A 115,343-nucleotide genomic window follows, 5' to 3' on the forward strand; every position below is an offset into this window, starting at 1 on the left:
GGTTTGCGGAAGCTGTTGCGGGACAAGGACTACCACGGCGACGTGAGCGGACCGGCGACGCCGGTGGAGATCCTCCGGGACGGCACCGTCCGTGTCCCCGACAGTGCTTCCTCTCCGAAAGACTCGGTCAGGCTCGCCGACTACAGGAGCCTGCCGGACGTCGACCAGGACGCGCAAATGTTCACCGAGGACGTGCTCGCCGCGATCGACGGCAGGCCGGCTCCGGAGATCCGTGCCGAATCGGAGACGAGTTCGCTCGCCGACTCCGAACGCGTCACCGACGAACCACCGACGCTGCCCGAAATCGAAAGCGAAGCGGCCCGCTTCATCGAAGAGCTCTTCGACGAACTCGACGAGCAAGTGTCGACCGCGACACCGCCGGTGCGGCTGCGGCAGAACAGCTGGGTTTCCCTCCAGTCCGCGCACTCGGACTTCGTCAGTGAGGCGGTGCTCGAAACACAGTACGGAATTCCGCGACAGGACCAGCGCCGCTTCCAGAAGATGGCCGACCGGTTCGGAGTGGTGTTCGATGTCCGCCCGGCCAACCCCGCCTCCGTCGGCTGGCGAGCCCGGGGCGCGGTGCCCAAACCGTTGGAGCTCAAGGCCAAGACGCTCAACGAGCTCGACGTCCACCTGGGGATGCGGCGGGAGCGCATCGGCCTGGTGGCCTACTTCGAGCCGCTGCGGCCGGATCTCGCCAACGTGCCGCAGGATCTCCGTGAACGGGTACTGAAGAGATACGAAGATCGTTCGGCGGAGTACACGCAGCTCGCCGAGTCCATGCGCGGGCTGGAAGAGTCCGGCCGGTTCCGGGTCGTCGACGGCGTGGTCCAGGAACGCAAGGGCGAGGGCTTCCGCAACGTCACCGGCGACAACGACGTGTACGACATCCGGCTGCCCGAGGACGGGTCGAGTCTGCACGAAGCCGACTACGAGCGGATGGTGTACCTGCTCACCGGGCGTGAGATGGGTGTCGAGCACGGCGCGCTCAAGTACTGGGAGCCGGAGACGGAGTTCCAGCGCAAGATCCGCGACGACATCGACGAGCAACATCGGATCGTGCCACTCGTCCGCTTCGGACCCGGCCTGCCGCCTACCCTGGTCCACCTCGGTGACGATCAAAGTGAACGCCGCCCTTCGAGCATGCCGACCGCGGCTCCCGCCCCCCGGCCGAACCTGACCTCCGCCTATCGGCCCGAGCCGGTGGGCACGGAGCATTTCGAGTCCCTCAGGCCGTGGCAGGCGGAACGCCGCGCAGACGGCGCGTTTCCGGCTTTCGGCCGTCCGGGCACCGGTACCAGGACGGCGTACCGGCCGCCTCTGCGGGCCGCGACCGACAGCACACTGGGCATCAACGGAGCCCGCTCGGTGGACGACGGCGGCGGTGTGCTCGAAGCGCGGGAGTTCTTCGCCACCGACGAGGTGCTGGACCGGGCACGTGAAGCGTTGCGGCGCACCAGGACCGGCATCGGGCTGGAGGTGCGGGATTCCCGGCTCGTGCTCGACGACCACGGCCGTCAGCAGGTGCTGCACCGGGTGGTACCCCGGATGCCCGAGCGGCTCACCGACGATTCCCGTGGCTTCGCCGGGATCGTCCACGGAGCCACGCCCGACACACTGCTGTTCGAGGCGCCTGGTGGCCGGACGGCGACGGCCCGGGTCGGCACCGACGACGGTACGGAGGTCAGCGGCACCTTCAACCTCGCCGAGGGACTTTCCGAAATCGTCGAGCACGGCGATCCATCCACAGTGGACACGAGTCGCGCGGCGGAGATCGTCGCGCGGGACCGGCGTGACACCGGTGGCTCCCCGGACCGCCCGCTCCCCGGCCACCGCTACGGGCGGATGTTGGACCACGCTCCCGGGGTGGACCAGCAGCGGGCACGGCTCGACGAAGCCGCCCGGCGGATGGGGGTCAACCAGTTCGCGTGGGCGAAACCCGGGCAGATGTACGTGCGGTCCTCGATTCCGGGTGAAGGTGCGGACGGCCGTCCCGACTACACGGACCGGGCCGGGATGCGGCGTCCGGCGGGGTACCACTTCGCCACCGTGATCGCGGAGAGCACCGACGGCCGCGCGCAGATCACGCTGGAAAACCGCCCGCACACCACCGAGCAGGACGCCGCCGTCCGGGAGGCGATCGAGCGTAACCTGGTGCACCACCACGCGGAACTCGGGAACCTCTCCTCGGAGCTGGCGAAGCGGATGGAGCGGGCGCGGGCGGCCGGAGACGACGCCGAGGTGACCCGGCTGGGCCGTCATCGAGAACTCGCCGAAGCCCTTTCCGAGATCGCGAGGACCGGGTACGACCGTGCCGAACCCTCGGCCCGGCACCGAGCCTGGCAGGCGATGGCCGCCGAACTCGACATCCTGCCGGGCCCGGACCGGTGGTTCTTCCGGATGTACACCCGGGAACCGGGCGAGACCTTCTTCGACCAGCAGGCGTTGTCCTATGCTCCGGATGCCAAAGCCCCGGGTCTCAACCCGCTGGTGACGACGGCCCTCGGCGGGCTCGGCGAGATCCCTTCGGCGAAGGTGCCGTTCGCGCCGGGCCGGTCGACCGCGGACAGGGACGCCCTCGCCGGTGTCCGCGCGGTCGCGCGCGATGTGGCCCGCGCGGCGGTGCTTCGAGGAGACCTCGGGCTGGGGCCGGTCAAGGTGAGGATCACCGGGTATGGCGGGAACGGCTTCTTCCCCGGATCGCGTGGCACGACCGCCCAGCGGCGGGCAGGCCAGGTGCGCGATCACTTCCGCGAGGTACTGGCCGAAGAACTCACCGCACTCCAGGGGGACAACCGGACCGTCGGCGTGCGGGATGTCGAACTCAGCGTCGAAACCGGCCGCTTGCCGTCGGATCAGGCCTCGGCGGACCGGCACCGGGTCACCGTCGAGGTCGCCTTCGACGACGCTCCGAACACCCCCGAGCGACAGGCCGCGACCGGGTACGACCGTGCCGTTCACGGGCTGCCCGAACTGGAGCTTCCCCGATCCGAGCTGCGGGCCAGGCTCGCCGAGTACACCGCGCTGGCCGGCGAAGGCGCACTGGAGCACCATGCCCTGCCCGAAGGCACCAGGGAACGGTTGATCGCACTCGATCGTTCGCTCGCCGCGTTACCCGAAATCGGCAGGGCACGTGTCCGCGCTCTCGTCAACGAAGCGCTGCTGGCCGCTTCTCTCGTGCCCACTCGAGAACAGGCCCGTCCGCCGAAGCGTTCCCATGGCGGTGTCGAGGTGGACAGGAGGGCCGTTCAGCCGGTGACGCCCGCCCGGCTCACGCAGCTGCTCGACGAGTTGAACGTCGGCATCGCGAGCGGCGCGGACCCCCTCACGTCGGGAACATCGTCCTTGCCCGGCCTGGTCGTCCCCGCCGACGCCGCGCTACCCGTACGCCTCGCCGCCCTGGGGCTGGTGAACCTCAGCGTCGACGCCCGGATCGCCCTCAGCGCGGATCCACTGTTCACCGCACTGTCGAAGAATCCGGCGGCGCTGACGGAAGCCTTGTTCGCCGCCGCCGGGAACGAGGAGCAGTACTTCCTCAACACGGCCGCCACGGCCGCCGTCGACACGAGCGTCCGCGGCAGGGTGCCCACGCTGGCGGGACTGCTGCAGGTGGGCGGTGCCGTGGCGGACGCGACCGAACACGGCCTCGGCCAGGCGAGTGCCGAGAGCCGGGCCGAACCCGACCGGCCGTTCGGCCGGACCATGGAGGAGATGGTCCGGAAGCGGGTCGCCGAGGCCCGGGCCGAGTTCTCCGGACTCGAGCAGCGCGCGCTGCGCCTGGTGGGCGCCGACCAGGCCGACCGCGCGGTGCGGCGGGAATGGCGTCAGCTGACCGCGCGCTGGGCCCGGTCCATGCAGAAACTCGCCGCCGCCGAGCTGAACGTCGACCAGGTGCCGGTGCTCACCCGGAACGTGCTGTGTGACAGCCGGATGAGCAGGATGCTGGTGTCGCCGCTGATCGTGGACCGGGGAAGCCGTCGCCGAGGCCGGGTCGACCACAAGTCCTATGTGGAGAGGATGCGCCGTCGGCTCGCGCCGGACACGGACGTCACACCGGTCGGCTCCGCCACGGCGGCCGACGGCACGCGGCCCGACATCTCCTTGGCCGAGGGGCTGCGGACAGAGGACGGACGGACGGCGTTCTGGGCGCGAGTGGCGGAGACCGGTGGTGCTGTGCTGTCCCTTCCGCACCACGCGGTCCATGTGCGGGCCACCACGGTGGACGGCCGCCGGGTGTTCTTCCTGAACGATCCGAAGGACGCGTACCCGGCCCTGCTCACCCCGGACGAGTTCGTGAAGTGGGCGACCTCCGGACATGCTTACGCCAACGCGGAGTTCTTCCCGGCCGACACCGCCGACGACGCGAGGGCGGCCACGACGGGGAGCGCGGCGTCGGCAGGAGAACCGGCCGCCCCCGACCTCGGCGAAACGTCGGTGCCCCGGGTCGGCACGGCACAATCGGACGTCGTTTCCATCTCCGCCCATCCCCGGGTAGGGAGGCGGTCGAGTATCGCCTCGTCAGTCGGGGAGATCTCTCCCTTCGACCTGCGCCGTACGGCGAGTGAGCCCGAGCTGACCCGGCATCGCACCTCCAGCCGTACGTCGTCGAGAGGACGTGAGACACCGCGCAGTGACAGTCCCGAAACCCGCTGGCACGGTGGGCGGCATCTCTCGCCCGGAAGGCGGTTCGGTGGCGACGACGGTCTGCTCCAGGTGCCGGTCCGTCGATCCACCGGTGGATACGCCGGCGCTTTCTTCCCCACGCACGAGTCTTCGCTCGAGACGTCCGCGCTCTGGCGTTTCCCCTTCGACGACCTGCACACACACCTGCCCGAAACGATCCAGGAACTACCGGAGGACGCCGACAGCGTTGTTCCCGACGGCGAACGATCCGAAGTGGACAGTTTGCTGCCGGAGACGGCGATACCCGACGATGCCGAACCGGCCGATACGGCCTTGGCCGTCTGGTCGGAGCCGCTTCTGGAAGTGTCCGATCGGGTCGCCGAACGAGCGGAAGGCGCACTTCCGTCAGCGGTACCGGTCGAGCAGGCGCGAGTCGAAGCGGAGAGGCTGGTACGCGCGCTGCCGTCCGTGCTTTCCGCCGTGGATGAAGACACCTTTCAGTTCCTGCATGACGGCCTGACGTCGATGGTCGTCGATCTGATCGCCGACGGGACGACTCCCGAGGCCGCTTGGGAGGAAGCGCGTGTCGCGCGATTACGGGACGAGCTCGAAGCGTTGCGCGGCCCGGTGGAGGAGGCGCACTACACGCTGAGCGCGGAGGAGATCCGGGGGCGGGCACCCGAACCCGAGGCTTCTCCCGACTCGGCCGCGGCTGCCGAGCAGGCGCTGGACAGGTGGCTGGCACCGATCATGGAGGCGTCGGGGCGGCTCGAGGACCTGGAGGAGTCGGCGGAAACCGCGGGTGCGGTCGAGCAGGCGCGGGCCGAGGCCGAGGAGTGGGCGGGGGAGTTGCCGTCCGGGGCGGGCATCGTGGACGAGGAGACGCGCCAGACCTTGCACGACGGTCTCGTCTCGATGCTGACCGATCTCATCGCCGGTGGCGTGAGCCGTGCGGACGCCTGGGAGGACGCCGATGTTTCGCGCTTGCGCGAAGATCTGGAGTCGCTGCGTGGCGAGGCGGAGTCCGCGCATTACCGCAGGACCGCACTGGAAATGCTGGAACAGCACACGATGGGCAAGTGGGAGAGGGCGATCTGGGATGCCTCCGCACGCGTGGAGGAGCGGGAGGAAGGTTCCGTGCCGTCGGTGGTGCCGGTCGAACAGGCGCGAGCCGAGGCCGAACGCTTGACGGGCGGACTGCCGTCCGCGTTGCCCACCGCGGACGAGTGGTCACGTCGGACCCTGCACGACGGCCTGGTGTCGATTCTCACCGAGCACATCGCCGGGGGAGTCGATCCCCGGGTCGCCTGGCACCGACCGGACGTGGTCCGGCTGCGCGGAGACCTGGAGATGTTGCGCGGTCCGGCGGAAAGCGCGCACTACACGCGGACCGCGATGGAGATCTTGGGGCCGGTCCGGTCCGGCGGCGCGAACGAAGCGGCCACCGGGCAGGTGACCGAGCCGGCCCCGACCGAAACGCGGTCGAAGGCACGGCGGGTGTGGGAGCGGTGGGAAGAGCGGGTCGGTGAAGCCGTCGAACGGGTGCGGCAGCGCGAGCAGGCCGCGCCGCGGGCGGTGGCGTCCGCGCGGCAGACGGTCGAATCCCTGATCGGCGGCCTGCCCCGCGCGGCGGCGGGCACGGACACCACCGCCCGGCAGCTCGTCCACGACGCACTCTCGGCACTGCTGACGGAGCTGATCTCGGCGGGCGCGTCGCCTCGCGCGGCCTGGGACCATCCGGACGTCGCGCCGCTGCGAGAGAGTGCCGAGTCGTTGCGAGAGCTGTCCAGCGTCCGTACGCACTACACCGGCGTGCCGTTGGCCCTGACCCGGTTACCCGCCTCGGTCACGGCAGCCACGCCCGCGCCGCCGGTCGTCGTCGAGGCGTCCGGCTCCGGACAGGGCTTTCAGCGGTCCGGCACCCCATCGACCGAACTGGTGGGTGAAGACCGGTCGTCGCCGGATTCGGACGAGCCGGTCGGTGACGACGACAGCACCTACTCGGCCGAGTTCTTGCCGATATGGACGGCCGACAGACGCTATGAAGCGGACACCCGGGGGCCGATCGAGTGGCTGAGCGAGCCCCATCGCGAAGACGGGTCGGCCCCGGAGCCGGGCCGGTTGTCCGCGGCGGTGGCCGAGTTCGAGGCTCACCTGTCCCTCGAGCACCGGCCGGTGTCGTCGTTCCGCGAAGAGGCGGCGGCGTTGCTCGGCGACCGTCCCGCTCCGAGGGTCGGCTACGGGCCCGATGCCGCCGAGCAGCAGGGGTTGTGGCGGTCCATGGTCGATGCGGTGGCCTCGGCTTTGTCACGGGACGCGAACGCCGAGGGCCTGACCTCGGAACTACGGGCCGGGTTCGAGCGGCTTCGTACCTTCGACGACCTCGCCGCGTGGGCCGAAACGCAGCTGGCGCAGTTCCGGAATCGGATCGACCAGGCCAGGGCGCGGTTGGACGAAAGGCGGCAGGACGCCCTTCCGGGTGACCAACCCCCGGAAGGGCGGGAACGGTGGCAGGAGCAACTGCGGTGGCGAGAGCAGTTGCGTCGGCAGGAAGCCGAGGACCTGCTGGGTGCGTTGCCGCCGACGGTGCCCGGCGGGGCACCCGAGCGGATCCGGCGGGCTTTCCACGAGGGCATCACGACGATGCTGACCGACCTGCTTCTCCACGAGGAGCACCCGACCTACGCCTGGACCGAACTGGGTGACGTGCGGCAGGCGGCCGAAGCCGTCCGGCTGAGCAGTCGTCATCTGCGGGACGCCACACCGGAAACGCCGTTCGGACAGTTCCCCGAGCCGGGCCGTGGGTTCTACAGCGAGGACCTGCGGGAAGAGGATCTGCCGACCTACGACGAAACACAGGATTCGGGGGCCACGCGGCACTCCGACGGCGCACCGGGCTACACCGCGCATCCCGTCGCCGATGAACCCCCGGCTTACGAGGACAGCATGGCCGAATTCGACGACGGCACGCAGGAGGTGTTGCCCTACCAGGTGGAGCAGATGGCCGACCTGCTCACCCAGCTCCCGCGCAACGAGATCGTCGCGCTGCGGACGCGACTGCTGTCCCTGGTCCTGCCGCCGGAGGGGCTGACGCCGGACGAACTCGCGCGCCGGTTCCCGTTGCACGACCTCATGTTGAGCGCGCTCGCCTATCACGCGTTCCTCGACGGGGATCAGCCCGGCGCCGCGGGGGAACGTGCCCAGATGCTCGCGCTACTCGACAAGCCGGGGATCCACGACACGCTGGGAGCCGCGGCCCGGCGACGTCCTGTGCTGGACGACGCCCACCACGCGCTGCGGAACATGTTCACCGTCGCGAGGTCCTACGCCGAGACGTCGTCGGAGCCTCGGTCCGCGCCACGACCGGAAAGCACGCTGACACCGGATGTCGATCTGTCCGAAGTGGACTTCGTTCCTCTGCGTTCGCGCTCCGGCGTGGTGGTGGGCGTGGGCTTCCCGCTTTCGGACCAGGAGCGGGGCGTGCTGCGGGAAGCGTTCGAGAACCGCGCCGTGGTGGAGGGAGAGTTCAGCGTTCCGCTGCACCATGGGGAGAACGGCTTCTCGGTCCGCGCCAGGAACGGACGGATCGTGTCGCTGGACGAGCGTGCGGTGGTGCGACTGCTCTCGAGCGTCGAATCGCCGGGAGACGCGAGCTGGCGGCAACGGTCGTCTCTGGTGTTCCTCAGCTGTTGGGTGAGCAGCCCGCGGTACGGAAACCGGATCGTCGCGCTCGCCGAACTGCTCCACGATGCCGGTCTCCGGGGCGATGTACACGGTTTCGACACCCGCGTGGAGGTACGGCGGGACGGAACGGTGCGGCCGTTGCCCGATGGCGCCGAGCCCGCGGAGGGATCCGTGGTCTTCGCCGCGCCGTCGGATGAGCCTGTCCAGCCGCTGCCAGGTGTCGTCGCCGGCCGGCGCAGCGATCCTGTCGCCGTCGCGGAAATCCGGGCCCGGCTCGAGCGGATGGCGGAAGCCGCCTTCACCGGCGGTCAACGCGAGTACCACAAGATGCTCGGTCCCGATCTGTTCGGTCTCGGCCGGACCCCCGAGGCGCCACAAGCGCTGCGTGGTCTGGACTACGACGAGCTGAGCGCGGCGGAGGGCATGACTCTGCTGCAGCGCCTGGACATGACGAAGCCGTTCCCCGAAGCGGAAACGCTGACGTACGACGCGCTCGCGGCGGCCGAGCAGGATGTGTTCGTCTCGGACTGGACGGACAAGGAGTTGCAGTACTGGGACTCCGTGGGCATCCAGGTGAGCGCGCTGCCCGCCCGACGGGAGACGCCGCGGCTCCTCCACGGGATCTGGCTCGGCGGCCCGCTGGCCGCGGACGGCACCACGGGTCTTTTCCAGCAACGCTTCGCCGATTCGGCGAAGACGCTCGGCGGCCGGGCGGTGCTGTGGACGGACGTGCCGCGGAAACGGATCGAAGCCGCGGTCCGGAACGAGTCCGACGCTTCCCTCGCCGACGTGCGCGAGATGGTGAAGTGGGCGCGAGAGAACGACATCCACCTGGTCAACGTCGACGAGGTCTTCAACGCCGAGGCACCGATGCGGCTCGACCCGTTCTACCGAGCGGAGCTGACAAAGGGCACCGGACGTGGATACGCGGCGGCATCCGACACGCTCAGGGTGTACATCGAGGCCCGCTTCGGTGGCCTGTACATGGACGGCGACGACATCCTGCATGACCCGGACGTACTGCTCAACGTCCACGAGTCACCCGAGGGCTATGCCTTCGGCGGGATCCGGGTCGGCGATTCCAGAGTGCTGAGCAACAACAGTCCCCTCGCGATGGCCAAGGGGCACCCGTTGGCGTGGCTCTATCTGGTTCAGCTCGAACAGAACTACGACCAGACCCAGCTCGAGATCTTCCCGGCGATGTTGGCCACCGCGAGCAAGGAGTTCTACGCGACCCCGCAAGGCAGGCTCCGGCGGAATTCAGTGCTGCAGCGAACCGGACCGGACACCTTCTTCAAACTCCGGGAACGACTCGGACTGAAAGTACTCCCGCTGATGTCCGGTATCGGCCTGCGCTCCAGCCAGAGTTGGGCACCGGGTTCGTCGACCGAGCCGACCCGTCCACGCGTCACCGCCGAGGACATCGATGGCACCGCGCTGCTGACGGAGAAGGTGGTGCAGTCGCTGATCCGCCAACTGCGCAACCGGCAAGGTGACCTGTTCCTGACCGACGTGGCCGACCTGGTGTTCCAGCACACCACCCCGGACGTGGTGTGGACCGCCGCTTTGGAATTCCTGGCGAGCGTGCCCGCCCTCCGTAAGGAAGTGCGCACCGCCACCGTCGAGCGGTTCGTGAACGGCTCGATGACCGCGATCTCCCTCCCGGAAGAAGTAGCCGCGCTCCTGCACCGGCGTGCCGGTGCCCAGCTGGAGTTCCTCGGTGACGCCCTGACCCCGGTGACGATGTCCGCCCCCGCGGGCAGGGGCATCGAGCCCGCCGGCCCGGATTGGCGCACTCCGATCCCCAGCGAGGTGATGACCGACTTCGCCCTGGATCTCCTGACCCGGCGAACGGAAGGGCAGCGGCTCAGCATGAAACGGCGGGCCGAGCAGATGGCGGCGGCCCCCTCGGCCAAGCGGGTCCGGCTGCCGGAGGAACCCGTGGACAGCCGGGACACGACACCGGAATCCGAGGTGGACGGTCGGGCGGGCGGCCGTGGCCCCGGACTTCGTCCCGGCATGCCGGAACTGCTCATCGAGCAGAAACCCGGCAGGACCGGCCTCACCGCGGAGCAGACGTTGCCCGCCGATGACCCGGCCCCGGTGCCTGAAGCCCCCCGGCGGTCCCACGACTCCGACGAAGACCTATCGATGGAGGAGTCCGGCCCTCCGTCGAAGAAACGCGCGATCAGCCCGCAGGTGAGCGTCCTCGACGGCGCGCCGCAGGCACTCGGTGCGGTGATCTTCTCCACCGGCCCCGGCTCGCCTGCCGACTTGAGCGGGCAGGTGCTCCAGGGACTTCTCGACGGGCTCCGCGACCACCCTGGCCACCTCGATTTGGCCGCCGTGGCCGCACTCGTGGAGGACTCCCCGGAGGCCGACGAGGTGTGGAACACGGTGATCGCCTTCCTCGCGGCGGATCCCGGCCTGGCCACCCAGGTCCGCACCGTCACGCTGCGGTCGGTCGACGAGGCGGGCGTGCCCCGGCGTGTCGTGCTCCCGCCCTTGGCGGCCGAGTTTCTGCACCTCTCCGAGGACCCGCCCACCTCGCCGGCTCCCGGCGAATTCACCCACCGAGCGGAACTGACCCGGCCGGCCTGGTTGCCGCTCCGCCGGGAGGCAGACCCGACAACGAAGGAGGATCATGGTCACGATGACTGAGACCACGGACGGCACGCGAGCGGACGGTCCGCTGGAGAACTGGTTCCTGCTGATGGACCCCGCTTGGCGCCCGGCCTCGGAGAACGACCCTCCGCCGATCGAGGCGGTGGTCGGCCTGTGGCCGGTGGAAGAGGAAGGGAAGCTCGGCAAGTTCAGGGCGAACCCGGACTACACGCCGACCGACGAGAACTCGCCATCGGATCCGCTGGACGCCGTGCTGCGCCTGGTCCTGCAAGGCCGGGCGGAGGCCGAGCACATCCAGCTGATGCTGCGCGACACGCTGTTCGACATCGCGATGAACGGCGACGGCAACCCCTTGATCTCCAAATCCCCGGACGACATCCTCTGCGTCATCGTGGCCACCGGTGAACCCCACCGCCGTCGGCTCGCGTCGCCGGACTGGCGGCGGATCGACCTCGGAGAGCTGGTCGAACTGCTCACCGACCAGGTCGACGTCCTGTTCAACCCGGCGGGTCCCGCCGCGGTACGGCTGACAGGTGAGTTCATGCGCGAGACGCTGGAGATGGACGACGAGCAGGTCGCGGGGCTTTACGCGAAGAGCAATCAGGACGCGTCGGGCCTGCGCGTGGTGAGGTGGGAGCCCGGTGCGGCGGCCGTCCCCAAGTCTCCCGAGTCACGCCCGGACACGCCCAAGTCCGAATAGCGCTCAAGCGAGGTCAGGTGACTCACCCGCGCGGCACGACCTCGAACTGACCCATCATCGAGTGCGTCGCATGGTCGAGGAAGTGGCAGTGGAACGGATAGCGGCCGGTATGGGTATCGAGCGTCGCCTCGATGCGGACGACGTCCCCGGGGTTCAGCCGTACGGTGTCCTTCGGATAGGCGTCGTGGCCGGGCTCCGGCTTCCCGTTCCGATCCAGCACCCTGAACTGCACGAGATGCAGGTGCATGGTGTGCGTGATACCGAAGGCGGCGTCACCGTTCACGATCTCCCAGATCTCGGTAGCGCCGTGGTCGATTCTCGCGTCCACGCGATTCGGGTCGAAACCCTGGTCATTGATCAGGAATTCGCCGGTGGCGGGATCGAAGCGCAGGACGAAACGCCGCCTTCTCGCCACGCGCTCTCGAGGTGGGTTCCTGGTCGGCCAGCCCGGGATCCCGGCCTGCGCCGAAGGCGGCCGTACACCTGTCCAACCAGGGATGGCGAGTTCCGGCTTGGACGACGACGCGCCGCCGCCGATCCGGAACTGCAGGATGTCACGCTTGTTTTCGGACAGGGCGACGACGTTCTGCAGCGCGATGGCGGTTCCCGCCGGCACCGACCGGAAATCCACCAGCACCTCGGCGCGCTCCGCCGGCCACAGGTCGATCTCCTGCCGTACCGCCGGCACACGCAGGAAACCGCCGTCCGACGCGATTTGCAGGAACCGCGCTCCGTTGGAGAGCTGGAACTTGAACACCTCGAGATTCGAGACGTTGATCAACCTGAGACGGTACAACCGCCGTTTGACCTCGAAGTAGGGCTGAGGACGGCCGTTGACGAGGATCGTCGGCCGGTTCATGAAGTCGTCGTTCACGAAGACGAGCTGTCCGTCGCCGTTCAGTTTCGCGTCCCTGAGCAGCAACGGAACGTCGAATTCGCCGCTGGGGAAGGGAAGGAGCGCGTCCACCGGGTCGGACAAGAGGTAGGCGCCGGAAAGCCCTCGATAGACCTGTTCTCCTTCAAGGTGATGGGTGTGGTCGTGGTACCAGAGTGTGGCGGCCGGCTGGTCGTTCGGATATCGGTACACCCTGGATTGTCCGGGTGCGATGGGGTCCATCGGGTGCCCGTCACTCGACGCCGGCACGTTCGCGCCGTGCAAATGCACCGTCGCCGGGGATGCCATGTCGTTGACCTGCCTGATCACCACGGCGCGACCACGATGGGCGCGGAGCGTGGGGCCGGGAAAGCCTCCGTTGAAGGTGAGGGCCCTGGTCCGTATGCCCGGCAGGATCTCGTGCTCGGACTCCGCGATCCGCATGTCGTAGAAGTCCGTGTCCCCCGTGCGCCGGGTGGGTTTCAGCACGGGAGGAAGGGAAAGCGGCACCGAGAAGGGCGGTAGCTCCGACGGATCGTCAGAGAGCGCGGATGCCAGCTGTTTCGTCGGAAAGATCAGCGCCGCACCGGCCGCGGAACCGAGTTTGATCGCGTCTCTTCTGCTCAACACGTCGATCACCTTCAGGGGGAGAGGGAACTGGCCTCGGGTGCAGGGTGGCCGCGACAACGAGCGCGAGTACGAAGGAGTACTGCAAGACGGTGATCGCGGCGGACAGCGTGTTGCCGGGGGAAATGGCGTCGCCCACGGTGAGTTTCGCCAACGGGATCGTGGCCGAAGCGGTGGAAACGGCGCACACGGTCGCGAAGACCAGCGTGGCCGCGATGCGTCCCGACACCCACCGTCGGGCGGCCGCGGCCGCGAGCAGTACGTTCGCCGCCGTCACGTGCGCGGCGAGCAGCGTGATTCCGAGGAGATTGGGGACCGCTCGCGCGGCGATGGCGGGAGGCGGGGTGAGTGTCCCGCCGGCCACGGCATGGTGTCCGGTACCCGCGGGACGGGAAGACGGCCGGCTCAGTGCGATGTCCAGATAGGACGCCCAGTCCCGGATCGCCCAGGCCATGACCGCCGCGAGCGCGATCGCCAACAGGAGGAGTGGGGTAACCGGCCAGGTGACGCGTGGTGGCGGAGGTGACGCGGGCAAGGTCATGCTCGTGCCTCGGAGAGGCGACTTCCCGGCCCGCGTCACGTCGGCCACGGTTCAGTACATCGTGTGCGGATTGGCCGAGGTCGCGGGGATGTTCTCCCGGCTGGCCCAGTGCTCCAGCAATTTCCCGTTGCGGACCCGGAACAGGTCGATACTGACGCTGTTCTCGATGTCGAACAATTTCTCCAGGTGGACGACGACCGCCACCAGATCACCCTCGGCGACGACCGTCTTGACGTTGGCCCGATATTCCGGCTGCGCAACGAACGCATCATGAACGAACTGCTGCAGCGCGGCTTTACCATTCGGGACATTGGGAAAATGCTGATAGTAGGTGTTGTCCCCGATATAGCGGTCCAGCGCTTCCAGACGGATTTCGTCGTTCGGCTGGTTGATGATCTCCGCGAAGGCCGCCCGTCCGACACGTTCGCTCGCGTCCTCCGTGGACAGCGGCAGTGGCCAGGAAATCCGGGGCGAGCTGAGTGTCGAGAACATGTCGTTCCCGATCCCCTGCGGTTGGACGGCTTCGTTGACTTCCCAGTGTTCGGCGATCTTCCCGTTGCTCAGCCGAAAAACGTTGACCTTGGCGATACCCATATCGCCGGCTTTCGGCAGGAAGTGGCTGTGTGCCACGACGAGATCACCTTGGGCCATCGTCCGCTTCACGGAGAACCGCAGATTCGGGTGCCGGTCCCGCAGGTCCGCGTGATAACGGCGGAAGTCGGCCCGGCCGTCGGCTATCGCGGGATAGTGCTGGATGAGATCGGCGCGTACCACCTTGTCGAGGTGATCGAGGTTCCCGCGGTTCAGCGCGTCGAAGAAGCCGAGGACAATTCCTCTGTTCATCGCCTCTTCGAGAGTGGTGATCGGTCCGTGCGAAGGCTGGTGCCGCTGCCCTGGTGCGGCGACCGCGGACGGGGCGAGGGCGGGGATCATCGCGATGGAGATGATGATCGCCGTGATCCTGCGCAAGTGGGTTCGGGATCGTCGAGTCCGTGGCATCTGAATGCTCGCTTTCGTCGAAGAAGTGGACTAAACGCGATGAGAAGCGGCTACGGCCGCACCAGCACCTTGGTGGCCGTGCGCGCGTTCATTGCCTCGTAGCCGGACTCGATGTCGTCCAAGGACACCGTCCTGTCGAAGATCGAACCCGGGTTCAGTGTTCCCGCCAGCACTCGTTCGACGAGGTCCGGAAGGTACGCGCGGACCGGGGTGAGCCCTCCGGTGAGGGTGATGCCGCGGAAGAAGACCGGTGTGACGTCGGCGATCGGCGGGGCGCCCATCACGCAGACGATCCCGCCGTCCCGGCAGAGTGCGAAGGCCGTGGTCTGCGCCTGCGGGCTACCACCGCATTCCACCACCACGTCGGCGCCGATCCCTTGAGTGGCCGCGCGGACGAAATCGACGGATTCGGCCACGCTCTCGGTTCCGACGGCCCGGAAGGTGTCGGTCGCACCGAATTCCTTGCCGCTCAGTAGCCGGTTCTCGTGTCTCCCCACCAGGATGATCCGGTCGGCCCCGGCTTCCCGGGCCGCGAGCACGGCGCACAACCCGACGGGGCCGTCACCGAGGACGGCGATCGACGAACCCGGTCCGACCCGGCCCGCCCGGACGGCGTGGAGTCCGGTCGCCATCGTGTCGGTGAGGGCGAGCAGGGAGGGCAGTCGTTCATCGTTGCGGTCCACCGGCACCGCCACCAGGTTGGCGTCGGCGAACGGTACGCGGACCGCTTCGGCCTGGCCGCCGTCGCCGTCCACACCGAACATGCCGCCTGAGGCGCAGGTGCTGAACAATCCGATCCGGCAGGTCGGACAGGTCCCGTCCGCGAAATTGAACGGCGCGACGACCATCACTCCGGGGCGCAGGGTGGTGACGTCGAAGCCGACATCCTCGACCACGCCGACGAACTCGTGCCCGCATCGAGGGCCTTGAACAGGGCCGGGAAGTCCTCGATAGCCGTGCAGATCGGTGCCGCAGATACCGGCGGCGACGACCCGGACGACAGCGTCACCGGGTTGTCGCAGCGCCGCGTCGGGAACCGTTTCCACGGTCAGCCGACGTTTTCCGTGCAGGACGGCAGCCTTCATGAGGACACCTCTCTCCGGCCCGTGGTGGTCGAATCCGGCTCACCCGGCTCGCGTCACCAGACCGTCCACCATGGCTCCCCACAAGGCAAACGGTCTGCGGCACCGGCTGTCCCTTCATCCACCATGGTTGCCTGTTCTTCCCCGCCCTCGTCTTCGTCGTGCGCGGGAGGAAATCCATGCTGGTAACTTGCTGCTTTTTCCGGTGTTCCAGTCCCCCGGGGTGCCGACCGATGTGGGAATGCGGCTGAATGGCGGTGGTCCGCACGCGGTCCTCGCGAAAAAATGCGAAGTCCGCCGGAAACGACGGTTGCTCGAATGAGCCTGTGCACAACCATGACGACGAAACGGGGCATCGTGCGTTCAGAGGGGTACGGCCATTGGTCCGCGGGGAACACGCGATCCGGCCTGGAAGGCGGCAACGGCGACGCGGAGGCCCCGCTCATGCCGCCGGGTGTGCGGATACCCGCCCTGGAGCTGGCCCGCTGGCTCGACCGCTACGTGGACAGGCTCCTCGGAGCCGGCATCGAGGACATCGACGCGCCGTCGCGTGAACGCGTGGACCTCATGGTCGGCCTCTCGAACGCGGCCGAGGCCCTCCGCGCCTCGCAACGCTGCGACCACGAATCCGCCGAACGCACGCTGCGCTCGGCGCTCGAGCTCATGCGGGGGATCGATCTCGACCGATTCGCCCTTCCTGTTCCTTAGCGCTCGGAGGGTCGTTCACTCGGGCAGCGTTCGTCGACGGAAGTCTCGGATCATTTCCAGCGTGCTGTGCGAAATAACCGCACACAGTACACAGGAGATCATGTCAGTCGGCGACGTCACAGCAGCGCATCCCGCTCGCATCGACCGCGTACTCGATGCCCAGCATCCGTACTTCTATCTCAGCGAGAACACCGCGTTGATCAATCCCAGGATCTCCACCTGGTCCGGGATGGTCACCGCGGCGGGCGGAAAGCTGCGGCTTCAGGTGCCGTGGACGGTGAAGCGGGTTCGGGTCGTGACCCAGATGTACGCCGTCGAGCCGGAAAACGTGATCGAGGCCTACGACGACGTCATCGAGTTCGGTTACCGGTCGGCGACCGGGCTGGCCGCGTTGCTGGACTGGTCGCGAACGCTGGCGAGCCCGCTGGATCTGCCGGGCCCGGGTGACTACCGCCTTCGCTATCACGTACGCGCCTCGCCCCGGGAAGCCGTGGAGCCCGGCATCGAGCGCATCCCGATGGCGGAAGCGCTGCTTCAACTCTGGCCCTCAAAGCTCGGTGGTCAGGAAGAACTGCGGATCACCGGGGAATTAGGGAACTTCTGGCATCCCGGATCGCGGCTGAAGAGCGTCTGGAACGGCTGAAAAACGGCCGTCGCTGCCCGGGCACACCCCGGTGATGAGCAGTTCGGACATAAACAACGGGCTTCGCTGGCTTTGGTCCGGGGTGCTCCACAGAATGCGATTACTCGCTCAAGTGGACTCGGAGGTGAAAGTGATGCGTGCCGCGCTGTCCGTACCCTTGCTCGTCGCACTGAGCTGTACGGCCTGCGGGACCGCGGCTCCTCTTGACGTCCAACCGCCCGGGCCCCGGTCATCGGCCGAGACCACCCGGGTTCCGGTCGGTTCCGTCACTGCTCGCCCGCCGGTGCGGACCGTCCCCACCACGGTGATTCCACTGTCGACCGTCGAAAGCCCCCCATCCGTCGACGTCTTCGCTGACCCCGTTGCCGTGAGCAGCGAATGGCTGCGGCAGTGGTGCAAGCTCGACTGGCGTGAGCCGATGAACGCGAACCTCGATCGCGCGGCGCGGTATCAGACTCCGTCCTCGGCCAAGGACGACCGCCGCGAAGGCGACACCGACGACACTTACCGGAGCATGCGGGAACAGCAGCTGAGCAGCGGTTGTGACGAGGTGACCGCGATGCCGAGCCCGGAAGCGCCGCAACGCGCCGACGTGGCCTACCTGGTGCTTTCGGCCCGCCGCGTCAACTCTTCGGCAGGTGTCGCCTTCGAGGCCGAACAGGTCCGGTCGGTGCGCCGGGTGCTCCGGCAGACCGACGGGCGCTGGCTGGTCGACACCCGGGTGGAGGCCGGCTGATGCGGATGAAGGCCTTGTTCGCCGTCGTGGTGCTCAGCATGGGTGCTCTGCTGCTGGTGCTGCCGCGCCCTGAAGAGGCGGAGGCGTTGAGCTGCACCGGTGCGGCTCCTCAGACGGCGGCGCCCGCGCCGGGGGGAACCGAAACCCCGGACCTGGCCCTGCCGCAGCTCGAAGTCGCCAAGGCCATCGTCGCCACCGCGAAAGGGATGGCGATCACCCGGCGCGGTGTCGTGATCGCCCTGCAGATCGCGAGGCAGGAATCCCGATTCGAAGCCGGCGTGGTCGTCGGCCGGGCGACCGGCGCCTTCCAGCAGATCGCGCCGGGGCCGAACAACGCCTACGCCGGTTACGACCGGAAGAACGCGGGCATGGCGGCGAAGGGTTTCTTCACCGTCCTGCTCGCCCGTGTTCCGGGCTACGACACCGATGCCCGCTCCAACGCCGACATCGGCCAGGTGGTCCAGGCAAGCGGCGCCGGTGCGAGCAAGTACGAGCCCTGGCGGCCGTTGGCCGAGTCGCTGGCGAACGTGCTCTACGACGGCACGGCCACGATGACCTGCCAGACCGGCCGAAGTGGACCGACGGCGGTGCGGGCCGACGGTGTCGACGTCCAACTGCCTCCGGGGGCGGGCCTCGCCGGAACGGTGAAGGCACCGACCCCGGAGACGGCACGGGTGCTCGCGGCCGCGCTCTCCTGGCTGGGCACCCCGTACGCCTGGGGCGGCGGGACCTCGGCCGGGCCGTCCCGCGGCATCCGTGACGGCGGTGTCGCCGACGCGAACGGGGATTTCGCCAAGGTCGGTTTCGACTGCAGCGGACTGATGCTCTATTCCTACGCCCAAGTCGGTGTTTCCCTGCCGCGGACCTCGCGCGCGCAGCACGCGGGCGGCGGGGCGGTCGTGGCGTGGGGCTCCGCCCTGCCGGGGGACCTGGTGTTCTACGGCGCCGTCGTGCACCACGTGGCGCTGTTCCTCGGCGTCGTCGACGGCGTCCCGTACATGGTGGAAGCGCCCCAGAGCGGCGATGTCGTCAAGGTCTCCCCGGTGCGCACCGGCGGGGACTTCCGGGCGGAAGTCGTCCGGCCCATTCCAGGAGGAGGGGCTGATCAGCATGTCTGAGCATCCGCCGGGTTACGAAGCCGAACAACCCGTCGACCTGAGCAGGCCGGTCACCTATCGACCGCCCCTGGCGCCGGAGCCGCCCGCGCCCGGCCGCCGCCCGGAGGAGCGTAAGGAAAAGCAGAAGAAGGCGCCGGAGGAAGCCGCTCCCGAAGCCGTCTTCGGGCTGGTCACGGTCGCCAACGTCCAGCCACGGACGTTCAAGAGCACCGTCGCCAGGAAACTCAACGCCGGTCTCGAACCCCGCCACGTCAACGTGCGGCTGTGGAACGGGGTCGGCACGATCAGGCTCGACGGCCTCGTCGTCGCGGACATGCCCGCCGATCCGCACGGCACCGACTGGCGACGGCAGAGCTGGGCCACCGATCAGCTCGTCCTCCCGGTACCCGACGACCTCCAGGCGGCCAGGGCCGCTTGGTGGATGCTCGATCGGCTCGACGCCGAAGGCCGTCCTGATCTGGTGCGCTCGGCGCTCGTCGTCGGCATCCGGACCGGAGGGCACCGAATGCTCGCCCGCAAGATCGTCAAGACCTTCGGGGAACGGACGGCGAGAGTGTTCCGCGTCAAGCTGCCCGGCGGAGTCGCCCCGGACGGCGACGAAACCCAGTGGGAGCCCTTGGTGACAGCGGTTTCGCAGGCGCTGAAACACCTGCCCTCGCGAAACCGCCCGGTGATGCTGCCGCAGAGGGCCCCGAACCAGGTCGTTCAACTCGACAGCCGACGGCACGGGAAGGCCGCGAACCAATGATCCTGCACATTCTCGCTCAGACACCGAATCCCTTCGACGGTGTCGTGCCCAACTTCGGCGTCTTCGGCGTCGAATTCAACGCCGCCTGGAAGAAGCTGCTCGGTGGCGTCTGGGGCCTGGCGTTCGTCGTGTTCGCCTTCGGCACGATCCGCGCGACGCTGGAGCTGCAGTCCGCGAAGCGGCACGGCTACCACACGTCGGTCGCGGGACATTCCGCTTCGCTCAAACGCTCCGTGATCGGACTCGCCGTACTGGCGAGCCTGGGTCTGATCTTCGGCGCCGTTCTCGCCGTGTTCTGAGAGGCATGAGATGCCTGGAATCGATGGCCGAGGTCACCTCGCGGAGTTCGTCCCCGATCCGTCCACCCCGCTCGACGACCTCGCGAACTCGGTGCACGCCTCGGCGTTCGATCTCGTCAAGCAGGTACTGAACGGCTTGGGGGAGCAGGGGAACATCAATCCGGCGGCGCCGGGCTTCCTGACTCAGTACGCCGCCGCGGCGGGCCTGGGACTGGTGGTCATGGCCTTCGCCGCCATCTTCGCGGTCGTGCACAGCCTGCGCCGCGGCGGTCGTGACGACCTGCGCGAATCCCTGTTCAAGTACCTGCCGCTGGCGGTGTTCCTGATCGTCTTCTCCCCGGCGATCGGGGTGCTGATCTCCAACGTCGGCAACGCGGCCACCGAGGGGATCACCGGCTGGGGCGCGGCCACGATCGGCCAGAGCGGGGCCCGGGTGGAGCAACTGGCCGGGATCACCGCGGACAAGCTGCCGGGCGGGGCGTTCGTGGGCTTGCTCGTTTCGATGCTGATCGTCCTCGGCGCGCTCGGCGTCTTCCTCATCCTCGCCGTGGAAAAGATCGGTCTGCCGGTCGCCGGGATCGTCGCCGGAGTCGGCTGGGGCATGTTGGTGCATCCGGTGTGGCGGCCGAAGGCGCGATGGGCGCCCGGCCTCTGGCTCGGTCTGAGCTTCGCGGAGCCACTACTCTTCTTGCTGCTCGCCGCGGCTTTCGGTGCTTTCGGTGCTTTCGGCGCGGCCGGCGGCGACCTCTCGGGGGTACCCGGCCTGATCCAGTTGTGCCTGCTGGCCGTCGCTCTCGTCCTGTCGAGCGCGGTGCCTTTCATGCTCCTGCGAAGGCTTCCGGCGACACGGACCGGGGGCACGGCCCGTTCGAGCACGCGCGCTCCGACGCCGGTCGGGGTGCGCGAATCGGTCGTCGTTTCCCTGGAACGGGGGCCGGCACTTCCGATTTCGTCGTTCGAGCGGAATCCGGCGCAGTCGCATTCCATCGAGCAGGCGTACGAACAACGACAGCGGGAGCGGCGGAACTCGCAGCGGGACCGGGGGCAGGCCGAGCGGCGGCAGAACGTTCCGGAGGCACCGGGTCACCTCGAGGCGGAAACCCACACCGAGAAGATTTCGTCTCCGATCCGAGGGCGTGCCTGATGCGTACTTCGGTTCTGGGCGGAGAGGTGGCCGGCCGTGGCCTGCTGGGCAAGGTGGACGGCCGCACCGGTGTCGCACTCGGCGTCGCCGGTCTGCTCGCCGGATGGCTGTGGCTGGGCATCGGTGGCGTCGCGGGCACCATCGTGGGCCTCACCGTCCTGCTCGTCGGTGTCATCGTCCTGTATCCGTGGAGCGGACAGCGGTCCGTCGCGGCGGGCTGGGCCCGCCGGTGGCGGTTCCTTCTCCGGCGCCGCCGTGGGATCACCGATTTCACCGCCGATCCGGACAGTGGACAAGTGCTCCTGCCGCCTCCGCTCGGCCGGGTGGCACCGCTCGACCTCAGCGGGACACCGCACGAGGACATGTTCATCCTGCTGCATTCCAACCCCGGCGAAGTCCCTTATCTCTCCGTGGTGATGGAGGTCGACGGCCAGCCCCAGGGGTTGCGGACCGTCGCGGAATTCGAGACGGCGTCGGCGCGGTATGGCGTGATGCTGTCACAGTTGGCGCGGGACGGCTCCTTCCTTCGCGGCCTTCAGCAGATCAACCGGATCCTGCCGCACGATCCGGCCCGCCACCGCGCCTTCGTCGCGGCCAGGGTCTCCGAACGGCCGGGTATCGAGGCCCTCGTCAAGTCCTATGAGGACCTGATCGACCTCACGGCGCACACCGCGGAACAGCACCGGAACTACCTCGTGGCGAGGTTCCCGCTGAACGGGGAGTTCGCGGTCGCGGCCCGGCGGCACGGGCAGGGTGAGACGGGCTGGGCCGGACTGGTGCGCGAGGAATTGGCCAGGCTCGCCGATCTGGTGAGCCGGGCGGATCTGGTGCGGCCGCGGGTGCTGGGCGAACAACGCACCTGCGCGGTATTGCGGTCGATGCAGGATCCGTCGTTCCCGGTGGATCAGCATGAAGGGATCCGCTGGCACAACTGCTGGCAGGACTACCGCGCCGATCGTGGGCACCTGACGGTGAACGACCGCTGGCTGCATCGGGTGGCGGTGGTGCCGAGGGACGGCATCGGCGCGGTGCCACTCGGCCCGCATTGGCTCGCGCCGCTGCTGGTCGAGGTCAACCCGGCGGTGATCCGGACGCTCAGCGTGCGGATGGAGTTCGTGCCGGCGCGGATCGCCAGGGCACGAGCCGTTCGCGACGTCACCGTCGACGGGGCGAGCAGGCACAGCGCCGCGGAAAAGGGCCAGGTCGGCGACGGTACCGACGAACTGCTGCTCTCGGCGTCCCGGCGACGGCTCGACGATCTCTCACCCGGCAGCGGTCACCACGGTGTCGACTGGTCCATGTCTCTTTCGGTCACCGCCGCCGACGAGGGTGAACTGGCGAGGGCGTCCACCCGGGTCGGCAACGCGGCGGCCAACTGCGCGATCGGCAAGCTGGAATGGCAGGACACCTGGCACGACGCGGCGGCGATCACCACTTATCCGCTGGCGCGGGGAATGGCGGTGTCCAAATGACGGTACGGACTTCAGCGGCCGTGCCCCATGACCCGGGGGCACAGCAGACTCCGCATCCGGCGGCCGAGCCGGAGCCGCGGCGGAAGAAGCGCCGCGAACCGCGCCGGACCCGCTGGCTGGACCGGGCGGGGTGGTACGAACCCCGCGAGATCGGCGCGCGGTCGACGACCCGGCAGGCGGAGGCGCTGAACCTGGCCCTCTCCTCGCCGCCGACGACGCATCGCGGCCTGATCCTCGGCACCGACCGGCTTTCCGGCCAGTTGGTGTGCCACGACCCGTTCATCGCCTACGACGACAAGCTGGTCTCCGCACCCAACGTCGCGGTGATCGGCGACGTCGGCAAGGGCAAGAGTTCCCTGCTCAAAACCTGGGGAACGCTGCGCCAGCTTCTGCTTTCCGGCCGTCGCGTGGTCGTTCTCGACAAGAAGACCCAAGCCGGACAGGGTGAGTACACCCGGCTGGCCCGCGCCGTCGGCGCACCGTCGATCCGCTTCGCCGTGGACGGCACCGGAAGCAGGCTGAACCCGCTCGACCCGGTCATCTCACTGGGAGACGCGGGCGAGGGCGGTAAGCAGGCGGGCCGTCCCACCGGGCAGATGATGCTGCTTCGCGCCGTCCTCGCCGAAGCACTGGGTCGCGAGGTGAGCGAGCGGGAGGGCAAGGCGCTGCGGATCGCGCTGTTCGCCGCGACCGGTGACGCGCGGGAACGCGGCCGGGTCCCGGTGATCGGCGACGTCGTCCATCACTTGATCAGACCCGCCGCGGAAGCCGCGAAGGACATCGGCCTCCCCGTCGCGGAACTGCGCGAGTGGGGTTTCGACCCGGCCTTCGCCTTGGAGCGCATGATCGAGGAGGACCTGGCCGGGCTGGTGGACGGGGAGACTTCGCCCGACGTCCAGCTCGATCACCCCAGCGGTCTGGTCCACTTCGACATCTCCGCGCTCCCCGTCGAGGGACCGGCACTCCGGATCGTGATGACGGTGATCAACACCTGGCAGACGAACATGCTCGCGCGGCGTTCACAGCAACTGATGCAGACGGTCAACATCGTCGAAGAGGGCTGGCACGTGGCGGAGGGTGCGCTCGGAAAGGTGTTCCAGCGGAACACGAAACTCGCGCGCGGACTCGGCCTGGCGACGATGGCCGGATTCCATCACGTATCGGATCTGCCCGCGGAATCGGCCGCCCGCTCGTTGCTGCAGGAAGCCGAGACGGTGTTCATCTTCGGACAGTCGTTGCGTAGCGACGCCCTCGCCTGTGTCGACCTCTACGACCTGCCGGCGGGGACCGAGGACACCATCATGGGACTCGGCCGCGGCACCTTCCTGGCCAAGATCGGGTCCGAGGCGCCGCTGCTGGTCCAGCACATCCGCTCACCGGCAGAAATCCAGCTGACCGAGACCGACGATGCCATGACCGGCCGACGCTGAGCCGGGTCGGAACGGGATTCCGCGGGAACCGGCGAGATCAGTCGAGTATCGCGGGCAGACCGTCGAGGCGGCGCATGAACGAACCGGGACGCCAAACGAGGTCCTCGGGGGCGGTCATGAGCCGGGTGCGCGGGAACCTGGTGAGCAGCATGCGCAGCGCGATCTCGGTTTCCAGCCTGCCGAGGCCGGCTCCGAGGCAGCGATGCGCCCCGTGTCCGAACCCCAGATGGCCGCGTGTGTCGCGTTCGATGTCGAAGGTGTCCGGATCCGGGAAGCGGGCCGGGTCGCGATTGGCCGCGCCGGGGGAGACCGCGATCATCTCGCCTGCCGGGATCTGCACACCACCCACGTCGACGGGCTTCTCACAGAACCGCGGGGGGAGCAGTTTGAACGGCGATTCGTAGCGCACGATCTCTTCGACGGCCTTGCCGAACAGTTCCGGCGCGGCGAGCAGCTTCTGCACCGTGTCCGGCCGGTCGAGCAGCAGGGCGAGTCCGCTCCCGATGGAGGTCACCGGTTCCGAGCCGCCGATGAGCATCACCACGTAGGTGGACGCCAGCTCGTCGACGTCCATGCCGCCGTCCGCTTCGTGAATCCGCAGCAGCCGGGTGAAGAGGTCGTCGCCCGGTTCCCGTTTCTTCACTTCGATCATGCGGAGGGCGAGTTCGTGCAGGCGTCGCGCGCCGTCTTCCGCCTCGGCGACGCTGTTTCCGGTGAGCATCGACATCTGCCAAGCGGGGAACTCTCCGCGCTCGTCTCCGGGAAGGCCGAGCAGGTCGGCGAGCACCGTCGTGACCAACGGCCGCGAGTACTCGGCGACCAGGTCGACAGGTTCGCCGACGGGCAGACGGTCCAGTAATGACGCGGCGGTGCGTTCGATCGCGGGGCGCAGCCGGGCCACCCGCGCCGGACTGAACTCGCCGCTCAACTGCGTTCGGAGCCTGCGATGGTCGGGACCGTCGCGATCGAGCAGACTGCGGCGTGACCGGTGCGCCAGTTTCGCGCTGTGCTCGGGACGGAGGATCGACTGCGGGACGACCTTTTTCCGGTGCTGGACGATGTCCTTGCACGCGTCGGGGTCGGCGAGGATCTCGCGGACGTCGGCGTACCGGGTGACCGCCCACATCCGGAAACCGTTGACCTGGACGGGTACGGCGGGGGCCGTCTCCCGCAAGCCGTCGAACACCGCGTAGGGACAGGCGGTGTATCGGGGTGTCGCGAGATACTTCGGCCGGTTCTCTGTCATGACAGCCTCCTGCTCGCGGCTCAGATACTGACTTCGGGATAGCCGCGCCGAGGCCGGGAAACCTCGTCGAGCTTGAGCCGGTGTTCCTCTGGCAGGCAGAAGTCCGCGCCGGCCAGAGATTCCTCGAGTTGTTCAAGGGTCCGCGCGCCGACCAGCGGTGCGACCACACCCGGGCGATCGCGAAGCCAGGCCAGGGACGCGACGACCGGGGTCACACCGAGTTCGTCGGCGACGGAAGCCACGACCTCGACGATCCGGGCGGCGCGGTCGTTCAGATGCCTGCCCACATACCAGTTGAAGAACCGGCTCCCGGCCCGCTCTTCCGGTACGCCGTGCCGGTACTTCGCGCTCAGCACACCCCTGCCCAAGGGGGCCCACGGGAGAATGCCGAGGCCCAGATTCTTCGCGGCGGGCACCACTTCGCGCTCGATGCCCCGCTCGAGCAAGGAGTACTCGACCTGGGTACTCGCCAGTGGCTGGCTGTTCTTGTCGACCTGCCGGACGGCGGCGACGGCGGTCTGCCAGCCCGCGTAGTTGCACACGCCGGCATTGCGTGCCTTTCCCGAGGCGATCGCCGTGTCGATGGCCTCCAGAGTCTCGTCGATCGGGACCTTCTTGTCCCAGGCGTGCAACTGCCAAAGGTCGACATGATCGGTGCCCAGCCGGGAAAGCGAAGCGTCCAGCGCCTTCAGCAAGTAGCCGCGCGAGGCGTCCGCGGTCGGCCTTCCGTCGACGATCACGCCTGCGGACTTCGTGGCCACGACGAGTGCTTCCCGCGGCAGACCGGCACCGAACAGCCGTCCGATCGTCCGCTCGGCCTCGCCGTCGCCGTAAACGTCCGCGGTGTCCAGCAGGTTGCCACCCGCTTCGAGATAAGCGTCCAGCTGGCTCGCCGCGGCATCGTGGTCGGTCGTCGTGCCCCAGGTCGAAGTGCCCAGGCCGAAGGGAGAAACGAGAAGGTCGCTTCGGCCGAGCCGGCGTGATTCCCTCATCGTGACGAAGCCTTTCGCTCGGAGATCCGGGTGTCGAGGTCGTCCTCGGCGTTGATGACCAGTCCGGCCAGGACGTCGGCGTCGCCCCTTGCCAACCGCACCAAGGCCTTGACGGCGGTGTCGAGTGGAGTGAAGGCGCCCGAGTCACGGGCTTCGATGGCCCAGCGGCCGAGACGGGCCAGCCAGGGATCGTCGGTGGTGCCGGCGAACTCGATACCGGCGCGGGTGAGCCCGGCGTCGACGATGCCGGGGTTGTAGCTGAGCACGGTGACACCGGTCGAGCGCAACTCGGCTGCGAGGTTCTCGGACAGTTTCAGCAGAGCCGCCTTGGACACCGAATAGGCGGTGGCGTACGGCCAGCGTTTGATCCCGGCCGGGCTGACGAGGTTGATGATCCGGCCGCGGCCCGCGGGGATCATCACCGCCAAGGCGGCCTGCGCGCTGAGCAGCGGACCGGCCACGTTGACCTGCTGGGTGCGCCACCAGGCGTCGAAGTCGATGTCGGCGGTCGGCCCGGCCGGGCCGGGATCGACGGCGTTGTTGACGAGTACGTCCAGACGTCCGCTGACGTCCATGATCCGCGCGACGACGTCCTTCATCGCGTCGCCGTCGGTGACGTCGGCGCGCACGGCCTCGACGAGAATCCCGTCCGCTGCCAGCTTTTCGACGGTTTCTTGGAGTGCCGCGGTGTCCCGTCCGGTGATGAACACCCGCGCGCCCGCCTGGCCCAGGGCCTCGGTGAACGCGCGGCCCAGTCCTTTGGCGCCGCCGGTGATCAGAACCGTCGAGTCCCGCATCGGGGTACGTCCTCCGTCGGTGTCGTCGAGCCAAACAGGGCAGATCCGGATCCGCGGGTCATCGCGAGCGCAGGATGGTTTCGACCGAAGCCACGAACTCACCGATCGCCGCGGGGTGGTGAAAAGCGCGGTCGTACACCACGTCGATGGTGAGTCGGCCGCTCATCGTCGACACGAACATCCCGGGGACCGGACCGTTCAGCGTCGCGGCGAAGCGGCTACCGGTGACGCGCAGACCCTCGGGCAGCACGGGATCCCGGATGGCGCCGATACTCGACACCATGATCGTCATGGGTGGGGGAGGGGCCGGCGCGTGGCACTGAGCCAGCAAGGCGCGCTGGGGTTCGTCGCGGTCGAGGGCCGCGCGCAGTTCCGTGGTGACCCGGAGTCCGACCTTGAGCGGTTCGTCGTCGGCGGCGACCGGGACGGTGACGGTGCATGGAAGGGCCCCGCAGAGCTGGGCGTCCGCATCGAGCGGGGGGACAAGCCGTTCGCGGAAGTCCACGGGGACGCACAAGGTGACCGGTAGCGGGCCGTCGGCTTCGGGGGACTTCGCCCGGACCGCTCCGGAAACCGCTCCACACAACAGACCCGTGACCGAAATTCCGTTCTCGCGGGCGAACGCGACGATGTCGGCGGTCGGCCCGGGCTCGAGTTCGAGAAGGTGCACGCCGAAGCCGGACGAAGGCGCGCCGGGACCGTCCGTGACCGTCAAAGGCTGTCCCCGCACACTGGGCGGCTCGGGCCACCCTCTTTCATAGCGTCCGGCGAAGAGTTCTTCCAGGCCCGGCTCGAACACCGGACGCGGCGCCGACGGCGGGGCTTCCCCGCGCAGCAGAGCGGTGTAGATACCCAGCAGGCTGTGCAGCAGGTTCCGCACCAGGCGACCGTCGGAAACAGCGTGGTCGACGGCGAGTGTCAGGACCGTCGCGTCCGCCGTCTCGTGCAGCGACAACCGGCTGATCGCCCCGTCTTCCAGCCGCCGGGCGATGTCGTCGCCGAAGGTGCCGGCGCCGCCCTTCACCGTCGGCATGCTGTCCCGCAAGCGCAGGCGGAAGCCGTCCGGGCTGCCCAGAATCCCGCAGCGCAACAGGGGGTACTCGTGGCCGAGTCGCTGCCACGCGCGTTCGAGTACGTCGGTCTCGAATCTCCCGGTGAAGGCGGTCCGGACCACGACGGGGCCGAAGCCCGCGAGGAGGAAGCCCGTCTCGCTGGCCGTCAGCGCCCGTTCGGTGGTGGTCATCGTTTTCCTGTCTTGCCGACCTGGCACATGGTTGTCGGCTCGGAACGTCTCTCATCGCCGGAACCGTGGTCAACGCCAAGGGAGTGGAACCTGCCCGCTTTTGGTCGAGAAATGGCCGATCGGGCGGCGCCGCCCGCATCATCGGACTCGCCGGCGACCTGCCGCAACGCCCGGTTTGGTGCAGGGGTCGTGAGTGATTTGGGTCGTTCTAGCCAAGGGTGTTTCAGGTACCTACGGCAGGTGAGCCCGGTAGCCGCCTGACCGTGAAGGACTCCTTGAGGGACTGTATTCGGTCACCCACTGGTGTGGGGCCCCACCCTCGGGCAGGGCAGGCGTAAGTGCACAACTGCAGGTCCTNNCTAGCGCAAGGAAGGGGGCCATCATGTACTTCACGCGAGCAAGAACCGCAGGTGACGAGTAGGTACCTAAGAGAGGGTTCGCTCTAACCCTCTTTGACACTCACGACCCCAAGCCAGTCCGGAACCGCGTCCGAAGGCTCTGAATCAGGGTGCGGAATCAGGTACTCCTTCGGCGGCCCGCGGCTCGCCGGAGGTCAGTTTCAATCCGATGACCCCGCCGATGATCGCCGCGAAGCAAACGCCTTTGAAGAATGTCAACGACTCACCGAAAAGCACGGATCCGAAGACCACCGTGCCGACGGAGCCGATACCCGTCCAGACGACGTACCCGATGCCGACATCGAGGTTCTTCAGCGCCACGCTGAGGAAGATGGTGGCACACGCGGCGGAGACGACCGTGATCAGCGAGGGCACGAGCAGCGTGAACCCTTTGCTCTGTCCCGTGCTCAACGTGAACACGATCTCGAACACCGCCGCGACCAGCAGCGCGGACCACGCGCGCAAGCCCGCCCGTGGGCGATCTCGAACAGGCACTGCCGCGACTTCCTTAATCGGCGGGCTCATCCGCCGACCGTGGCGTGCAGTCCGGCGATGCCCAGAACGATGAAGGCGAAACACGTCATGCGGATCGCGGTGACACGCTCCTGCAGAAAGATCCTGCCGAAGACGATCGCACCGATGGTGCCCCCGCCGATGAGGATCGTGTACGCGACGGCGACATCGATATCGAGCATCACCAGGCTCAGCAGGTAGATCACGATCGCCGAGCACAGAATGGAGAACACGGACGGCCATGGTTTCGTGAAACCTTCGGCCGCACGGGCGGCGAAGATGAAGGCGACTTCGAAGACGATGGCGATCCCCAGATACAGCCAGTGCATGACACCTCGTGCTTTCCGTGGTGGGGCGAACTGCCGCGGGCGCCGGCTCTCGGGTCAGTGAGCCCCGGACACGGCCGGGGATTTCAGCGATCGGGCGGCGGGGATCGGGTAGTGGCTCTCCGGTTCGAGCTCCATCAGGACCTTGTCCAGCAGAGTGACGGGATCGGCCTCGACGTGAACCCGGTCCCGGCTGTGCTGATGCAGAAATCCTTCGGTCACCATGTGGTCGGCGAACTGCAACAGCAGCCGGTAGTAGCCGTTCGCGTCCAGCAGGCCGATCGGTTTGGTGTGCATCCCCAGATGCGCCCAGGTCCAGACCTCGAAGAGCTCCTCCAGTGTTCCGGCTCCACCGGGAAGAGCGATGAACCCTTGGGAAAGCTGAATCATCCTGGCCTTGCGGACGTGCATGTCGGCGACCACATGGAGTTGGGTGATACCTCGGTGCGGTGCCTCGCCGCCGACGAAATGCTGGGGGATCACACCGATCACTTCGCCGCCCGCCGCGAGCGCCGCGTCGGCCACCGCGCCCATCGTGCCGTATCGCGCGCCGCCGTAAACGAGACCGAAGCCGCGCTCCGCGAGCAGCGTGCCCACGGCCGCCGCCTGACTCAGGTATCGCGGGTCGTTTCCCGTCGAAGAGCCACAAAAGACAGTGATACGCTTTTTCACGAGAACGCCTCCTGAGCCATTCCGCCGTCAGCGGAAGTCGCCACCGGCACTGATCGGCCGTGGAAGTCTGATATTCCAAGGTGAGACGGTACGCCGAAGTGTCGGCAATGCCGGAAAAATACTGCACGTTATCGCACTTTTGGTAGACGTCCGGCCACTGCCTTGCCTTCGTCGGTGTCCAGGCCGAGCATCGAGAGCAGACCGGTGCGTTCTTCCTCGTCGCGGGCGAGCCGGCAGACGATTCGAGCCGCGCGTGCCCGGATCTCCTCACCCGGGGAGTCCATGGACACTTCACCGCTGGTGCCCGGCAACCGGTAGACCGGTGCCCGACGGGGGGTTCCTGGCTGGGATCGGTGCGGAGTCTTCGCCATCGGCATGCCCTCGGTCGTGACAGTACGCGGTCCGGAGGTGGCGACAGCGCTGCCGAATCGGGTGATCTGGGGTTCTTGCACGGGACTGTACGAGCGATTTCGCGTTCGAAACCTCTCCCGGATGTGAACGTGTCCATTCGGGAATGATCGCGGGACAGGCGGGCAAGGTCTTGCCGGTCGCCGTCACCCCGCACACGGTTCCATGGGGCAGACCCGCTGCCCGAAAGTCTTCGCGTGGTGGTCTTTTGGAGTGCGACAAGGGTTGTATTGTTGCCGTAACGGTACGTGACTGAGGCAATTTTCTGGATCGGCAGGTAAAGGTCGATGTCCGTTAGTCTTTCTTTTCTCGAGTGGGACCATGAACTGGCGGCCGCCGAACGTGACTTCTATTCGGCGGCGATGGAATGGCACTTCGGTCCGGAGACAGGGTCGCAGTTCTGGCTGTCCAAGGCGGACTCCCTCGGCTTCGATCCGCGCCGAGACGTCCGCACCCACGCCGATCTACGCCGGTTCCCGAACGTGGTCGGCGAACTGCGGAACGTGCCGGTCGAAGCCCTGATACCGCGGGGATACGGTGACCGGCCGGATGTGATCGGCGCCTTCGACAGCGGTGGCACCACAGGCGCGCCGAAGCGCGTGCTGCTGATGTCGGACTGGATGCGGCATTCCTTGACGTGGAAGTCGCTGCGCATGGACGAGCTGGGATTCCCGCTCGAAGCCAACTGGCTGACGATCGCGCCGAGCGGACCGCATATCTTCGGCAGGTTGATGGCCGAGGTGACCCGGATGCGAGGCGGCATCTGTTTCACGATCGACCTCGATCCGCGTTGGGTACGCAAATCGCTGGCGCTGGGACGCACGGAAGAGGCGAACAGGTACGCCGAGCATGTGGTGGTTCAGGCGCAGTCGATCCTCGAACAACAGGACATCGGCGTTCTCGTCGTGACGCCGCCTTTGCTCGTCCGGATGGCCGAGTCCGACCGCCTGGTGGACCTCGTCAACGAGAAGGTGTCGGTGATCATGTGGGGTGGGGCGCATCTGGACGCCGACACCCGCGAGGTCCTGCAGGGTGAGGTCTTCCCGAAGGTACGGCTTTGCGGCCAGTACGGGAGCACCATGATCCTGGGCGGGAGCATGGAGCGCGCGGGTTCCCGAACGCCGCCGGGACAATGCGTGTTCGATTCTTTCTCGCCCTACACGACGTTTTCGGTCGTCGATCCCGACTCATTGACGGAGGTCGCCGAGGGCGAGCGCGGCCAGGTCGTCATGCATCACGTCAGCAAGTCCCTGTTGCTGCCGAACAACCTGGAGCGGGACCTCGCCACCAGGGTCGCCGCGCCGGCCGGCTCCTTGGGTGTCTCCGTCGCCGACGTCACACCCATCGCCGTTTTCGAGGACGCTCAGGTCATCGAAGGTGTTTACTGATGGCCGTCATTCCGCGCCTGGACGCGCTCGGCCCTTCGAATACCTTCCGGTCGCACCGTGTCGACGAGGTGACCGGTGTGGACGGGACCGCGCTCGCGGAACTCAGCCTGGCTCCCGGTCTCTACGTGAAGCGCAGTATCGCGAAGATGCGAAATGCGCGTCCGATGCCCTTGTCGGTACGGATCGACCGGATCGCGGCCGCGGGGGCACGGTTTTTGCGAACGGTCGACGGGGTCTCGCTGGACGAACACGAGCGACGGGTGTCGCAAGCGTCCGGCGTGGCGTTGTCCGTGGTCCGGGAGGCCTCCCAGGCCATCGTGCGCACCGCCGCGGCGGTGGGGGAGTCGGTACGGCGCGCGCGCCCGCTCGGAACCGATGACGATTGGCACGACGTCTCTTCGGCGGGAGCGGTCTGGACACGCCGAGGTGACGTGCTCGCGGTGCAGGCACCGGGAAATCATCCGGCGACCCACGCCGCTTGGCTCGAGGCGCTCGCGTTGGGATACCGAGTTGCCGTACGTCCGTCGCGACGGGAACCGTTCACCCCGTATCGCCTGGTCCAGGCTCTCCGAATGAGTGGATTCGGCACTGATCAGGTGACTTTCCTGCCCACGGACCACACCGTGGCCCGGGAGTTCGTCGATACCGCGGATCTGGCCTTGGTCTATGGCGGAAGCGACGCCGTGGCCAGGTATCGGGACCGGGGAGATGTGCTCGTGCAGGGACCGGGCCGCTCCAAGGTCTTGATCGCCGACGGCGATTGGGCCGAGCATGTCGAGACCGTGGTGTCGTCGGTGGCCGGCTTCGGTGGCACCGCTTGCGTGAACGCCTCGGCGGTTCTGGTCGACGGCGAAGCGGCCGCTTTCGCGAAAGAACTCGCCCGCCGGCTGGCTGAAGTCGCCGTGCTGCCACCGGCGAGCGACGCCGCTGTTCTCCCCGCGTTCTCGGTGGAACGCGCGCGGGAAATCGAGACTTACCTGCGGAGCGAGCTGAACGGTGGCGAGCTGCTGTCCGGCGGTGAGCTTCTCGAAACGTTGCCCGGTGGCGGTGCGGTCCTGCGACCGGCCGTCGTCCTGCTCGACCGTCCGGATCCGTCGCGGCTCGGCATCGAGCTTCCGTTCCCGTGCGTATGGGTCGCCCCATGGTCGCCTGCGGACGGGATCACGCCACTTCGCCACAGCCTGACCGTCACCGCCATCACCGGCGACGACGAACTGTTGGCGTCGTTGATCGAGGAAACCACCATCGGCAACCTGCACATCGGTGACCGGCCGACCCACGAGATGCGACCCGGCCTGCCGCACGACGGGCACCTGGCGGAGTTCCTGATGCGAAGCAAGACCGTGATCCGGGGCGACTTCGCCCACCACTGAGACGGCTTTGGTCAAGTCGGGAGGACCGAAAGTGTTGAGCAGCCAAGACGAACTCCGGTTGTACAGGGCGGCCTCGCTGGCCGCCCGGTCGACCGCCCCAGGAGCCCTTACCCGCCTTCTCGGGAATCCAGCCGCCGCTGACATCGACCATCGAGTCGAGTTCGATCACGTCGCGGTCCTCGTTTTTCCTGATTCCGTAACGGATGTCCGCGACTTCTTCGCCGAGGCAGGCTTCGAGACGGGGCCTTCCGTGCCGAGCCGGGTGGTCCGGTCCAGGCTCGCCGAGCGGCATCGTGTCGCCGAGGACGATCTGGACGTCACCATCGTTCACGCGTCGCCGATCACGGGCATAGGTGGCAACCTCGAGATCTTCGTCCTTCCACGCGGCTCGGCCGAGAGTGTCGCGCCGGGGCTCATCGAGCGTGAGCGCGCCAGGGAAGAGGAGGCCCATACCGGTTGGCTGGTCGCGGAGGGGGAACTCGAGCGAACCCGGCGGACCTGCCGGGACGTTCTCGGGATGGAACCCGACGGTGGTGGCCACAATCCCCATGAAGATCCCGGTACGGGCGGCCGGTCGGTGGTGTACTTCAAGGCCCCGGCAGGCGACAAGGGCTACCGCCCCCGGTTCGAACTGACCGCGCGTGGACACCACGCGGAGGTTCTCGCCGCGCACGTGGGGGAGCCGGTGTCGATGCCCGACGAGCACACCGCTCTGCTGTCGCTCCTCGCCGGCCACTGGTCGGCACGTGCTCTCCACGTGGCCGTCGAGCTGGGGATTCCGGACGCTATCGGCGACGAGGCGCTCGAGCCCGGGGAAGTGGCACATCGTATCGGTTGTGATGCCCGCGCCACCGCGCGTTTTCTGCGGTTCCTCGTGCGGGTGGGCCTGGTCCGGCAGCGAGCGAACGGGTGCTACGAGACGACGGAGAGGGGAAGACTCCTCCGTGCGGACAACCCATTCAGCGACTTGACCCGGCTCTACGGTAACGAATTCTACGACGCCTGGAACGATCTCACCGCGGCCCTGCGAACGGGTCGTACGGCCTTCAGTCATCACTATGGGGTGGAGCATTTCGACTATTTCGCCACCGCCCCGGAGTCGTCCCGGACCTTCGACCGCGCCATGCAAGCCGTCACCCGCCTCGTCGCGAAGGAGCTCAGCCACTCCTGTCCTTTCCCCGCCGAAACGACCGTGGTCGACATCGGGGGCGGCAACGGCACACTGCTACGTACGATCGTGGACGAGCATCCCGGCGTGGCGGGCGTGGTGTTCGATCGCGCGCACGTCATCGAAGCTGCGATGGCCGACCCTGACGGCAGGGTGCGCTTCGCGGCAGGCGACTTCTTCGAGGAAGTACCCGCGGGTGCGCAGACGTATCTGCTGTCCCGGGTGCTGCACGACTGGGATGACGAGGATTGCGACCGCATCTTGCACAACTGTCGCCGTGCTTGTGATGCCGGCACCAGGCTTCTCGTGGTGGAACGCCTGCTTTCGGGCGGCTCGCCGAGCCGGCCGGCCGATCTCGCCGAACCCTGGGATCTGCAGATGCTCGCGGTCACCGGTGGCCGGGAACGTGATCGGACGGAATACGAAAAGCTCCTGCACGGATCGGGTTTCCGTGTCGATCAGGTGATCGCGATGCCGGTGGATCTGAACCTTCTCGTCGCCACCGCGATCTGATCCACCGCAGAACTCACCTTTCGCGGGACTGCGTCGTCGTAGTGGACAGAAGATCCACTACGACGAAGGAGATCGCGATGGACACCCGGCTCGACTACTTCCGCAACCCCGTCGGCGGAAAGTTCATGAGGACCATCATTTCGGCCGGGAGAGCGCTGGCCGACGCACCCCTGTCGCTCACGACCCAGGAACTGGTGCGGATGCGCGCGAGCCAGATCAACGGTTGCGCCGTCTGCCTGGACATCCACACCAAGGAGGCCGCCGCCGCGGGCGAGTCGGACGTGCGGATCAACCTCGTCGCGGCCTGGCGCGAGGCGACGGTCTTCAGCGAAGCCGAGCGCGCGGCGCTGGAGCTGACCGAGCAGGCCTGCCGGATGGCCGACAGCGCGGGCGGCGTCACCGATGAGGCATGGTCGAACGCCGCTCGGCACTACGACGAGGACCAGCTCGCCGCGCTGGTGGCGGTGATCGCGCTGATCAACGCCTTCAACCGGGTGAACGTCCTCGTGCAGAACCCCGCCGGGGACTACCAGGCGGGGCAGTTCGCCTAGCGACCGTGACGCCGGGCCAGTGTTGCCGACACGGGCCCGGCGTCACGGTCACTCACCCGTCCACGGGCGGAGCTTCTCGGGATTGCGGACACCCCAGATGCGCCGGATGGCGCTGGCGGTCGCCGTCCTGTTCACCGGATGGACGGTCGCCGTCGTACCGGGCGGCGGTGGGGCCGAACGCGGCTGGAACTTCGCGAAGGCTGTCGTCGGCAACGCGTATCCGATCGGTTTCTCGTCGCGGTGCTCGTCGTGGTCAGGGGACCCTCCTGGTGTATAACGCCATACACGCCGGGAGAAAAGAAGTCATTTGTCGGGATTTGGCGCCTTTTCTTGACCCTCCTGCGTATACAGCAAAAAGAACGCCAAGATGGCGAGAATCCCGGCGACGTGGGTGCCGAACGCCGTCACGATAGATCCAGAGTGGGCAGCAGGTAGTTAAGAGGACGACAGGGAGGAAGATCCGCACTGGATCGACCTCGGCGATATCCACCCGGCGCGGTACCGCGCCGGGTGGAGAGCATGAGCCCGGCCGTCTTCTCAAGGTCTCCTTGCTTACCCTGATGGCATCGCCGCCCCGTCTCACACCTTGATCAACGGAAGATCCGGGACACTGAACGTCCCTGATCTTCCGTTGATCAAGTTCGTGCCGATTACGACCTGGGGACCGGCGCCCGCGCAAGCCCCACGCCAGTAGGCGAGTTGTAGTCAAGTGCTCCTCCTCAGGCTCGGCGCATGCTGACTGTCCATCAGGGACTGCCGGGCAACTCCGTGTCTGATTCAGGCCAGGTTCCGGTAACCAGTCCGCACCCGTGGGAGGACACGCCGTATTTGGCCCCGTCAGGGGAGCGCCTGCGTCGTCTACGAAGCTTTGGCAGCGGGGGACGGGAGCGAAGTGGCGGCCCGCATGCGCAGGCACATCGAGACCGCGCGTCCTGGAAGACCGGAAGTCGGTCGAGGCGGCCGAACTCTACGCCATCCGCTGGCCCCATTAAGTGTATAACGACCTATACAGCAAGGTTGATTTGAAGTTACATCAAATTTTTTAAAAGAACAGCTAAGAGCAGGGGAAGTCTCAACTTCAGTCCTAAGTGACAAGGTAGGCAACGAGGTCCGTGAAGGCCTCTTTCCCTACCTTGAGAGTAGGGAAAGAGGCCTTCACGGACCTCGTTGCCGCTACTTGAGCAGGGCGAAGAAGAACGCCCCGATGTCCTCAGCGAGCAGGTCCGGAACCTCCATCGCGGCGAAGTGACCACCGCGCTCGAACTCCGACCAGTGCCTGATGTCGTACAGCCGCTCCGCCAGCGGCCGGACCGACTGCGTGATGTCGGTGAGCATCCGGTCGTCGCTGATCGGCGGCGCAACGTCGTCTCGCTGACCACCGCGGGCAAGCGGCGGCTGGAGAAGCAGCTCGTCGAACGTCAGTAGGAGCTGTTGGACCACCACGACCGGCAAGCGACATACCCCTAGAAGCCTTGGACGGCGATGGCTTCGGAGCCGGTGCCGCGGACGGCTTCGACGGTCTTCTCGGCGTAGGCCGCCGAGGTTCTTGGCGCCGGGGTCCCAAGCTCGGGGTTGTGGCCTTTCCCACGTGTTCCGGCGTGCGAATATCCCCGACAATACGGCGGAATCACACCGTATTGTGGACACTCGTTGCCGTGCTCCGAGAAGTCGATGATCTTGATCAGCCCGCCGATGCCCCTGTGGTGCCCGGGTCCGGGCGTCCGGCGCGTGTGGTCGAGAGACTTCTCGATCGGCTGGCGTGGTCGCCGTATCCGAAGGCGATCGTGCTCTACCTGGTCATCCGTACGGCCAGTGTCCAGTTGCTCGCCCTGTTGGCCGCTCGGCGGGGCATGACGCTGTCGGATCGGCTGACGGCGTGGGACGGGCAGTGGTATCTGCGGCTGGCGGTGCACGGGTACGCCGATCTGCCGGGGACGTTGGACGCGGCGCGGCAGCCTTATTCGGACGCGCCGATGGCGTTCTTCCCGTTGTATCCGAAGTTCGTCGAGGCCGTGATGTGGCTGGGCGTGGACGTCGTGTCCGCGGCGCTGACGGTGTCGGTGCTGGCGGGTCTGGTGCTGGCGTGCGGGTTGGTCCGGATCGGGCGGGCGGTGTCGTCGGATCGGGGTGACCGGCCGGGGCTGCTGTTGGTGGCGCTGTGGGCCGGGGCGCCGATGGCGATCGTGTTTTCGATGGCTTACACGGAGGCGGTGTTCTGCGCGTTCGCGGTGTGGGCGCTCGTCGGGGTGCTGGAGCGGCGCTGGGTGCCTGCCGGGTTGTGCGCGTTCGCGGCCGGGTTGTCGAGGTCGACGGCGGTGGTGCTGGTCGCGGTGGTGGTCATCGCGGCGTTGGTCGCGGCGTTCCGGCGGGCCGAGGAGCGGTTGCCCGCGTTGCTGGGTGCGGTGGTCGCGCCGCTGGGGGTGGTGGGGTATCTGGGGTTCGTGGCGTACCGGACGGGGAGCTGGACGGGCTGGCAGGACATCGAATTGCGGGGTTGGAACACGGAGTTCGATTTCGGGGTGGAGACCTGGGAGTCGGTGCTGGCCCGGTTGACCGCGGACGAGTCGGTGTTCAGCACGCTGACGGTGTTGTTCCTGCTGGGCGCGGTGGCGCTGGCGGTGGTGGCGGTGTGTACGCGGGTGCCGTGGCCGTTGACGCTCTATGGCCTGGGTGTGCTGTTGCTGGCGATCGGGACGCGGGGGTTGCCGGACGCGAAGATCCGGTTCATCCTGCCGGCGTTCCCGGTGCTGATCCCGATCGCGGTCGGGTTGTCGAAGCGGCGGACGGGGACGGCCGTGGCGGCCGTGGTCGCGTGGGTGGTGCTGGGGGCGTGGTTCTCGGCGCATGCGCTGACGGCGTGGCGGTACGCGATTTAGCTCGCCTGCCGGGTCCGGTGGTCGGCGACGTGGACCCTGGTGGCGCAGCGGGTGGAGCAGAACCGGCGGCGTCCGTTGCGGGAGACGTCGACGTAGACGGTGTCGCAGCCTTCGCGGGAGCAGACGCCGAAGCGGTCCGGGGCGTCGCAGACGAGGTGGGCGAGTCCGCCCGCGGTGTAGGCGCGGACGCGGGAGACGGTGCCGGCTTGTGCGTCGACGTAGTGCAGGTGGGGTGCTTTGCCGTCGTGGGTGGAGATGTAGGGCTTGGACGCGGAGTCGTGGAGGAGTGCGTTGACCAGGTCGACGCGTGCCGTCGGGGCTGCTTCGAAGACCTGTCGAAGTCTTCTGGTCCAGGTGACGATCTCGGTCGCTTCGGGCGGGAGGACGGCGGCGACGGTCATGCGGTCTTTGAAGATGGCGGTCAGTTCGGCCGGGCCGGCGGTGTCGCCCAGGTTGACCAGGTCGGCGGCGATTTGAGCCGCCGCCCCGCCGTAAGGGTTGAAGTGCATTGACTCATTACAGCACGATCGGGGTATGGAATCGAACGAGTGCCCGCGGTGTGGGTGGCCGCTGGCCGAGCTGCCCGGAAGTACGGCCAATTCCCAGCGGGTCTCCCAGGGGAGGCTGGAGTACGTGCGGTGTCTGTGCGGGAGTTGGCTCGCGCGGGTCGACGGTGTCGTGGTCGGGGCGACGAAGTCCCAGCTGGGGCAGGCTCAGTGCTGACGGTGGCGCGCGTCGGCGAGCAGTTGCGCGAGGGCGTGTACGGGCGAGGTTTCCAGCTTGTGCCGGTGCGCGTCGTAGCGGTCGCGGGTGGTGCGGATGTCGGCGTGGCCCAGCAGGTCCTGGACTTTCTGGACCGGAACGTCGTTGGCCAGCAGCAGGGTTCCGGTGGTTCGCCGCGCGGTGTGCGGGGAGATGGTGTTCGCGGCGTCGAGTCCGGCGGCGCGGGCCTGTGTCCGGAGGAGGAACCAGACGTCGCGTTGCGCCAGCGGTTTTCCGCCGGGTTTGGTGCTGTCGTAGCGGTGGGGCATAGTCGCGAGCAGCGGGCCGGTCAGCTCGTCGGGTCGGACGCCGACGCGGGCGGCGCGCAGTTCGAGGTAGCGGCGCAGCGGGTGCTGGGCGGCGGGGACGAGCGGGACGAAGTCGCGGTGGCCGCCTTTGGCGGTGTAGCGCAGGATCGTGTGCCCGGCGTCGGTGTCGAGGTCGCGCACGGTTGCGGTGGTCAGGCCGGAGACGCGCAGGCCGGTGTAGAACAGGATCGCGACGACGGCGGCGTCGCGCCAGGACGGTTCGGTGTCGTTGGCGCGCGCCCGGTTCTCCATGTGGTTCAGCAGTTTCGCCGTCGATTCGCGGTCGAGTGCGGGCAGCGGCGGGGTTTTGCCGGTTTTGGGCCGGTTGACCGCGGAGACCGGGTTGCGGTCGGCGACGTCGTTGGACTGCAGGTACCGGTACCAGCTGGAGATACCGGCGAGGGTGCGCGCGATGGTGGAGTCGGCCGCGGGCCGGGGCAGGCCGTCCCTGCCGGTGACGGTGAGGGTGTTCTTCCAGGCGTCGACGTCGGCGCGTCGGGCCTGGAGCGGGTCGAGTCCGGTGCGGGCGCACCAGCCGAGCCAGGCGGAGAGGTCGGCGTAGTAGGCGCGACGGGTGTGGTCTGTCTTGTCGGTCTCGAGCCAGAGCGCGGTGATGTGCCGGATCGCGTACCGGTCGAGGGGATCGGCCGGGGGGAGCGCGGGCAGCAGCGCGACGGCTTCGGCGAGGATTTGGCGCCGGTTCTCGGGCCTGGTCTCCGGCAGGTGCGGCGCGGCGGGCACGAGTTCGGCGGGCATCGTGATCATCCTAACGCAGCGCGACCTCCCGCGATGCCTGGTGTTGTCACCGGGCGGACGGCTCTATCTGTGCACTTTCCTCCTGTGCCGGGATCCGCGGGGTATGGAATGAATGTCTGCCCGCGCGCTGGGGAATCCGGCGGTGGCGCCGATTCCGGCCCCGCCGCCGGGTTTCCGATTCGCCGGGGCTCAGGTGTAGTAGCCCTCCACCGGGACACGGGCCTCGTCGAACAACGCCGGGCCTTCCAGGCGCACGGCCGGTGCGGTGGACGGTGGCTTGAGGGCGGTCACCTGCTCCCCGGACAGGGCGAACACGACCCGGCCCAGGCCGGAGCGTTCGATGGCGCCCTGGCACATCCCGCAGGGCTGGCAGCTGGTGTACATCGTCGTCGCGGCCGCGGCGGCGGGTTCGAGTTCGCGGGCGGCCCACACGGCGAGCTTCAGTTCCGGGTGCAGGCTGATGTCCGATTGGGACACCGAGGTGTTGTGGTCCTCGGCCAGCACCGTGCCGTCGGGTCCGACGAGCAGCGAGCCGAACGGCGGGTCGCCGTCGGCGCGGGACTTCGCGGCCAGTTCGATGGCGCGGCGGAGGAACTTCTCGTCTTCTTCGGTCATGATCGCTCCTGTTCTGGCCGGTAGCGGCCCAGTTCCCAATGTGCGGCTACGGTCGCCAGTGCCTGCCAGGCGGCTTCCGGGCGGAGGGTCTCTTCGGGGTTCCCGGAGAACGGGTCGAGTACGACCGTGTCGGCGCCGAGGTGGCGAAGGCGGTCGAGGTCGTCGACGATCTGCTCGATCGTGCCTTCCCCGGCGAGCCGGTCCGGGCCGCTGACCGGGCGGTCGGTGAGGTTCAGCAGGATCCGCGGGGTGAACGCGGGGACGGGCCGGTCTTGCGCGTCGGCGATGGTCTTGACCCTGGTGAGCGCTTCGGTGAGCCAGGGGAGGCTGGTCCGCAGCGGATGCCAGGCGTCACCGACGCGGACGGCGCGGCGGATCCCGGCGTCGCTGTTGCCGCCGACCCAGATGGGGATGTCACCGGCGCGGTAGTCGGAGTCGTTCGCCCAGGCGGCGCGGACGGCGTCGAGGTGGCCGTCGGTGAGCCGTCCTCGCTTCTCGAACGGGACGCCGAGCGCTTCGAACTCCTGGCGGGCCCATCCGGACGCGACGCCCAGCACGAGCCGTCCGCCGCTGAGCTGGTTGAGGTTCGCGGCCATGCGCGCGATCAGCAGGGGATGCCGGTACGGGACGATGAGCACGGTGGTACCCAGCCGGATCCTGTCCGTCACCCCCGCGAGCCACGACAGTGTCGTGAACGGCTCGTAGAACGGCGCCGGATACTGCTCGGCGACGTCGGGGGTGATCGCGACGTGGTCGGACACCATGAGCAGGTCGTAGCCGAGGCCTTCGACGGTGGTGGCCCAGCCGCGGAGGATTCCGGGATCGGTCCCCGGGCCGAAATTCGGGACGTTGACGCCTATTCGCACAGGTCAAGGCTATCGGCGCGTGGCGCGAGCCGGGAAGAGATCATTCCCGGTGTAACGGCGGTTGCGCCGTGGATCTGCCGGTATTCTCGCCCGATGACCGAGACTCTCGACGCGACGGACTGGGCGATCCTGGTGGAGCTGCAGAAGGACGGCCGTCTCCCGCTCACCGAGCTGGGCAAGCGGGTCAGCCTGAGCGCGTCGGCCACGACCGAACGGGTCAAGCGACTGGAGTCGGCCGGGGTGATCACCGGCTACCGCGCCGACGTCGACCTCGAAAAGGCGGGATACGTGGTACTCGCGGTGGTGCGGCTGAAGTATCCGGGCAGCAGGCACGCGCCTCTGCACAAGCTGCTTGCCGAGCGGACCGAGATCCTCGAATGCCTCCGTACGACCGGTGACGACTGCTACGCGCTGAAGATCGCGGCGCCGTCGATGGGGCGGCTGGAGGAGATCGTCAACGAATTGGCGCTGTTCGGGAGCACCAACACCAACATCGTCTACAACCAGACGCTGCCCTACCGGGGTCCGCAGGGCCCGTGACGGGTGCCCTCCGGCCCCCGGGTAGCAGCCTCTTCGCCGGACTAGCGCACGACGCCTTCCCCGAACCACCGGCGCAGCGCGCCGCGCAGTTCCTCCTGACCTTCACCGACCCACGCCACGTGGCCGTCCGGCCGCAGCAGCATCGCGGGCGCCTCCAGCACCTCGCTGACGTCGACGACGTGATCGACCCGGTCTCCCCAGTCCTCCACCGAAAGCCGTCCGGTCTGGTCGAGCAGCAGTCCGCGACCGCCGCGCATGAGCCCGTAGAGATGCCCCTGCTTCAGTTCGACGTCCCGCATCCGGCGGCCCAGCAGCTCGTGCCCGTCGCCGAAGTCGTAGCGGATCGCGGTCGCGGTGATCTTCTCGGTCAGGAACAGGCTCACGTCCTCGAATTCCATGAGTTCCGCCAGCAACCTCCGCACGGCCTGGGATCCCGGATCGAGCGACATCAGCTGCATCTGCGCGCGGGTGTTGTCCAGTACGGCGGCGGCCACCGGGTGCCGTTCGGCGTGATAGGTGTCCAGCAGGTCTTCCGGTGCCCAGCCGTTGACCGCGGCGGCCAGTTTCCAGCCGAGGTTGAAAGCGTCCTGGACGCCGAGGTTGAGCCCTTGCCCACCGACCGGCGGGTGGATGTGCGCCGCGTCGCCCGCGAGGAACGCGCGCCCTGCCCGGTAACGTTCGGCCAGCCGCGTGGCGTCGCCGAAGCGGGAGAGCCAGCGCGGCGAGTGCACGCCGAAGTCGCTGCCGGCGACGGCTTTGAGCTGCCGCTTGACCTCGTCGAAAGTGGGCGGGATCCGGGGATCCTGGGCCAGTCCTTCGGCGGGCACCCCCACCCGGTACACGCCGTCACCGAGTGGGGAGAGACCGAACCGCAACTGGGTCTTGCGGACCTCGGTCATCACGGCGAGCACCGTTTCCCAGTCCTCGGTCAGTTCCATCTCGCCCAGCAGCGTCTCGGCGGTGGCCGGCTCGCCCGGGAAGTCGATCCCGAGGAGTTTGCGCACCGTGCTGCGGCCGCCGTCGCAGCCGACGAGATAGCGGGCGCGGAGTGTCGTCCCGTCGGAGAGTTGGACGTCGACGCCGTCCTCGTCCTGGCTCAGGCCGACCAGCTCCCGGCCGCGCCGGATGTCGACGCCCACCTCGGCGGCGTGGTCGCTCAGCAGCCGGTCGGTGACGGTCTGCGGGATGGCGAGGAGGTAGGCGTGGGCGCTGCCCAGTGGCGGTGCTGATTTCGGGATGCCGGCGAAGGAGCCGCCGACGGGATGCTTCGTGCCGTGTTCGAGGAAGCGCTCGAGCAGGCCTCGCTGATCCATCACCTCGATGCTGCGGGCGTGCAGGCCCATGGAGCGGACGACCTTGGTCGGTTCCGCGTCTTTCTCCACGACGACCACCCGGACGCCGTGCAGGCACAGTTCGGCGCCGAGCATCATGCCGGTCGGTCCGCCGCCGGCGATGATCACGTCGATCAAGATTCCCCCGATTGTCGAGCTTGTGTGGTCCGGCGGGAGATTCTGCGGCACGACTGGGGTCTTGCCGCAAGCCCCCCGGTGCGCTATACGTTGGAAGTGGCAGGGAGTGTCGATCTCTCTGCCTTCGTCATTTCGGTCCGCAGTGGACGGACAAACGCCGTGGGAAGCAGCGCGGTTCAGTGTGACAATCATCGAACATGTTCGTCGCGAACTTGTTCGTAACGAACATGTTCGTTACGATAAGGGCATGGCACCTGAGAAGAGCCGTCGGGAACGACCGGCCAAACCCGCGCTGACCCGTCACGGCATCGTCGCCGCGGCGGTCGGGATCCTGCGCGAGGAAGGCCTGCGGAAGGTCACGATGCGCCGCCTGGCGCAGGAACTCGACACCGGCGCGGCCTCGCTCTACGTCTACGTCCGCAACACCGCCGAGCTGCACGCGGCGATCCTGGACGAACTGCTGGGCACGATCACCCGGTCGTCGTCCGATGGCGGCTGGCGTGACCGGCTCGAACAACTGCTGACGGCCTATGCGGCGACGCTTCTCGAGTACCCCGGTCTCGCGTTGTCCGCGCTGGTGGCCCGCCCGAGCGGGAAGAACTACCTCGGTCTGGTCGAGACGATGCTGGCCCTGCTCGCCGAGGGTGACGTTCCACCCGAGCGACGCGCCTGGGGGATCGACCTCCTCCTGCAGTACGCGACGGCGACCGCGGCCGAGCACGCCGACGAGGAGTCGCCGGAGGAATGGGACGCGCTGGCCCGCGCTGTGCACGAGGCCGACGAGACGACTCACCCGCAGATCGCCGCACACGCGGCCGACCTGCTCAGCGGACAGCCCGCCCAGCGGATGTCGTGGGGCATCCGGGTGCTGATCACCGGAATCACCGGCACCGCCGTGCCGGCCGAGAGGAACCCGACATGACCACACAGCACCCCATCGCGATCATCGGTGCCGGTCTCGGTGGACTCACGCTGGCTCGCGTCCTGCACGTCAACGGCATCGAGGCGGCCGTCTTCGACCTCGACGCGTCGCCGTCCGCACGGACCCAAGGCGGCATGCTCGACATCCACGAAGAATCCGGCCAGGAGGCGCTCCGGGCCGCCGGTCTCCACGAGGAATTCCGCGCGCTGGTCCACCCCGGCGGCGAGGCCATGCGCATCCTCGATCAGCACGCGGCCGTGCACCACGAGGAGACCGACGACGGTGACGGCGGCCGTCCCGAAACAACCCGCGGCGACCTGCGCGGCCTTCTGCTCGGCTCGCTGCCCGAGGACACCGTGCGCTGGGGTGCCAAGGTCACCGGCGCACGGCCGCTCGGCGACGGCGCACACGAAGTCACCCTGGCCGACGGCACCGTGTTCACCACCGAGCTGCTGATCGGCGCCGACGGCGCGTGGTCCAAGGTCCGCCCGCTGGTCTCCGACGCCACGCCGTCCTACGAAGGTGTGTCCTTCGTGGAAGTCCACCTTCACGACGCCGATACCCGACACCCCGCGAGTTCCGCGCTCGCCGGTGGCGGGATGGTGTTCGCACTCGGTGCGGGCAAGGGCTTTCTGGGGCACAAGGACGCCACCGGCAGCCTCCACGTCTACGTCGCGCTCAGAATCGCCGAAGACTGGATCACCACGATCGACTTCGGCGACACCGCCGCCGCGAAGGCCGCGGTACTGGAGCACTTCGACGGCTGGGACGCGGGCCTCCGAGCGCTGATCACCGACGCCGATGGCGACCTGACCCCGCGGCCGATCCACGCGCTGCCGATCGGTCACCGCTGGGACCGGGTCCCCGGGGTCACCCTCCTCGGCGACGCCGCCCATCTGATGTCGCCGTTCGCGGGTGAAGGCGCCAACCTCGCGATGCTCGACGGAGCCCAGCTCGGCCTTGCCCTCGCCGCTCATCCCGGCGACACCGAAGCAGCGCTCCGCCGGTACGAGAAGGCGTTGTTCCCGCGCAGTGAAGCCTCGGCCGCCGAGTCGGCCCGAAGCCTCGATGTCTGCTTCGCCGACGACTCCCCGAAGCCTTTGCTCGATCTGTTCGCGTCGTACCGCCGGCCCTCGACGCGGTAAGCCGCCGATCAGACCGGTTCGTGCTGGGTGCGCCGGGCGTAGGCGCGGGCGGCGCGCGCCCGGTCACCGCAGCGGACCGAGCACCACTGGCGACGGCCGTTGCGCAGGAAGAACCGGCTGCACGGCGCGGATCCGCAGGCGGCGAGCCGTTCGGCGTCCGGCCCGGTCACCAGGTCGGCGGCGTTCGCCGCGAGCGCGGCCAACGCGTGTTCGACGATCTGGGTGACCGGATGCGGCGCGGTGCGGCACAGCCCCTGCACCGGATCCCAGCGCAGCAGCGCGGCGGTGGGCGCTTTGCTCAGCGCGTCGTTGACGGCGTCGAGAGCGCTCTGCGGGGCCGGCTCCGCACAGGACGTCGAGGCGAACAACACCCGTACCTGTTCACGCAACGACCGGATCTGCGCCGCGCACATCTCCCGCAACCCCGTGCCGGGCGGGGCGAACCCGTGCTCGACGAGCCAGCGCGTCGCGGCGTCCGGAGTGCCGACCAGATCGACGAACTGCCCGCCGGGCAGCGTGATCGCGGTGTTCACGAAGGCGAGCGCGAGGTATTGCTCCGCCCCCGGGGCGGGTGGCGGAACAGCGGTGTCGAGATCGGTCCCGGCGTAGTCGTCCACGTCCTCATGGTAGGCGCCGGGTTCAACCATGAGGAATTCTCACGGAAAAACTTGCTTTGTTCCGTGAGAAACCCTAGGGTCGCTCACGGAAAGAACGCTACTTATCCGTGAGGTGGAAGATGACAGTAGGCGTGACCCCGATCAGCGACCAGCTCTCGGTCCAGGTCATCGGCGGACCGACAGCCTTGATCGAGTACGGCGGCCTGCGGTTCCTGACCGACCCGACCTTCGACGAGCCCGGCTATTACCCCCGGCCCGGCGGCAGGCCCGGCCTGCGCAAGACGGCGCCGCCCTCGATCAAGGCCGCCGACCTCGGCCCCGTCGACGCGGTCCTGCTGTCTCACGACGAGCACGCCGACAACCTCGACAACTCCGGCCGGGCACTGCTGGCCGGGGTGCCGCTGACGCTCACGACGCCCAGCGGGGCAGGTCGGCTCGGTGGCACGTCGAAGGGACTCGCGCCGTGGGAGTCTGTCGAACTGACCCGCCCCGACGGGGGAGTCATGACGGTGACCGGTGCGCCCGCCCTTCACGGACCTGAAGGCGCCGAAAAGGTCACCGGAGAGGTCGTCGGGTTCGTGCTGACCGCCCAGGACCTGCCGACGGTCTACGTCAGTGGCGACAACGCCTCACTCGACGTCGTCCGGGACGTCGCCGAACGGTTCGGCCCGGTCGACGCCACCGTCCTTTTCGCCGGCGCCCCGCGCGTGAAGGACGTGTTCGACGGAGCTCCGCTCGTCCTCGACAGCGCGATGGCCGCGGAAGCGGCGAAGATCCTCGGCGCCCGCGCGGTAGTGCCCGTCCACCTCGACAGCTGGGACCACTTCTCCGAGAACCGCGACGACCTCGTGGCCGCGTTCACCGCCGCCGGCCTGGCCGACCGCCTGCGCCTCGGCTGATGTCCCGGAGTTCCTCTGGTTCGGACAGGCCGCGTGGGTGACGGGAAGGCTGGGCGACGTCGGCATCGGCGACGCCGCCCAGCTCGGGTACCCACCCACCCCCGAGGAAGTCCCGGGGTGAGTCGATGATGACACCGACCACCGACAAACCGCGGCAGTCGCCGGGATGCGGCTGATGTCGCGTCTCAGCGTGCGCATGCAACAGCCGTAGTCGGGGTTCCGGGTGGAAATCGGCGGTCTCACCCGGTCCGGCGACGAAATCGGGCGTGTTTAGGCCGTTCGGATTACCGTCGTCGCGGGGCCTTGGCGGAGCGGTTCGTCGTGGCCCGACAGGCGACGGGAGCTCGTGATGGCGCGGAAGTCGGCAGGCGGCCGGGGCGTTCCCGGGTGGGTGGAGCCGATGCTGGCCAAACCGGACGGGGGCCGGTTGCGCGAGGGTCCGGAGTGGACATATGAGTACAAGCTCGACGGCTACCGGGCGTGCATGAGCATCGCCGCCGACGGCACCACGGTGCTGACCAGCCGTAACGGGATCGACTTCACCGACGAATTCCCGGATCTCGCCGGTGTCCTGACCGAGGCGCTGGACGGTCGGAGCGCCGTGCTCGACGGTGAGATCGTCGTTTACGACGACGCCGGGCAGATCGACTTCGGATTGCTGCAGGAGCGCCGCGGCCGGTATCAGACCCATCGCAGCTCTGTTCGCCGTGATGAGCCGTTCGAGGACGTGCCGGTCCGGTTCCTGGCCTTCGACTTACTGCAGCTTGGCGGAAGGTCACTGCTGGCCGAGCCGTATGACGAGCGGCGCCGTCAGCTGACGCAGCTGCCGATGCCGGACCCGTACCGGGTGGAGGTGGTGCGCGGTTTCACCTTCACCGACCTCGCCGCCGATCGCCGCACCCCGCGGCACCTGCTCGAGCACGTGCGATCCAGCGGTCACGAGGGCTTGATAGCGAAGCTCCGCACCGCCGCCTACAGCCCAGGCCGCCGAAGTGACGCGTGGTTGAAACATCCGCTGATCCAGACGACCGAAGTGATCATCTGCGGATACCGGCCGGGACAGGGACGCCTGCACGGACGGATGGGCGGGCTCCTGCTGGGCGCCCACGACCCCGGCACCGGCGACCTGGTCTACATCGGTGACGTCGGCACCGGGTTCACCGAAGCCGAACGCGGCCGGCTGCAGACCCGGCTCGAGGCCCTGGAGCGGAAGCGGCATCCCTTCGCCGTGGCACCGCCCCGGGCCGATGTCGCCCGCGCCCACTGGGTGACGCCGGAAATGGTCGGGGAGGTGGTGTTCCGGCAGTTCACCCGCAGCGGCGGCCGGCTGCGGCATACCGCGTGGCGAGGGCTGCGCGAGGACAAGAAACCCGCCGACGTGCTCCTCCCGCACCGGCCACACCCCCATGCCGCCGAGACCACACCGCCGGAGCTCTCTCGCAGGCCCGCCGACAGCCGGGCGAAAAGCGCCGCGCCGGTCGGCGATCCGCCCTCGGCCGCGTCGCCACCGGCGGGACCGCGGATCACGGTGCAGGCCGGTGACCGGAAGCTCACCCTGTCCAATCTGGACAAGCCGCTGTATCCGGACGGGTTCACCAAGGGTGAGGTCATCAGCTACTACTCCCACATCGCGCCGGTGTTGTTGCCACATCTGGCCGGCCGTCCGGTCACGTTCATCCGGTTCCCCGACGGGGTCGGCGGTGAACAGTTCTTCGAAAAGAACGTCCCCAACGGCGCCCCGGACTGGCTGCCCACCGTCCGGATCGCACGCAGCGGCACCCGCGGCTCGACCGAGCCGATCACCTACGCGCTGCTCGACGAACTGGCCGCCCTGGTGTGGGCGGCGAACATGGCCGCCCTCGAACTCCACGTTCCGCAATGGACCATCGACCACAAGGGCGCTCGCCGCCCACCGGACCGGCTGGTGTTCGACCTCGATCCCGGGCCGGGAACCTCGATCGTGCAGTGCTGCCGCGTCGCCGAACGCCTCCACGAGGCCCTGGTCGCGGACGGGCTGACCCCGCTGGCGAAGACATCCGGCTCCAAAGGCATGCAGCTCTACTGCGCCATCACCACCGACGACCCCGCCGCACCCTCCGCCTACGCCAAAAAACTCGCCCAGCGCCTGGCGAGGGAAACCCCTGACACGGTGACCGCCGTGATGGCCAAAGCGCAGCGGACCGGCCGGGTGTTCATCGACTGGTCGCAGAACAACCCCGCCAAAACCACCATCGCCCCCTACTCGCTGCGCGGCCGCGACCACCCAACGGTGTCCACCCCCATCACCTGGAACGAAGTCCGCACCTGCCGCCGCCCAGCACAGCTGATGTTCACCGCCGACGACGTACTCCACCGCGTCGACGAACACGGCGACCTACTCGCCGACCTCGACACCACACGAACGGCTCTGCCTTGAGCGCGACGGCGGCACAGTCAACTCACCGACCAGGTGCCGTTTACGGTCGGATGTTTGAGAAATTATTTCATGGGTACACCACGCTGTTTGGGCAGTTCACATTCCGGATCGTCATTTTGTCACATGGTGTTGGGATGGATTTTTCGACGAAGCCGAATTCATGATTTTTTTCGAGCTGAAGACTGCGCGCGACGACCATGGCGGGGCAATACCCCAGGTGAAGCCTGGTTTCAAGGGTGACCGGAGCGCATCCCACGGTCTGAAATTGACCGATTGCCAATTCTTGTAACGCGCGCTCGAATTGCGATCTTGGCGCTTCTGTGCTTATTGATTGCGAGACGAGTGGATCTTCGTTTGCACTTCGGATTGGTCCACTTGGTGGTATCGAAAACGAAGCCCGGTTGACACGGTATAAGGCATCTCTTGGCGAGAATGATGCGCGGCGGGCTTTCTCAGGACGCCACAGCGGTCATTGGTACGTGCGATTTCCTCCTGTGACAGTTGAAGTGGTTCGGAAGGTCAGTTCGGTGTCTTCGTCAGTGGCAGAGTCGTGTGTTCCCGCAACCCACGGAAGGCGGTCGGCCCGTCCCATCCCGCCAGGCAGGCTGGCCGGGGTCCTCAGCTCGCTCATTCATCGGCATCACGTGCCGGGAGCCCAGCTCGCGGTGTGGCACAGCGACCAACTCTCGGTGGCCGAAGCAGGTGTGGAAGACGGTGACCGTCCGATGAGGGTGGATTCGACGGTGCCCGTCGGGTCCATCACCAAGGCTTTCACCGCGACGCTCGCGATGCTCCTGGTCGCCGACGAGGACCTCGAGCTCGACTCGCCGATCGGCGAGTTCCTCCCGGAACTGCGTGGCAGCGAGCTCGGCGGCCTGCTGACCTTGCGGCAGCTGCTCGGGCACACCAGCGGCCTGCCCTCCGACCCCGCCGAACACTGCTCCAGCCGCCGCGATCTGCTCGGCTGGCTGCGCCCGGACCTGCTGGTCTGTGCCCCCGACACCGCCTTCTCCTACTCCAGCGTCGGCTACGCGCTCGTCGGCATGCTCATCGAAGAAGCGACCGGCATGCCGTGGCAGGAGGCCCTGGAAACGATCCTGATCCGCCCGTTGGGCATGACCGCCGCCTTCATCGGCTGCGCGGGCCGGGAGCCGACCGCCAACGGACACGCCGGTCGTCCCGGAGCCCGGCCCCGGGTGGTCGAGCAGATGCTGGCCCCGGTGCTCGCTCCCGTGGGCGGTCTGGCGCTGAGCGCCCGCGAACTGATCAAGTTCGGGCAGGTTCATCTGGGCAATCCCTGTCTGCTCGACGAGGCGACCGCGCGGGAGATGTACGCCCCTGGCGACACCGAGCCCTTCGGCCTCGCCGACGGCTGGGGGCTGGGCATGGCCCGTTTCCACGGCAAGCGCACCACCTGGCTGGGTCACGACGGCACGGCGGACGGAACCTCGTGCCACCTGCGAATCGACGGTGAAGGACAGACCATCGTCGCGTTGACCACCAACGCCGTCGGAGGAGCGGCGCTGTGGTCCGCGGTGCTGCGCGAGCTGCGCGCGCTCGGTCTCGACATCCCGGACTACCGGGCGCGCGGTGAGCGTGCCCGGCGGGTCACCGTGCCGGACGAGAGCCGCGGCGGCTACCGCAACGGAGAGCTGGAGTACGTCGTGGAGACCGACACCGAGGGCGTCGTATGCCTCACGGTGGACGGTGAGGTCCACCGTGACCTGGCCCTTTACGACTGCGGGACGATGTCGGTCCCGGACCCCGCCACCGGACTGCGGGCCGACTGCGGCCGCATCGTCCGCGATCCCCGCACCGGACGCGTCACCGCCTTGCAGGTCGGTGGCCGTCTCGCCGAGCGGGTGAGTCGCTGAAGGCGGTCACACCGCCCTACGGCCCCGAGAGGCCTGTCTACATCCCCTTGTCTTCGTCCACCCGTCTCTCTTGAGGCGGTCCTCGACGCGCGCTCGGAAGGTTCGACGTTTCATGACATCCCAGGACATCGCCAGAGCCCACCACGCCGAGCCGGCCACGGAAGCCGGCGCGAGCCTCCCCGGCCTGTTCGCGCGTCAAGTGGCGCGTACGCCGGACGCGATCGCCGTGACGGGGGAGTTCGCGCCGTTGACCTATCGGGAACTCGACGAGCGGGCCAACCGGCTCGCGCACCGGCTGGTGCGGCTCGGCGTCCGCGCCGAACACCCGGTCGCCGTGAGCCTGACGCGGTCGGCCGAGTTCGTCGTGGCCGAAGTCGCGATCGTCAAGGCAGGCGGTGTCTACGTTCCGCTCGACGCGCGGGCGCCCGAAGCGCGGTTGAACCAGGTGCTCGCCGAAGTGGGGGCTTCGGTCGTGCTCACCGACCGGGAGCAGCCGTTTCCCGGCGTCCACGCGCAGCGGCTCGACGACCCCACGTTGGAACACGAACTCTCGGATTCACCCGGCACAGTGGTGGATCCGGACCAACTCGCGTACGTGATGTACACCTCCGGCTCGACCGGCGTGCCGAAGGGCGTCGCCGTGACGCACCGGGACGTCGCGGCGCTCGCGGCCGACCGCCGGTTCGGCGACGCGCACGAGCGGATCCTGCTGCACTCGCCGCCGGCCTTCGACGCGTCGACCTACGAGCTGTGGGTGCCGCTGCTGAGCGGCGGCACCGTCGTCGTCGCGCCGCCGGGTGACCTCGGGGTAGAAGTGTTGCGCCGGATGGTGTCCGGTCACGGGGTGACGGCGTTGTGGCTGACCGCCGGGCTGTTCCGGGTGGTGGCGCAGGAGGCGCCGGACTGCTTCCGCGGTGCGCGGGAGGTCTGGACCGGCGGGGAGGCGGTCCCGGCCGGCCCGGTCCGCCGCGTTCTCGAACACTGCCCCGGCCTCGTCGTGGTCGATGGGTACGGGCCCACGGAAACGACGACTTTCGCCACCTCCCACCGGTTGCCGTCACGCGATTCGGTGCCGGAACGCCTGCCCATCGGCACCCCACTCGACGGGATGCGGGCCTACGTGCTGGACGCCGGGTTGAACCCGGTGCCCGACGGCGTGGCGGGGGAGCTGCACCTCGCCGGGACGGGGCTGGCACGCGGCTACCAGGCACGCCCGGGGCTGACCGCCGAGAAGTTCGTCGCCGACCCGCTGGGCCCGGACGGCGACCGCATGTACCGCACCGGTGACCTCGTGCGCCGGAACGACCGCGGCGAGCTGGAATTCCTCGGCCGCGCCGACGAGCAGGTCAAGATCCGCGGCTTCCGCATCGAACTCGGGGAGATCGAAGACGTGCTGTGCCGGCACGACGACGTCAGTGCGGCCGTGGTCGTGGCCAGGGAAGACCGGCCGGGCGCGAAACGGCTCGTCGCGTACCTCGTCACCCGCGGTGAGAGCGGGCGAGAACCGGAGGGCCTGCGCGGGCTGCTCACCGAGACGCTGCCGGATTACATGATCCCCTCGGCGTTCGTCGTACTGGACCGCCTGGAGCTGAACGCCAACGGCAAGGTCGACCGGCGTGCCTTGCCCGCGCCCCCGGCGGAAACGGCGGAGTACGTCGAGCCTCGGACCGCCGCCGAACGGCGGGTCGCCGCGATCTGGGCAGACGTGCTGGGCGGCGGCCCGGTGGGCGCCACCGACGACTTCTTCGCCCGTGGCGGTGACTCGATCCTCGTCGTGCAGGTACTTTCCCGGCTGCGCACGGAGTTCGGGACGGAGCTGACGGCGAAGGCGCTGTTCGACGCCCCTACCGTCGAACGGTTCGCCCGGCTGCTGCCGGAGACTCCGGACCTCGCCATAGCGGAGCCGATCCCGGTCGCTCCCCACGATCGTCCGGTACCGATTTCCCCGGCACAGCAACGACTGTGGTTCCTCGACGAGCTTTCCGGAAACGCCGCGACCGAGAACAACACCGGCGTCGGGCTGCGACTTTCGGGTCCGCTGGACGTCGACGCCTTCACCAGCGCGCTCGACCTGCTCTGCGCACGCCACGACTCCCTGCGCACCACCTTCGACGTGGTGGACGACGAGGGTGCCCAGCGGATCGCCGAGTCCGCCGTCATCCCGCTCCGCGTTCGCCGACTGTCCGATGAGGACGATCTGGACGGCGAACTGACCACGGAACTGTCGCGGCCCTTCGACCTCCGGAACGGTCCGCTGACCCGGGCCACCCTGTTCGAACTGAGCGACCGGGACCACCTGCTGGTGCTCTGCCAGCACCACATCGTCACCGACGGCGCGTCCATCGGCATCCTCACCGAGGAACTGATGGACCTCTACGCCGGGAAGACACTGCCGGAACTCGCGGTGCGCTACGCCGACTTCGCCGCCTGGCAGCGTTCCCGCCTGACCGGCCCGGTGCTGCGGCCGCACCTGGCGTACTGGCGGCAACAGCTGGACGGCCTCGAACCGCTCGCCCTGCCGACCGACCGGCCCCGCGCCGCCCAGCGGTCCACCGAGGGCGCGGTCCACCGGCGGCCGCTGCCCGCGGAACTGGTCGACCGGCTCACCGAACTGGGCCACCGGCACGGCGCGACGCTGTTCATGACGCTGACCGCCGCCGTGCAGATCCTGCTGGCCCGCCACAGCGGACAGCAGGATGTCGCGGTCGGCACGGCCGTCTCCGGCCGGGACCGCGCCGAACTGGAGAAGCTGACCGGGTTCTTCGTCAACACCCTGGTGCTGCGCTCGCGGGTGGACGACGACCGGCCGTTCGCCGGATTCCTCGACGAATTCCGGGAAACCGTGCTGTCCGCGTTCGCGCACGCCGACGCGCCGTTCGACCGGGTCGTCGACGCGGTGCGACCCGAACGTGATCCCTCCCGGACGCCACTCGTGCAGGCCGTCATCGTCCTGCAGAGCCCCCTCGTGCGGCCGCGCGACGTGGCCGGGCTGACGGTCACCGAGCACGACCTGCCCCGGCCGTCCGCCCGCTTCGACCTCGTGATCGAGTTCTGGCCGCGCAACGGCATGTTCGAGCTCGCGATCGAATACAGCACCGGTCTGTTCGACGCCGTCACCGTCGAACGGCTGGCCGCCCGGCTGGAGACCCTGCTGACCGGAATCGCCGCCGATCCCGCCCGGCCGCTCGGTGACCTGCCGCTGGTGACGGAGGCCGACCGGCGTTTCCTGCTTCCCGGTGGCACCGCCGCGACCGCCGTGGACACCGTCCCCGCGGCCTTCGACGAGCAGGCGGTCCGGACGCCCGACGCCCCCGCGGTGACCTGCGAGGGCACCACGCTCACCTACCGCGAACTGCGGGAGCGCGCCGATCGGCTCGCCCGTCACCTGAGCGAACTGGGCGTGCGGGCGGAAGACCGCGTCGGAATCCTGATGGACCGCTCGGCCGACCTCGTCGTCGCCGTCCTCGCCGTGCTCAAGGCAGGCGCCGCGTACCTGCCGCTCGACCTGCGCGCGCCCGCCACGCGGATGCGGCTGATCCTCGACGGCTCGGCGTTGCTGCTGACCGACTCCGCTTGGGCGGACGTCGCCGCGGACGTGCATCCGCGGCCGCTTCGGGTGGTCGTCCCGGCGGAGCCCGGTGACCGTCCGGGCGGCGATCTGGAGCCCGAGAACCTGGCGTATGTCGAGTACACCTCGGGTTCCACCGGCGTGCCGAAGGGCGTCGCGGTGCGTCACGCGGACGTCGTCGCGCTCGCGCGGGACAGCCGGTTCGGCGGCGGCGCGCACGAGCGGGTGCTGCTGCACTCGCCGCTGGCGTTCGACGCGTCGACCTACGAGCTGTGGGTCCCGCTGCTCAACGGGGGAGAGGTCGTCGTCGCCCCGCCGGGAGACCTCGACGTCGACCGGCTGCGGCAGCTGATCACCCGGCACGGCGTGACCGCGCTGTGGCTCACCGCGGGTCTCTTCCGGCTTGTCGCCCAAGAGGAACCCGATTGCTTCACCGGTGTCCGCGAGGTCTGGACCGGCGGCGACGTGGTCCCGGCGGAGACGGTCCGCCGGGTGCTCGCCTGCTGTCCCGGGCTGGCCGTGATCGACGGCTACGGGCCCACCGAGACGACCACGTTCGCGTCCGCCTTCCGCATGACGGCACCGGAGTCCGTGCCGGATGTCGTGCCGATCGGCACCCCGCTCGACGGGATGCGGGCCTTCGTGCTCGACGCCCGGCTACGGCTGGTGCCGCGCGGAGTAGTCGGCGAACTGTACCTCGCCGGGCCTGGTCTGGCCCGCGGTTACGCCGACCGTGCCGGGGCCACCGCCGAACGCTTCCTCGCGAATCCCTTCGGCGAGCCGGGGAGCCGGTGCTACCGCACGGGTGACCTGGTGCGCTGGCGTTCCGACGACACGCTGGAGTTCGTCGGCCGTGCCGACGACCAGGTCAAGATCCGGGGTTTCCGGGTGGAGCCGGCCGAGATCGAGGCCGTGCTCACCGAACGAACGGACGTCGCGCAGGCGGTGGTGCTCGCGCGGACGGACGCCGGGCGCAAGCGGCTCGTGGCCTACGTCGTCCCGATACCGGGCACGGCACCGGACGCGACGGCGGTACGCGGCTCGCTGGCAGCAGTGCTGCCGGACTACCTGGTGCCGTCCGCGATCGTGCTGCTCGACGCCTTTCCCTTGAGCCCCAACGGAAAACTCGACCGACGCGCCCTGCCCGAACCGGCCCTCGACTCGCCGTCGACCCGCCGCACGGCACCACGGACGGAACCCGAACGCGTGCTGGCCCGCATCTGGGCCGAGGTGCTCGGACTCGGCGAGGTCGGTATCGAGGACAACTTCTTCGACCTGGGTGGTGACTCGATCCTCAGCATCCAGGTCGGCGCCCGCGCACGCCGGGCCGGGCTCGCGCTGAGCACCAGCGACCTCTTCCGGCACCAGACCGTCGCCGCGCTGGCGGCCACGGCCACCGAGACGAGCGGAACGGCCGCGCGGGGCCCGGCGTCCGGTGAGGCGCCGTTGACACCGATCCAGGAGTGGTTCTTCGCCACCCAGACCCAGCGGCCCGAGCGATTCGACCAGTCGCTGTCGATGCAACTCGCCGCCGATGTCGACGAAGCCGCGCTGCGCACGGCGCTGTCGGCACTGGTCGAGCAGCACGACGCGCTGCGGATGCGGTTCGAGCGCGTGAACGGGCGATGGCGCCAGGTGAATCCGCCGCCCGGACCGGTGGACGTACTGAACGGACCGTCCGAAGTGGACCTGGAGCGCGGGCCGCTGCTGCGGGCATGGATGTCCGAAGAGGACGGTCGCAAAACGCTTCGGCTGGCCGCCCACCACCTTGTCGTCGACGGGGTGTCCTGGCGGGTGCTGCTGGAGGACCTGGACCTGGCCTACCGCCAGACGGTCCGGAAAGAGGTCGTCGACCTCGGACCGAGGTCGACGTCGTTCCTCGAGTGGGCCCGCCGCCTGGCCGACCGGGCCGATGCGGGCGGGTTTGCCGGAGAGTCGGCCTACTGGCAGGACTTCGACGGCGGCACGTCGGTGCCGGTGGACGGCACGGGACCGAACAGCGCCGGTGCCATCCGGTCGGTGACCGTGCGGCTGACCGAAACCGAGACGACCGCGCTGACGCGTGACGTGCCCGCCGTGTACCGCACCCGGATCAACGACGTGCTGCTCACCGCCCTCGGCCGGGTCCTGCGCGACTGGACCGGTCACGACCGCGTCGTGGTGGACCTCGAAGGCCACGGTCGCGAGGACCTGTTCGAGGACGTAGACCTGTCACGGACGGTGGGGTGGTTCACCAGCCTGTTCCCGGTGGCGCTGGACGCCGGTGGCGACTGGGGCGGGGCGCTCAAAACGGTCAAGGAGCGGCTGCGGGCGGTACCGAGCCGAGGCATCGGCTACGGCGCCCTGCGCTACCTCGCCGGGACGGCGCCGGAGATCGACCCGGCGGTCAGTTTCAACTACCTCGGCCGGTTCGACCCACCGGTGGCCGAAGGCGGCCTGTTCGCCGCGCCGGGTCGCGAACTGACCCTGGACGTCGCGCCGGAGGAGATCCGGCCGCATCTGCTCGACGTCGTCGGGCGCATCGACGGCGACGCCCTGGAATTCGAGTGGTTCTTCGCCGATGGCGTCCATGAACAGTCCACAGTGGATGGCCTGGCGACCGCGCTGCTCGACGCGTTGCGGGAGATCATCCGGCACTGCGCCGAACCGGGCGCGGGCGGCCGCACGCCGTCCGACTTCCCGCTGGCCGCGCTGGACCAGCGGCAGGTGGACGCGCTGGTGGGCGATGGCCGCGTGGTCGAGGACCTCTACCCGCTGACCCCGATGCAGGCCGGAATGGTCTTCCACGCACTGGCGCCGGGCGGCACGCGGGTCTACTTCGAACAGCTGACCTTCGTACTGGACGACGTCGCCGACCCGCGGCTGCTCGGTGCGGCCTGGCAGCGGGTGGTGGACCGGACGCCGGTACTGCGCAGCCGGGTCGTCTGGGAGAACGTGCCTGCCCCGCTACAGCTGGTCGAACGCGACGTCACCCTGCCGGTCACCCACCTCGACTGGACCACTCTGTCCACTGTAGAGCGTGGGGAGGCGCTGCGGCGGTTGCTGGAGGCCGACGCCGAGGAAGGGCTCGACCTGGCACGGGCGCCACTGACCCGGCTCGTCGTCGTCAGGCTGCCCGGTGACGCCGTGCGGGTGGTGTGGACGTTCCATCACGTGCTGCTCGACGGCTGGAGCGTCTTCCAGGTGCTGTCCGACGTCATCGCGCTGACGCGGGGCGATCCCGGGTCCGTCCCCGAGCGGCGGCCGTTCCGCGACTACCTCGCCTGGCTGGCCCGCCAGGACGACCGGGCCGCCGAGGAACACTGGCGTACCGAACTCGCCGGCCTGTCCGCGGCGACGCCGTTGCCGTACGACCGGGCGCCCGCTCGCGGGCACACGACCAGGTCCGCCGACCGGGTGACCGCCGAGCTGGACGAAGCCGCGTCCGACAGGCTGTACGCGTTCGCGAAGCGTCATCGGCTGACGGTGAACGCGGTCGTCCAAGGCGCGTGGGCGATGCTGCTGTCGAGGTACAGCGGTGAGCAGGACGTCTGTTTCGGTGCGACCGTCTCCGGCAGGCCACCCGAGCTGCCCGGGGTGGACGACATCACCGGCATCTTCATCAACACCCTGCCGGTGCGGATGCGCGTGGACGGCGGTTCCGGGCTGGTCGACTGGGTGCGGGAGGCACAGGCCCGGCAGGCCTCTTCACGCCGGTTCGGGCATCTCGCGCTCACCCGGCTGCAGGGCTGGAGCGGTGTCCCGGCGGGGACGAACCTGTTCGACAGCATCGTGGTGTTCGAGAACTACCCGATCGACGAACTCGCCGACGGACCGCGGGTACGGGAACTGGAAGCGGCGGAGCGAACCAACTACCCGCTCAGCGTCATCGTGTACCCGGGACGCCGTCTTTCGCTGGTGCTCGGCTATGACCCGGCCCTGTTCGACGCCGCGACGGCCGAACGGCTCGCCGCCCATCTGGGTGTGCTGCTGCGGGGCATGGCGGACGTAGGAGTCTCGGCGATCACGATGCTGACCGAAGCCGAGGAAAACCGCGTCGTCCGCGAGTGGAACGCCACCGACACCGCGGTACCGGATGACGCGCTGACGTCGTTGTTTGAGGCACAGGCCCGCCGCACGCCCTCGGCCGTCGCGGTGGTCACCGGCACCGAATCCCTGACCTACGCCGAACTCGACGCACGCGCGAACCGGCTGGCTCACCTGCTGCTGCGGCACGGCGTCCGTGCCGAGGACCGGGTCGCGGTGCTGATGGACCGTTCGGCCGACCTGGTCGTGGCGGAGCTGGCGATCACCAAGGCGGGCGGCGCTTACCTGCCCTTGGACCTGCGGGCTCCGGCGGACCGGTTGCGCCTGCTGGTGGCCGAAGCCGGAGCGGGGATCGTCGTCACCGACACGGCACGGCGGTCCCAGGCGGAGGAGGTCCATCCTGGACAGCTGCTGACGGTCGACGACGCAGCGGGCGAACCGGCGACGGCACCGGGTGTCCCGGCCGATCGCGACCAGCTCGCCTACGTCATCTACACCTCGGGCTCGACCGGCTCGCCCAAGGGTGTGGCCGCACGGCAGCGGGACGTCGTGGCGCTGGCCTGGGACCGGCGGTTCCGGACCGGGGCACACGAGCGGGTGCTGCTGCATTCACCGCATTCGTTCGACGCCGCCACCTACGAGATGTGGGTGCCGCTGCTCAACGGCGGCTGTGTGGTCGTCGCGCCGCCACGGGAACTGGACGTCGCGACGCTTCGCCGGGTGATCGCCGAGCACGGGGTCACCGGGGCGTTCCTGACGACGGGGTTGTTCCGGCTGGTGTCGCAAGAGGATCCACGATGCTTCGCGGGAATGCGGGAGGTGTGGACCGGCGGGGACGCCGTTCCGGCCACCGCACTGCGCCGCGTGCTGGAAGCCTGTCCGGGCACGGTGGTCGCCGACGTCTACGGCCCGACCGAGACGACCACCTTCGCGACCGTCCGGCTGATGCCGTCGGTGGACGAGGTGCCGGACGTCGTGCCGATCGGCGGGCCCTTGGACAACACGCGGACCTACGTCCTCGACGCCGGACTGTCCGTCGTGCCGCCGGGGGTCCCCGGTGAGCTGCACATCGCCGGTGAGGGCGTGGCCCGCGGTTACCTGGCCAACCCCGGGCTCACCGCGGACCGGTTCGTCGCCGACCCCTTCCGGGCCGGCGAACGCATGTACCGCACCGGTGACATCGTGCGGTGGACACCGGAAGGGCAGCTGGAGTTCGTCGGCCGCGTCGACGAACAGGTCAAGGTCCGCGGCTTCCGGATCGAACTGGGGGAGATCGAGGCGGCGCTGGGTGCGCATCCCGGACTGGCGCAGGCCGCGGTGCTCGCGCGGGAGGACAACGGCGTCAAACGGCTGGTGGCCTACGTCGTCGGGCAGAGCGGCGTGCCGGATTCCGCCGAACTGCGGGAGTTCCTCGGCCGCACCCTGCCGGACTACATGATCCCGGCGGTGTTCGTCCCGCTGGAGGCACTTCCGGTGAACGTCAACGGGAAACTGGACCGGCGGGCCCTGCCGGTCCCGGACTTCGACGGCCGGCGCGCCACCGCTCACGTGGCGCCGCGGCCGGGCCCGGAGACCGTGCTCGCGGACATCTGGGCCGAGGTGCTCGGGGTGAGGCGCGTCGGGGCCGAAGACGACTTCTTCGCTCTCGGCGGGGATTCGATCCTCAGCATCCAGGTGGTCTCCCGCGCCCGGCAGGCCGGACTCGACCTGCTGCCCGGCGACCTGTTCACCCATCGCACCATCGCCGAACTGGCCGCTTCGGCAGGCGACGTCCATGAAACCGTCGACCGGGGTCCGGTCAGCGGCGACGTCGTGCTCACCCCGATCCAGCGGTGGTTCTTCGCCACGCAGACCGAGGATCCCGGGCACTTCGATCAGCGCGTGGAAATCGAGCTGCCGGCTCCGGCCGATCCCGGGGCGGTGCGCACCGCGCTGGCCGCGCTGGTCGAGCAGCACGACGCGCTGCGCATGCGGTTCGAGCGGACCGACCACGGCTGGCGGCAGGTGAACGCCCCGGTCGAGCCCGCGACCGGCCTCCTGGACACGCCGGTGGATCGGGATCTGGCCACCCGGCCGATGCTGCGCGCCACGCTGCCCGCCCCCGGCAGGCTCATCCTGTCCGCGCACCACCTCGTGGTCGACGGCGTGTCGTGGCGGGTACTGCTGGAGGACTTCGACAAGGCCTACCGGCAGGCAGTACGCGGGGAAGTCGTCGACCTCGGCCCGCGCGGCACCTCCTTTCAGGAGTGGGCGGAACGGCTGGCGGAGCACACCGCCGCGGGCGGGTTCGACGATGAACTCGGCCATTGGCGCGCGACGGCCGCGGAGCCTGCCGTGCCGGTGGACGGCGACGGCCCGAACACCGTCGCGACGATGCGCGAGGTCACCAAGCGGCTCGGCGTCGAGGAGACCGCGGCATTGCTGCGCGCGGTGCCCGACGTGTACCGGACTCAGGTCAACGACGTGCTGCTCACCGCGCTGGGCCGGGTGCTGGCCGACTGGACCGGCGGCCGTGACCGGGTGCTGGTGGATCTGGAGGGACACGGCCGGGAGGAGCTGTTCGACGGCGTGGATCTGTCGCGGACCGTCGGCTGGTTCACCACGCTGTTCCCGGTCGCGCTCGACGTCCCGCACGAGTGGGGCACGGCGCTGAAGTCGGTCAAGGAGCAGCTGCGGGCAGTGCCCCGGCGTGGCATCGGCTACGGCGCTCTGCGGTACCTCGGCGGGACGGCGCCGGAGATCACGCCCCAGGTGAGCTTCAACTACCTCGGCCGGTTCGACGCGGATTCGGGACGGCTGGAGTCGGACGACAGCCCGCGCTCGGTCCGGGCGCATCTCCTGGACGTCGTCGGCCGCGTCGTGGGCGACACGCTGGAATTCTCCTGGTACTACGCGGAGGGCGTGCACCAGGAGGAGACGGTCACCCGGTTGGCCGGGTCGCTGGTCACCGCGTTGCGCTCGATCATCGCGCACTGCGCCGAGCCGGGTGCCTGGGGCCGCACGCCATCGGACTTCCCGCTCGCCCGGCTCGACCAGGCGACGGTGGACCGGCTCGCCGCCCCCACGGTCGAGGACATCCACCCACTGACGCCGATGCAGTCCGGCATGGTGTTCCACTCCCTGTCACAGGACGAGGAGCGGGTCTACTTCCAGCAAGTGGCGTTCGTCCTCGATGGTGTCACCGATCCGGAGGTCCTCGCGAGAGCTTGGCAGCGCGTGGTCGACCGGACGCCGGTGCTGCGCACGCGCATCGTCTGGGAGGGTGTCGACGAGCCCGTGCAGGTGGTCGACCGCGAGGTCGCCGTGCCGATCACCCACCTCGACTGGCGCGCACTGTCCGAAGTGGAGCGTGAGACCGCCTGGAGTGACGTCCTCGACCGCGACCGGGCCGAGGGGATGGACCTGACGGCCGTGCCGCTGCTGCGGCTCACGCTGGCGCGGTTGTCCGGCACCGAGGTCCGTGTGCTGTGGACCTTCCACCACGTGCTGCTCGACGGGTGGAGCGTGTTCGGGATCCTGTCCGACGTCTTCGCCTGCCACGGCGCGTTCACCCGCGGGGAAGCCGAGGAACTGCCCCGCCGACGTCCGTTCCGCGACTACGTCGAATGGCTCGCGAACCAGGACGACCAGCTCGCCGAAACGCATTGGCGGACGGTGCTCGGCGACCTCACCGCACCCGCTCGGCTGCCGTTCGACCGGCCGCCCGCCCAGGCGCACACCAGCCGCTCATCGGACTGGCTGACCGTCGCACTCGGCGCGGACGAGACCACGAGGTTGCGGGAGACCGCGCAGGCTGCCGGGCTCACCCTGAACACGCTGCTGCAAGGTGCGTGGGCGCTGCTGCTGGCGCGGTACACCGGCGACTACGATATCTGCTTCGGCACCACGGTTTCCGGGCGGCCGGTGGACCTGCCGGGAGCGGACGACATCGCCGGGATCTTCATCAACACCCTGCCGGTCCGGGTGACCGTGGCGGGCGGCGTCAGCGCGGCCTCGTGGCTGCGGGACCTGCAGGCGGGCCAGGTCGAATCCCGCCGGTACGGGCATCTGCCGCTGACCCGCCTGCAAGGCTGGAGCGGGGTACCCGCCGGGGCGAACCTGTTCGAAAGCCTGGTGGTGTTCGAGAACTACCCGATCAACGAGGCGGCGGCCACCGAGCACGGCCTGCGGCTGCGGGCGCTCGACGCGGTCGAGACGACCAGCTATCCACTCAGCGTGGTCGCCTCACCGGGTGACCGGTTGGCCATCGACCTCGGTTACGACCCGGATCTGTTCGAGGCGGCTTCGGCCCGGCGGATCGCTGGGCAGCTGGCCGGCGTCCTGCGAAGTTTCGGCGAGGACCTTGGCCGGCCGCTGGATGAGATCGACCTGCTCACCGACGCCGAACGGCGGCAGGTGCTCATCGAGTGGAACGACACGGCGAACCCGATACCCGAACGCTCGCTGGGGGAACTGTTCGCCGAGCAGGTGCGGCGGACGCCGGACGCGCCGGCGCTGACCGCCGAAGGTGTCGAGCTGAGTTATGCCGAGCTGGACGCTCGCGCGGACCGGTTGGCACAACGGCTGGACATCGGGGTCGAGGAGCTGGTCGGCGTGCTCATGGAACGCGCGCCCGAGCTGGTGATCGCCGAACTGGCCATCGTGAAGGCGGGTGGGGCGTACCTGCCGCTGGACACCCGCGCGCCCGAAGCGCGGCTGAAAAGCCTGCTGTCCGGGGTTTCCGCGCTGGTCACCGACCGGGAGTGGGAGCCGGTGGCCCGGTCCCTCCACCCCGGCCATGTCCTGATCGCCGAAGACGCCGAGCCGTCCACCCCGCGCCGTCTTCCCACACCTAACCGGGACAATCTGGCGTACGTCATCTACACCTCGGGTTCCACAGGCACGCCCAAGGGTGTCTCGGCGCGCCATCGCGACGTCGTGGCGCTGGCCTGGGACCGGCGGTTCCGGACCGGAGCGCACGAGCGGGTGCTGCTGCATTCACCGCATTCGTTCGACGCCGCCACCTACGAGATGTGGGTGCCGCTGCTCAACGGCGGCTGTGTCGTGGTGGCGCCGCCCGGTGACCTCGACGTCGACACGCTCGCCCGCGTCATCGCCGACCATCGGGTCACCGGGGCGTTCCTGACGACGGGGCTGTTCCGGCTGATGTCCCAGGAGGCACCGGGCGGATTCGCCGGGATGCGGGAAGTGTGGACCGGCGGCGACGCCGTACCCGCCACCGCGTTGCGCCGGGTGCTGGAAGCCTGCCCCGGCACGGTGGTCGCCGACGTCTACGGCCCCACCGAGACCACGACCTTCGCGACCGTCCGGCTGATGCCGTCGGTCGGCGAGGTGCCCGATGTGGTGCCGATCGGCGGGCCCATGGACAACACACGGGCCTACGTCCTCGACAGCGCGCTTCGACCGGTGCCGCCGGGAGTTCCCGGCGAGCTGCATCTGGCGGGGGAGGGCCTGGCCCGCGGCTATCTTGGTAGTGCGGGGTTGACCGCGGACCGGTTCGTCGCCGACCCCTTCCGGGCCGGCGAACGCATGTACCGCACCGGGGACGTCGTGCGGTGGACGGCGGAAGGGCAGCTGGAGTTCACCGGTCGGGTCGACGAGCAGGTCAAGATCCGCGGGTTCCGCGTCGAACCGAGTGAGATCGAAGCGGCGCTCGCGGCCCATCCCGGCCTGGTCCAGGCCGCTGTGCTCGCCCGTGAAGACCAGGGCGTCAAGCGGCTGGTGGCCTACGTCGTCGCGAGGACGGACTTGCCGGACACGGCCGAGCTGAAGGAGTTCCTGGCGCGTGACCTGCCGGACTACCTGATCCCGGCCGCGTTCGTCCCGCTTGCGGAGCTTCCGTTGAACGTCAACGGGAAACTCGACCGGGCGGCCTTGCCGGCGCCGGACTTCAGCCGGACGGTGACGGCGTGGACGGCCCCCGGCACGGACGCCGAACGTGCGCTCGCCGACATCTGGGCCGAGGTACTCGGGGTCGAGGAAGTGGGCGCGGAAGCCGACTTCTTCGAACTCGGCGGCGATTCGATCCTCAGCATCCAGGTGGTGTCGCGCGCCCGGCGGGCGGGCCTGCGGTTGCTGCCGAAGGACCTGTTCCGGTATCCGACGATCCGGGCGCTCGCCGCGAGCGCGCAAGGCCCGGCGCCCACCCTCGCCGAACAGGGCCCGGTCACCGGCGACGTCCCGCTCACCCCGATTCAGCACTGGTTCTTCGCGACGCAGCCTGAGCAGTTCGACCAGTCCGTGCTGGTCGAACTCGCCGAGGACGTCGACGAGGCCACGCTGCGTGCCGCCCTGATCACCGTCCTGGACCACCACGACGCCTTGCGGATGCGGTTCGTGCGCACCGAGGACGGCTGGCATCAGCACAACGCGCCCCCGGAGCCGGTGGACGTGCTGCATATCGGCGAAGTGTCCACAAAGGACTTCGACCTGCGGAACGGCCCGCTCTTCTCGGCCGTCCTGTCAGGCTCGCTGTTGTCCCTCACCGCGCACCACCTGGTGGTCGACGGCGTGTCCTGGCGGATCCTGCTGGAGGATCTCGAAACCGCGTACCGCGGCGACGCCCTCGGTCCGAAGACGACGTCGTTCCGTTCGTGGGCGCACCGGCTCGCCGAGCACACCGCGGCAGGCGGCTTCGACGACGAACTGGCGTACTGGAGGGCCGTCCCTCGGCCTGCCGCGCTCCCCGCCGACCACGACGGCGAGAACACGATCGGTTCGGCCCGCTCGGTCACCGTCCGGCTCGATCCGGACGAGACCAGGGCGTTACTGCGGGACGTGCCCGAGGTCTACCGCACCCAGGTCAACGACGTACTGCTCACCGCCCTCGGCCGGGTACTGGCCGACTGGACCGGGCAGCGGGAAGTCGTGGTCGACCTGGAAGGGCACGGACGCGAGGACCTGTTCGACGACGTCGACCTCTCGCGCACGACGGGCTGGTTCACGAGCATGTTCCCGGTCGCGCTCGACGTCCAGGACGACTGGGGCGCGGCGCTCAAGGCGGTCAAGGAACGTCTGCGGGCGGTACCCCGGCGCGGGATCGGCTACGGCACCTTGCGATATCTCGCCGGGACCGCACCGGAGCTCGAGGCACCGGTCAGCTTCAACTATCTCGGCCGGTTCGACTGGGACCTCGGCGGCCTTTACCGCGCCATGCGCGGGGGACTGGACGCCGATCTGGACGCGGCGGCGACGCGGACGCACGCGTTCGACGTGGTGGCCAGGGTGGAGCAGGACGCGCTCGAAGTGTCCTGGTCGTATTCGGCGAACCTGCACGACAAGTCCACTGTGGACGCGCTGGCGGCCGGTCTGCTCGCCGCGCTGCGGGGCATCATCGCGCACTGCGCCGAACCCGGCGCCGGCGGCCGGACGCCGTCGGACTTCCCGCTTACCACCCTCGGCCAGTCCCAAGTGGACCGGCTGGTGGGCGACGGCCGGGCCGTCGAGGACGTCTACCCGCTGACCCCCATGCAAGGCGGGATGGTCTTCCACGGGCTGTCGCAGAGCGAGCAGGGCCTGTACTTCGAGCAGGCGACGTTCGTCCTCGACGGCGTCACCGACCTCGACGTGCTCGCCCGGGCGTGGCAGGAGGTGCTCGACCGCACCCCCGTGCTGCGGACCGCCTTCGTCTGGGACGGCCTGACGGAACCGGTCCAGGTCGTGCACCGTGACGTCACGCTGCCGATCCGGCGGCTCGACTGGACGGACCTGTCCGAAGCCGAACGCGCGAACCGGCTGCGGCGTCTGCTGGACGAGGACCGCGAGGAAGGCCTCGACCTCGCCCGCGCCCCGCTCATGCGCGTGGCGCTCGCCCGGCTCTCGGACACCGAAGCACAGGTGCTGTGGACCTTCCACCACGTCCTGCTGGACGGCTGGAGCGTGTTCGGCGTGCTCGCCGACCTGTGCGCGGCCCACGCCGGAGGCCCGCTGCCGTCCCGGCGACCCTTCCGCGACTACCTGGAATGGCTGGGCGACCGCGACGAGGAGGAGGCCGAACGGTTCTGGCGGCGCACCCTGGACGGCGTGGCGGAGCCGACACCACTGCCCTGTGACCGGGCGACGGCGGAGACCCACACGACGTGTTCGGCGACCTGGTTGCCGTATTCGCTGGACGAAGCGGACACCGCCCGGCTCGACGGGTTCGTCAAGCGGCACGGGCTCACGCTCAACGTCATGGTCCAGGGCGCCTGGGCGCTGCTGCTGTCGGTCTACAGCGGACGCCAGGACGTCGTGTTCGGTGCCACCGTGTCCGGCAGGCCCGCCGAACTGTCCGAAGTGGACGGGATACTGGGCATCTTCATCAACACCCTGCCGGTGCGCGCCGACGTCGACCGTTCGGCCGGGGTGGCCCGATGGCTGAAGGACTTGCAGAACGCCCAGGCGGAGGCGCGTGGATTCGACTTCGTGCCGCTGAGCAGGCTGCAAACCTGGACCGGGTTGCCCGGTGGCGTGAACCTGTTCGACAGCCTCGTGGTGTTCGAGAACTATCCGATCACCGACGACGCGGCCGCCGAGCACGGCTTGCGCGTCCGTGACCTGGCGGCCTTGGAGACGACGAACTTCCCGATCACCGTGGTTTCGTCGCCGGGACCGCGGCTGGCGGTGGAACTCGGCTACGACCCCGAACTGTTCGACCGGTCGACCATCGAAGCCATCGCCGGGCGCCTGCTCCTGCTGCTGCGCGAACTCGCCACCGACGGCGACCGCCCGCTGGGCCGGGTGCCGGTGCTCGACGCGGGCGAGGAACGGCTCGTGCTGCGTGACTGGAACGCCACCGGCGACGAGCCGGCGGCCCGCTCGCTGCCGGAGGTGTTCGCCGAACAGGTCCGCGACCGTCCGGACGCGCCCGCGGTCGTGTCCGGCGGCCAGATCATCGGCTACGCGGAGCTGGACCGGCGCGCGAATCGGCTGGCGCACCGGCTGCTCGCGCTCGGCCTCCGGCCGGAGGACCGGGTCGGCCTCGCGGCCGAGCGGACGAGCGCGTTCGTGGTCGCGGAACTCGCCATCGCCAAGGCGGGTGGCGTCTACGTGCCCCTGGACACCCGTGCCCCGGACGAACGCCTGCGGCTGCTCTTGACCGGCGTCGAGTACGCCGTCACCGACGACACCTGGCTGAACACTCTTTCGCGCGTGCACAAGGGACACGTCGTGGTCGAGCCGGAGACAGGTCCGGACCACGACCCGGGTGTGGTGGTCGATCCCGAGCAGGCGGCGTACCTGATGTACACCTCGGGCTCCACCGGGACGCCGAAGGGGGTCGCCGTCCGGCACCGCGACGTCGCCGCACTGACGGCGGACAGCCGGTTCGCGGGCGGCGCGCACGAGCGGGTGCTCCTGCACTCGCCGCCCGCCTTCGACGCCACCACCTACGAACTGTGGGTGCCGCTGCTCACCGGCGGCACGGTCGTCGTGGCACCGCCCGCCGACCTCGACGCCCACGCCGTGCGGCGCGCGATCGCCGAGGACGGCGTGACCGGTCTCTGGCTCACCGCGGGCCTGTTCCGGGTGCTCGCCCAGGAGGCGCCGGACTGTTTCACCGGCCTGCGTGAGGTCTGGACCGGTGGCGACGTCGTCCCGGCCGCCGCCGTCCGGCAGGTGCTGGGCGCCTGCCCTGGCCTGCGGGTGGTGGACGGCTACGGTCCGACCGAGACGACCACCTTCGCCACGTCGTTCCCGATGTCCACCGTGGACGAAGTGCCGGACGTGGTGCCGATCGGCCGTCCGCTGGACGGGATGCGCGTCCAGGTGCTCGGTCCCGATCTGACGCCGGTTCCACCAGGGGTGCCGGGCGAGCTGTGCGTCAGCGGCGCCGGGCTCGCCCGCGGCTACTTCGCCCGTCCCGGCCTGACGGCGGATCGCTTCACCGCGGATCCGTACGGGCCGCCGGGTACGCGGATGTACCGCACCGGGGATCTCGCCGCCTGGACCGCCGACGGACGGGTCCGGTTCCTGGGCAGGCTCGACGAGCAGGTCAAGCTCCGCGGTTTCCGGATCGAACCGGGCGAGGTCGAAGCGGCGCTGGCCGCCAACCCCGCGATCAGGCAGGCAGCCGTGATCGTCCGTGAGGACCGGCCGGGTGCCAAACTGCTCGTCGCCTACCTGGTGGGTGACGGCCCGCCCCCGGACGAGCTGAAGGCCTTTCTCGGCCGCACGCTGCCGGACTACCTGATCCCGTCGGCGTTCGTCCAGCTCGACGCGCTTCCCTTGAGCCGTAACGGAAAGCTTGACCGGCGTGCGTTACCCGCTCCGGATCCGGCCGAGACGCGACCGGCGTACGCCGCCCCGGAGACCGACACCGAACGGGTCGTGGCTGGGATCTGGGCCGAGGTGCTCGGGCTGGACCGGGTCGGGGTGGGGGACAACTTCTTCGACCTCGGCGGGGATTCGATCCGGTGCCTGCACATCGCCTCCCGGGCGAGCGCGGTGTTCGACATCCGGCTCACCCCGCGTGACGTACTGACCGCCCGCACCGTGGCCGTACTGGCCGAGACGGTCGAGGAGAAGATCCTGCGGGATCTCGAGCTCCTCGCCTCCGGTGACACCACCACCGAACTGTGAGGACACGCTCATGACGTCATCCAGATCCGACCGAATCGCGGCGCTGCCCGCCGAACTGCGGGAGAAGCTGCGCACCAGGATGGCCGGCGCGGCCGGGCGGGCGGACGTGCTCCCCACCGCGGACCGTGACCGCCCGCTGCCGCTGTCGTTCGCCCAGCGGCGACTGTGGTTCCTCGACCGGCTCCACCCGGACGACGCCGAGTACAACAGCGCGCTGGCCTTGCGGCTCACCGGAGTACTCGATGTCCAGGCCCTGGCGGAAGCCCTGCGGTCGCTCGTGGAACGGCACGAGTCGTTGCGGACGACCTTCGACGAGGTGGACGGCGAAGGCGTCCAGATCATCCATCCTCCGTCAGGCCTGCCACTACCGGTGGTGGACGTCGATGCCGAAGCGCTGGACCGGGTGCTGCTCGAGGAGTACTCGCGGCCGTTCGATCTGCGGCGCGGACCGCTGGTGCGGGCACTGGTCGCCCGGACCGGCCCCGAGGAATACGTGCTGCTGCTGTGCGTGCACCACATCGTCACCGACGGCTGGTCGATGGGGGTGCTCACCGGCGAACTCGCCGAGTTGTACAACGCCGGCGTCCGGGGTGAGGAAGCCGCGCTCCCGCCGCAGCCGGTGCAGTACGCCGACTTCGCGGCATGGCAGCGGAAACGGCTGTCGGACGCCGTGCTCGCGGAACGGCTCGGCTACTGGCAACAGAGGCTGGGCGGGCTCGCCCCCCTCGAACTGCCCACCGACCGGCCGCGGCCGGCGACCCGGACCACCGAGGGCGCGGTACGCGAATTCAGCCTGCCCCGGGAGACCGCCGCGCGCCTGGCCGAGCTGGCGCGGTCCGAAGAGACCACGCTGTTCACGACCGTGCTCGCGGCCTGCAAGGTGCTGTTCGCCCGCTACGCCGGACAGGAGGACGTTTCCGTCGGCACGGTCGTCCAGGGCCGTGACCGGCCGGAACTGCAGCGGGTGATCGGTTTCTTCGTGAACACCGTGGTGTTGCGGTCCACTGTGGACCTGTCGCGGAGCTTCCGTGAACTGCTGGGTGAAGTGCGGGAGACGGTGCTCGACGCCTTCTCCCATGACGACGTCCCGTTCGAGCGACTGGTCGACGCCGTGCACGCGGACCGCGATCCCAGCCGGAACCCGCTGTTCGACGTGATGGTGCTGCTGCACAGCGCCTCCGGGGCGAAGCCCGCCTTCGACGGGCTCGCGGCCGAAGACGTCGGCGTCACGCGGAAGTCGTCGAACTTCGATCTGACGATCGAGTTCGAGGAACGCGACGGTGCGCTCGCCGGGCTGGTCGAATACAGCACGGCACTGTTCGACGCGGAGACCATCGACAGGCTGATCTCCCATCTGGCGGTGCTGCTGGACGCCGTCGCCGCCCGGCCGGACCGGCCGCTGGCGGAGCTTCCGCTGGCGACGGCCGCCGAGCTGCGCCGGATGCTCGTCGAGTGGAACGGCAGCGACATCGACGTACCGGACACGACCGTCGTGGACCTGCTCGACGCCCAAGCCGCGGCGACGCCCCACGAGACCGCCTTGGTGTTCCGGGACGAGTCGCTGGACTACGCGGAACTGGTCCGTCGCGTCGACGAACTCGCCTGCGAGCTGGTCCGGCGAGGAGCCGGCCCGGAGCGGATCGTCGCGGTCATGCTGCCGCGGTCGGCCGAGTCCGTGGTGGCCCTGTTCGCCGTGCTCAAGGCGGGTGCGGTGTACCTGCCGGTCGACCCCGGTCTCCCGACGGAACGTATCGAGACGCTGCTGCGTGACGCGGACCCGGTCGTGGTGGTGGACGAAAACTTCGAGTGCACAGCGCACACCGTGGTACCCACCGGCCCTCGCCCCGACCAGGCCGCGTATGTCATCTACACGTCCGGGTCGACGGGCAAACCGAAAGGCGTCGTGGTCGAGCACCGCGCGCTGGTGAACCTGCTGGCCAACCACCGGCGGGTCTTCGGCACCGGCCGCCTGCGCGTGGCCTGCACGGCGGCCTTGTCGTTCGACACGTCCTGGGAGGGGCCGCTGCTGCTGGCCGACGGCCACGAGCTGCACCTCGTGGACGACGACACCCGGCTGGACCCGGACGCGCTCACCCGGTACGTCACCGGGCACCGGATCGACTTCCTCGACCTGACCCCGTCCTATCTGCGGCAGCTGCTCCCCGCCGGCCTGCTGGACGGACCGCACCGGCCGAATCACCTGATGCTCGGCGGCGAAGCGATCGGGGAGACCCTGTGGCGTGAGTTGACGGAGCTGCCGGGAACGACCGCGCACAACTACTACGGCCCGACCGAGACCACCGTCGACGCCGTGTGCACGCCGGTGTCCGGTGATCACCCGCTGATCGGCCGTCCGCTGGGCAACTTCCGCGCCTACGTCCTCGACGAGACGCTCTCGCCCGTACCCCTCGGCGTCCCCGGACAGCTGTATCTCGGTGGCGCCCAGCTGGCTCGCGGTTACCTCGGCCGCCCGGGGCTGACCGCCGACCGGTTCGTCGCCGACCCGTTCGGTGAACCCGGTACGCGGATGTACGCCACCGGCGACCTCGTCCGCTGGACGGGTGACGGAGCGCTGGACTATCGCGGCCGATGCGACGAACAAGTCAAGATCCGCGGGTTTCGCGTCGAACCGGGCGAGGTGGAGGCCGCGCTGCTGCGCCACCCCGCGGTCGCCGAAGCCGCCGTGGTGGCGAGGGAGGACCGGGACGGCAAGCGGCTCGTGGCCTATTTCGTGCCGGGCGGCGGAAGCCCGGACCTCGGTGAGCTCCGGCTCTTCCTGGCCGGGTCGTTGCCCGACTATCTGGTGCCCTCGGCCTTCGTCCGGCTCGACCGGCTGCCGCTGACGCGGCACGGCAAACTCGACCAGTCCGCCCTGCCGACACCGGACTTCTCGGCCGCCCGCGCACGGTATGTCGCCCCGCGCGACGACGTGGAACGGCTGGTGACCGGTGTCTGGGCGGACGTGCTCGGCGTCGAGCGGATCGGGATCGAGGACAATTTCTTCGATCTCGGCGGGGATTCGATCCTCGGCATCCGTGTCCTGTCCCGTCTTCGGGCGGCGCTCGGGGCGGAGGTTCCGGCGCGGCTGCTGTTCACCGCGCCGACTCCCGAGCGGCTCGCCGCCGCCCTGCCCGGTTCGGCCGGGCACGAGATCGCGATTCCGGTGCTGGACCGGGCGAACGGCGCGTTGACGGCGCCGCTCTCGTTCGCTCAGCAGCGCTTGTGGTTCCTCGACGAGTTCGAGCCGGGCAGTACCGAGTACGTCTCGCCCATGGCCTTGCGGCTTCGCGGGGAACTCGACACCGGGGCCCTGGACCGGGCGTTGACCGCGCTCGTGGCCCGGCACGAATCCCTGCGTACCACCTTCGACACCGTCGACGGGCACGGAACACAGGTCGTGCATTCGCCGTCCGAGCTCCGTGTACCGCTCACCGACCTGAGTGGTCTGTCCGAAGAGGACAGACAGCGGCAGTTGACCACCGCGCTGGCCGAGGCGTCGACGGCGCCGTTCGACCTGCGTCGTGGTCCGCTGCTGCGCACCCGGCTGATCCGGCTGACGCCGGAGGAGCACGTGCTCACGCTGGTACTGCACCACATCGTCACCGACGGCTGGTCGTCCGGTGTGCTCATGGGCGAGCTGAGCGCGTTGTACACCGCTTTCGTTCGCGGAGAACGCCTCAGCCTGCCGGACCTGCCGGTGCAGTACGCCGACTTCGCGGTCTGGCAACGCGAGCGCCTGGCCGGGTCGATGCTGGACGAGCAGCTGGCGTACTGGCGTCACCGTCTCGACGGCGTCCCGCCGCTGGAGCTGCCCACCGACCGTCCCCGGCCGGCGGTCCGCACCAACAACGGCGCGCTGCTGGAGTTCAGCGTCGCGGAGGCCACCACCGCGCGGCTGAAGGAACTCTCCCGGCGTCAGGACGGCACGCTGTTCATGACCCTGCTCGCCGCCTGCCAGCTGCTGTTCGCCCGTTGGTCCGGGCAGGACGACGTCGCGGTCGGCACGGTCACCTCCGGCCGGGAACGCGCCGATCTGGAAGGGCTGATCGGTTTCTTCGTCAACACTTTGGTGCTGCGGTCCGAAGTGGAGCTTTCCCGGACGTTCGACGCGTTCCTCGACGACGTCCGCGAGCTGACCCTGGACGCGTTCGCGCACCAGGACGTCCCCTTCGACCGCGTGGTCGACGATTTGCAGCCGGTCCGCGACACCAGCCGCACCCCGCTGTGCCAGGTCATGGTGGTACTGCACAACACTCCCGACGGCGACGCGGCGCTGCCCGGACTCGCCGTCGAGGAACTGGCGCCGCCCGTGGTGACCGCGACCTTCGACCTGATGATCCAGTTCCAGGAGGTCGCCGGGCGCCTCGACGGGGTCATCAACTACAACACCGACCTGTTCGACGCCGCGAGCGTCGAGCGGCTGTCGGGCTGGCTGCGCGTCCTGCTCGACGGCATCGCGGCCGACCCGAAGCGTCCCATGGCAGGGCTGCCGTGGATCACCGACGGCGAACGCGCCCAGGTGCTGCGGGAGTGGAACGGCCACGAGGCCCCCGGTGGGGACAGCACGCTGCCCGAGTTGTTCGAGGCGCAGGCTCGCCGGACGCCGGGTGCCGTGGCGGTCACCTACGGCGGGGACAACCTCACCTACCGCGAGCTCGACGAACGCGCCAACCGGCTGGCGCACCGGCTCATCGGGCTCGGCGCCGGACCGGAACGGCTGGTCGCGCTGGTGCTGCCGCGTTCGATCGAGCAGGTCGTCGCCATGGTGGCGGTGCTCAAGTCCGGCGCCGGATACCTGCCGATAGACCCGGCCTACCCGGCCGCGCGGATCGACGGCATGCTCGCCGACGCGAACCCGGTGGCGGTGCTCGACAGCCGCCAAGCCCTGGAGGCAGGCGAGTATCCGGCCACCGATCCGGACGTGCCGCTGACCGCGGACAACACCGCCTACGTCATCTACACCTCCGGTTCGACCGGCAAACCCAAGGGTGTCGTGGTTCCGCATCGCAACGTCACCCGGCTCTTCGCGGCCACCCGTGACTGGTTCCGCTTCGACGAGCGCGACGTGTGGACGCTGTTCCACTCCTACGCGTTCGACTTCTCGGTCTGGGAGACGTGGGGCGCCCTGCTGCACGGCGGCAAGCTCGTCGTCGTCGGCCAGGACGTCGCCCGCTCGCCCGAGGACTTCCTCGCCCTGCTCGCCGCCGAGAAGGTGACGGTGCTCAACCAGACGCCGTCGGCCTTCTACCAGCTGATCCAGGCCGATCGCGAACATCGGCCCGCCCTGAGCCTGCGGACGGTCGTCTTCGGCGGCGAGGCACTGGACCCGGCGCGGCTCGGCGAGTGGTACCGGCGGCACCCGGCCGGGCCGGAGCTGGTCAACATGTACGGGATCACCGAGACCACCGTGCACGTGACCCACCGGCCGCTGGCCGCGGCGGACACCGTGAGCACCATCGGCGTGCCCATCCCGGACCTGCGGACCTACGTGCTCGACGGAACGCTCGCCCCCGTGCCGCCCGGCGTCACCGGCGAACTCCATGTCGCGGGAGCGGGTCTGGCCCGCGGTTACCTCGCCCGTCCCGGCCTGACCGCGGACCGGTTCGGCGCCGATCCGTTCGGCGCGCCCGGGACCCGGATGTACCGCACCGGTGACCTCGTCCGCTGGACCGGCGAGGGCGTGCTGGAATACCGGGGCCGCGCCGACCACCAGGTGAAGATCAGGGGCTTCCGGATCGAACTCGGCGAGATCGAAGCCGCGCTGGCCGCGCATCCGGACCTCGGCGAGGTCGTCGTGGTGGCCCACGAGGCGGACGGAACCCGGCGGTTGGTCGCCTACCTGGTCCCGGCGCCGGGCGCCTCGGTGCCGGGGACCACCACACTGCGGGAGTTCCTCGGCCGCACGCTGCCGTCGCACATGGTGCCCGCGGTGTTCGTCGGCCTCGAAGCGCTTCCACTGAACGCCAACGGAAAACTCGACCGACGAGCGCTGCCCTCGCCGGACGGGCACGTCGAGACGGGCGGCCGGTACGTGGCACCGCGGACACCGGCCGAACGCGAGCTCGCCCAGGTGTTCTCGGCGGTGCTCGGTGTCGAGCAGGTCGGCGCGGAGGACAACTTCTTCGGTCTCGGCGGAGATTCGATCCTCAGCATCCAGGTCGTGTCGAAAGCCCGTAAGGCCGGACTTTCGCTGTCCTCGAAGGACATCTTCCTCCACCAGACCGTGGCCGAACTGGGTGCGGTCGCCGAGGCACGGGTGGTGCCGGAGGTGATCCGGCCCCCGGAACCGTCCGGGCCCGCACCGCTCGGGCCGATCCAGTCGTGGTTCTTCGCAAGCGGCCTCGACACCGGCCACTTCACCATGTCCGTCCACATCGGACTACGGGGGGACGTCGACCCCACGCGCCTGTCCGAGGCTGTCAGCCGGGTGGTGGCGCAGCACGACGCCCTGCGGATGCGGTTCTCGATGGCGGCCGGCGAGTGGGTACAGGAACCGGCTGCGCACGAGGACGACACGCCGCGGATCGTTCGCCTGGACACGGTGGACGAGCAGGCGATGAATGCTGCCGCGCTGGCCGCGCAGGCTTCGCTGAGTCTCACCGACGGGCCGTTGTGGCGGGCGATCGTGTTCGTGCCCGGCGACCAGGCACCCCGGCTGTTCCTCACCGTGCACCACCTCGTCATGGACGGCGTGTCGTGGCGTGTCCTGCTCGCCGACATCGAGGCCGCCTACCGGGGCGAAGAGCTGGAACCGGTCGGCACGTCCTACACCGCCTGGGCGCGGTCGCTGGCCGGTCACGTCCGGGCGGGCGGGTTCGACGAGGACCTCGAACACTGGAAGACCGTGTTCAGCGACGCGAGTCCGGACCTGCCGGTGGACCGGCCAGGCCGCAACGAAGCGGGCTCGGCACGGACGGTCTCGGCGAGCCTCGGCCGGGCCGAAACGGCCGCGCTCCTGCACGACGTGCCCTCGGTGTACCGGACGCAGGTCAACGACGTCCTGCTGGCGGCGCTCGGCCGGGTGCTGGCCGGCTGGACCGGCCGCGACCGCGTGGTGATCGCGGTGGAGGGCCACGGCCGCGAGGAGATCGTCGACGGGCTCGACCTGTCCCGCACGGTCGGCTGGTTCACCGCCCAGTTCCCGGTCGCGCTGAGCCTGCGCCCCGCGGCGGACTGGGGCGAGGAGCTGAAGTCGGTCAAGGAACAGGTGCGCACCGTACCGAACAAGGGTGTCGGCTACGACGCGCTCCGGTATCTCGGCCGCGATGGAACCTCGGCGAACCTGCTGCGGGACGACCCGGCGCCCCGGATCTCGTTCAACTACCACGGGCAGTGGGATGTCGCGCCGTCCGGGGAGAGCCTCTATCAGGAGCGACACGAGTCACTAGGCCGGGACATCGCCGAGGCGAGCCTGCGGACGTATCTGCTGGACGTCATCGGTGTCGTCGAGGACGGGCGGCTGCGGCTGTCCTGGGAGTACTCCGCCGACCTGCACGACGAGGCCACGGTCCGGCGGCTGGCCGAGGGCACGGTCGAAGCCCTGCGGGAGATCGTCGCGCACTGCGCCCTGCCGGCCGCCGGGGGCCGCACACCGTCGGACTTCCCCCTGGCCCGGCTCGATCAGTCCCGAGTGGATCGAATCGCCGGTGACGGCCGGGACGTCGAGGACGTCTACCCGTTGACGCCGCTGCAGGCGGGCATGGTCTTCCACAGCCTCGTCGACACGGGTTCGACGGCGTACTTCGACCAGTTCCGGCTCCGGCTCTCCGGTGTCGCCGAGCCCGTCCTGTTCGGCGAAGCCTGGCAACAACTCGTCGACCGGACGCCGATCCTGCGCAGTCACGTGGTGTGGGAGGGCGTTGACGAGCCGTTGCAGGTGGTTCGCCGTCACGTTCCGCTGCCGGTCCGGCAACTCGACTGGCGGGGACTGTCCGAAGAGGACCAGCAGGCCGCTTTGACGGACCTGCTGGCGGACGACCTCGCCGCGGGCATGGATCTGACGACCGCACCGCTGATGCGGCTGGCGGTCGCCCGGCTGACCGACGACGAGGTCCAGTGCGTATGGACCTCGCACCACGTCCTGCTCGACGGCTGGAGCACCGCTCAGACCTTCGGTGAGGTGTGCGAGCGGTACGCGGCCCTGCTCGACGGGCGGCGGCCGGAAGTGCCGTCCCGGCGCCCGTTCCGCGACTACCTCGGCTGGCTGGCCGAGCAGGACGGTCAGGAGGCCGAACGCTACTGGCGTCACGTCCTCACCGGTGTCGAGGCACCCACGCCGTTGCCGTACGACCGGCCGCCGGTCGAGGCCCACCGCGCCGAATCGGGTGAAACGGTACTGCTCGAACTCTCACCCGAAGAGTCACGGCGGCTGCACGCGATGGCGAAGCGCACGGCACTGACCGTCAACACCGTGGTGCAGGGCGCCTGGGCGCTGCTGCTGGCGCACTACAGCGGCGAGCAGGACGTGCTGTTCGGCACCACCGTGTCCGGGCGCCCGGCCGAACTGCCCGGCGTCGAGTCGATGATCGGCATGTTCATCAACACCGTGCCCACGCGAATGCGGGTCCGAAGTGGACAGACAATGGCGGCCTGGCTCCGTGAGGCGCAGGCGGAACAGGTGGATTCGCGGCGGTTCGACTTCCTGTCACTGGCGCAGCTGCAGGCACTGACCGACGTGCCGTCGGGGACCGGCCTGTTCGACAGCGTGGTCGTCTTCGAGAACTACCCGATCGACGACGCGGCGGGCGGCGACGGCGTCGTGGTCAAGGACGTCGACTCGCTCGACACCACGAGCTTCCCCCTGAACCTGACCGCGTACCTGCACGAACGGCTCGGGCTGGAGCTGTCCTACGACCCGCGGCTGTTCGACGTGGCGACGGCCGAACGGCTGGCGGCACACCTGGCCGCGCTGGTCCGGCGGATCACCGAGGAACCCGACGGCAGCGTCACCGAACTGTCCCCGCTCGACGACGCGGAGCGCCGTCGGCTGCTGGTGGACTGGAACGACACCGCGATCGACGTACCCGGGGGCACGGTGCTGGAGGTGTTCCGCGCCAACGTGGCGCGCACCCCGCGCGAAACCGCGCTGGTCTTCCGGGAAACCGTCCTGGATTTCACGGAGCTGGACGAGCGGTCGGATCGGCTGGCAGGCCACCTCATCGAGCAGGGCGCCGGTCCGGAGCGAGTGGTCGCGGTGGCGCTGCCCCGTTCGGTCGAGTCCGTTATCGCGATCTTCGCCATCTTCAAGGCGGGCGCGGTGTACCTGCCGGTGGACCCGGATCTGCCCGCCTCGCGGTTCGAGTGGCTGTTGCGGGACGCGACCCCGGCTGTCGTGCTCGACGACCCGGCCCAGGTCCGCGCATGGTGCGACCAGCCCGCATCAGGTGAGCTTCCCGGCGCCGAGGCGGACCACGCCGCGTACGTCATCTACACGTCCGGGTCGACCGGACTGCCCAAGGGCGTGGTCGTCGAGCACCGCGCCCTGCTGAACCTGCTGGCCGACCATCGTCGCGTCTATCTTGCCGACGCCGCCGAGACCCGGCTGCGCGCGGCCCTGACCGCGGCGTTCTCCTTCGACACCTCGTGGGACGGCCTGCTGTTCCTTGTGGACGGACACGAGCTGCACGTCCTCGATGACGACACCCGGGTCGATCCGCGCGCCGTCGCCCGCTACGTCGACGAGCGGCGAATCGATTTCCTCGACCTCACACCGTCCTATCTCCAGCAGTTGCTGGCCGACGGGCTGCTGGCCGGTGCGCACCGGCCCGGCACCCTGATGGTCGGCGGCGAGGCGATCGGCGAGGCGTTGTGGCGTGACCTGGCGGGCATCCCCGGCACGGCCGTCTACAACTACTACGGCCCCACCGAGGTCACGGTGGACTCGGTGTTCCGCCGTGTGCACGGGGACAAGCCGCTGATCGGGCGGCCGAGCGGGAACGTGCGGGCCTACGTACTGGACCCGTCGCTCTCACCGGTCCCGGCCGGGGTGCCGGGCGAGCTGTACCTCGCCGGGGTCCAGCTCGCGCGGGGTTACCTCGGCCGCCCGGGCCTCACCGCCGACCGCTTCGTCGCGGACCCGTTCGGCGGGCCCGGCGAACGGCTGTACCGGACGGGCGACCGCGCCCGCTGGACGACCGATGGAGAACTGGACTACCTGGGCCGCGTCGACGAGCAGGTCAAGATCCGCGGCTTCCGCGTCGAGCCGGGCGAGATCGAAGCCGCCCTGCTCGGGCACCCCGCCGTGACCGAGGCCGTCGTCATCGCCCGCGAAGACGAGCCGGGCGACCGGCGGCTCGCCGCCTACGTCGTGCCCGGCACCGACGCGCCCGACGGCACCGGGCTACGGACCTGGCTGCGCCGGATCGTGCCCGCCCACCTCGTCCCGTCCGCCTTCGTCATGCTCGACCGGCTGCCGCTGACCCGCAACGGCAAGGTCGACCGTCGGGCACTGCCCGCACCGGAAAGCAACGGCACCGGCAGGACGTACGCGGCACCGCGGACCTCCGTCGAGCGCACGCTGGCCGAGATCTGGTCCGACGTGCTCGGCGTGGAGCGGGTCGGCGCCGAGGACAACTTCTTCGAATTGGGCGGCGACTCCCTGCTCAGCATGCGGATCGTGTCGCGGGTCCGGGCCGCGTTCGGCACGGACGTGTCCCCGCGCGCGTTGTTCTCCGACCCGGTCCTGGGCCGGTTCGCCGCCGCGGTGGCCGAGCAAGCACCCGCGGGCCGGGCCATCCCGGTGACCGACCGCGGCGGCCCGATGCCGCTGTCGTTCGCTCAGCAGCGCCTGTGGTTCCTCGACGAGTACGAACCGGGCAGTACGGAGTACGTGTCGCCGACGGCGTTGCGGGTGCGCGGTGACCTCGATGTCGCGGCGCTCACCGACGCGCTGACCGCCTTGGTCGCCCGGCACGAGTCACTGCGGACGACGTTCGACGCGGACAACGGCCACGGGGTCCAGCTCGTCGGCGCGCCGTACACGGTGGAACTGCCAGTGGACGACCTCAGCGGACTGTCCGAAGAGGACCGCTCGACCGCGCTGGCACAAGCGCTGGAACGCGAGGTGCGACAGCCGTTCGACCTGCGGACCGGACCGTTGCTGCGGGCGAGGCTGCTCCGGCTGGCGCCGGACGAGCACGTGCTCACGCTGGCGCTGCACCACATCGTCACCGACGGCTGGTCGTCCGGCGTGCTCGCCGGCGACCTCGACGCGCTCTACACGGCCTTCGTCCGCGGCGTGGAGCCGGAGCTACCGGATTTGCCGATCCAGTACGCCGACTTCGCCGTGTGGCAGCGCCAAGTCGTCGAAGGCGAACTGCTGGCGGATCAGCTCGACTACTGGCGCGACCGGCTCGAGGGCATCTCACCGCTGGAACCGCCGACCGACCGGCCTCGGCCCGCGGTGCGCACCACGAACGGAGACTGGTACGCGTTCGACGTCCCGTCCGGACTGGTCGACGAGCTCAAGCGGCTCGCCAGAGGTCAGGACGGCACGTTGTTCATGACGCTGGTCGCCGCCTGCCAGGTATTGCTGGGCCGGTGGTCGGGGCAGGACGACGTCGCGGTGGGCACGGTGACGTCCGGCCGGGAACGGCCGGAACTGGAACGGCTGATCGGGTTCTTCGTCAACACCCTGGTCTTGCGGTCCACAGTGGACGCCAAGACGACGTTCCGTGAGCTGCTGACGTCGGTCCGGGAGACCGTCCTCGGTGCCTTCGCCCACCAGGATGTGCCTTTCGAGCGGGTCGTGGACGCCGTGCAACCGGAACGCGACGTCAGCCGTACGCCGCTGTTCCAGGCGATGGTGGCCTTGCAGAACACCGGCGACCCGGTGCCCGCCGGCGGTGCGCTGGCCGCCGAGGAGATCGCGCTGCCGTCGGCGACGGCGGCGTTCGACCTGCTCATGCAGTTCGAGGAACACGATGGAGGTCTTCGCGGCGCCGTCAACTACAACACCGACCTGTTCGACCCGGCCACCATCGAACGGCTGACCGGCTGGCTGCGGCTCATCCTCGAAGGCGTCACCGCCGCCCCGGACCGCCCGCTCGGTGAACTGCCGTTGCTGACCGCCGTCGAACAGCACCACGTCCTGCACACCCTGAACGACACCGCGCGGCCGCTGGGCGCGGCCACGCTGCCGGAACTGGTGCGGGCACAGGCCGAGCGGACCCCGGACGCACCCGCGGTCACCGACGCCGGCGCCACCTTCACCTACGCCGGACTGGAGCGGCACGCCAACCGGCTGGCCCACCGGCTGATCGCGGCCGGGGCCGGACCGGAACACCGGATCGGGATCGTGCTGCCGAACTCGGCGGAACTGCTGGTGGCGTTGCTCGCCGTGCTCAAAACCGGTGCCGCCTACGTCCCGATCGACCCGATGTACCCACCGGAACGGATTTCGGCGGTGCTCGGTGACTCCCGGCCCTTGGCGGTGCTCGACGACCGGGAAGCGGTACTGGACACCGCGGGGTGGCCGGAGACCGACCCCGGGGTACGGCCCTTGCCCGACCACCCCGCCTACGTGATCTACACCTCCGGCTCGACCGGCAAACCCAAGGGCGTGATCACCACCCACGGCGGGCTGCTGAACTTCCTCCACTGGGCGGCCGAGACGTACCCCAGCCTCAGCGGAACGACCGTGCTGCACTCTTCGGTCTCCTTCGACCTCACGGTGACCACGCTCTACGGCACGCTGCTCGCCGGCGGCCTGATCCGGGTGGCGGGCACCCCGGCACAGCGGCCGCCCACCTTCCTCAAGGCCACCCCGGGTCATCTGCCGCTCCTCGACGTCATGGACGGCGACGATCTGTCGCCGACCGATGAGTTGGTGGTCGGCGGGGACCAGCTTCTGGCCTCGGTGGCCGACGCCTGGCGCGCGGACCACCCCGGCGTGGTGGTGATCAACGAGTACGGTCCGACCGAGACCACCGTCGGCTGTATGGAGTACCGGGTCGGGCCGGGACAGGAACTGGCCGCGGGCGCGGTTCCCATCGGACATCCGATCTGGAACACGCGGCTGTACGTTCTCGACGCCCGGCTGAACCCGGTCCCGGCCGGGATCGCGGGCGAGCTGTACATCGCGGGCGACGGTCTGGCCCGCGGGTACTTCGAGCTGCCGGGGCTGACCGCGGCCGGGTTCATCGCGTGCCCGTTCGGCGAGCCGGGGGAGCGGATGTACCGCACCGGCGACGTCGTGATCCGCCGGCACGACGGTGAACTGGTGTGCCTCGGCCGCGTCGACGAGCAGGTCAAGATCCGGGGCTACCGGATCGAGCCAGGAGAGGTCGAAGCGGCCTTGCGGAGCCATTCCGATGTCGACGAAGCCGTCGTCGTGGCCCGCAAGGACGACGGACAGGCGCGTCTGGTCGCCTACCTGGTGTCCGCGGGGGACACCCCGGGCGCCGCCGCGCTGCGGGAGTTCCTCGGCCGTTCGCTGCCCGAGTACATGATCCCGTCGGCGTTCGTGCCGCTCGACGCGCTTCCGTTGAACCGCAACGGCAAACTGGACCGCAAGGCGCTGCCCGAGCCGGACGCGCCGGTAGCGGCGGCGACGTTCACGGAACCACAGGGACCGGTGGAACGCGCACTCGCCGGCATCTGGGCCGAAGTCCTCGGCCTGGACCGGGTCGGCGCCCACGACGGCTTCTTCGAGCTCGGGGGTGACTCCATCCTCAGCATCCAGGTGGTGCACCGCGCCCGGCAGGCGGGCTGGCGGATGACGTCGAAAGCGTTGTTCCGGCACCGGACCGTCGCGGAACTGGCCAAGGTCGTCACCCCCGTCGAAGCCGGACAGGACGAGCGGGAGACCGTCGCCGGGGAGGTACCGCTGACCCCGATCCAGCGGTGGTTCTTCGACGTCCACACCGTCAACCCGCACCATTTCAACCAGTCCGTGCTCGTCGAACTGGACCCGGCCGTGGATCCGGAGGTGCTGCGGCAGGCGCTCGACGCCGTCGTCGCGCATCACGACGCACTGCGGATGCGTTTCGACCGCGTCGAGGGGGAATGGCGGCAGCACAACGATCCCGTCGGGCCGCCGACGGCGTTGCGGATCGAGACGATGTCCACAGTGGACGAACAGGACCAGCGGGCGCTGATGGAGGAGATCGCCGACGAGGCGCACGCCGGATTCGACCTGTCCGCGCCACCGCTGCTCAAGGCCGTGCTGTTCGCCCGCGAGCCGGGGCCGCTGTTGTTCCTGACCGCGCATCACCTGGTGATCGACGCGGTGTCCTGGCGGATCCTGCTGGAAGACCTCGAGCGGGCCTACCGGCAGACGGCCGGCGGTGAACCCGTCGACCTCGGCGCGAAAACGACGTCGTTCCGGGACTGGTCGCGTCGGCTGCGGGAGTTCGTCGACGGCGGCGGGCTCGACCACGAGCACGACCACTGGTCGCGGGCACTGCCCGTCCGCGATCTGCCCGTCGATCGGGCCGCGCCGGTCCCCGGCACTCCGGCGGAGTCCGTGACCGTCCGGCTCGACGCCGGCGACACCGACGCGTTGCTGCACCTCGCCCCGGGCGTCTATCGCACCCGCGTCAACGACGTCCTGCTCGCGGCCCTGGCCTGGGCGCTGGCGCGATGGACGGGCGAGGAGCAGGTCGCGGTGGATCTGGAGGGCCACGGCCGGGAGGAGATCTTCGACGACGTCGACCTCACCCGAACGGTCGGCTGGTTCACCACGCTGTTCCCGCTGGCGCTCGAAGTCACCACCGCGGACGAGCCACGCTGGCGTGACCTGGTGAAGTCCGTGCGCAGGCAACTGCGGGCGGTGCCCGGCAACGGCTTCGGCTTCGGCGCGCTCCGCCAGCGGAGATTCCCCGAGCTCGGCGGTCGCTCCCCGCAGCTCTCGTTCAACTACCTCGGGCAGGGCGACGACACCGCAGCCGGCACCGGGCTCTACCGGGCATCGCACGCGCCGATCGGCCGTGAGCAGGATCCGGCGGACCCGGGCGGCCACCTGCTGGAGGTGGTCGGCGGTGTGCAGGATGGGCGGCTCGAGTTCTCCTGGTTCCACCGACCCGACCGGCACGACCGGGCGACGGTGGAATCGGTCGCCGCGGACTTCGCCACGGCCCTGCGCCGGATGGCCCGGGACTGCCGGGGTGAGCGAGCATGACGACACTGCTTTCCCGAAACCGCGACTACCGCCTGTTGTGGGGTGGCCAGGTCATCTCGGAGACCGGTTTCAGCACGTCGATGATCGCCTTCCCGCTGCTGGTACTGGCGGTGACCGGCTCGGCGGCGCAATCCGGGCTGGTGCTCGGCGCGGTCGCGATCGCCCAGCTCGCCGCCGGGCTGCCCGCCGGGGCACTGGTGGATCGCTGGAACCGCAAGAAGATCATGCTGGCCTGTGAGGCCGTGCAGGGCATCGCGGCCGCCGCACTGGTCGCGGCGTTGTGGTGGGGTGTGGCGAACGTGGCGATGATGATCGTGGTCGCCGCGGTGATGGGGCTGTGCCGGGCGCTGTTCGAACCTGCCGAAGAGGCGAGCCTGCCCCGTCTGGTCACCGTCGACCAGGTGCCGTCGGCGGTGGCGATGAACGCGGCACGGTCGAGCGCCGGGCAACTGTCCGGTACGGCGCTCGGCGGGTTCCTGTTCGCCTTGGGCCGGATGGTGCCGTTCGTCTTCGATGTCATCGCCCACGTGGTCGCCTTCGCCGCCCTGCTGTTCGTGCGGCTGCCGCCGAAGCTGATCGAACAGCGGACGGCGACCCCGCATCTGGGCCGGGAGATCGTCGCCGGACTGCGCTGGGTGTGGCACCAGCCGCACGTGCGGATCACCGCGGTCTGCGCGATCTGCCTGAACCTGTTCTTCAGCGCGTACTACCTGGTGATCATCGTGCTGGCGGACTCACGGGGCGTCCCGGCCGGCGAAATCGGCGTGATGGCCGCGATGCTCGGCGGCGGCGGCATCCTCGGCGCGCTGGCCGCGCCGTACCTGCACCGCAAGCTCAGTCCGTACGTGGTGATCATCAGCGTGTTCTGGGCACTGACCGTGCTCACCCCGCTCGCGGTGTTCGTCCACAACGGGTACCTGATGGGCCTGCTGTTCGCGGCGATGGCGTTCCTCCCGCCCGCCGCCAACACCACCATCAGCACCTATCAGCTGCTGCTCACCCCTGACGCCCTGCGCGGACGGCTCGGCGGCGTGATGGGCGTGACCGGCGGCCTGGCCGCCGCGGCGGGCCCGGCGCTCGGCGGCTGGCTGGTCGACGCGCTGCCGGGCGGCACCGCCGTGCTCGTCTGCGCGGGCGCGATCGCCGCGGTCACCCTCCTGGCCACCGTCAACCCCACGCTGCGCCGGTTCCCCCGGCGGGTCGACGAAACCACCGCAGACCTGCCCGAAAAAACGGAAATGCTGGATACGAAAGGAAAGTCGAATGGCTGACGAAAACACCTACCAGGTACTGATCAACGACGAAGAGCAGTACTCCCTCTGGCCGTCGGACAAGGAGATCCCGGCCGGCTGGCGCCCCACGGGTCACCGGGGCAGCCGTCAGGAGTGCATGGACCACGTCGACGAGGTCTGGACCGACATGCGTCCGCGCAGCCTCCGCGAACGGATGGCTTCGCAGTAGGGCGCCGAACACGACCCCCGTGCGCCGGTGCACGGACATGGGCAGGTGCGTGGCTCCGGCACTTGGTCACCGGAGCCACGCGCTTGGCGAGCCCGTGGCCGCCGGAGACGCCGCGCACGGGGGAGGCCGGTTTCTGTTTCACCGATCCGGAACGGCCGCACCCTCGACCACGGTGCGATGCCCACGCGGGAAAAAGGCCGCGGCGGAGATCCTTCAAGCCCAGCGACTTCGAAAACAGCCCTCATTACGGAGGTGCCCCTAATCGCTACCAACCCCTCATCGATTCGGTCATGCATGCGATCAACATCGGGAGAGCGGTCATGCTGACCCCGCAGGGTGATGGGTTTCAGTGGACGGGAACGAAATCGTAGTGATCGCACTCGGTCAGACAAGGGCACCCGCTGTTGTAAGGGGGCGGTAGCCTGCACGCTACCGAGGAGGAGGGTGGCCGCCGGTATGGTCGTCATGGACAACCTGACCCTGCAAGGCGCGTTACGCGTCCTCGATCCGGATCTTCGCCACGCGCCAGGGCTCGTCGATCGGGCCGGTGACGGCAAATGGGATTACGAGCTGAACCAGGACCTCCGTCGTTGTGTGGATCTGGCGTGTCTCGGTCAGCTGGTGCAGAACATCGTGCTGTTCGACGAGATCGGCACCGGCCGCGGTTTGCTGCGGTCGTGGTACCCGCAGCGGCGGCCGGCGATGCGGTTCCAGCGCCGACCGCTCTGGCCGGACACCACGGCGATGGAACCCTTGAGCCTTCCGCCCCAGTTCGACGGTCTGGACACGGTGCTGTCCGTGGTCGAGGACGGCGACTGGTTGGACTCCGTCGCGGTGTCCGTCGCCTTGGCGCGAGACTGCGTGGACAGTGAACTGTTCGCCCGCTACATCGTCCGGCTGGCACAGGAAGGAGCGCTCGGCACATTTTTGGACATCACCAGCGCGTACTTCGAAACCGGCTACTCCGACAGCGGGATCTTCCCGGACCTGGGCGAAACGATGGACTTTCTTCATCTGCTGTACCTGATCAGGGACGAAAGCCACGCCGCCAGGCCGATCCCGCACACCACGGCCGACGAGCAAGATGTCGAAGTGCTGGCGGAGTGCGTCCGCGCGCTGCAGGAGAGAGTCCGGGTCCTGGAGGCGACGACCACCGCCGCCGAGAAGTTCATCGCGGCCGAGGATTGGGCCCGGCAACGGCAGGACAGGACGAAGGCGGGAGCCGAGGAGTTCTTCGGCATCCCGGTGACGGGCTCGAACTTGGTGGAGAAGAAGTTCGCCGAAGGGGATGTGCTCCGTACTGTCTGCGCCACCCTCTACTACCAGCGCCTGGCCGACTCGATGGCCGCCTCGTACATACCGCACCCGTTGCGTGCCCCGTTCGCGGTGCTTCAGGAGGCGGCCGAGAACCATCGTGCCGGGGTCAGCGAAGCCGAGACGGTGGCGACCCTCGAGTATCTGCGGGCGTGCAGGGCCCGTGAGATCAATCGGATCGTCGCCGGTCGTGGTGCTTCGGCCGGACTGTGCGTCGACATCGAACTGCCGTTCGTCTTGGCGGCTGTCCTTCACGAAGCCGACTCCTCCACGAACGTCATCGAAGCGGCACTGAGTCTTCGTGAGACCAGAAAGGCGAAGAACCTGCGCTCGTGGTTCACCGACCTGCACCTCCGCGTAGCGCAAGGGGACATCGCGTTGGTGGAGCTGGAAAGCAAGTTGGACGATCTGCGCAACGCTGTCGCGAAATGGCAGTCCGCCGGCAGTTCACCTGGTCCCGAGGTTCAGGTGACGGCAGGACTCAACCTCGGGTTCGCGTCCGCGCAAGCGAGTGCCAAGAAACAAACCTCGTCACGACTGCCGAGACCACCGAGGCGGTTGCGGTTCCTTCAGGACCTCGACCGGATCAGCGACGCCACCCCGCGGCTCGCTCCGGTGCTGGCTCGTGTCTTCGGAGAGGACATGGCACGGTCCTGGACCACCGGCCAGGCGGTCTTCACACGCGCGACAGGCGTCGCCAAGGAGTTTCCGCTACTCGACTTGCGCACGCCGAGGTAAGGAAGAGTCGCGGCGCCACCGGAGCCGGCCCGCACCACGATGCGGAAGGGCGCAGTCATGATCCCCGTCTTGCCCACGGGCACTTGATGGTGCTGTGGACTCTCCCTGGGCATGCAGTGCTGAAGGTCGATGCGCCCGCCAGTGGGCAGACCCCAGCTGGGCAGCGACGACGCGCCGATCTCGCTACGGAGCACACGGGCGGTCAGCGGCGCGTTTCCTCGCGTTCAGGACGGCCGGTGACATGCTCGGCCAGATGGCCGCGAGGTCTATCCTCGCTGTCGCAGCGGTGTCCACGGCAACGCTGTGGACAGCTCCACTGCTACGCTGACCTGCGGATACTGGAAAAGAGCGGATCCAGTGTCCACACGTGGACGTCAGACGGCCGATGCGGGCCGATTCTGGTTTTCGACCACCTCGCGGGGGATCGTGGTCCCGGCGTGAGCTATGTCTTCATCACCAGTGAGTGGGGTGGTGAGGTCCTGAAGGCCCTTCTGCGTGGTTGCGGTAGAGCACAGGAACCGGTGGTCTCAGCTGGAACTGGGACCGCGCACTCAGGCGAGGCCTCGAGCGTAGAACGCGCTCGGGGCCTTCGTCGTGTCTACGGACTCCGCACAGCGGACGGTAGACACCGGTTGCGTAGCGAGCCCTTTTCATGTGCGCGCCGGTGCGGGACGCTTCTTGTGTTCCGGTCCCACCCCGGGACGTCGCCGACAGGGCCAGTGGTTCCAGCCGCGGAAGACCCCAGAGGCGAGTGCTCGTAAATCCGCAACCACCAAGCGCACCACCTCGCCCGCCCCTGCCGGACTCCGGGGCGGGCAGGCGCGCTTCATACGCAGAGATGCCACGCTCGAAGAGCGATAGCGATGTCCGGTACGGGCGCTTGGTCGGCTGCTCGGGGCTCGGACGCCGTGGCCCCGGCACGTCCACTGCCGCTAAAACCGCTATAAGGGTGTCATGACTGATCGCTGGATTTATTGCTACAGCTCCTGGGGCGCCAAAACCGGGCACAGCGACCACATGAACGAGATGGCGGCCAAGGGCTGGGAACTGGTGAGCGCCAACGCGGCCTACGACGGGAGTTTCGTCTACCACCATTTCTACTGGAGGAAGCGCGCTTGATCCAAACGCGTAGGCTCTCCGAATGCGGATCGGCGAGCTTTCCAAGCGCACGGACGTGAGTCCGCGCTCGCTGCGGATGGTCGCTCCGCCGGCCCGGGATCCCCGCAACGTCATCGCCGTGGGGGATATGTCGGTGCCCGACCTCGACGGAGTTCTCGCACCCGAGATCACCGCGGTCCAGCCACTCTCCGACGCCCCGGCCGCCCATAAGGTGGCATGAGAACTGCCCACCCTGACCGCCGAAGGGGCCCGGCAGCGCACCGGCCGCCGGGCCCCTTCGGTCGTCACCGGGTTCTAGTCCACGCCCTTGACCTTTCTCGGCTTCCGGACGTTCCGGCGGAGGGTGAACAGCAGAGGGGAGAGCAGCCCGGCAACGACCAGCGGCATCGTGGTGGGCATCTTGACGGCCAGGAACGCCAGCGCGCACACGATGCCGAGCAGCAGCACCGTGACCGGGATCAGCAGGATGACCGCGCGCCTGGTACGACGCTCGTCACCCAGGACGTAGTGCAGCAACTCGGTCCAGCTGGTGGTCTTGTGCGAATACGGTGGCGTGGCGCCGAATTTTGTCCACCAGGCGGCAGCCGGCCCTCGGTACTCGTCGTCGCCGTCCCAAGAACGAATACGATCTTGCTGGTACTCGACTTCGGCGGCGAGGTTCAGCTGCTGAAGCAGGTCGGCTGCGTCCTTCCTACCCGTCGGCGACGTCGTCGCGGCGCTGACGGCCTTGTCGCCACTGGAGCGGACGTTCTCGGTCGCCCGGTGCAGCTTCGTCCACAGGTCCATCACCAGGTCGATCTGGGTGGGGGTCAGGCCGCAGGCTTTGACGAAGGCGCGGACCTGGTCGGGGTTGCTGGGCAGGCCGGGGCGTTTGGTGTCGGGCAGGCTGTAGGCGGTGGAGCGCGGCATGCCGGTCTTGATCGAGATCTGACCGCAGCTCAGCGGCGAGTCGGCGAGGATCCGGCCGAGCAGGGCCCGGAATTCGGTGGCGTCGCTCGCGTCGAAGACGAGCTGCTGCTCGCCGGGGATGGTCGTGGTCATCGCCGGTCCTCCTGCTCGTGGTGCAGGCGGGCGAGTTCGTCGGCCGCCGAGCGCAGGAACCGCAGGTTCTTCCCGATCTCGCCGATGCCGCGCGGGATCGCGATGACGGCGACGAAGACGACCATCACGCCCGCGGCGATGCCGGCGGCTCCCACGATCGGGGTGTGGTCGTGCATGTTGAGGTAGATGGTCAGGCCGACGGCCAGCGTGATCACGAAGGCCTCCGGCCAGGTCAGTCTGACCGCGGCCGGGACGGCGCCGCCCCCAGGGGGCGGGCTCACCGCTTTCAACATCATGTTGTGGTGCCCTTCTGCGAAGAACGCGCCTGCCCGCCCCGAAAACCTGGAGAAGGGGGCGGGCGAGGGTGGTGCGTTCCGTGGTTGCGGATTTACGAGCACTCACCGGTCGGGCTGCTGTGGCTGGAACCACCGCCCTGTCAGCGACATCCCGGGGTGGGACCGGAACACGAAAAGCGTCCCGTACGCGCACGCCCCTGAGAAGACCTCGCGATGCAAACGGTGTCTACCGGGGGCCGGGCGGAGTCCCGTAGACACGACGAAGGCCCCGAGCGGAATTTACGCTCGAGGCCTCGCCTGAGTGCGCGGGCTAGTTCCAGCTAGACCGCAAGTCCCTGTGCTCCACCGCAACCACGCAGAAGGCTTCAGGACCCTCACCACCCGCACTCACGGGCGGAGAAGACAACGCACGGACACCGGACAGCACGGACCGGGGCATGCGACGCGGCGACCGCGCGCAGACGTAGCTGGTCATGATGCCTCCAATCCAGGCTGGGTAACCGCCGAGGCTTGCGAGAACAAGAATGACCTCCCGCCGGCCGACGCAGGTCCACGTATGGACATCAGACACCCGGTTTCCGAACTCGCGCAGGTCAGCAGTGTCGCAGAGCCGTCCACAAAGATCACGTGGACACCCGTGGGCACGTATCGATGAACGCCCGCGCCACAGCTCGCCCCTCAGGTCACCCGCCCTTGGTCACGCTCAGCAGGTGCGCTTTGAAACCCGCGCCGTAGGTGGCGGTCGGGGTGCCGGCGTAGTCCTGGATGAGGACGTTGCCTCCGCTGCAGCCCCACGGGTTCCACGTCCACGCCGTATACCCGAGGCCGTGCGCGTCCAGCCACGCCGTCACCTGGTCGAGGTAGTCGTGCGCGCACGAGTCCTGGCCGATCTCCCCGGCGTGTACCGGAACCTGTGCGGCGACCGCGCCGATCTGGCCGTCCCAGCAGGTTGAGGTCTTGCAGGCGTTGAAGTTGTACGAATGCCATGACGCGACCACGTTGTTCAGCGGGTCGATCGGCCGGTAGGTCAGCCACTGGGAGAGGTCGTTGGTCCAGGTGAGCCCGGCGGTCATGACGACGTTCGTCGCGCCGGTCGCGCGGACCGCGTCGAGAAGGTCCTGCATCCCCGCCACCTCGTAGCCGATGCCGGTGCACTGGCCGCCGTCGCGGAGGCAGCGCCACTCGTCGGCCGCGTTCGCCCAGTTGTCGGCCGCGTCCGGGTAGGGCTCGTTGAACAGGTCGAACACGACGGCGTCGTTGCCCTTGAACGCGGTGGCGACCTGAGTCCAGAACGCCGGGGTGTGCTGCCTGCTCGGCATCGGTTTCTGGCAGGTGGCGTTGACGTCCGCACACGCCGACACGTTTCCGGTGTACTGCCCGTGTGTCCAGTGCAGGTCGAGAATGGGGTTGATGCCGTTGACCACCAACAGGTTCACGTAGTCCCTGACCGCTTGCTGGTAGGCGGGCCCGCTGGGCGAACCGGACAGGCCCAGCCAGCAGTCCTCGTTCAGCGGGATGCGCACCGCGCGGATGTGCCAGGTCTTCATCGCGTCGACCGACGCCTGATCGACCGGGCCGCTGTCCCACATGCCCTTGCCCTGCACGCAGGCGAACTCGCCACTGGCGCGGTTGACGCCGAGCAGCCGGTGGGCCTTGCCGTCGGCGGTCAGCTGGTTCCCGGACACCTTCAACGCCGGCGCGGGCCCGCCGGCTGGCGGCTCGGTCGGTGGGCCACCGGTGCAGGCTGCGCCGTTGACCGCGAACTCCGACGGCGTGCCGTTGCTGCCGCTATAGGAGAAGTTCGCGCCCGGTTGAACACTGCCACCGGCCGCGATGGTGCCGTTCCACGTCTCGTTCCGCACGGTGAGCTGATTGCCGGACTGCGACCAAAGGCCGTTCCAGCCCTGCTGAAGAGTCTGATTACCGGCGTAGGAATACGTCAGGGTCCAGCCGTTGACGACCGTGGTGCCGAGATTCGCGATGGTCACGGAGACGCCGAAGCCCGAGCCCCAGTCCTTCGCGGTGTAGTCCACACGGCAGGCGAACGCCGCAGCCTCGGTACTCGCTCCGGAGACCGGTGTCCCCGACAGCGCCACGGCGGCGCAGGCGCTCGCCACGACGAGGAGTTTTCTCGCTGTCACACCCATGGACACTCCTTGTGCTCGGTGAGCCGATCACTCTGGGAGCGCTCCCAGAGTGGTCTCGTTGACCGATCGGGGGAGGTCCTGTCAATTCCGGGCGCAGCTCCAGACGGGAATTCATCCACCCGCCGATCGGCGATTAGGCCGGGTGGGCCAATCGCCGATCGGCGGGCTGAGGTGCCGGATCCGCTACCGACACGATCACACAGTGGACAGGCGCGGCGAGGCGGTGTCCTCAAAGGCGCGGGATGTTGCGGAGGTTGGCCCGGGCGAGGTCGATCATCCGGCCCACCCCACCTTCGAGTACGACCTTGCTCGCGGCCAACGCGAAGCCACCGAGCTGACCTGCGGTGATGTGGGGCGGGACGGACAACGCGTTCGGATCCGTCACGACATCCACCAGCGCGGGACCGTCGTGGCTCAGTGCCTCCTTGAGCGCCGGACGCAGCCGGGTCGGCTCGGTCACCCGCTCGGCACGCAATCCCGCGCCACTGGCGATGGCGGCGAAATCCACCGGCCGGTGATCGGTCTGATAGTCGGGCAGGCCGTCCACCAGCATTTCCAGTTTCACCATGCCGAGCGAGGAGTTGTTGAACGTCACGATCTTGACCGGAAGATCGTGCAAGGCCACGGTGAGCAGCTCGCCGAGCAGCATGCCGAGTCCTCCGTCGCCGGACATCGACACGACCTGGCGTCCCGGGTAGGCGAACTGCGCGCCGATGGCGTGCGGCAGGGCGTTGGCCATGGTGCCGTGCAGGAACGACCCGATGACCCGGCGGCGCCCGTTGGGCGTGAGGTACCGGGCCGCCCAGACGTTGCACATGCCGGTGTCGACGGTGAAGATCGCGTCGTCCGCGGCGAGTTCGTCGAGGAGGTCCGCGGCGAACTCCGGATGGATGGGCACATGCCGTTCGACGTTGCGGGTGTAGGCGTCGACGACCTGTTCCAGCGTTTTGCAGTGCTCGCGCAGCATGCGGTCCAGGAACCCGCGGTCGGTCTTGCGGCGCAGCAGCGGCCGCACGGCCCGCAGGGTCTCCCGTACGTCGCCGTGTACCGCCAGTTCCAGCGGGGTGCGCCGGCCGAGCCGGGTCGCGTCGTGGTCGACCTGCACGGTCCGCGCCTGCGGAAGGAAGGAGTCATAGGGGAAATCGGTTCCGAGAAGGACCAGGAGATCCGCGTCGTGCATGGCCCGGTAGCAGGCGCCGTAGCCGAGCAGGCCGCTCATTCCGACGTCGTAGGGATTGTCGTACTGGATCCACTCCTTGCCGCGCAGGCTGTGGCCGACCGGAGCCTGCACGGTTCCGGCCAGCTCCATCACCTCGGCGTGCGCGCCGCGCACCCCGGCACCGGCGAACAAGGTGACGGTCTCGGCTTCGTTGATCAACTCGGCGAGCCGGGTCACCTGCGGCTCAGGCGGCACGACCGTCCCGTGCTCGGTGACCGGCGTCCCGTGCCCGGTGGGCGAAACGGCGTCGAGGTGCGCGATGTCGCCGGGCAGCACCAGCACCGATACCTCGCCGCGGGACAACGCGTGCTGCATGGCGATCCGCAGCACCCTCGGCAACTGAGCGGGCCTGCTGATCTGCTCGCAGTAGCCACTGCAGTCGACGAACAGCCGTTCGGGATGGGTCTCCTGGAAGAAGCCGGTCCCGATCTGACCGGACGGGATATGCGAGGCGAGCGCGAGAACCGGGGCTCCCGTGCGGTGCGCGTCGTAAAGTCCTTGCACCAGATGGGTATTGCCGGGACCGCAGCTACCGGCGCACACCGCGAGCCGTCCGGTCAGCTGGGCCTCGGCGGCCGCGGCGAACGCGCCCGCCTCCTCGTTGCGGACGTGCACCCATTCGATGCCCGGGGTGCGGCGGATCGCGTCGACGACGGGGTTGAGGCTGTCTCCGACCACGCCGTAGATCCGTTCCACCCCGGCCTGCACCAGGACTTGGACGAATTGCTCGGCGACGTTGGGCTTGGCCATCACGACCCCTTCGATGCTCCGGCGGCGGGACTACGTTCATGATCCACGTGCGGGCGCCGCCTCGCAGGTCCTAGCCGAGCGCGGCCGTGGAGCCGACGACGACGCCGTAAAGATCACCGATCGTGGCGAGTGCCGCACGGTGCTGTTCCGCCGCGGTCACCGTGCCGGCGACGGACGGGAGCGAGCGCGTGGCGCAGGCGGCCGCCACCACGGTCGGGGTGTTCCCGCGCAGGAACGCGCCTTCCGCGGTGAACGTGACGCACATATGGGTCATGAACCCGGCCACGACGACGTCCTGGTGCCCGGCGGCGTCGACCAGTTCCCCCAATGGTGTCCCGACGAACGAGTTCGGCGCGGTCTTCACCACGACCTGTTCACCCGGAAGGGGAGCGACGCGCTCGTGGATCCGGCCGATGTCCTGCCCGAGGTCGTACGGGCTGCCCTCACCGCCGTCGTGCATGACGTGGATGACCGTCGCGCCCTCCGCGCGAGCACGCGCCAGCAACGTGGCGGCCTCGTCGAGCGCCGCTTCCCAGCCGTCGAGTTCCATCACGCCGCGCGTGTAGGTGTTCTGGTAATCGACGAGGATCACCGTCGCGTCCGAGAGTGCCGCGGGGGCCGTCGGCAGGTCGCTGATTTCGCGGAGAGTGGTGCTGGTCATCGTGTTTCCTTCGCTTTCCGTCGGTACGGCTAACATCGTGGCTGACCCGATCCGAGATCGAGATACGGATTCGGGTCAGCAATGGTCGAGATCGGCCGACATCCACGGGAAGGGGGATCGATGAGCGCTCCGAGGGTGGCCGTCCTGGCGTTCGAGGGGATCAGTCCGTTCCACCTCGCCGTGCCGTCGCTGGTCTGGGGACCCGAAGCCCCGGCGGGCGACATGGAGCCGTGGCCGATCACGGTCGTCGCCGCGAAGCCGGGCTTGCTCGCCACGAGCGCCGGCTATTCCATCGACGTTTCCGCGGACCTCGGCGCGCTCGCGGACGCCGACATCGTCGTCGTGCCGTGGTGGTCCGATCCGGAAGCCCCGACGCCCGCGCCCGTCTCCGCCGCGCTGCGGACCGCGCACGAACGCGGAGCACTCGTCGTCGGGCTGTGCTTGGGGGTCTTCGCCCTCGCGGATGCCGGCATCCTCGACGGTCGCGCGGCGACCACCCACTGGAAATGGGCCGAAACGTTCCGGAGGCGCTTTCCCGCGGTGGAGTTGCGTCCTGAAGACCTGTATGTCGACGAGGGCGACGTCGTGACCGGCGCGGGCGCGACCGCCGGGATCGACACCTGTCTTCACTTGCTCGCCCGCCGGGCCGGGCAGGTCGTGGCCAACCGTGTCGCCCGGCGGATCGTCGCCGCGCCGCACCGGCCCGGTGGCCAGGCTCAGTTCATCGAGCTCCCTGTCCCCGCCCCGGACGAGGATCCGCTCACCCAGGTGATGAGCTGGGCGCAGTCCCATCTCGACGGACAGCACAGCATCGACAGCCTCGCCGCCCGAGCCCATATGAGCAGGAGTACGTTCACCCGCTCGTTCCGAGCCCGCGCCGGGACCACCGTTCACAATTGGCTTGTCGCCCAACGCCTCGCGCGGGCGCGGCACCTTCTCGAGACGACCACGCTCGGCATCGACGCCGTCGCCGCACAATCCGGCTTCGGGACGTCTGCCCGCCTTCGCGAGCACTTCGCCGCCGCGCTGGGCACGACGCCGACCCGCTACCGGGTCGAGTTCTCCGCCGAATCCCGGGCTAGGGCCGCCGCGCGATAGCGGCGACGAAGGCGATGATCGCGGTCAGCGTGCCGAAGATCGTGGTCAGCCCGACGGCGATACCGGTCGCCTTGTGGAACCCGAACACGAAGTCGAGCTGGGAACCGAAACTCACGCCGTGCGCCAGCGGCGAGAAAACCAGGTTCATGATCACGAAGAATACGTTGATGGCGCCCAGCGTCCACGCGCCCGCGACCGTACGCAAGAAGGTGAACACGGCGAGGACCACCAGCAAGCCCGCCGAGCAGAACCCGCCGACCACGTTGATCCACACCCCGCTCGGCCAGGGCTCCGGGAAGTTGTTCACGAGGATGTTGGCGACGGCGAACCAGACGAGCAGGCCGGCGGTGAGCAAAGCGAGCAGACCGGCGAGTATCGAGGCGACGGGGTTCGCGCGCAGCCGTACGGGCGCGCCGAACTGCTGGGGATAGCTCGGTGGCGGGTAGCCCTGCTGCGGCTGACCGTGTGGTGGATTCGCCTGGTGTGGCTGCATTCGCAGGAGGTTACTGGGGTGACTGTGCGGAGCCGACCCGGGACAGCCCGGTTATGCCATATTGGGTCATATGCCTACCGCTCCCGAATATTCCGACGAGGCAGTGGAAAACGACTACGACAAGTTTGCCGAGGCGTATGCGGCCGAAAACGAGACGAGTCTGAACAACGCCTACTACACGCGGCCCGTGATCCTGGACCTGGCGGGCGACGTGGCAGGCCGACGAATCCTCGACGCCGGGTGCGGGGCAGGTCCGATTTTCGCCGGCCTGCGGGACCAGGGCGCCATCATGACCGGCTTCGACTCCAGCGCCAAGATGGTGGAGCTGGCCCGGAAACGGCTCGGCCCCGACGCGGCACTGCGAGTCGCCGACCTGAGCGCACCGTTGCCGTATCCCGACGGCGCGTTCGACGATGTCATCTCCGCCCTGGTGCTGCACTACCTGGAGGACTGGTCCGCGCCTTTGGCCGAGATCCGTCGCGTGCTGAGGCCCGGTGGCCGGCTGATCCTGGCGGTCAACCACCCCTTCATCTTCAAACTGCTGTATCCGGAGGCCGACTATTTCGCGACCGTCCAGTGGTCGGAGGAGTACACCTTCGACGGCGAGAAGGCAGTGCTCACCTTTTGGCATCGCCCACTGCATGCGATGAGCGACGCTTTCACCGCGGCCGGCTTCCGGACCGTCGTCATCAGCGAGCCATACCCGGCGCCAGGTGCCAGGGAGCGGTTCCCCGACGAACTCGCCGGGAAGACCGCCTTCCTGAGTTTCCTGTTCTTCGTACTCGAGGTCGTCTGAACGGATCTCGTCACCGCCGCATCAGGCCGATCATGCAGTCGTGGCCGGTCGGCAGCTCCCGGACCCGCTCGCCTGCCGGGACAGGACGCCGGGTGATGCCCGTCGGCTGGCCCTCGACACAGTGAATGTGGGTACGCGGGATCGTGTTCGGGATCGGTGATCCCGAACGCGCGGGATCCTGACGCGCACGGTTCACAACGTGATGCCGCCCCACGTCAGCTACGAGCTGACCACGATGGGCCGGACCTGAGCGAAGCCACCGCACCGCTGCCCGAGTGGACCATCACTCACCTGCCGCGTATCAACGACGCCCGCGCGTTGTATGACAACCGCTAGGTCGCTACGTCGCCGACCTGCCGAGAACCTGGCGTCGACCAGGCAAAACGCTCTCAGATGGCCGCTGAGCACCGAAACCCGCCCGCCCGGTGTCATCACCCCGGCGAACGAGGATTTGTTCGGGCGCGGTTCGCGATCCCTAGGACCCCAGTTTTTCGCGCCTCAATGCGGCCGTTGACAGCCGTGCAAACCAGCGGCGATCCATGTCTGGCGACACTCAGTTATAAGAGGCATTATCACCGTGTCTCGCTCCCTGGTTAGTTACGCGTGCCAGGTTAGATAAAACGGTTAAGCGTAACGCGTAACGTGCAACCTTTGACACGAAAAGGCCGGTTTCCCTGCTGAAAAGCAGCGAAACCGGCCTAAGGGACTCGTGTTCGGATATCTACTGGTGCGGGTTGCCGAGCTTGTCCATTCCCTCGCGGATCCCGTCCTCGATGCGCCGATACGTGTCCGCGCCCGTCACCAGGCTGTCGGCGATGCCACCGACCGTGTCCACCCCCGCCGTGAGCCGATCCCCAGCCGCGCTTATGTGCTTGGTCAGCGTGTCGCTGAACGTGGTGGCGGCGGGAACCTCGCCGAGGAGGTGCGAGACCAGTTGCAGCCGCGACATCGCGCCTGCCGCGGCGCGCAACGTCGACGTCGCTCCGTCCAGGACACCCGCGGCACTGACCAGCGAATCGGGATCCGTTTCGTATCCGGCATCGCCGGGGGAGAGCGCACCGTCCGGGTCGAGGCCGAGCTCTTCCAAGGAGATCCTGGTCAGCTCGGGCTCGTCCCACTTCGAACCCGGGTTCTTCTGGTAGCCGTAGGCGCCGGATTCGTGCGCCAGCACGATCTCCCCGTCGATCTCGACGGCTTCCTCGACGCCGTGCGAGTCATAGCCGTCCTCGTTGCCCGGCTCGCCGCCCTTCAGTTCGATCTCTTCGCGATCGTTGAAGTCGAACCACTCCGGTGTCCGGTCCTGCCGGTAGAACTTGCCGCTGTGCCCGTCGGAGGAGGAGAAGATGAACTCGTCGTCGCGGACCACGACGCCTTGGACGTTGTTCGGGGTCTCGATCGGTTCCCCGGCTTTGTCCGGCTGAGGTGAGCCGTTCTCGCCGACGGGGACTTCGTAGAGCCGGTTGTTGGTGTAGTCGCCCACGAAGAGCTTGCCCTGGGCGTAGGTGACGTAACTGTGGGCGGGCGTCGGGACGACGTCCACGGCCTCGACCGGTCTGCCACTGTCCTGTGCGGCGTCGAGTTCGGCCTTGTCGTAGACGTAGACGTACCCGTTGGACGACACCCAGACGTGCTTGCCGTCCGTCGCGACACCGCCGGTGTGGGTCGGTGCGCCGACGTCGCCGTTGCCGTTGAGGTAGACGTTCCCCGTTTCCACGCCGGTTTCGTAGTCGACGTAGGTCAGCCGGCTCGGCGTCAGCCCAGGCCCGATCGGGCTGTCGCCGGAGCCGTCACCGTCACCGTCGTGGTACGAGCCGACGAGCAGGTTCTCGCCGTCGTAGGCCAGACCTTGGGAAGTCCACGGCTCGCCTGGGTCGACACCGCTGATGTCGGCGTTGCCGTCGCTGTCCCAGCCGCCATCGGCGCCGTCGGTCGTGGCCGCCAGCGCGGTCAGCTTGTTTTCGTAGGTGTGCTGGGCGGCGGTCAGCGCCCGGATGGTCCTCATGGCGATTTCCGGTGCTTCGGCGAGGTCGCTCAGGCCGAGCCGGCGCCACGGCGCGATGGCCGTATCGGCCGACGTCCGCAGCGCCGAGTACGCCTTGGCGGCGCCTTTGACGGCCGACTCAGCGGTGTGGAGCTGTTCGTAGACCTCGGCGACGGCCCGCGAGGACTCTTTCGCCTTGTCGACGAACTCCGCGGCCGCCGTACCGCGCCATGACCGCGCCGCCCGCGAGGCGCCGTCGGAGATCCCGTCCGCGACGGTCCGCAACGACGCCTTGGCGTCGGCGATGGTGGCGCCGACTTCGGCGATGCCCGCCACGTCACCCGAGGTGAGCTTGGCGTAGAGCGGTTCGGGATCAAGGAACGGCATCGGCTCCTCCTCGGTCAGCGGTCGCGTTCTGACGTCGGCGGGCGGACACCGGTTCCCACGATCCACCGCTCAGGACAACATGCCGCCGTCGACCCGCAGGACCGTCCCGGTCACGTAGGAGGCGCGGTCACTCAGCAGCCAGGCCGCTGCCTCGGCGACCTCCTCGGGTTCGGCCATACGACCCAACGGCGTACGCGCGTTGAGCCGGTCGAGGATGCCCGGCGAGCTCTCGACCCACTCGTTGAACATCTCGGTCAACGTCGTGCCGGGGGCGACGGCGTTGATACGGATTCCTTCCGGGCCGTAGGTGGTCGCGGCCGAGGCGGTGAGGCTGTTGACGCCGCGTTTCATCGCGCCGTACGCGGGCAGCTCCGGATTGGCCATCAGGCTGCCGACGCTGGTGTTGTTGACGATGGCCCCGGTTCTTGCGGTGGCCCGGATCGCTTCGATCTCGGCCACCATCGACAGCCACGGCCCCTTGAGGTTCACCGCGTAGATGTGGTCGAAATCGGCCTCGGTCACCTGGTCCATCGGCCCGGGCGGCACGTTCGTCGCGCCGTTGTTGAACGCGACGTCGAGCCTGCCGTGCAACTCCACGGCACGGTCGACGGCCGCGCGGATGCTCGTCGCGTCGCCGAGGTCGCACCCCACGTAATCCGCGACGCCGCCTTCCGCGCGGATCTCCTCGGCCACGGCCTTCAGCTGGGACTCGGTGCGGGCGGCGAGCACGACGCGGGCGCCTTCCCTGGCGAACAGCCGCGCGGCGGCGGCACCGATACCGCGCCCCGCACCGGTGACGAAGGCGACCTTGCCGTCCAGCAGGCCCGAAACAGTCGTTGTGTTGGTCATGGCACCGAGAGTCCACCGGCACCGAAGGCGTATCCAGGCATCGGCGGTACCTGGCTGACGCACGGCGATCGTCCACACTGGAGAAGTGGACAGAGCACAACTGGCGGACTTCCTGCGCGGCAGGCGCGAGCGGATCACCCCGGCCGACGTCGGCCTGCCCGCCGGGCCACGCCGTCGCACGCCGGGACTGCGCCGCGAGGAAGTGGCGCAGCTGGCCTTCATCTCGACCGAGTACTACACACGGCTGGAGCAGGCTCGCGGTCCCCGGCCGTCTCGTGAGGTGCTGGGCGGGCTGACCAGGGCGCTGCGGCTGTCGGACGTGGAACGCGACCACCTGCATCACCTCGCCGGTGCGCCGCCGGGACCACCGCCAGGTCCTTCCCGCGAGATCCGGCCGAGCATCCTCGCGCTGCTGCGACGTCTTCCGCTCGCGGCGGCGATCGTGCTGTCCGCGACCTACGAGGTGCTCGCCTGGAACGACCTCGCCGCGGCCCTGATGGAGGACTTCTCCGCCCTGCCACGCCGCGACCGCAACCTCGTCCGCCGCGCGTTCCTCGGGCCACGACCGGAGGGAAGGCGGCTGTACGGGGTCTCCGACGCCGACGAGTTCGCCGCGAGCGCGGTCCGGAAACTGCGGGCCACCGCGGGCCGCTACCCCGACGATCCCGAACTCACCGCGCTGATCCGCGAACTGCTCGACGGCAGCGAGGAATTCGCCCGGCTGTGGGCGGCGCACGACGTCTGTGCCGCGCCGATGCTGTGCAAGACATTCCGGCACCCGGCGGTCGGCCCCGTCAACGTGAACTGCGACGTCCTCGACATCAGCGACCGGGATCAGCAGGTCGTGATCTACACCGCCGATCCCGGTACGCCGTCGGAGAACGCGTTGCGTCTGCTATCGGTCGTCGGAACGCAGCGAATGGACGTCCCGCTCTGAGCCTTTTGTAGGTTCCCTCGATACCAGCGGATCGATCCGCAACGCGATGGCCAGGGCGAACCGACCGGCCGGGTCGTCGATCGTGCCGCCGAAAAGGGTCCGCAGCTGCCGGATCCGGTACCGGACGGTCTGGACGTGGACATGCAGTTCGACGCCGATCGCCTGTGGTTGGTCGGGCCGAGCGAGCCACACCGCGAGGGTCGCGGTCAGCCGCTGCCGCGCCGGTTCGGGCAAACCGGCCAGCGGGGCGAGGACGTCCTTCGCGAACTCGCCGGCGAGTTCCGGATCGGCGGTCAGCAGCAGATCGATGCGATGATCGGTGGTGTGGACGAGGGCGCTTTCGCCCAGGGCACCGGTGCTGGACAGCCGCCACAACGCGCTCGCCCGGTGGGCGCTGAGCGTGGCAGAGCGGAGCGGCACCACCGGGCCGACCCCGGCCTGGTCGCGGCCGAGCAGCTCCCGTAACCGGCCGAGATACCACTCGAGCCGGTCGGCGGGCATGACCACCGCCGTGAGGTCGTGGTGTCGGCCGATCAGCACCCGGCCCGGCATCCGGTCCAGCAGCCGCGGCGCGACCTCTGCGCTGGTGACGGCGATGACGAGCCGGTCGGGCAGCACCCACGCGGCCTGGCTCGCGGCGTCGTCGAGCACGTCGCGGGCGGTCGCCGGTTCGGCGAGCAGTAGACCGAGGAGCCGGTCCCGTCGCGCCTGCCCGGCTCGCGCCGCCTGTGACCGCGCTTCGGCGTATCCGTCGGCGGCCGCGGCCGAGAGTTCCGCGATGAAGGCGAAGAGCGCTTCACCGAGTTCGACGATCGCCTGGGTCGGCAGCTCCACGGTCGGTGCCGCCGAGGTGAGTTGCCGCCACACCCCGAGCGCGGCCGACTGGTAGAAGCCGAGCATCTCCTCCAGGCTGCGGCCGGCGTTGTGCTGGGCCCGGCCCTGGGCGCGGTAGATCTCGCGGTCGGTGGTGACGTCGGGATGGCCGATCTCGCTGAAAAAGGCGCCTAGCGCGACGTCGAGAGTGCGTTGGAGGTTCGCCGCCGTCCGATGATCCAGCGGAATCCGCAGCCCGGCGCGGATCTGGTCCATCGCGGCCGACGCGATCGCGGCGGTGTCCGGCTCCAGCCGGGTGAGCACCGAGGCGTCGAGCCGGCGCCACGGCTGTGCCGACGGCGTACTCATAGAGACAACCTAGAGGCAACCTACAAAACTCCGATCGAGAACGCGCGCCTCCGTCCTAGCGGTCCACCCGCTTTCCGGCGGACGCTGCTCGCAGCATTCGACGACGCGTGCAGGAGGCGGCAGTGACACGTTCTCGCTGGGGAAGACTCGTTCGTATCGCCGCGGTGGCCGGCACCGCACTGGCCCTCGCCGGACTCGCGACCCCGGCCATCGCGGCGGAGCGACAGGTATACGTCGCGATGGGTGACTCGTTCTCGGCCGGTTCCGTGGTCCTGCCGCAGTCCGATCTGCTCACCTGCGCCCGTTCCGCGGTCAACTACGCGGGTCTGCTGGCGAAGGAGCTCGACGTCGACGAACTGCGCGACGTCACCTGCGGCGCCGCGACCACGGCGCATTTCGCCAACCCGCAGAAGGGCATCATCTCCGGCACCAACCCGCCGCAGTACGACGCGCTCTCCGCGGACACGACGCTGGTGACCGTCGGCATCGGCGGCAACGACGTCGGGCTGGTCGGGCTCGCGACGTCGTGTGTGAACCTGCTCCCGGTCGGTGCCTCGTGCAAGGCGGCCAACACCGCGGGCGGGGTGGACAAGTACGCGACCAGGATCGACGCCTTCGCCGCGACTTACGGCACGGTCATCGAGCAGATCCGTCAGCGCGCGCCGCGGGCGAAGATCGTCATGGTCGGCTACCCGACCGGGATCAAGGGCGGCGGCTGCTGGCCGGTGGTCCCGGTACTGCCGCAGGACGCCGACTACATCCAGGCCAACATCGACCGGCTCAACGCGCGGATGGCCGAGCAGTCCGCGGCGCACGGCGCGAGCTACGTCGACATCCGGACGCCGAGCATCGGTCACGACGCGTGTCAGCCGATCGGCGTCAAATGGATCGAAGGACTCATCCCGTCGGTGGTGAACAACAGCTTCGCACCACTGCACCCGAACGCCGCCGGACTCGCGGCCGTGGTGCCCAGCATCCGCAAGGTGCTCTAGCCCGCCGTCGGCGCCAGGAAAGGACCTTTCCTGGCAGAATTTGCAAGGAAAGGTCCTTTCCTGGCGCGCGTGGGGCGTGGGATCAGGCGGTCGGCGCCCAGTACAGGAGCCGGTTCGGCGAACCGGAGCCCGGGTTGGTCACCTTGTTCGGGGTGGCCGCGTTGATGAGGGCGGTGGCCACCTGTGCGGGTGTGGCGGTCTTGTTGTTCTGCAGATAGCGGGCCGCGACGCCGACGACGTGCGGGGTCGCCATCGAGGTGCCGCTGATGGTGTTGGTCGCGGAGTCACTGGTGTTCCACGACGAGGTGATGCTCGTACCCGGCGCGAAGATGTCCACGACCGAGCCGTAGTTGGAGAAGCTGGAGCGCGCGTCGGTGTTGGTGGACGAGCCGACGGTGATCGCCTGCGTGACGCGGGCGGGGGAGAAGCCCGAGGCGTTCTGGTTGGAATTACCGGCGGCCACGCCGTAGGTCACGCCCGCGGCGATCGACCGGCGGACGGCGTCGTCGAGGGTGGTCGATGCCCCGCCGCCGAGGCTCATGTTGGCCGCGGCCGGCTTGACGTGGTTTTTGGTTACCCAGTCGATGCCCGCGATGACACCGGCGGTGGTGCCGCTGCCGGAGTTGTTGAGGACGCGGACGCCGTAGACGGTGGCGCCCTTGGCGATGCCGTACTGCGAACCGGCGATGGTGCCCGCGACGTGGGTGCCGTGGCCGTTGCCGTCCTGGGCGACGGCGTCGTTGTCGACGAAGTCGTAGCCGTTGCGGGCACGGCCGCCGAAGGTGGTGTGGCTGACCCGCAGGCCGGTGTCGATGACGTAGACGTTCACGCCGGCGCCGGTGGAGGTGTAGCTGTAGCGCTGGTCGAGCGGGAGGTTGCGCTGGTCGACGCGGTCGAGACCCCAGGACGGCGGGTTGACCTGCGTCGCGGTCGCGTGGACGACCTGGTTCTGCTCGACGGTCACGACCGACGGATCGGCGGCCAGCCGCTTGGCCTGCTTCTCCGACAGCGACGCGGCGAAGCCCTTGAGCGAACCGCTGTAGACCTGCTCCACCTTCGCGCCGAAGCGGTTCGCCAGCGCGTCCACGACGCCGGTGTCCTTCAGCGTGACGATGTAGCTGTTCGGGATCGCCTCAGGTGATCCCGCGGCGAGGATCTGTCCTTCGGCGGCCTGTGCGGGAGCGGCGGTGACGCTGATCGCCACCGCGACCACGCCCGCCATTCCGGCACCGGTCAGCCAACGCGTTTGTCTCGTCTCTCGCATGTGTTCGTCCTGTCGTTTCGCAGGGGGACCGGCCGGTCAAGACCACAGCGGCGGAAAGGCGGCCCAGCTCGACCGCATGGGACGGCACCTGCCGAAGCCCACGAAGATCGAGGTTATTGAGCGCTTGACATGTCCGAATCGACTGAATGGGGCAGGGCCCGACCTTCGTCTGTCGTCCATTAGCGGCGGGGTGCCCTGCACGGAAAGTGTGCCCCGGCCCCTCCGTACCCTGTATGGGGAACATCTGACGATCACTGGAGTCCGAACCACCGTGCCAGCCACTTCGAGCCTGCGAGCCGACTGCGAGAACTGCTTCGGTCTGTGCTGTGTCGTCCCGGCCTTCGCGGCGTCCGCCGACTTCGCGATCACCAAACCGGCGGGTCAGGCCTGCCCGAACCTGCTCGCGGACTCCCGGTGCGGCATCCACGACAAGCTCCGCAAGACGGGTTTCACCGGCTGCACGGTCTACGACTGCTTCGGCGCGGGTCAGAAGGTCTCCCAAGTCACCTTCGACGGCGAAGACTGGCGGAAGGCACCGAAGACGGCGCGGTCGATGTTCGCGGTGTTCCCGGTCATGCGGGATCTGCAGGAACTGCTCTACTACCTCACCGAGGCGGCCGCGCTGCCGACGTCCGCGCCGATCCGCGGCGACCTGACCGAGCTGATCGACCAGACCGAGCGCATGACCCTCGAGAAGCCCGACGTGCTGCGGAAACTGGACGTCCACCCGCACCGGGGCGGCGTGAACGGCCTGCTGCTGCGCGCGAGCGAACTCGCCCGCGCCGAGGTTCCGGGCAAGAAGAAGGACCGGCGGGGCGCCGACCTCATCGGCGCGAAGCTCAAGAGCGCGAACCTGCGCGGCGCGCTTCTTCGCGGGGCGTACCTGATCGGCGCGGATCTGCGGGGCGCCGATCTGCGCCAGGCCGACGTCATCGGGGCCGACCTGCGCGACGCCGACCTCCGTGGCGCGGACCTGCGCGGCGCGCTCTTCCTCATCCAGTCCCAGCTGGACGCGGCCAAGGGTGACGCGACGACGAAGCTCCCCGAGTCGCTGTCCCACCCCGCGCACTGGTAGCCGTTTCTGTCGGGTCACCCCCGCGTTTCGTCCTCTAAACGCGGTGGTTCGCGCTGCCAACTACCGCATTCAGAGGACGAAACGCGGGGGTGGGGGGCGCTCAAAGTGCGCATCGGGTGAGCGGTTTACCTGCCAGACTGGGATCCATGCGTGCCGATCGCCTGGTGGCCACTCTCCTGCTGATGCAGGCTCGTGGCCGAGTCACGGCTTCCGAGCTGGCCGACGAACTCGAGATCTCGGTCGCCACGGCCAGGCGTGACCTCGAAGCACTCTCCGCGGCCGGTGTGCCGGTGTACCCGCAGCCGGGCCGGGGCGGTGGATGGTCGCTGATCGGTGGCGCGCGGACCGACCTCAGTGGACTGTCGGCGTCGGAGGCGCAGGCGTTGTTCCTGCTCGCCGGGCCGGCGGCGTCGATCTCGCCCGAGGTCAAATCCGCGCTGCGGAAACTGGTCCGTGCCCTGCCCGACACCTTCCGTGCCGACGCACAGGCCGCCGCGGACGCGGTCGTCATCGACCCGTCACGCTGGGGAGAACGAGAGAAGGAACGCCCAGAACTGCTCGCCATCCTGCAGGCCGGGATCGTCCGCCGCCGCAAAGTCCGCTTCGATTACGCGAAGAAGGGGGCCGATCCGGTGGAGCGGTTGGTGGATCCGTGGGGGCTCGTGGACAAGGACGAGATCTGGTACCTCATCGCGGGTACGGAGAAGGGGCAGCGGACCTTCCGCGTCGATCGCATGTCCGACGCCGAAGTGAGCGACCTGCCCGCCGCGCGCCCGGACGACTTCGAATTGCCGAGGGCGTGGGAGCAGGTGGTCGATCGAGTCGAGCGACGCCGGTCGGGGCTGGACGCGACCGTGCTCATCGCCGAACGGCATCTCCCGATCCTTCAGGACCATTTCGGACGGCAGTCGGTCGTCGAGGAGACGGTCGACGACGGCCGCGTGCGGGTGACGGTGTCGGCCCCGGTGGCCTGGATGATCGCGCAGCAGCTCGCGGGCTGGGGTTCGATGATCGAAGTGCTGGGGCCGCCGTCGGTACAGGAGGAACTCGCGCGGATCGGCGCGGAACTGGTCGAGCGCTACGCGGCACCGGTGCGGTAGCCCTGCGGGCTGACGCCGTGTTCGCGTTTGAACGCGGCGCTGAGCGCGAACGAACTGCCGTAGCCGACCTGCCTGGCGACCGCGCCGATCGTGAGCTCGGGGTGCTGGCGCAGGAGATCCGCGGCGAGCGCGATCCGCCAGTTCGTGAGGTAGGCCATCGGTGTCTCGCCGACCGCGGCGGCGAAGCGCCGGGCGAACGCGGCCCGTGAAACCCTGGTTTCCGCCGCGAGGCTCGCCACCGTCCACGGCTCGGAAGGCTTGTGCTGCAGCAGTTTCAATGCCCGCCCGACGACGGGGTCGCCATGCGCGCGGTACCAGGCCGGTGCCGAAGCGCCCGGCCGGTCGAACCAGGTCCGCAACGCGGCGACCAGCAGGAGATCGAGCACGCGGTCCAGTACGGCTTCCTGCCCAGGCGAATCTTTGACGATCTCTCCGGCGAGCAGCGGCACGAGCGGGTTCTCCCAGTCCTCGTCCCGCACGACCAGCAGCGGTGGCAGCGCGTTGAGCAGCCGCCTGCTGATCTCGCCTTCGAGCGGATAGGTGCCGGTCAGCAGGACGACAGGGCCGTCCGGATCGCTGCCCCAGGTGCGGACGCCGAGGTCGGACAGCTCGGTGAGGTGCCGCCCGTCCGGGGTCAGACATTCCTGTCCCGGCAGGATCATCGCCTGCGGCGGGGTGGCCGGGTCGTCCGCGACGAGGTACGGGTCGGGGCCACGGGCGATGGCGATGTCGCCGGTGCCGAGCCGGACCGCGTCCCCGTGATCCGGCACGACCCAGGACTCGCCGCGCACCTGGGCCATCACCGTCAGCGGCGCCTCGTCCTCGATCCGCAGTGCCCATGGCGGGGTCATCACCGACTTCAGCAGGAACGCGCCGCGGGCGCGGGGTCCGTCGAGCAGACCGGCGAGGGGATCCATGGGGCGAAGTGTAGACGGTGAAACATGGAACAGAGCCTTTGAACTATGTCGAGTCTCATTCGGAGACGCTTGACTAGGGGCATGACAGAGACGAAGAACAACGAGACGGTCCTGGTCCTCGGAGCGACGGGCAAGACCGGACGCCGGGTGGCGCGGCGCTTGACCGACCGGGGAATCCAGGTCCGCAAGGCGTCGCGGCCGGGCTTCGACTGGGACGACCGCTCGACCTGGGCCGCGGCGGTCACCGGAGTAAGCGCGGCCTATGTGACCTACTACCCCGACCTTGCCTTCCCCGGCGCGGCCGAAGCGATCCGCGACTTCTCGAAACTGGCCGTGGAACACGGTGTGCGGCGGCTGGTCCTGTTGTCCGGCCGCGGCGAGGAGGAAGCCGTGCTCAGCGAACAGGGGGTGCGGGACTCCGGTGCCGAGTGGACGGTCGTGCGGCCCAGCTGGTTCGCGCAGAACTTCAGCGAGCACTTCCTGCTGGAGCCGGTGCTCGCCGGCGAAATCGTGTTGCCCGCCGGGCAGGTGACCGAGCCTTTCATCGACGTCGAAGACATCGTCGACGTCGTGGTGGCGGCGCTCACCACCGACGGGCACCACGGCCGGGTGTACGAGCTGACCGGACCGCGGTTGCTGAGTTTCACGGACGTGGCGGCGGAAATCGGCGAGGCTGTCGGGCGGGATGTCCGGTACGTTCCGGTGTCCGCGGCGGAGTTCGCGGCGGGCGCGGCCGATCAGGGGGTGCCGCAGGAGGATATCGAGGGCCTGACCGACCTCTTCACGCGAATCCTCGACGGCCGGAACGCATCGCTCACCGGCGACGTCGAGAAGGTGCTGGGCAGGCCCGCGAGGGACTTCTCCGAGTACGCCGCGAAGGCCGCGGCCACCGGGGTCTGGAATCGATGAAACGAACGGGAAACGGAAGGGAGGCGACAGGAATGTCGACGCTGGGCCAAATCGTCCTGATCGCGGCCGTCATCGCGGCGGGGTTGATCGCGGGCTTGTTCTACGCCTACACCTGCTCGGTCATGCCGGGGCTGGCGCGGGCCGACGCGCGGACGTATGTGACCGGCATGCGGGAGATCAACATCGCGATCCTCAACGGTTGGTTCGCGCTGAGCTTCGGCGGCGCGCCACTGCTCGCCGCAGTGGCGGCGGCACTGCACTTCCGGTCCGAGCTGCGGTCCGCGCTGCCGTGGCTGATCGCGGGTTTCGTCCTGCTCCTGGTGATGCTGATCGTGACCATGGCGCTCAACGTGCCGCTGAACAACGCGCTCGAAGTGGGCTTCGACGGCGACAACACCGACTTCGAGGCGTTGCGGGCGAAGTTCGAGGGTGTCTGGGAACGGTGGAACCTGGTCCGGACCCTGGCCGCGATCGGCGGCTTCGGCGCTCTGGTGGGTGGGCTGATCGTGCACGCCCGCGGCTGAGCCCGCTGCTCCTCCGGACTCAGTCCGACCAGCTGACCAAGCCCACGTAGCCGAAGCCCTGGTGGCCGCAGCCGGTCCAGGTGACGAGGTAGCCCTGCGCGCGTTTCTGCTGGGCGAGCTGGGATCCTGCCGCGTTGCACTCGGCGAGGGTGGACCCGGTGACGGTCTGCTGGTAGTACGCGGGCACTGCCTGCGCGGGCGCGGTGACAGTGGTCGACAGGACGATGAAGGCCGTAGCGGTGAGCAGTTTCTTCAGCACCGGATCAGCCAAGCACAGCGTCCGCCGCCGCTCTGCGGGTAATTTCCGCAGAGTCGAGCGGGCCTCCGGATGGGGCCGCACCTGAGAACGAAGAGTGAAATCCGGCAAAACGGGTAAATCCCGGTATGACTGAGGGTCGAGTGGCGGTGTTCGCGCCGTCTCCACAGCTGACGGTGACGGTGGAAGAGCTGGACGGGGCGCCCGACGTCCACGTGCACGCGGGCGGGCAGGGGGTATGGCAGTCGCGGATGATCGAGGCGCTCGGCGCGCGGGCGGTGTTGTGCTGCGCGCTCGGCGGGGAGACCGGACAGGTGCTGAAACACTTGATCGGTGTCGATGCCGAGGTCCGCGAAGTCGCGGCACGCAACGGCGCCTACGTGCACGATCGGCGTGACGGCCGTCGTGACGAGATGGTGCGGATGCCCGCGGACGCGTTGACCCGGCACGAACTCGACGATCTGTACGAGTTGACCCTTGTCCAGGGGCTGCGCGCGGACGTCGCCATCCTCAGCGGGCCGGACGAGGACGACGTGCCGGTGCCGCATTCGATGTACGAGCGGCTCGCCAGGGATCTGGGCACGCAGGGCACGCCGGTCGTGGTGGATCTGTCCGGTGAACGGCTCGCCAAGGCGCTCGCGGGCGATCCGGTGGTGATCAAGGTCAGTCACGAGGAAATGGTCGAGGACGGGCTGGCCAAGTCGGATTCGCTGCCCGATCTCGTCGACGGTTGTCGTGAACTGGCGTCGGGCGGCGCCCGCGCGGTCGTCGTGTCCCGCGCGGCCGAAGAGACGCTCGCTTACCTCGAAGGACGCCTGGTCCTGGTGGAGTCGCCCGACCTGACCCCGGTCGACACTCGCGGCGGCGGGGACTCGATGACCGCGGGGCTCGCGGTCGGTCTCGCGCAAGGCCGGTCGCTGGAGGACGCGGTGAAGCTCGGGGCCGCGGCAGGCGCGATCAATGTGACACGACACGGTCTCGGTTCGGGTAGCGACGGCGCCGTGCGGGAACTCACCGGACGAGTACGGCTGAAATCCTGGGAGGCTTCCTGATGCGTGCCCTGATCACCAACGACGACGGTATCGATTCCCCAGGCCTGGCGGCGCTGGCTCGGGGAGCCGTGGACCACGGCTGGGCCGTGGTGGTCGCCGCGCCCGCGGCGGAGGCCAGCGGAACCAGCGCGGGCCTGACCGGCGCCGGGAAAGCGGGGCAGGTCACGGTCGAACGGCGGGAACTGCCCGGCCTCCCCGATGTCCCGGCCTTCGCCGTCGCCGCGCATCCCGGGCTGATCGCCTTGGCCGCCGCGCAGGGAACGTTCGGCGAGCCACCTGAGATCGTGCTGTCCGGGGTGAACCACGGGGCGAACGTCGGGCGCGCGATCCTGCACTCCGGCACGGTCGGCGCGGCGCTGACCGCCTCGATCAACGGGGCCAGGGCCCTCGCGGTGTCCCTCGACGTGGGATTGGAACCCGGGCCGCGACCCCACTGGGACACCGCCGTCGCCGTCGCCGCGACCCTGTTCGACAGGCTCACGGAACTGCCCGCCGGCACGGTCCTGAACCTCAACGTCCCCGATCGTGCCGAGGCGGGACCGCCGAAGCGCACCGGGCTGGCCGAATTCGGCGCGGTGCGCAGTCACGTCCAGAACGGTGAGGACGGCGCGTTCACCGTCGCCGCCGTCACGGTGGAGGGCGAGTTGTCGCCGGGCAGCGACGCGCGTCTGCTGAGTGAAGGCCACGCGACGGTGACCGCGCTGAACTCGGTCAGCGAAGACCCCGACCTGGCCTGGTGATCACCCGCATGTCTTCTGACGACACGGAAAACGTGTCCGCCGCGGCCCTCGCCGAGCTGACCCCGGAACAGCGAAAAGCGCGGCTGGGCCTGGCACTGCTGCCTCTGGTGCAGAAACACCAGCCCATCCTCGCCGTGCACGTCACGAAAAAGCTCTTGGAACTGGACGACGACGAAGTGCTCGCCTTGCTCGAGAACGATTCGCGCCTCGAGCGGAAGATCGACGAAGCGACGACCGAACTCGCGCACCGGCAGGTGGAGTGAAACGCCGCCGTCGGCTCGGTCACTTGATGGGCGTGGTCTGAACCGAAGCGATCAACCACTTCTCGTCCTGGTGGGCGAGCACGAACGTGACGGCGCCCTTGTCGGGCAGGGGAGCGTTCGCCTCGGCCCGTTCGTCGGAGACGTGCTTGGTCGCGGTGACGACGGCGACGTCCGGCTGGACCAGCCACGCGTCCTGGATCTCGATTCTGGTCCGCACCTGAGCCAGCTGGGAGGCCATCGCCTGGTGGTAGGCGGCACGGACCGTCTCGCGGCCGTGCAGCCTGCGGCCGGCGATGTTGACCAGATTGACGTTCTCGGTGAGCAGGGCGGCGAAACCGTCCGGATCGTCCTGCAGCCGGTCACTGTCCAGTACGACCTGCTTGATGTCCTTCATGAGAACGTCCCTTCGTAACGGAGTGTTTCGCTCCGGTAGCGTATGACCGGAGCGTTTTGCTCCGCAAGGCGCTATGATCCAGGTCATGCCCAGGCATGCGGAAGCCGAACGCAACGACCGGGCGCTGCTCGAAGCGGCGCGCGAAGTCCTGGCCGTCGACGGCGCGCACACGTCTGTCGCGTCGATCGCGGCACGTGCGGGCGTCGGTATCGGCAGCCTGTACCGCCGATACCGGTCGAAGACCGAGCTGTTCCAGCACCTGGTGGACATCGCGCTCGACCAATGGACCGAGATCGCCGAACAAGGGCTGGCCGACGACGACCCCTGGGACGGGCTCGTGCACTACGTCACCAGCGCGGTCGGCATCGGCTCGCTGGCGCCGTTGGCCGGGATGGTCACCATCACCGACGAGATGGCCGAGAAGAACGCCCGATCCGACAAGGCTTTCGCCGCGCTGATCGCCAAAGCGCACGACGCGGGCGTGCTGCGCGCGGACGTCACCGCGATCGACGTCCTGCTGCTCGTCGAACAGCTCGGCAAATCGCCGCTGATCGAGCAACTTCAGCGCCAGGGCCGGGAAGACCTGCTGGAAGCGGCTCGCGACGCCCGGCAGCGGGTCATCGCCATCGCCTTGGCCGGACTACGCCCGAGCGACCACCCACTGCCGGGAGCGCCACCCGGCATGGACCTGTTCAGCGAACGCTGGACTTAGGCGAGCGCGCGGGCGATCGGGACGAGTGCCCGGAAATGACCGTTGCCGCCGGCGAAGGTGAACAGGACACGCACGCGGCCGACTCTATCGGCGGGGCCGACGGCCTTCCCGGCGTTGCCCCGCTTCCCGTACCGGTGGGCAGCGCTACCCTGCTTCGGTGATCGAAACGGACGCCGACGAGGTCCGGCTGTGCGCGCTGGAAGGCTGCGAGAATCCTTTGCCACCGCCCGCGGTGGACGCCGAGGGGAAACGCAAGGGCGGTCGGCCTTCCGCCTACTGCGGTAAGGCCCACGCCGACGCCGCGTCGCGGGCCCGGCGGGCCGCCGCGGTGGCGAGTGTGGCCGATCCACTGCTCGAGGTCCGCCGGATCGCCGACGAGTTCACCCCGGCGGCCGCCTCGCTCGTGGAACTGCTGGACGCGATGCGCTCGCGGTTCGACGACGCCGCCACGGCGGCACTGGGCCGGGTCACCGAAGCCGAGAACGAGGCGGCCACAGCCCGGCGCGAAGCCGAAGACGCCCAGCAGGCCGCGACGAAGGCCGATGCGGCACGCGCGACGGCGCTGGCGTCCTCCCGCGACGACAAGATGGCCAAGGCGAAGGCGGAACACACCGCCGAACAGGCCTTGAAGGACGCGGAGGAGACCCGGCAGCGTTCGTGGGCCGAGGTCGCGGCGCACGAACGGGCCCGTGGTGCCGCGGAAGCCGCGACCGTTGCCGCGGAACGCGCCCGCGACGCGCTGGTCTCCGATCTCCGGACGCTGCGCGAGGACTTCGCGGCCGTGCGAGCGGAAAAGACCCGGCTGACGGCGGAACTGGGTGAGCGCGACACCGCGCTGGCGCGGGCGGTGGCTGAACTCGAAGCCTTGCTGGACCGGCTCGACGAGGCGAGGGCCCGCGTCACGGTGTCCGAAAAGGACTGTGCTGCGGCACGGGCGGAATCCGCCACGTTACGAGGAGATCTGGACCGCGTCCGCGCCGAGTTGGCGCGGGAGCACACCACCCGCAGCCTCGCCGAAGCCAGGGCGATGGCGCTCGCCGAAGAACTGGAACGCGCGCAGGCCCGCGCGGCCGCCGATCAGGCGCGATACGACGACGTCGTCCGGCAACTGGCCGAACTCGCCCGTCCACCCGCTGTCGAGGACAAGCCCGCGGATCCGGATCCATCAGCGCGGGACGCCGACACGAGCGTGTCGTAGTAAAGAGGGGGACGCCAGGTGTGGCGTGGTTCTGAACTGGGCGCCGCCATGTCCCGGCGCGAACCCTCGAAGTACATGATGGCCCCCTTCCTTGCGCCTAGCGCAAGGAAGGGGGCCATCATGTACCACGCGCCACCGGTGTGACTGGTGGCGCCGCTGACCGCGAGATCTTCGGCCGAAGATCGTTACACCGGCGGGAATTCGGCTCCCTAGGCGTCAGAGTCGCCGCTCAGCAGTTGCTCGACTCCGTCCAGGATCCGCGCCAGCCCGAACCGGAAGGTGTGCAGCGGCGCGCTCGCCGAACCGTGTGCCTCCCCGGCAGCCTGACCGACGCGGGCCGCGAGCGGGAAGAGACCCGCGTCGGCCTCCGGGATCTCCGCGAGCACCGGAGCGCTGGCCGTCCACCACTCCAGGTCCGTCATCCCTGAACGCCGCACGAGACTCGCCGATTCGACCGAACCCCGCGCGATGCCCTGGACGAAGCCGTTGACCATCGCGACGAC

General features: G+C 69.1%; 76 protein-coding genes and 2 pseudogenes (1 of these 78 running past the window's edge). 44 read left to right on the top strand and 34 right to left on the bottom strand.

Annotated elements, in window-relative coordinates; all coding sequences use genetic code 11:
• Nucleotides 1–42: 42 nt before the first annotated feature.
• A pseudogene (locus tag AVL48_RS39490) lies at nt 43–10,968 on the top strand (hypothetical protein); the annotation flags it as partial.
• Nucleotides 10,961–11,632, top strand: a complete 672-nt coding sequence (locus AVL48_RS08880) for a type VII secretion system-associated protein (RefSeq protein ID WP_244162637.1) — start codon at nt 10,961–10,963, stop codon at nt 11,630–11,632. The pseudogene AVL48_RS39490 and the gene AVL48_RS08880, both read left to right, overlap by 8 nt.
• A 22-nt stretch (nt 11,633–11,654) precedes the next feature.
• On the opposite strand, the gene AVL48_RS08885 is transcribed toward AVL48_RS08880, so the two are convergent.
• The 4 genes from AVL48_RS08885 to AVL48_RS08900 all read right to left on the bottom strand — a co-directional run bounded on the left by AVL48_RS08885 (nt 11,655) and on the right by AVL48_RS08900 (nt 15,758).
• Nucleotides 11,655–12,995, bottom strand: coding sequence for a multicopper oxidase family protein (locus AVL48_RS08885; protein WP_061990002.1), 1,341 nt, complete (start codon nt 12,993–12,995; stop codon nt 11,655–11,657).
• Nucleotides 12,996–13,044: 49 nt separating this feature from the next.
• Nucleotides 13,045–13,611, bottom strand: a complete 567-nt coding sequence (locus AVL48_RS38140; protein ID WP_061990000.1) for a hypothetical protein — start codon at nt 13,609–13,611, stop codon at nt 13,045–13,047.
• A gap of 114 nt (nt 13,612–13,725) precedes the next feature.
• Nucleotides 13,726–14,643, bottom strand: a complete 918-nt coding sequence (locus AVL48_RS08895) for a nuclear transport factor 2 family protein (protein WP_061989998.1) — start codon at nt 14,641–14,643, stop codon at nt 13,726–13,728.
• 80 nt (nt 14,644–14,723) lie between these two features.
• Nucleotides 14,724–15,758 (bottom strand): alcohol dehydrogenase catalytic domain-containing protein, encoded by a 1,035-nt coding sequence (locus AVL48_RS08900; RefSeq protein WP_061989996.1) that lies wholly within the window; start codon nt 15,756–15,758, stop codon nt 14,724–14,726.
• Nucleotides 15,759–16,091: 333 nt separating this feature from the next.
• On the opposite strand from AVL48_RS08900, the gene AVL48_RS08905 reads away from it, so the two are divergent.
• The 9 genes from AVL48_RS08905 (at nt 16,092) to AVL48_RS08945 (ending at nt 24,053) form a co-directional block, all read left to right on the top strand.
• The gene (locus AVL48_RS08905; RefSeq protein WP_244162638.1) at nt 16,092–16,463 is read left to right on the top strand and encodes a hypothetical protein; all 372 of its coding nucleotides are present in this window, start codon (nt 16,092–16,094) and stop codon (nt 16,461–16,463) included.
• A 100-nt stretch (nt 16,464–16,563) separates the two neighbouring features.
• Nucleotides 16,564–17,106, top strand: a complete 543-nt coding sequence (locus tag AVL48_RS08910; protein ID WP_061989994.1) for a hypothetical protein — start codon at nt 16,564–16,566, stop codon at nt 17,104–17,106.
• A 367-nt stretch (nt 17,107–17,473) separates the two neighbouring features.
• Nucleotides 17,474–17,842 (top strand): hypothetical protein, encoded by a 369-nt coding sequence (locus AVL48_RS08915; protein ID WP_244162639.1) that lies wholly within the window; start codon nt 17,474–17,476, stop codon nt 17,840–17,842.
• Nucleotides 17,842–18,960 (top strand): C40 family peptidase, encoded by a 1,119-nt coding sequence (locus AVL48_RS08920; RefSeq protein ID WP_061989992.1) that lies wholly within the window; start codon nt 17,842–17,844, stop codon nt 18,958–18,960. The genes AVL48_RS08915 and AVL48_RS08920 overlap by 1 nt, the downstream gene beginning before the upstream one ends.
• Nucleotides 18,953–19,708 (top strand): hypothetical protein, encoded by a 756-nt coding sequence (locus AVL48_RS08925; protein ID WP_061989990.1) that lies wholly within the window; start codon nt 18,953–18,955, stop codon nt 19,706–19,708. The genes AVL48_RS08920 and AVL48_RS08925 overlap by 8 nt, the downstream gene beginning before the upstream one ends.
• Nucleotides 19,705–20,007: a hypothetical protein gene (locus AVL48_RS08930; protein WP_061989988.1), complete on the top strand. Its 303-nt coding sequence runs from the start codon at nt 19,705–19,707 to the stop codon at nt 20,005–20,007. Before AVL48_RS08925 ends, AVL48_RS08930 begins: the two co-directional genes overlap by 4 nt.
• A 10-nt stretch (nt 20,008–20,017) precedes the next feature.
• A complete protein-coding gene (locus AVL48_RS08935) occupies nt 20,018–21,151 on the top strand; it encodes a hypothetical protein (protein WP_061989986.1) in 1,134 nt (377 codons plus the stop codon).
• The gene (locus tag AVL48_RS08940) at nt 21,151–22,623 is read left to right on the top strand and encodes an SCO6880 family protein (protein WP_061989984.1); all 1,473 of its coding nucleotides are present in this window, start codon (nt 21,151–21,153) and stop codon (nt 22,621–22,623) included. The genes AVL48_RS08935 and AVL48_RS08940 overlap by 1 nt, the downstream gene beginning before the upstream one ends.
• On the top strand, nt 22,620–24,053 hold the full coding sequence (locus AVL48_RS08945; protein ID WP_061989982.1) for an ATP/GTP-binding protein: 1,434 nt from the start codon (nt 22,620–22,622) through the stop codon (nt 24,051–24,053). The genes AVL48_RS08940 and AVL48_RS08945 overlap by 4 nt, the downstream gene beginning before the upstream one ends.
• Before the next feature lie 37 nt (nt 24,054–24,090).
• On the opposite strand, the gene AVL48_RS08950 is transcribed toward AVL48_RS08945, so the two are convergent.
• The 8 genes from AVL48_RS08950 to AVL48_RS38925 all read right to left on the bottom strand — a co-directional run bounded on the left by AVL48_RS08950 (nt 24,091) and on the right by AVL48_RS38925 (nt 30,524).
• Nucleotides 24,091–25,299, bottom strand: coding sequence for a cytochrome P450 family protein (locus AVL48_RS08950; protein WP_061989980.1), 1,209 nt, complete (start codon nt 25,297–25,299; stop codon nt 24,091–24,093).
• A gap of 20 nt (nt 25,300–25,319) precedes the next feature.
• Nucleotides 25,320–26,291, bottom strand: coding sequence for an aldo/keto reductase (locus AVL48_RS08955; protein ID WP_061989978.1), 972 nt, complete (start codon nt 26,289–26,291; stop codon nt 25,320–25,322).
• Nucleotides 26,288–27,088 carry an SDR family NAD(P)-dependent oxidoreductase gene (locus AVL48_RS08960; RefSeq protein ID WP_061989977.1) on the bottom strand — a complete coding sequence of 267 codons (801 nt, stop codon included), beginning with the start codon at nt 27,086–27,088 and terminating at the stop codon, nt 26,288–26,290. Before AVL48_RS08960 ends, AVL48_RS08955 begins: the two co-directional genes overlap by 4 nt.
• 58 nt (nt 27,089–27,146) lie before the next feature.
• On the bottom strand, nt 27,147–28,331 hold the full coding sequence (locus AVL48_RS08965; protein WP_061989974.1) for a phthiocerol/phthiodiolone dimycocerosyl transferase family protein: 1,185 nt from the start codon (nt 28,329–28,331) through the stop codon (nt 27,147–27,149).
• 503 nt (nt 28,332–28,834) lie between these two features.
• The gene (locus AVL48_RS08970) at nt 28,835–29,224 is read right to left on the bottom strand and encodes a DMT family transporter (RefSeq protein ID WP_244162640.1); all 390 of its coding nucleotides are present in this window, start codon (nt 29,222–29,224) and stop codon (nt 28,835–28,837) included.
• 26 nt (nt 29,225–29,250) lie between these two features.
• Complete coding sequence (locus AVL48_RS08975) at nt 29,251–29,571, bottom strand: DMT family transporter (RefSeq protein ID WP_061989970.1); 321 nt, start codon at nt 29,569–29,571, stop codon at nt 29,251–29,253.
• A 54-nt stretch (nt 29,572–29,625) separates the two neighbouring features.
• On the bottom strand, nt 29,626–30,240 hold the full coding sequence (locus AVL48_RS08980; protein WP_061989968.1) for an LOG family protein: 615 nt from the start codon (nt 30,238–30,240) through the stop codon (nt 29,626–29,628).
• A 128-nt stretch (nt 30,241–30,368) separates the two neighbouring features.
• Entirely contained in the window at nt 30,369–30,524 is a 156-nt protein-coding gene (locus tag AVL48_RS38925; RefSeq protein ID WP_156515760.1) for a hypothetical protein, read from the bottom strand.
• A 411-nt stretch (nt 30,525–30,935) separates the two neighbouring features.
• Between AVL48_RS38925 and AVL48_RS08985 the strand changes: the two genes are divergently transcribed.
• From AVL48_RS08985 to AVL48_RS09005, 5 genes are all read left to right on the top strand, one after another.
• A complete protein-coding gene (locus AVL48_RS08985) occupies nt 30,936–32,036 on the top strand; it encodes an AMP-binding protein (protein WP_061989966.1) in 1,101 nt (366 codons plus the stop codon).
• Nucleotides 32,036–33,409: an aldehyde dehydrogenase family protein gene (locus AVL48_RS08990; RefSeq protein ID WP_061989963.1), complete on the top strand. Its 1,374-nt coding sequence runs from the start codon at nt 32,036–32,038 to the stop codon at nt 33,407–33,409. Before AVL48_RS08985 ends, AVL48_RS08990 begins: the two co-directional genes overlap by 1 nt.
• Nucleotides 33,410–33,926: 517 nt before the next feature.
• Nucleotides 33,927–35,090: an acetylserotonin O-methyltransferase gene (locus tag AVL48_RS08995; protein ID WP_244162641.1), complete on the top strand. Its 1,164-nt coding sequence runs from the start codon at nt 33,927–33,929 to the stop codon at nt 35,088–35,090.
• A gap of 77 nt (nt 35,091–35,167) precedes the next feature.
• Complete coding sequence (locus AVL48_RS09000; RefSeq protein WP_061989960.1) at nt 35,168–35,641, top strand: carboxymuconolactone decarboxylase family protein; 474 nt, start codon at nt 35,168–35,170, stop codon at nt 35,639–35,641.
• Between the two features lie 82 nt (nt 35,642–35,723).
• Nucleotides 35,724–35,918, top strand: coding sequence for a hypothetical protein (locus AVL48_RS09005; protein WP_143104985.1), 195 nt, complete (start codon nt 35,724–35,726; stop codon nt 35,916–35,918).
• 896 nt (nt 35,919–36,814) lie between these two features.
• Here AVL48_RS09005 and AVL48_RS38930 read toward each other — a convergent pair.
• Nucleotides 36,815–36,967, bottom strand: a pseudogene (locus tag AVL48_RS38930) (epoxide hydrolase); the annotation flags it as partial.
• A 404-nt stretch (nt 36,968–37,371) separates the two neighbouring features.
• Here AVL48_RS38930 and AVL48_RS09015 point away from each other — a divergent pair.
• Nucleotides 37,372–38,517 (top strand): hypothetical protein, encoded by a 1,146-nt coding sequence (locus tag AVL48_RS09015; protein WP_244162642.1) that lies wholly within the window; start codon nt 37,372–37,374, stop codon nt 38,515–38,517.
• Here the strand turns inward: AVL48_RS09015 and AVL48_RS09020 are convergent.
• The 4 genes from AVL48_RS09020 to AVL48_RS09040 form a co-directional block, all read right to left on the bottom strand.
• Complete coding sequence (locus AVL48_RS09020; RefSeq protein ID WP_061988115.1) at nt 38,514–39,026, bottom strand: CGNR zinc finger domain-containing protein; 513 nt, start codon at nt 39,024–39,026, stop codon at nt 38,514–38,516. The genes AVL48_RS09015 and AVL48_RS09020 overlap by 4 nt on opposite strands.
• 204 nt (nt 39,027–39,230) lie before the next feature.
• Nucleotides 39,231–40,343 (bottom strand): tyrosine-type recombinase/integrase, encoded by a 1,113-nt coding sequence (locus tag AVL48_RS09030; RefSeq protein WP_158070236.1) that lies wholly within the window; start codon nt 40,341–40,343, stop codon nt 39,231–39,233.
• A gap of 189 nt (nt 40,344–40,532) precedes the next feature.
• Nucleotides 40,533–40,958 carry a nucleoside deaminase gene (locus AVL48_RS09035; protein ID WP_061988111.1) on the bottom strand — a complete coding sequence of 142 codons (426 nt, stop codon included), beginning with the start codon at nt 40,956–40,958 and terminating at the stop codon, nt 40,533–40,535.
• Nucleotides 40,955–41,824: an LLM class flavin-dependent oxidoreductase gene (locus tag AVL48_RS09040; RefSeq protein ID WP_061988109.1), complete on the bottom strand. Its 870-nt coding sequence runs from the start codon at nt 41,822–41,824 to the stop codon at nt 40,955–40,957. The genes AVL48_RS09035 and AVL48_RS09040 overlap by 4 nt, the downstream gene beginning before the upstream one ends.
• Before the next feature lie 93 nt (nt 41,825–41,917).
• Here AVL48_RS09040 and AVL48_RS09045 point away from each other — a divergent pair, with 93 nt between their 5' ends.
• A complete protein-coding gene (locus tag AVL48_RS09045; RefSeq protein WP_061988107.1) occupies nt 41,918–42,364 on the top strand; it encodes an Lrp/AsnC family transcriptional regulator in 447 nt (148 codons plus the stop codon).
• A gap of 41 nt (nt 42,365–42,405) precedes the next feature.
• Here AVL48_RS09045 and rox read toward each other — a convergent pair whose 3' ends face one another.
• A complete protein-coding gene (rox, locus tag AVL48_RS09050; RefSeq protein WP_061988106.1) occupies nt 42,406–43,833 on the bottom strand; it encodes a rifampin monooxygenase in 1,428 nt (475 codons plus the stop codon).
• A gap of 247 nt (nt 43,834–44,080) precedes the next feature.
• On the opposite strand from rox, the gene AVL48_RS09055 reads away from it, so the two are divergent.
• Both AVL48_RS09055 and AVL48_RS09060 read left to right on the top strand, forming a co-directional pair.
• The gene (locus tag AVL48_RS09055) at nt 44,081–44,755 is read left to right on the top strand and encodes a TetR/AcrR family transcriptional regulator (protein ID WP_061988104.1); all 675 of its coding nucleotides are present in this window, start codon (nt 44,081–44,083) and stop codon (nt 44,753–44,755) included.
• Entirely contained in the window at nt 44,752–45,900 is a 1,149-nt protein-coding gene (locus AVL48_RS09060; RefSeq protein WP_061988102.1) for an FAD-dependent oxidoreductase, read from the top strand. The genes AVL48_RS09055 and AVL48_RS09060 overlap by 4 nt, the downstream gene beginning before the upstream one ends.
• Nucleotides 45,901–45,908: 8 nt before the next feature.
• On the opposite strand, the gene AVL48_RS09065 is transcribed toward AVL48_RS09060, so the two are convergent.
• Nucleotides 45,909–46,547, bottom strand: coding sequence for a CGNR zinc finger domain-containing protein (locus tag AVL48_RS09065; protein ID WP_061988100.1), 639 nt, complete (start codon nt 46,545–46,547; stop codon nt 45,909–45,911).
• A gap of 89 nt (nt 46,548–46,636) precedes the next feature.
• Between AVL48_RS09065 and AVL48_RS09070 the strand changes: the two genes are divergently transcribed.
• The 10 genes from AVL48_RS09070 (at nt 46,637) to AVL48_RS09110 (ending at nt 89,827) form a co-directional block, all read left to right on the top strand.
• Entirely contained in the window at nt 46,637–47,416 is a 780-nt protein-coding gene (locus tag AVL48_RS09070; RefSeq protein WP_061988098.1) for an MBL fold metallo-hydrolase, read from the top strand.
• Between the two features lie 349 nt (nt 47,417–47,765).
• Nucleotides 47,766–49,832, top strand: a complete 2,067-nt coding sequence (ligD, locus tag AVL48_RS38145) for a DNA ligase D (RefSeq protein ID WP_082857589.1) — start codon at nt 47,766–47,768, stop codon at nt 49,830–49,832.
• A 539-nt stretch (nt 49,833–50,371) separates the two neighbouring features.
• A complete protein-coding gene (locus tag AVL48_RS09080; RefSeq protein ID WP_082857590.1) occupies nt 50,372–51,706 on the top strand; it encodes a serine hydrolase domain-containing protein in 1,335 nt (444 codons plus the stop codon).
• A 112-nt stretch (nt 51,707–51,818) separates the two neighbouring features.
• The gene (locus tag AVL48_RS09085) at nt 51,819–69,857 is read left to right on the top strand and encodes a non-ribosomal peptide synthetase (RefSeq protein ID WP_061988096.1); all 18,039 of its coding nucleotides are present in this window, start codon (nt 51,819–51,821) and stop codon (nt 69,855–69,857) included.
• A 10-nt stretch (nt 69,858–69,867) separates the two neighbouring features.
• Nucleotides 69,868–84,975 carry a non-ribosomal peptide synthetase gene (locus tag AVL48_RS09090; protein ID WP_061988094.1) on the top strand — a complete coding sequence of 5,036 codons (15,108 nt, stop codon included), beginning with the start codon at nt 69,868–69,870 and terminating at the stop codon, nt 84,973–84,975.
• Nucleotides 84,972–86,246 (top strand): MFS transporter, encoded by a 1,275-nt coding sequence (locus AVL48_RS09095; RefSeq protein ID WP_061988092.1) that lies wholly within the window; start codon nt 84,972–84,974, stop codon nt 86,244–86,246. Before AVL48_RS09090 ends, AVL48_RS09095 begins: the two co-directional genes overlap by 4 nt.
• Nucleotides 86,239–86,436 (top strand): MbtH family protein, encoded by a 198-nt coding sequence (locus AVL48_RS09100; protein ID WP_061988090.1) that lies wholly within the window; start codon nt 86,239–86,241, stop codon nt 86,434–86,436. Before AVL48_RS09095 ends, AVL48_RS09100 begins: the two co-directional genes overlap by 8 nt.
• 444 nt (nt 86,437–86,880) lie before the next feature.
• Nucleotides 86,881–88,488 carry a hypothetical protein gene (locus AVL48_RS09105; RefSeq protein WP_143104986.1) on the top strand — a complete coding sequence of 536 codons (1,608 nt, stop codon included), beginning with the start codon at nt 86,881–86,883 and terminating at the stop codon, nt 88,486–88,488.
• Nucleotides 88,489–89,442: 954 nt separating this feature from the next.
• Nucleotides 89,443–89,607: a hypothetical protein gene (locus tag AVL48_RS38935; protein ID WP_156515761.1), complete on the top strand. Its 165-nt coding sequence runs from the start codon at nt 89,443–89,445 to the stop codon at nt 89,605–89,607.
• 22 nt (nt 89,608–89,629) lie between these two features.
• Nucleotides 89,630–89,827, top strand: a complete 198-nt coding sequence (locus AVL48_RS09110; RefSeq protein ID WP_061988086.1) for a hypothetical protein — start codon at nt 89,630–89,632, stop codon at nt 89,825–89,827.
• A gap of 74 nt (nt 89,828–89,901) precedes the next feature.
• On the opposite strand, the gene AVL48_RS09115 is transcribed toward AVL48_RS09110, so the two are convergent.
• The 5 genes from AVL48_RS09115 to AVL48_RS09135 form a co-directional block, all read right to left on the bottom strand.
• Complete coding sequence (locus AVL48_RS09115) at nt 89,902–90,648, bottom strand: hypothetical protein (protein WP_061988084.1); 747 nt, start codon at nt 90,646–90,648, stop codon at nt 89,902–89,904.
• On the bottom strand, nt 90,645–90,929 hold the full coding sequence (locus AVL48_RS09120; RefSeq protein WP_074975787.1) for a hypothetical protein: 285 nt from the start codon (nt 90,927–90,929) through the stop codon (nt 90,645–90,647). The genes AVL48_RS09115 and AVL48_RS09120 overlap by 4 nt, the downstream gene beginning before the upstream one ends.
• 698 nt (nt 90,930–91,627) lie before the next feature.
• On the bottom strand, nt 91,628–93,091 hold the full coding sequence (locus tag AVL48_RS09125) for a cellulase family glycosylhydrolase (RefSeq protein WP_061988080.1): 1,464 nt from the start codon (nt 93,089–93,091) through the stop codon (nt 91,628–91,630).
• A gap of 229 nt (nt 93,092–93,320) precedes the next feature.
• A complete protein-coding gene (locus AVL48_RS09130; RefSeq protein WP_061988078.1) occupies nt 93,321–95,060 on the bottom strand; it encodes a pyruvate dehydrogenase in 1,740 nt (579 codons plus the stop codon).
• Between the two features lie 70 nt (nt 95,061–95,130).
• Nucleotides 95,131–95,721: an isochorismatase family protein gene (locus AVL48_RS09135; protein WP_061988076.1), complete on the bottom strand. Its 591-nt coding sequence runs from the start codon at nt 95,719–95,721 to the stop codon at nt 95,131–95,133.
• Nucleotides 95,722–95,841: 120 nt separating this feature from the next.
• Here AVL48_RS09135 and AVL48_RS09140 point away from each other — a divergent pair, with 120 nt between their 5' ends.
• Nucleotides 95,842–96,819, top strand: a complete 978-nt coding sequence (locus AVL48_RS09140; protein ID WP_244162643.1) for a GlxA family transcriptional regulator — start codon at nt 95,842–95,844, stop codon at nt 96,817–96,819.
• Here the strand turns inward: AVL48_RS09140 and AVL48_RS09145 are convergent.
• Nucleotides 96,800–97,312 carry a hypothetical protein gene (locus tag AVL48_RS09145; protein ID WP_061988072.1) on the bottom strand — a complete coding sequence of 171 codons (513 nt, stop codon included), beginning with the start codon at nt 97,310–97,312 and terminating at the stop codon, nt 96,800–96,802. The two genes, AVL48_RS09140 and AVL48_RS09145, sit on opposite strands and share 20 nt — an antisense overlap.
• Before the next feature lie 70 nt (nt 97,313–97,382).
• On the opposite strand from AVL48_RS09145, the gene AVL48_RS09150 reads away from it, so the two are divergent.
• Nucleotides 97,383–98,108: a class I SAM-dependent methyltransferase gene (locus AVL48_RS09150; protein WP_061988070.1), complete on the top strand. Its 726-nt coding sequence runs from the start codon at nt 97,383–97,385 to the stop codon at nt 98,106–98,108.
• Between the two features lie 10 nt (nt 98,109–98,118).
• Here the strand turns inward: AVL48_RS09150 and AVL48_RS38150 are convergent, their stop codons facing one another.
• Nucleotides 98,119–98,304, bottom strand: coding sequence for a hypothetical protein (locus AVL48_RS38150; RefSeq protein ID WP_143104987.1), 186 nt, complete (start codon nt 98,302–98,304; stop codon nt 98,119–98,121).
• A gap of 6 nt (nt 98,305–98,310) precedes the next feature.
• Here AVL48_RS38150 and AVL48_RS39985 point away from each other — a divergent pair, with 6 nt between their 5' ends.
• Nucleotides 98,311–98,358: a hypothetical protein gene (locus AVL48_RS39985; RefSeq protein ID WP_244162647.1), complete on the top strand. Its 48-nt coding sequence runs from the start codon at nt 98,311–98,313 to the stop codon at nt 98,356–98,358.
• A 471-nt stretch (nt 98,359–98,829) separates the two neighbouring features.
• Here the strand turns inward: AVL48_RS39985 and AVL48_RS09155 are convergent, their stop codons facing one another.
• Both AVL48_RS09155 and AVL48_RS09160 read right to left on the bottom strand, forming a co-directional pair.
• Entirely contained in the window at nt 98,830–100,476 is a 1,647-nt protein-coding gene (locus AVL48_RS09155) for a WXG100 family type VII secretion target (protein ID WP_061988068.1), read from the bottom strand.
• Nucleotides 100,477–100,545: 69 nt separating this feature from the next.
• Nucleotides 100,546–101,325 (bottom strand): SDR family NAD(P)-dependent oxidoreductase, encoded by a 780-nt coding sequence (locus tag AVL48_RS09160; protein ID WP_061988066.1) that lies wholly within the window; start codon nt 101,323–101,325, stop codon nt 100,546–100,548.
• 85 nt (nt 101,326–101,410) lie between these two features.
• On the opposite strand from AVL48_RS09160, the gene AVL48_RS09165 reads away from it, so the two are divergent.
• Nucleotides 101,411–102,262: a helix-turn-helix transcriptional regulator gene (locus tag AVL48_RS09165; protein WP_061988064.1), complete on the top strand. Its 852-nt coding sequence runs from the start codon at nt 101,411–101,413 to the stop codon at nt 102,260–102,262.
• On the opposite strand, the gene AVL48_RS09170 is transcribed toward AVL48_RS09165, so the two are convergent.
• The gene (locus AVL48_RS09170; protein ID WP_061988062.1) at nt 102,221–103,444 is read right to left on the bottom strand and encodes a PucR-like N-terminal domain-containing protein; all 1,224 of its coding nucleotides are present in this window, start codon (nt 103,442–103,444) and stop codon (nt 102,221–102,223) included. The genes AVL48_RS09165 and AVL48_RS09170 overlap by 42 nt on opposite strands.
• Nucleotides 103,445–103,608: 164 nt before the next feature.
• Here AVL48_RS09170 and AVL48_RS09175 point away from each other — a divergent pair, with 164 nt between their 5' ends.
• Nucleotides 103,609–104,436 carry an SGNH/GDSL hydrolase family protein gene (locus AVL48_RS09175; protein ID WP_061988060.1) on the top strand — a complete coding sequence of 276 codons (828 nt, stop codon included), beginning with the start codon at nt 103,609–103,611 and terminating at the stop codon, nt 104,434–104,436.
• An 82-nt stretch (nt 104,437–104,518) separates the two neighbouring features.
• On the opposite strand, the gene AVL48_RS09180 is transcribed toward AVL48_RS09175, so the two are convergent.
• Nucleotides 104,519–105,700 carry a S8 family peptidase gene (locus AVL48_RS09180; protein ID WP_341865684.1) on the bottom strand — a complete coding sequence of 394 codons (1,182 nt, stop codon included), beginning with the start codon at nt 105,698–105,700 and terminating at the stop codon, nt 104,519–104,521.
• A gap of 271 nt (nt 105,701–105,971) precedes the next feature.
• Here AVL48_RS09180 and AVL48_RS09185 point away from each other — a divergent pair, with 271 nt between their 5' ends.
• Together AVL48_RS09185 and AVL48_RS09190 are read left to right on the top strand one after the other, a co-directional pair.
• A complete protein-coding gene (locus tag AVL48_RS09185; protein ID WP_061988056.1) occupies nt 105,972–106,775 on the top strand; it encodes a pentapeptide repeat-containing protein in 804 nt (267 codons plus the stop codon).
• 146 nt (nt 106,776–106,921) lie between these two features.
• Nucleotides 106,922–107,875 carry a helix-turn-helix transcriptional regulator gene (locus AVL48_RS09190; RefSeq protein WP_061988054.1) on the top strand — a complete coding sequence of 318 codons (954 nt, stop codon included), beginning with the start codon at nt 106,922–106,924 and terminating at the stop codon, nt 107,873–107,875.
• Here the strand turns inward: AVL48_RS09190 and AVL48_RS09195 are convergent.
• Complete coding sequence (locus AVL48_RS09195) at nt 107,854–108,792, bottom strand: AraC family transcriptional regulator (protein WP_061988051.1); 939 nt, start codon at nt 108,790–108,792, stop codon at nt 107,854–107,856. The genes AVL48_RS09190 and AVL48_RS09195 overlap by 22 nt on opposite strands.
• Before the next feature lie 81 nt (nt 108,793–108,873).
• Between AVL48_RS09195 and AVL48_RS09200 the strand changes: the two genes are divergently transcribed.
• Nucleotides 108,874–109,701: a Rossmann-fold NAD(P)-binding domain-containing protein gene (locus AVL48_RS09200; protein ID WP_061988049.1), complete on the top strand. Its 828-nt coding sequence runs from the start codon at nt 108,874–108,876 to the stop codon at nt 109,699–109,701.
• A 32-nt stretch (nt 109,702–109,733) separates the two neighbouring features.
• A complete protein-coding gene (locus AVL48_RS09205) occupies nt 109,734–110,225 on the top strand; it encodes an anthrone oxygenase family protein (RefSeq protein ID WP_061988047.1) in 492 nt (163 codons plus the stop codon).
• A 19-nt stretch (nt 110,226–110,244) separates the two neighbouring features.
• Here the strand turns inward: AVL48_RS09205 and AVL48_RS09210 are convergent, their stop codons facing one another.
• Nucleotides 110,245–110,484 carry a hypothetical protein gene (locus tag AVL48_RS09210; RefSeq protein ID WP_143104988.1) on the bottom strand — a complete coding sequence of 80 codons (240 nt, stop codon included), beginning with the start codon at nt 110,482–110,484 and terminating at the stop codon, nt 110,245–110,247.
• A 125-nt stretch (nt 110,485–110,609) separates the two neighbouring features.
• Here AVL48_RS09210 and AVL48_RS09215 point away from each other — a divergent pair, with 125 nt between their 5' ends.
• The 3 genes from AVL48_RS09215 to AVL48_RS09225 are packed head-to-tail and all read left to right on the top strand — an operon-like array spanning nt 110,610 to nt 112,536.
• Nucleotides 110,610–111,533: a 1-phosphofructokinase family hexose kinase gene (locus AVL48_RS09215; protein ID WP_061988043.1), complete on the top strand. Its 924-nt coding sequence runs from the start codon at nt 110,610–110,612 to the stop codon at nt 111,531–111,533.
• Nucleotides 111,533–112,273 carry a 5'/3'-nucleotidase SurE gene (gene surE, locus AVL48_RS09220; RefSeq protein ID WP_061988041.1) on the top strand — a complete coding sequence of 247 codons (741 nt, stop codon included), beginning with the start codon at nt 111,533–111,535 and terminating at the stop codon, nt 112,271–112,273. The genes AVL48_RS09215 and surE overlap by 1 nt, the downstream gene beginning before the upstream one ends.
• A gap of 8 nt (nt 112,274–112,281) precedes the next feature.
• The gene (locus AVL48_RS09225) at nt 112,282–112,536 is read left to right on the top strand and encodes a hypothetical protein (RefSeq protein ID WP_143104989.1); all 255 of its coding nucleotides are present in this window, start codon (nt 112,282–112,284) and stop codon (nt 112,534–112,536) included.
• Between the two features lie 19 nt (nt 112,537–112,555).
• Here AVL48_RS09225 and AVL48_RS09230 read toward each other — a convergent pair whose 3' ends face one another.
• Nucleotides 112,556–112,930, bottom strand: a complete 375-nt coding sequence (locus AVL48_RS09230) for a YybH family protein (protein ID WP_061988037.1) — start codon at nt 112,928–112,930, stop codon at nt 112,556–112,558.
• 85 nt (nt 112,931–113,015) lie between these two features.
• Between AVL48_RS09230 and AVL48_RS09235 the strand changes: the two genes are divergently transcribed.
• Both AVL48_RS09235 and AVL48_RS09240 read left to right on the top strand, forming a co-directional pair.
• Nucleotides 113,016–113,642, top strand: a complete 627-nt coding sequence (locus tag AVL48_RS09235) for a TetR/AcrR family transcriptional regulator (RefSeq protein ID WP_208616287.1) — start codon at nt 113,016–113,018, stop codon at nt 113,640–113,642.
• A gap of 157 nt (nt 113,643–113,799) precedes the next feature.
• Nucleotides 113,800–114,840 (top strand): coiled-coil domain-containing protein, encoded by a 1,041-nt coding sequence (locus AVL48_RS09240; protein WP_061988032.1) that lies wholly within the window; start codon nt 113,800–113,802, stop codon nt 114,838–114,840.
• A 209-nt stretch (nt 114,841–115,049) separates the two neighbouring features.
• Here AVL48_RS09240 and AVL48_RS09245 read toward each other — a convergent pair whose 3' ends face one another.
• Nucleotides 115,050–115,343 carry the end of a TetR/AcrR family transcriptional regulator gene (locus AVL48_RS09245; protein WP_061988030.1) on the bottom strand. 480 nt of this gene lie beyond the right edge of the window, so the window shows 294 of its 774 coding nt (coding positions 481–774); its start codon lies off the right edge, out of view; its stop codon occupies nt 115,050–115,052.

It is taken from the genome of Amycolatopsis regifaucium (assembly GCF_001613935.1).
Classification (GTDB): domain Bacteria; phylum Actinomycetota; class Actinomycetes; order Mycobacteriales; family Pseudonocardiaceae; genus Amycolatopsis; species Amycolatopsis regifaucium.

Excerpts from the sequence above, each read along its gene's own strand:
- AVL48_RS08880 (WP_244162637.1), top strand. The coding sequence starts at position 10,961 with ATGACTGAGACCACGGACGGCACGCGAGCGGACGGTCCGCTGGAGAAC.
- AVL48_RS08900 (WP_061989996.1), bottom strand. The coding sequence starts at position 15,758 with ATGAAGGCTGCCGTCCTGCACGGAAAACGTCGGCTGACCGTGGAAACG.
- AVL48_RS08905 (WP_244162638.1), top strand. The coding sequence starts at position 16,092 with ATGACGACGAAACGGGGCATCGTGCGTTCAGAGGGGTACGGCCATTGG.
- AVL48_RS08910 (WP_061989994.1), top strand. The coding sequence starts at position 16,564 with ATGTCAGTCGGCGACGTCACAGCAGCGCATCCCGCTCGCATCGACCGC.
- AVL48_RS08920 (WP_061989992.1), top strand. The coding sequence starts at position 17,842 with ATGCGGATGAAGGCCTTGTTCGCCGTCGTGGTGCTCAGCATGGGTGCT.
- AVL48_RS08925 (WP_061989990.1), top strand. The coding sequence starts at position 18,953 with ATGTCTGAGCATCCGCCGGGTTACGAAGCCGAACAACCCGTCGACCTG.
- AVL48_RS08930 (WP_061989988.1), top strand. The coding sequence starts at position 19,705 with ATGATCCTGCACATTCTCGCTCAGACACCGAATCCCTTCGACGGTGTC.
- AVL48_RS08935 (WP_061989986.1), top strand. The coding sequence starts at position 20,018 with ATGCCTGGAATCGATGGCCGAGGTCACCTCGCGGAGTTCGTCCCCGAT.
- AVL48_RS08940 (WP_061989984.1), top strand. The coding sequence starts at position 21,151 with ATGCGTACTTCGGTTCTGGGCGGAGAGGTGGCCGGCCGTGGCCTGCTG.
- AVL48_RS08945 (WP_061989982.1), top strand. The coding sequence starts at position 22,620 with ATGACGGTACGGACTTCAGCGGCCGTGCCCCATGACCCGGGGGCACAG.
- AVL48_RS08950 (WP_061989980.1), bottom strand. The coding sequence starts at position 25,299 with ATGACAGAGAACCGGCCGAAGTATCTCGCGACACCCCGATACACCGCC.
- AVL48_RS08955 (WP_061989978.1), bottom strand. The coding sequence starts at position 26,291 with ATGAGGGAATCACGCCGGCTCGGCCGAAGCGACCTTCTCGTTTCTCCC.
- AVL48_RS08960 (WP_061989977.1), bottom strand. The coding sequence starts at position 27,088 with ATGCGGGACTCGACGGTTCTGATCACCGGCGGCGCCAAAGGACTGGGC.
- AVL48_RS08965 (WP_061989974.1), bottom strand. The coding sequence starts at position 28,331 with ATGACCACCACCGAACGGGCGCTGACGGCCAGCGAGACGGGCTTCCTC.
- AVL48_RS08975 (WP_061989970.1), bottom strand. The coding sequence starts at position 29,571 with ATGCACTGGCTGTATCTGGGGATCGCCATCGTCTTCGAAGTCGCCTTC.
- AVL48_RS38925 (WP_156515760.1), bottom strand. The coding sequence starts at position 30,524 with ATGGACTCCCCGGGTGAGGAGATCCGGGCACGCGCGGCTCGAATCGTC.
- AVL48_RS08985 (WP_061989966.1), top strand. The coding sequence starts at position 30,936 with ATGTCCGTTAGTCTTTCTTTTCTCGAGTGGGACCATGAACTGGCGGCC.
- AVL48_RS08990 (WP_061989963.1), top strand. The coding sequence starts at position 32,036 with ATGGCCGTCATTCCGCGCCTGGACGCGCTCGGCCCTTCGAATACCTTC.
- AVL48_RS08995 (WP_244162641.1), top strand. The coding sequence starts at position 33,927 with ATGGAACCCGACGGTGGTGGCCACAATCCCCATGAAGATCCCGGTACG.
- AVL48_RS09000 (WP_061989960.1), top strand. The coding sequence starts at position 35,168 with ATGGACACCCGGCTCGACTACTTCCGCAACCCCGTCGGCGGAAAGTTC.
- AVL48_RS09020 (WP_061988115.1), bottom strand. The coding sequence starts at position 39,026 with ATGCACTTCAACCCTTACGGCGGGGCGGCGGCTCAAATCGCCGCCGAC.
- AVL48_RS09030 (WP_158070236.1), bottom strand. The coding sequence starts at position 40,343 with ATGCCCGCCGAACTCGTGCCCGCCGCGCCGCACCTGCCGGAGACCAGG.
- AVL48_RS09035 (WP_061988111.1), bottom strand. The coding sequence starts at position 40,958 with ATGACCGAAGAAGACGAGAAGTTCCTCCGCCGCGCCATCGAACTGGCC.
- AVL48_RS09045 (WP_061988107.1), top strand. The coding sequence starts at position 41,918 with ATGACCGAGACTCTCGACGCGACGGACTGGGCGATCCTGGTGGAGCTG.
- AVL48_RS09055 (WP_061988104.1), top strand. The coding sequence starts at position 44,081 with ATGGCACCTGAGAAGAGCCGTCGGGAACGACCGGCCAAACCCGCGCTG.
- AVL48_RS09060 (WP_061988102.1), top strand. The coding sequence starts at position 44,752 with ATGACCACACAGCACCCCATCGCGATCATCGGTGCCGGTCTCGGTGGA.
- AVL48_RS09065 (WP_061988100.1), bottom strand. The coding sequence starts at position 46,547 with ATGGTTGAACCCGGCGCCTACCATGAGGACGTGGACGACTACGCCGGG.
- AVL48_RS09070 (WP_061988098.1), top strand. The coding sequence starts at position 46,637 with ATGACAGTAGGCGTGACCCCGATCAGCGACCAGCTCTCGGTCCAGGTC.
- ligD (WP_082857589.1), top strand. The coding sequence starts at position 47,766 with ATGGCGCGGAAGTCGGCAGGCGGCCGGGGCGTTCCCGGGTGGGTGGAG.
- AVL48_RS09085 (WP_061988096.1), top strand. The coding sequence starts at position 51,819 with ATGACATCCCAGGACATCGCCAGAGCCCACCACGCCGAGCCGGCCACG.
- AVL48_RS09090 (WP_061988094.1), top strand. The coding sequence starts at position 69,868 with ATGACGTCATCCAGATCCGACCGAATCGCGGCGCTGCCCGCCGAACTG.
- AVL48_RS09095 (WP_061988092.1), top strand. The coding sequence starts at position 84,972 with ATGACGACACTGCTTTCCCGAAACCGCGACTACCGCCTGTTGTGGGGT.
- AVL48_RS09100 (WP_061988090.1), top strand. The coding sequence starts at position 86,239 with ATGGCTGACGAAAACACCTACCAGGTACTGATCAACGACGAAGAGCAG.
- AVL48_RS38935 (WP_156515761.1), top strand. The coding sequence starts at position 89,443 with ATGACTGATCGCTGGATTTATTGCTACAGCTCCTGGGGCGCCAAAACC.
- AVL48_RS09110 (WP_061988086.1), top strand. The coding sequence starts at position 89,630 with ATGCGGATCGGCGAGCTTTCCAAGCGCACGGACGTGAGTCCGCGCTCG.
- AVL48_RS09115 (WP_061988084.1), bottom strand. The coding sequence starts at position 90,648 with ATGACCACGACCATCCCCGGCGAGCAGCAGCTCGTCTTCGACGCGAGC.
- AVL48_RS09125 (WP_061988080.1), bottom strand. The coding sequence starts at position 93,091 with ATGGGTGTGACAGCGAGAAAACTCCTCGTCGTGGCGAGCGCCTGCGCC.
- AVL48_RS09130 (WP_061988078.1), bottom strand. The coding sequence starts at position 95,060 with ATGGCCAAGCCCAACGTCGCCGAGCAATTCGTCCAAGTCCTGGTGCAG.
- AVL48_RS09135 (WP_061988076.1), bottom strand. The coding sequence starts at position 95,721 with ATGACCAGCACCACTCTCCGCGAAATCAGCGACCTGCCGACGGCCCCC.
- AVL48_RS09140 (WP_244162643.1), top strand. The coding sequence starts at position 95,842 with ATGAGCGCTCCGAGGGTGGCCGTCCTGGCGTTCGAGGGGATCAGTCCG.
- AVL48_RS09145 (WP_061988072.1), bottom strand. The coding sequence starts at position 97,312 with ATGCAGCCACACCAGGCGAATCCACCACACGGTCAGCCGCAGCAGGGC.
- AVL48_RS09150 (WP_061988070.1), top strand. The coding sequence starts at position 97,383 with ATGCCTACCGCTCCCGAATATTCCGACGAGGCAGTGGAAAACGACTAC.
- AVL48_RS09155 (WP_061988068.1), bottom strand. The coding sequence starts at position 100,476 with ATGCCGTTCCTTGATCCCGAACCGCTCTACGCCAAGCTCACCTCGGGT.
- AVL48_RS09160 (WP_061988066.1), bottom strand. The coding sequence starts at position 101,325 with ATGACCAACACAACGACTGTTTCGGGCCTGCTGGACGGCAAGGTCGCC.
- AVL48_RS09170 (WP_061988062.1), bottom strand. The coding sequence starts at position 103,444 with ATGAGTACGCCGTCGGCACAGCCGTGGCGCCGGCTCGACGCCTCGGTG.
- AVL48_RS09180 (WP_341865684.1), bottom strand. The coding sequence starts at position 105,700 with ATGCGAGAGACGAGACAAACGCGTTGGCTGACCGGTGCCGGAATGGCG.
- AVL48_RS09190 (WP_061988054.1), top strand. The coding sequence starts at position 106,922 with ATGCGTGCCGATCGCCTGGTGGCCACTCTCCTGCTGATGCAGGCTCGT.
- AVL48_RS09195 (WP_061988051.1), bottom strand. The coding sequence starts at position 108,792 with ATGGATCCCCTCGCCGGTCTGCTCGACGGACCCCGCGCCCGCGGCGCG.
- AVL48_RS09200 (WP_061988049.1), top strand. The coding sequence starts at position 108,874 with ATGACAGAGACGAAGAACAACGAGACGGTCCTGGTCCTCGGAGCGACG.
- AVL48_RS09205 (WP_061988047.1), top strand. The coding sequence starts at position 109,734 with ATGTCGACGCTGGGCCAAATCGTCCTGATCGCGGCCGTCATCGCGGCG.
- AVL48_RS09215 (WP_061988043.1), top strand. The coding sequence starts at position 110,610 with ATGACTGAGGGTCGAGTGGCGGTGTTCGCGCCGTCTCCACAGCTGACG.
- surE (WP_061988041.1), top strand. The coding sequence starts at position 111,533 with ATGCGTGCCCTGATCACCAACGACGACGGTATCGATTCCCCAGGCCTG.
- AVL48_RS09225 (WP_143104989.1), top strand. The coding sequence starts at position 112,282 with ATGTCTTCTGACGACACGGAAAACGTGTCCGCCGCGGCCCTCGCCGAG.
- AVL48_RS09230 (WP_061988037.1), bottom strand. The coding sequence starts at position 112,930 with ATGAAGGACATCAAGCAGGTCGTACTGGACAGTGACCGGCTGCAGGAC.
- AVL48_RS09235 (WP_208616287.1), top strand. The coding sequence starts at position 113,016 with ATGCCCAGGCATGCGGAAGCCGAACGCAACGACCGGGCGCTGCTCGAA.